The 114162-nt window shown below is 61.3% G+C and carries 108 protein-coding genes (1 of these 108 only partly in view); 61 read left to right on the plus strand and 47 right to left on the minus strand.

The genetic code is table 11. The features are described from left to right. Window positions 1-30 precede the first annotated feature (30 nt). The 6 genes from AC30D9_RS26925 to AC30D9_RS26950 all read right to left on the minus strand — a co-directional run bounded on the left by AC30D9_RS26925 (window position 31) and on the right by AC30D9_RS26950 (window position 4191). Window positions 31-960: a ZIP family metal transporter gene (locus AC30D9_RS26925; protein WP_109751751.1), complete on the minus strand. Its 930-nt coding sequence runs from the start codon at window positions 958-960 to the stop codon at window positions 31-33. Between the two features lie 72 nt (window positions 961-1032). Continuing rightward, window positions 1033-1914: a manganese catalase family protein gene (locus AC30D9_RS26930; RefSeq protein WP_109751750.1), complete on the minus strand. Its 882-nt coding sequence runs from the start codon at window positions 1912-1914 to the stop codon at window positions 1033-1035. Window positions 1915-2169: 255 nt separating this feature from the next. Then, window positions 2170-2547 (minus strand): con-10 family general stress protein, encoded by a 378-nt coding sequence (locus tag AC30D9_RS26935; RefSeq protein ID WP_116831970.1) that lies wholly within the window; start codon window positions 2545-2547, stop codon window positions 2170-2172. A 520-nt stretch (window positions 2548-3067) separates the two neighbouring features. Beyond that, complete coding sequence (locus AC30D9_RS26940; protein WP_116831969.1) at window positions 3068-3316, minus strand: metallothionein; 249 nt, start codon at window positions 3314-3316, stop codon at window positions 3068-3070. A 30-nt stretch (window positions 3317-3346) separates the two neighbouring features. Further along, window positions 3347-3679: a hypothetical protein gene (locus AC30D9_RS26945; RefSeq protein WP_307571235.1), complete on the minus strand. Its 333-nt coding sequence runs from the start codon at window positions 3677-3679 to the stop codon at window positions 3347-3349. Between the two features lie 2 nt (window positions 3680-3681). Next, window positions 3682-4191: a ferritin-like domain-containing protein gene (locus tag AC30D9_RS26950; protein ID WP_490145208.1), complete on the minus strand. Its 510-nt coding sequence runs from the start codon at window positions 4189-4191 to the stop codon at window positions 3682-3684. 195 nt (window positions 4192-4386) lie between these two features. On the opposite strand from AC30D9_RS26950, the gene AC30D9_RS26955 reads away from it, so the two are divergent. Continuing rightward, window positions 4387-5226, plus strand: a complete 840-nt coding sequence (locus tag AC30D9_RS26955) for an NAD-dependent protein deacetylase (protein WP_116831967.1) — start codon at window positions 4387-4389, stop codon at window positions 5224-5226. 120 nt (window positions 5227-5346) lie between these two features. Here the strand turns inward: AC30D9_RS26955 and AC30D9_RS26960 are convergent, their stop codons facing one another. Then, on the minus strand, window positions 5347-6249 hold the full coding sequence (locus AC30D9_RS26960; RefSeq protein ID WP_490145209.1) for a LysR family transcriptional regulator: 903 nt from the start codon (window positions 6247-6249) through the stop codon (window positions 5347-5349). Window positions 6250-6391: 142 nt separating this feature from the next. Between AC30D9_RS26960 and AC30D9_RS26965 the strand changes: the two genes are divergently transcribed. The 3 genes from AC30D9_RS26965 to AC30D9_RS26975 are packed head-to-tail and all read left to right on the plus strand — an operon-like array spanning window position 6392 to window position 8984. Further along, window positions 6392-7090, plus strand: a complete 699-nt coding sequence (locus AC30D9_RS26965; protein ID WP_003200117.1) for a CoA transferase subunit A — start codon at window positions 6392-6394, stop codon at window positions 7088-7090. A 35-nt stretch (window positions 7091-7125) separates the two neighbouring features. Further along, entirely contained in the window at window positions 7126-7791 is a 666-nt protein-coding gene (locus AC30D9_RS26970) for a CoA transferase subunit B (protein WP_134923693.1), read from the plus strand. Window positions 7792-7802: 11 nt separating this feature from the next. After that, entirely contained in the window at window positions 7803-8984 is a 1182-nt protein-coding gene (locus tag AC30D9_RS26975) for an acetyl-CoA C-acetyltransferase (protein ID WP_307571237.1), read from the plus strand. Window positions 8985-9639: 655 nt separating this feature from the next. On the opposite strand, the gene AC30D9_RS26980 is transcribed toward AC30D9_RS26975, so the two are convergent. Continuing rightward, window positions 9640-10353 carry a FadR/GntR family transcriptional regulator gene (locus tag AC30D9_RS26980; protein ID WP_490145210.1) on the minus strand — a complete coding sequence of 238 codons (714 nt, stop codon included), beginning with the start codon at window positions 10351-10353 and terminating at the stop codon, window positions 9640-9642. Between the two features lie 336 nt (window positions 10354-10689). Here AC30D9_RS26980 and AC30D9_RS26985 point away from each other — a divergent pair, with 336 nt between their 5' ends. Then, on the plus strand, window positions 10690-12036 hold the full coding sequence (locus tag AC30D9_RS26985) for an MFS transporter (RefSeq protein ID WP_490145211.1): 1347 nt from the start codon (window positions 10690-10692) through the stop codon (window positions 12034-12036). Between the two features lie 29 nt (window positions 12037-12065). Then, window positions 12066-13409: a glucarate dehydratase gene (gene gudD, locus AC30D9_RS26990; RefSeq protein ID WP_490145212.1), complete on the plus strand. Its 1344-nt coding sequence runs from the start codon at window positions 12066-12068 to the stop codon at window positions 13407-13409. A gap of 179 nt (window positions 13410-13588) precedes the next feature. Here gudD and glgB read toward each other — a convergent pair whose 3' ends face one another. The 3 genes from glgB to AC30D9_RS27005 form a co-directional block, all read right to left on the minus strand. Further along, on the minus strand, window positions 13589-15823 hold the full coding sequence (glgB, locus tag AC30D9_RS26995; RefSeq protein ID WP_490145213.1) for a 1,4-alpha-glucan branching protein GlgB: 2235 nt from the start codon (window positions 15821-15823) through the stop codon (window positions 13589-13591). Between the two features lie 11 nt (window positions 15824-15834). Continuing rightward, window positions 15835-19179, minus strand: a complete 3345-nt coding sequence (treS, locus tag AC30D9_RS27000) for a maltose alpha-D-glucosyltransferase (RefSeq protein WP_490145214.1) — start codon at window positions 19177-19179, stop codon at window positions 15835-15837. Between the two features lie 283 nt (window positions 19180-19462). Beyond that, window positions 19463-21460: an alpha-1,4-glucan--maltose-1-phosphate maltosyltransferase gene (locus AC30D9_RS27005; RefSeq protein WP_490145215.1), complete on the minus strand. Its 1998-nt coding sequence runs from the start codon at window positions 21458-21460 to the stop codon at window positions 19463-19465. Between the two features lie 212 nt (window positions 21461-21672). Here AC30D9_RS27005 and AC30D9_RS27010 point away from each other — a divergent pair, with 212 nt between their 5' ends. Beyond that, complete coding sequence (locus tag AC30D9_RS27010; RefSeq protein WP_490145216.1) at window positions 21673-21849, plus strand: hypothetical protein; 177 nt, start codon at window positions 21673-21675, stop codon at window positions 21847-21849. 74 nt (window positions 21850-21923) lie between these two features. Here the strand turns inward: AC30D9_RS27010 and AC30D9_RS27015 are convergent, their stop codons facing one another. After that, window positions 21924-22424, minus strand: coding sequence for an MgtC/SapB family protein (locus AC30D9_RS27015; RefSeq protein ID WP_109751736.1), 501 nt, complete (start codon window positions 22422-22424; stop codon window positions 21924-21926). Between the two features lie 136 nt (window positions 22425-22560). Between AC30D9_RS27015 and AC30D9_RS27020 the strand changes: the two genes are divergently transcribed. The 3 genes from AC30D9_RS27020 (at window position 22561) to mapR (ending at window position 25996) form a co-directional block, all read left to right on the plus strand. After that, a complete protein-coding gene (locus tag AC30D9_RS27020; protein WP_490145217.1) occupies window positions 22561-22794 on the plus strand; it encodes a DUF3203 family protein in 234 nt (77 codons plus the stop codon). Between the two features lie 316 nt (window positions 22795-23110). Next, the gene (gene ccoG, locus AC30D9_RS27025) at window positions 23111-24523 is read left to right on the plus strand and encodes a cytochrome c oxidase accessory protein CcoG (protein ID WP_134923682.1); all 1413 of its coding nucleotides are present in this window, start codon (window positions 23111-23113) and stop codon (window positions 24521-24523) included. Between the two features lie 63 nt (window positions 24524-24586). Then, window positions 24587-25996, plus strand: coding sequence for a GntR family transcriptional regulator MpaR (mapR, locus tag AC30D9_RS27030; RefSeq protein WP_307571246.1), 1410 nt, complete (start codon window positions 24587-24589; stop codon window positions 25994-25996). A gap of 150 nt (window positions 25997-26146) precedes the next feature. Here mapR and AC30D9_RS27035 read toward each other — a convergent pair whose 3' ends face one another. Together AC30D9_RS27035 and AC30D9_RS27040 are read right to left on the minus strand one after the other, a co-directional pair. After that, window positions 26147-26893, minus strand: a complete 747-nt coding sequence (locus AC30D9_RS27035) for an SDR family oxidoreductase (RefSeq protein WP_109751731.1) — start codon at window positions 26891-26893, stop codon at window positions 26147-26149. A 99-nt stretch (window positions 26894-26992) separates the two neighbouring features. Beyond that, on the minus strand, window positions 26993-27871 hold the full coding sequence (locus AC30D9_RS27040) for a Dyp-type peroxidase (RefSeq protein WP_134923679.1): 879 nt from the start codon (window positions 27869-27871) through the stop codon (window positions 26993-26995). A gap of 265 nt (window positions 27872-28136) precedes the next feature. Between AC30D9_RS27040 and ampC the strand changes: the two genes are divergently transcribed. Then, window positions 28137-29285 carry a class C beta-lactamase gene (ampC, locus tag AC30D9_RS27045; protein ID WP_490145218.1) on the plus strand — a complete coding sequence of 383 codons (1149 nt, stop codon included), beginning with the start codon at window positions 28137-28139 and terminating at the stop codon, window positions 29283-29285. 151 nt (window positions 29286-29436) lie between these two features. On the opposite strand, the gene AC30D9_RS27050 is transcribed toward ampC, so the two are convergent. The 3 genes from AC30D9_RS27050 to AC30D9_RS27060 all read right to left on the minus strand — a co-directional run bounded on the left by AC30D9_RS27050 (window position 29437) and on the right by AC30D9_RS27060 (window position 31918). Then, on the minus strand, window positions 29437-29985 hold the full coding sequence (locus AC30D9_RS27050; protein ID WP_134923677.1) for a DUF4174 domain-containing protein: 549 nt from the start codon (window positions 29983-29985) through the stop codon (window positions 29437-29439). 290 nt (window positions 29986-30275) lie between these two features. Continuing rightward, window positions 30276-31061 carry a sulfite exporter TauE/SafE family protein gene (locus tag AC30D9_RS27055; RefSeq protein ID WP_134923676.1) on the minus strand — a complete coding sequence of 262 codons (786 nt, stop codon included), beginning with the start codon at window positions 31059-31061 and terminating at the stop codon, window positions 30276-30278. Between the two features lie 107 nt (window positions 31062-31168). Continuing rightward, the gene (locus AC30D9_RS27060; RefSeq protein WP_307571247.1) at window positions 31169-31918 is read right to left on the minus strand and encodes a hypothetical protein; all 750 of its coding nucleotides are present in this window, start codon (window positions 31916-31918) and stop codon (window positions 31169-31171) included. Window positions 31919-32215: 297 nt separating this feature from the next. Between AC30D9_RS27060 and AC30D9_RS27065 the strand changes: the two genes are divergently transcribed. Further along, window positions 32216-33367: an aldose epimerase family protein gene (locus AC30D9_RS27065; RefSeq protein ID WP_307571248.1), complete on the plus strand. Its 1152-nt coding sequence runs from the start codon at window positions 32216-32218 to the stop codon at window positions 33365-33367. Window positions 33368-33526: 159 nt separating this feature from the next. Beyond that, window positions 33527-34348 (plus strand): aldo/keto reductase, encoded by an 822-nt coding sequence (locus AC30D9_RS27070; RefSeq protein ID WP_490145219.1) that lies wholly within the window; start codon window positions 33527-33529, stop codon window positions 34346-34348. A gap of 197 nt (window positions 34349-34545) precedes the next feature. On the opposite strand, the gene AC30D9_RS27075 is transcribed toward AC30D9_RS27070, so the two are convergent. Then, on the minus strand, window positions 34546-36909 hold the full coding sequence (locus tag AC30D9_RS27075) for a DNA polymerase II (protein ID WP_490145220.1): 2364 nt from the start codon (window positions 36907-36909) through the stop codon (window positions 34546-34548). A gap of 352 nt (window positions 36910-37261) precedes the next feature. Here AC30D9_RS27075 and AC30D9_RS27080 point away from each other — a divergent pair, with 352 nt between their 5' ends. The 5 genes from AC30D9_RS27080 to AC30D9_RS27100 all read left to right on the plus strand — a co-directional run bounded on the left by AC30D9_RS27080 (window position 37262) and on the right by AC30D9_RS27100 (window position 41259). Further along, window positions 37262-37702, plus strand: coding sequence for a CBS domain-containing protein (locus tag AC30D9_RS27080; protein WP_030138503.1), 441 nt, complete (start codon window positions 37262-37264; stop codon window positions 37700-37702). Between the two features lie 111 nt (window positions 37703-37813). Further along, on the plus strand, window positions 37814-38410 hold the full coding sequence (locus AC30D9_RS27085; RefSeq protein WP_134923672.1) for a paraquat-inducible protein A: 597 nt from the start codon (window positions 37814-37816) through the stop codon (window positions 38408-38410). Window positions 38411-38421: 11 nt separating this feature from the next. Then, window positions 38422-39066: a paraquat-inducible protein A gene (locus tag AC30D9_RS27090; RefSeq protein ID WP_134926603.1), complete on the plus strand. Its 645-nt coding sequence runs from the start codon at window positions 38422-38424 to the stop codon at window positions 39064-39066. Beyond that, complete coding sequence (locus tag AC30D9_RS27095) at window positions 39047-40705, plus strand: PqiB family protein (RefSeq protein WP_490145221.1); 1659 nt, start codon at window positions 39047-39049, stop codon at window positions 40703-40705. The genes AC30D9_RS27090 and AC30D9_RS27095 overlap by 20 nt, the downstream gene beginning before the upstream one ends. Window positions 40706-40722: 17 nt before the next feature. Then, window positions 40723-41259 (plus strand): PqiC family protein, encoded by a 537-nt coding sequence (locus tag AC30D9_RS27100; protein WP_490145222.1) that lies wholly within the window; start codon window positions 40723-40725, stop codon window positions 41257-41259. Here AC30D9_RS27100 and AC30D9_RS27105 read toward each other — a convergent pair whose 3' ends face one another. Then, window positions 41260-41889, minus strand: coding sequence for a glutathione S-transferase family protein (locus tag AC30D9_RS27105; protein ID WP_490145223.1), 630 nt, complete (start codon window positions 41887-41889; stop codon window positions 41260-41262). It abuts the gene before it with no gap. Window positions 41890-42082: 193 nt separating this feature from the next. Here AC30D9_RS27105 and AC30D9_RS27110 point away from each other — a divergent pair, with 193 nt between their 5' ends. Beyond that, window positions 42083-42517, plus strand: a complete 435-nt coding sequence (locus AC30D9_RS27110) for a phage infection protein (RefSeq protein ID WP_307571252.1) — start codon at window positions 42083-42085, stop codon at window positions 42515-42517. Window positions 42518-42616: 99 nt separating this feature from the next. Here AC30D9_RS27110 and AC30D9_RS27115 read toward each other — a convergent pair whose 3' ends face one another. The 4 genes from AC30D9_RS27115 to AC30D9_RS27130 form a co-directional block, all read right to left on the minus strand. After that, complete coding sequence (locus tag AC30D9_RS27115) at window positions 42617-43711, minus strand: DUF1615 domain-containing protein (RefSeq protein WP_490145224.1); 1095 nt, start codon at window positions 43709-43711, stop codon at window positions 42617-42619. A 546-nt stretch (window positions 43712-44257) separates the two neighbouring features. Then, window positions 44258-45232: a porphobilinogen synthase gene (gene hemB, locus AC30D9_RS27120; protein WP_490145225.1), complete on the minus strand. Its 975-nt coding sequence runs from the start codon at window positions 45230-45232 to the stop codon at window positions 44258-44260. Window positions 45233-45346: 114 nt separating this feature from the next. Next, complete coding sequence (locus AC30D9_RS27125; RefSeq protein ID WP_490145226.1) at window positions 45347-46204, minus strand: PhzF family phenazine biosynthesis protein; 858 nt, start codon at window positions 46202-46204, stop codon at window positions 45347-45349. Next, window positions 46201-46899, minus strand: coding sequence for a glutathione binding-like protein (locus tag AC30D9_RS27130; RefSeq protein WP_134923663.1), 699 nt, complete (start codon window positions 46897-46899; stop codon window positions 46201-46203). Before AC30D9_RS27130 ends, AC30D9_RS27125 begins: the two co-directional genes overlap by 4 nt. A 316-nt stretch (window positions 46900-47215) precedes the next feature. Here AC30D9_RS27130 and AC30D9_RS27135 point away from each other — a divergent pair, with 316 nt between their 5' ends. Next, window positions 47216-47890, plus strand: a complete 675-nt coding sequence (locus AC30D9_RS27135; RefSeq protein ID WP_307571256.1) for a histidine phosphatase family protein — start codon at window positions 47216-47218, stop codon at window positions 47888-47890. 142 nt (window positions 47891-48032) lie between these two features. Here AC30D9_RS27135 and mnmH read toward each other — a convergent pair whose 3' ends face one another. Both mnmH and selD read right to left on the minus strand, forming a co-directional pair. After that, window positions 48033-49136 (minus strand): tRNA 2-selenouridine(34) synthase MnmH, encoded by a 1104-nt coding sequence (gene mnmH / locus AC30D9_RS27140; RefSeq protein ID WP_307571257.1) that lies wholly within the window; start codon window positions 49134-49136, stop codon window positions 48033-48035. Further along, the gene (gene selD, locus AC30D9_RS27145) at window positions 49136-50170 is read right to left on the minus strand and encodes a selenide, water dikinase SelD (RefSeq protein WP_134923660.1); all 1035 of its coding nucleotides are present in this window, start codon (window positions 50168-50170) and stop codon (window positions 49136-49138) included. The genes mnmH and selD overlap by 1 nt, the downstream gene beginning before the upstream one ends. Before the next feature lie 309 nt (window positions 50171-50479). On the opposite strand from selD, the gene AC30D9_RS27150 reads away from it, so the two are divergent. From AC30D9_RS27150 to AC30D9_RS27160, 3 genes are all read left to right on the plus strand, one after another. Next, window positions 50480-51430: a nucleoside-specific channel-forming protein Tsx gene (locus tag AC30D9_RS27150; protein ID WP_134923659.1), complete on the plus strand. Its 951-nt coding sequence runs from the start codon at window positions 50480-50482 to the stop codon at window positions 51428-51430. 41 nt (window positions 51431-51471) lie between these two features. Further along, on the plus strand, window positions 51472-52488 hold the full coding sequence (locus tag AC30D9_RS27155) for a purine-nucleoside phosphorylase (protein ID WP_134923658.1): 1017 nt from the start codon (window positions 51472-51474) through the stop codon (window positions 52486-52488). A 130-nt stretch (window positions 52489-52618) separates the two neighbouring features. After that, a complete protein-coding gene (locus AC30D9_RS27160) occupies window positions 52619-52900 on the plus strand; it encodes a hypothetical protein (RefSeq protein WP_135844638.1) in 282 nt (93 codons plus the stop codon). Window positions 52901-52905: 5 nt separating this feature from the next. Here the strand turns inward: AC30D9_RS27160 and AC30D9_RS27165 are convergent, their stop codons facing one another. Both AC30D9_RS27165 and AC30D9_RS27170 read right to left on the minus strand, forming a co-directional pair. Next, the gene (locus AC30D9_RS27165) at window positions 52906-53358 is read right to left on the minus strand and encodes a DMT family transporter (protein ID WP_490145227.1); all 453 of its coding nucleotides are present in this window, start codon (window positions 53356-53358) and stop codon (window positions 52906-52908) included. A gap of 2 nt (window positions 53359-53360) precedes the next feature. Continuing rightward, window positions 53361-53858, minus strand: a complete 498-nt coding sequence (locus AC30D9_RS27170) for a DMT family transporter (protein WP_134923655.1) — start codon at window positions 53856-53858, stop codon at window positions 53361-53363. Between the two features lie 112 nt (window positions 53859-53970). Between AC30D9_RS27170 and AC30D9_RS27175 the strand changes: the two genes are divergently transcribed. Next, window positions 53971-54903: a LysR family transcriptional regulator gene (locus AC30D9_RS27175; RefSeq protein ID WP_490145257.1), complete on the plus strand. Its 933-nt coding sequence runs from the start codon at window positions 53971-53973 to the stop codon at window positions 54901-54903. A gap of 14 nt (window positions 54904-54917) precedes the next feature. On the opposite strand, the gene AC30D9_RS27180 is transcribed toward AC30D9_RS27175, so the two are convergent. Further along, complete coding sequence (locus AC30D9_RS27180) at window positions 54918-55520, minus strand: NADPH-dependent F420 reductase (RefSeq protein WP_490145258.1); 603 nt, start codon at window positions 55518-55520, stop codon at window positions 54918-54920. A 142-nt stretch (window positions 55521-55662) separates the two neighbouring features. On the opposite strand from AC30D9_RS27180, the gene AC30D9_RS27185 reads away from it, so the two are divergent. Together AC30D9_RS27185 and AC30D9_RS27190 are read left to right on the plus strand one after the other, a co-directional pair. Continuing rightward, window positions 55663-56610: a LysR family transcriptional regulator gene (locus AC30D9_RS27185; RefSeq protein ID WP_490145228.1), complete on the plus strand. Its 948-nt coding sequence runs from the start codon at window positions 55663-55665 to the stop codon at window positions 56608-56610. A 35-nt stretch (window positions 56611-56645) separates the two neighbouring features. Continuing rightward, a complete protein-coding gene (locus AC30D9_RS27190) occupies window positions 56646-57233 on the plus strand; it encodes a DcrB/PsbP domain-containing protein (protein ID WP_490145229.1) in 588 nt (195 codons plus the stop codon). A gap of 59 nt (window positions 57234-57292) precedes the next feature. Here AC30D9_RS27190 and AC30D9_RS27195 read toward each other — a convergent pair whose 3' ends face one another. The 4 genes from AC30D9_RS27195 to AC30D9_RS27210 form a co-directional block, all read right to left on the minus strand. Next, window positions 57293-58009, minus strand: a complete 717-nt coding sequence (locus AC30D9_RS27195) for an alpha/beta hydrolase (protein ID WP_490145230.1) — start codon at window positions 58007-58009, stop codon at window positions 57293-57295. Between the two features lie 64 nt (window positions 58010-58073). Then, the gene (locus AC30D9_RS27200; RefSeq protein WP_490145231.1) at window positions 58074-59186 is read right to left on the minus strand and encodes a M14 family metallopeptidase; all 1113 of its coding nucleotides are present in this window, start codon (window positions 59184-59186) and stop codon (window positions 58074-58076) included. Between the two features lie 103 nt (window positions 59187-59289). Beyond that, entirely contained in the window at window positions 59290-60069 is a 780-nt protein-coding gene (locus tag AC30D9_RS27205) for an ABC transporter substrate-binding protein (RefSeq protein ID WP_490145232.1), read from the minus strand. Window positions 60070-60304: 235 nt separating this feature from the next. Further along, window positions 60305-60739: a rhodanese-like domain-containing protein gene (locus tag AC30D9_RS27210; RefSeq protein ID WP_134923650.1), complete on the minus strand. Its 435-nt coding sequence runs from the start codon at window positions 60737-60739 to the stop codon at window positions 60305-60307. A 101-nt stretch (window positions 60740-60840) separates the two neighbouring features. On the opposite strand from AC30D9_RS27210, the gene ftrA reads away from it, so the two are divergent. After that, a complete protein-coding gene (gene ftrA / locus AC30D9_RS27215) occupies window positions 60841-61800 on the plus strand; it encodes a transcriptional regulator FtrA (protein WP_134923649.1) in 960 nt (319 codons plus the stop codon). A 172-nt stretch (window positions 61801-61972) separates the two neighbouring features. Here ftrA and cobF read toward each other — a convergent pair whose 3' ends face one another. Further along, on the minus strand, window positions 61973-62731 hold the full coding sequence (cobF, locus tag AC30D9_RS27220; protein ID WP_490145233.1) for a precorrin-6A synthase (deacetylating): 759 nt from the start codon (window positions 62729-62731) through the stop codon (window positions 61973-61975). Then, the gene (locus tag AC30D9_RS27225; protein WP_490145234.1) at window positions 62728-63306 is read right to left on the minus strand and encodes a histidine phosphatase family protein; all 579 of its coding nucleotides are present in this window, start codon (window positions 63304-63306) and stop codon (window positions 62728-62730) included. Before AC30D9_RS27225 ends, cobF begins: the two co-directional genes overlap by 4 nt. Window positions 63307-63605: 299 nt before the next feature. On the opposite strand from AC30D9_RS27225, the gene AC30D9_RS27230 reads away from it, so the two are divergent. The 11 genes from AC30D9_RS27230 to AC30D9_RS27280 all read left to right on the plus strand — a co-directional run bounded on the left by AC30D9_RS27230 (window position 63606) and on the right by AC30D9_RS27280 (window position 73635). After that, on the plus strand, window positions 63606-64460 hold the full coding sequence (locus AC30D9_RS27230) for a MurR/RpiR family transcriptional regulator (RefSeq protein WP_134923646.1): 855 nt from the start codon (window positions 63606-63608) through the stop codon (window positions 64458-64460). Between the two features lie 2 nt (window positions 64461-64462). Continuing rightward, window positions 64463-65107: a cysteine hydrolase family protein gene (locus AC30D9_RS27235; protein WP_134923645.1), complete on the plus strand. Its 645-nt coding sequence runs from the start codon at window positions 64463-64465 to the stop codon at window positions 65105-65107. Further along, window positions 65104-66456, plus strand: coding sequence for a type I glutamate--ammonia ligase (locus tag AC30D9_RS27240; RefSeq protein WP_490145235.1), 1353 nt, complete (start codon window positions 65104-65106; stop codon window positions 66454-66456). The genes AC30D9_RS27235 and AC30D9_RS27240 overlap by 4 nt, the downstream gene beginning before the upstream one ends. Continuing rightward, window positions 66440-67192 carry an N-formylglutamate amidohydrolase gene (locus AC30D9_RS27245; protein WP_134923643.1) on the plus strand — a complete coding sequence of 251 codons (753 nt, stop codon included), beginning with the start codon at window positions 66440-66442 and terminating at the stop codon, window positions 67190-67192. Before AC30D9_RS27240 ends, AC30D9_RS27245 begins: the two co-directional genes overlap by 17 nt. A gap of 60 nt (window positions 67193-67252) precedes the next feature. Further along, window positions 67253-68602, plus strand: a complete 1350-nt coding sequence (locus AC30D9_RS27250; protein WP_134923642.1) for an APC family permease — start codon at window positions 67253-67255, stop codon at window positions 68600-68602. Between the two features lie 109 nt (window positions 68603-68711). Beyond that, window positions 68712-69728: an arginine N-succinyltransferase gene (locus tag AC30D9_RS27255; protein WP_490145236.1), complete on the plus strand. Its 1017-nt coding sequence runs from the start codon at window positions 68712-68714 to the stop codon at window positions 69726-69728. Window positions 69729-69789: 61 nt separating this feature from the next. Continuing rightward, a complete protein-coding gene (gene astA, locus AC30D9_RS27260; RefSeq protein WP_490145237.1) occupies window positions 69790-70824 on the plus strand; it encodes an arginine N-succinyltransferase in 1035 nt (344 codons plus the stop codon). A gap of 130 nt (window positions 70825-70954) precedes the next feature. After that, complete coding sequence (locus tag AC30D9_RS27265; RefSeq protein WP_490145238.1) at window positions 70955-71728, plus strand: hypothetical protein; 774 nt, start codon at window positions 70955-70957, stop codon at window positions 71726-71728. Further along, window positions 71725-72411 (plus strand): transposase, encoded by a 687-nt coding sequence (locus AC30D9_RS27270; protein ID WP_134923638.1) that lies wholly within the window; start codon window positions 71725-71727, stop codon window positions 72409-72411. Before AC30D9_RS27265 ends, AC30D9_RS27270 begins: the two co-directional genes overlap by 4 nt. After that, window positions 72404-72586, plus strand: coding sequence for a hypothetical protein (locus AC30D9_RS27275; protein ID WP_134923637.1), 183 nt, complete (start codon window positions 72404-72406; stop codon window positions 72584-72586). Before AC30D9_RS27270 ends, AC30D9_RS27275 begins: the two co-directional genes overlap by 8 nt. Window positions 72587-72765: 179 nt before the next feature. Next, complete coding sequence (locus AC30D9_RS27280) at window positions 72766-73635, plus strand: isocitrate lyase/PEP mutase family protein (RefSeq protein ID WP_109751675.1); 870 nt, start codon at window positions 72766-72768, stop codon at window positions 73633-73635. A 139-nt stretch (window positions 73636-73774) separates the two neighbouring features. On the opposite strand, the gene AC30D9_RS27285 is transcribed toward AC30D9_RS27280, so the two are convergent. Continuing rightward, window positions 73775-75004, minus strand: a complete 1230-nt coding sequence (locus AC30D9_RS27285) for an acyl-CoA dehydrogenase (protein ID WP_307571273.1) — start codon at window positions 75002-75004, stop codon at window positions 73775-73777. Between the two features lie 177 nt (window positions 75005-75181). On the opposite strand from AC30D9_RS27285, the gene AC30D9_RS27290 reads away from it, so the two are divergent. From AC30D9_RS27290 to AC30D9_RS27300, 3 genes are all read left to right on the plus strand, one after another. Then, the gene (locus AC30D9_RS27290; RefSeq protein WP_307571274.1) at window positions 75182-76114 is read left to right on the plus strand and encodes a LysR family transcriptional regulator; all 933 of its coding nucleotides are present in this window, start codon (window positions 75182-75184) and stop codon (window positions 76112-76114) included. 207 nt (window positions 76115-76321) lie between these two features. After that, window positions 76322-76723 (plus strand): MerR family transcriptional regulator, encoded by a 402-nt coding sequence (locus AC30D9_RS27295; protein ID WP_057447765.1) that lies wholly within the window; start codon window positions 76322-76324, stop codon window positions 76721-76723. Between the two features lie 159 nt (window positions 76724-76882). Next, complete coding sequence (locus tag AC30D9_RS27300; RefSeq protein WP_490145239.1) at window positions 76883-77782, plus strand: hydroxymethylglutaryl-CoA lyase; 900 nt, start codon at window positions 76883-76885, stop codon at window positions 77780-77782. A gap of 632 nt (window positions 77783-78414) precedes the next feature. Here the strand turns inward: AC30D9_RS27300 and AC30D9_RS27305 are convergent. After that, entirely contained in the window at window positions 78415-80112 is a 1698-nt protein-coding gene (locus AC30D9_RS27305; protein ID WP_490145240.1) for an AMP-binding protein, read from the minus strand. A 186-nt stretch (window positions 80113-80298) separates the two neighbouring features. Here AC30D9_RS27305 and AC30D9_RS27310 point away from each other — a divergent pair, with 186 nt between their 5' ends. From AC30D9_RS27310 to AC30D9_RS27325, 4 genes are read left to right on the plus strand one after another with little or no spacing between them, the layout of a single operon-like run. Beyond that, window positions 80299-81462 (plus strand): isovaleryl-CoA dehydrogenase, encoded by a 1164-nt coding sequence (locus AC30D9_RS27310; RefSeq protein ID WP_109751670.1) that lies wholly within the window; start codon window positions 80299-80301, stop codon window positions 81460-81462. An 11-nt stretch (window positions 81463-81473) separates the two neighbouring features. Beyond that, window positions 81474-83081: a carboxyl transferase domain-containing protein gene (locus AC30D9_RS27315; RefSeq protein WP_490145241.1), complete on the plus strand. Its 1608-nt coding sequence runs from the start codon at window positions 81474-81476 to the stop codon at window positions 83079-83081. A 13-nt stretch (window positions 83082-83094) separates the two neighbouring features. After that, complete coding sequence (locus AC30D9_RS27320) at window positions 83095-83913, plus strand: gamma-carboxygeranoyl-CoA hydratase (protein ID WP_134923630.1); 819 nt, start codon at window positions 83095-83097, stop codon at window positions 83911-83913. Beyond that, the gene (locus AC30D9_RS27325; RefSeq protein ID WP_490145242.1) at window positions 83910-85859 is read left to right on the plus strand and encodes an acetyl/propionyl/methylcrotonyl-CoA carboxylase subunit alpha; all 1950 of its coding nucleotides are present in this window, start codon (window positions 83910-83912) and stop codon (window positions 85857-85859) included. Before AC30D9_RS27320 ends, AC30D9_RS27325 begins: the two co-directional genes overlap by 4 nt. Window positions 85860-85888: 29 nt before the next feature. Here AC30D9_RS27325 and AC30D9_RS27330 read toward each other — a convergent pair whose 3' ends face one another. Next, complete coding sequence (locus AC30D9_RS27330) at window positions 85889-86536, minus strand: LexA family protein (RefSeq protein ID WP_109751666.1); 648 nt, start codon at window positions 86534-86536, stop codon at window positions 85889-85891. A 131-nt stretch (window positions 86537-86667) separates the two neighbouring features. On the opposite strand from AC30D9_RS27330, the gene AC30D9_RS27335 reads away from it, so the two are divergent. Both AC30D9_RS27335 and AC30D9_RS27340 read left to right on the plus strand, forming a co-directional pair. Beyond that, window positions 86668-87009 (plus strand): DUF6124 family protein, encoded by a 342-nt coding sequence (locus AC30D9_RS27335; RefSeq protein WP_134923628.1) that lies wholly within the window; start codon window positions 86668-86670, stop codon window positions 87007-87009. Between the two features lie 493 nt (window positions 87010-87502). Then, on the plus strand, window positions 87503-88654 hold the full coding sequence (locus AC30D9_RS27340) for a M14 family metallopeptidase (protein ID WP_490145243.1): 1152 nt from the start codon (window positions 87503-87505) through the stop codon (window positions 88652-88654). Between the two features lie 104 nt (window positions 88655-88758). On the opposite strand, the gene AC30D9_RS27345 is transcribed toward AC30D9_RS27340, so the two are convergent. Both AC30D9_RS27345 and AC30D9_RS27350 read right to left on the minus strand, forming a co-directional pair. After that, the gene (locus AC30D9_RS27345) at window positions 88759-89295 is read right to left on the minus strand and encodes a cytochrome b (protein ID WP_307571282.1); all 537 of its coding nucleotides are present in this window, start codon (window positions 89293-89295) and stop codon (window positions 88759-88761) included. Continuing rightward, window positions 89292-90374, minus strand: coding sequence for a catalase family peroxidase (locus tag AC30D9_RS27350; protein ID WP_490145244.1), 1083 nt, complete (start codon window positions 90372-90374; stop codon window positions 89292-89294). The genes AC30D9_RS27345 and AC30D9_RS27350 overlap by 4 nt, the downstream gene beginning before the upstream one ends. Window positions 90375-90540: 166 nt before the next feature. Here AC30D9_RS27350 and AC30D9_RS27355 point away from each other — a divergent pair, with 166 nt between their 5' ends. Together AC30D9_RS27355 and AC30D9_RS27360 are read left to right on the plus strand one after the other, a co-directional pair. Next, window positions 90541-91047, plus strand: a complete 507-nt coding sequence (locus tag AC30D9_RS27355; protein ID WP_307571284.1) for a sigma-70 family RNA polymerase sigma factor — start codon at window positions 90541-90543, stop codon at window positions 91045-91047. Next, the gene (locus tag AC30D9_RS27360; RefSeq protein WP_490145245.1) at window positions 91044-91796 is read left to right on the plus strand and encodes an anti-sigma factor family protein; all 753 of its coding nucleotides are present in this window, start codon (window positions 91044-91046) and stop codon (window positions 91794-91796) included. The genes AC30D9_RS27355 and AC30D9_RS27360 overlap by 4 nt, the downstream gene beginning before the upstream one ends. A gap of 132 nt (window positions 91797-91928) precedes the next feature. On the opposite strand, the gene AC30D9_RS27365 is transcribed toward AC30D9_RS27360, so the two are convergent. Continuing rightward, window positions 91929-92765, minus strand: a complete 837-nt coding sequence (locus tag AC30D9_RS27365; protein ID WP_490145246.1) for an IclR family transcriptional regulator — start codon at window positions 92763-92765, stop codon at window positions 91929-91931. A 246-nt stretch (window positions 92766-93011) separates the two neighbouring features. On the opposite strand from AC30D9_RS27365, the gene AC30D9_RS27370 reads away from it, so the two are divergent. The 8 genes from AC30D9_RS27370 (at window position 93012) to AC30D9_RS27405 (ending at window position 101186) form a co-directional block, all read left to right on the plus strand. Continuing rightward, complete coding sequence (locus tag AC30D9_RS27370) at window positions 93012-94037, plus strand: ABC transporter ATP-binding protein (RefSeq protein WP_490145247.1); 1026 nt, start codon at window positions 93012-93014, stop codon at window positions 94035-94037. Next, entirely contained in the window at window positions 94034-94903 is an 870-nt protein-coding gene (locus AC30D9_RS27375) for an ABC transporter permease (protein WP_109751657.1), read from the plus strand. Before AC30D9_RS27370 ends, AC30D9_RS27375 begins: the two co-directional genes overlap by 4 nt. 6 nt (window positions 94904-94909) lie before the next feature. Continuing rightward, window positions 94910-95704, plus strand: a complete 795-nt coding sequence (locus AC30D9_RS27380; protein WP_134923621.1) for an ABC transporter permease — start codon at window positions 94910-94912, stop codon at window positions 95702-95704. Window positions 95705-95711: 7 nt separating this feature from the next. After that, window positions 95712-96002, plus strand: a complete 291-nt coding sequence (locus AC30D9_RS27385) for a (2Fe-2S)-binding protein (RefSeq protein ID WP_134923620.1) — start codon at window positions 95712-95714, stop codon at window positions 96000-96002. 166 nt (window positions 96003-96168) lie between these two features. Further along, the gene (locus AC30D9_RS27390; RefSeq protein ID WP_490145248.1) at window positions 96169-97524 is read left to right on the plus strand and encodes an FAD/NAD(P)-dependent oxidoreductase; all 1356 of its coding nucleotides are present in this window, start codon (window positions 96169-96171) and stop codon (window positions 97522-97524) included. Then, window positions 97521-98636, plus strand: a complete 1116-nt coding sequence (locus tag AC30D9_RS27395) for an NAD(P)/FAD-dependent oxidoreductase (protein WP_490145249.1) — start codon at window positions 97521-97523, stop codon at window positions 98634-98636. The genes AC30D9_RS27390 and AC30D9_RS27395 overlap by 4 nt, the downstream gene beginning before the upstream one ends. Before the next feature lie 18 nt (window positions 98637-98654). After that, the gene (locus AC30D9_RS27400; RefSeq protein ID WP_307571289.1) at window positions 98655-99716 is read left to right on the plus strand and encodes an ABC transporter substrate-binding protein; all 1062 of its coding nucleotides are present in this window, start codon (window positions 98655-98657) and stop codon (window positions 99714-99716) included. A gap of 144 nt (window positions 99717-99860) precedes the next feature. After that, window positions 99861-101186 (plus strand): leucine-rich repeat-containing protein kinase family protein, encoded by a 1326-nt coding sequence (locus tag AC30D9_RS27405; protein WP_490145250.1) that lies wholly within the window; start codon window positions 99861-99863, stop codon window positions 101184-101186. 55 nt (window positions 101187-101241) lie between these two features. Here AC30D9_RS27405 and AC30D9_RS27410 read toward each other — a convergent pair whose 3' ends face one another. Beyond that, window positions 101242-101946: a YebC/PmpR family DNA-binding transcriptional regulator gene (locus AC30D9_RS27410; protein WP_490145251.1), complete on the minus strand. Its 705-nt coding sequence runs from the start codon at window positions 101944-101946 to the stop codon at window positions 101242-101244. Between the two features lie 218 nt (window positions 101947-102164). Here AC30D9_RS27410 and AC30D9_RS27415 point away from each other — a divergent pair, with 218 nt between their 5' ends. Together AC30D9_RS27415 and AC30D9_RS27420 are read left to right on the plus strand one after the other, a co-directional pair. Then, on the plus strand, window positions 102165-103571 hold the full coding sequence (locus tag AC30D9_RS27415; protein WP_490145252.1) for a type VI secretion system Vgr family protein: 1407 nt from the start codon (window positions 102165-102167) through the stop codon (window positions 103569-103571). A gap of 126 nt (window positions 103572-103697) precedes the next feature. After that, a complete protein-coding gene (locus tag AC30D9_RS27420) occupies window positions 103698-104246 on the plus strand; it encodes a cytochrome b (RefSeq protein ID WP_307571293.1) in 549 nt (182 codons plus the stop codon). Between the two features lie 6 nt (window positions 104247-104252). Here AC30D9_RS27420 and AC30D9_RS27425 read toward each other — a convergent pair whose 3' ends face one another. Both AC30D9_RS27425 and AC30D9_RS27430 read right to left on the minus strand, forming a co-directional pair. After that, window positions 104253-105161: a 1-aminocyclopropane-1-carboxylate deaminase/D-cysteine desulfhydrase gene (locus tag AC30D9_RS27425; protein ID WP_490145253.1), complete on the minus strand. Its 909-nt coding sequence runs from the start codon at window positions 105159-105161 to the stop codon at window positions 104253-104255. A 189-nt stretch (window positions 105162-105350) separates the two neighbouring features. Further along, window positions 105351-107390, minus strand: coding sequence for an oxidoreductase (locus tag AC30D9_RS27430; protein WP_307571295.1), 2040 nt, complete (start codon window positions 107388-107390; stop codon window positions 105351-105353). Between the two features lie 410 nt (window positions 107391-107800). Here AC30D9_RS27430 and AC30D9_RS27435 point away from each other — a divergent pair, with 410 nt between their 5' ends. Next, window positions 107801-108931 (plus strand): carbon-nitrogen hydrolase family protein, encoded by a 1131-nt coding sequence (locus AC30D9_RS27435; RefSeq protein WP_490145254.1) that lies wholly within the window; start codon window positions 107801-107803, stop codon window positions 108929-108931. Window positions 108932-108933: 2 nt separating this feature from the next. Continuing rightward, entirely contained in the window at window positions 108934-109971 is a 1038-nt protein-coding gene (locus AC30D9_RS27440) for an AraC family transcriptional regulator (RefSeq protein WP_490145255.1), read from the plus strand. 287 nt (window positions 109972-110258) lie between these two features. Here AC30D9_RS27440 and AC30D9_RS27445 read toward each other — a convergent pair whose 3' ends face one another. The 4 genes from AC30D9_RS27445 to lon all read right to left on the minus strand — a co-directional run. Further along, window positions 110259-111125: a DUF2242 domain-containing protein gene (locus tag AC30D9_RS27445; protein ID WP_307571297.1), complete on the minus strand. Its 867-nt coding sequence runs from the start codon at window positions 111123-111125 to the stop codon at window positions 110259-110261. Window positions 111126-111457: 332 nt separating this feature from the next. Then, window positions 111458-113329, minus strand: a complete 1872-nt coding sequence (locus AC30D9_RS27450; protein ID WP_490145256.1) for a SurA N-terminal domain-containing protein — start codon at window positions 113327-113329, stop codon at window positions 111458-111460. 224 nt (window positions 113330-113553) lie between these two features. Next, window positions 113554-113826, minus strand: a complete 273-nt coding sequence (locus AC30D9_RS27455; protein WP_002552737.1) for an HU family DNA-binding protein — start codon at window positions 113824-113826, stop codon at window positions 113554-113556. Window positions 113827-113974: 148 nt separating this feature from the next. Beyond that, window positions 113975-114162 carry the end of an endopeptidase La gene (gene lon, locus AC30D9_RS27460; RefSeq protein WP_109751641.1) on the minus strand. Its footprint extends 2209 nt past the window's final position, so the window shows 188 of its 2397 coding nt (coding positions 2210-2397); its start codon lies off the right edge, out of view; it ends in the stop codon at window positions 113975-113977.

The following is a 114162-nucleotide window of genomic DNA, read 5'->3' on the forward strand; positions in this document are numbered from 1 at the left end:
GATGTAATCCAGTAGGAATTTGGCAGGCCTTCAACCCAGCGCCGTGTCGAGAAACATCATCACCGCAAACCCCATCATCAACCCCAAGGTGGCCGGTGTTTCATGGCCGTTGCGGTGGGTTTCGGGAATCACTTCGTGGGACACCACGAAGATCATCGCCCCGGCCGCCAGGCCCAGGCTGATGGGATAGGCCACGGCCACCCCCGAAGACATGCCCAGGCCGATCACCGACCCCAAAGGCTCCATCAACCCCGAGCCCACGGCAATCAGCGCGGCACGTAAGGTACTGATGCCGGTGACCCGCAGCGCCATGGCAATGGCGAGGCCTTCGGGAATGTCCTGGATGGCAATGGCGGTGGTCAGGGGCAAGCCGACCTTGAAATCGCCGTCGGCAAAACTGACGCCGATGGCCATGCCCTCTGGCAGGTTATGCAAGGTGATGGCGAGTACGAACAACCAGACACGATTGATGCGTTCGACTTGCGGTCCGCGCCGACCACTCAACTCGTGTTCGTGGGGGACGAAACGGTCGAGGCCGATCATCAAGGCGACGCCCAGCCCCAATCCCACCACGACGACAAACGCGGCAAGCAACTGATTGCCGCAAATGACCTGTGCCGCCTCGATCCCCGGCAGGATCAGCGAGAAGGAACTGGCGGCGAGCATCATGCCCGCGGCGAACCCCAGCATGATGTCCTGGGTCCGGGACGAGATGTCCCGCAACACCACCGCCATCACCGCGCCCAATGCGGTGGCGGCGAAGCCGGACGTGCCACCCAGTACCGCATACCCCAGGTTTTGCCGATCGGCCCCAACCAGTGCGTTGTAGCCGCTGTAGAGCAACAACGCGGCAACCAACGCCAACCCCAGCCAGAAGGTTACCCCTAGCACCAGATTGTTTTGTACAGGATCCAGCCAGGTACGCCAGGGCGATCGGATCCGGGAAGTGGGCTGGTCCATTGAAAGTCCTTAACTGGTTGAGCGGTCAAACAGAATTCTCAGGCGAGGGAGCCGAGCCCCCTCGCCGGTCTACTACAGTTTGTCACCTTGCATCCCTGAACCCAAGTCGGCGCCGGTGGTGGGGTCGCTATCGGGGTTGGACATGGTCCGCGCCTTCATGTCCATCAACAGCGCTTCGTCTTTTTTACTCAACTGGACGCTGGCCAGTCCATCGCCACCGTCCACCGCTGGCGTTGGATTCTCCACGAACTCCCAGTCGTCGCCCTGGTTCCATGGACCGCGCACGGTAGGTTCGCCCTGGGACATGTTGAAATACACATGACTGAATTCCGGCATGCCTGGCAATTTGCCTTGCGGGAAATTGGGCTGGATCGAGTGCAAGGCTTTTTCGAACGACAACTGGTGCGCGATTTCACGGGTCATCAAAAAGCCGAGCGCTTCTTTTACCCCGGGATCATCGGTGAGGTTCATCAACCGTTCATAGATGATTTTCGCCCGAGCCTCAGCAGCGATGTTCGAGCGCATGTCCGCCGTCGGTTCGCCGATGGTGTCGACATAGGCGGCAGTCCAGGGCACGCCGGCGGAGTTGGTCAGCGGCGAGCCGGCGCCATACAAGAGGCTGGTGATGTGCGAGTCATTACCGGCACCGTTGATGTCCCGGTACAACTGCCCCTCCTTCTCCACGCCTTCAGCCATTCTGCCCTTGGCGCCCTTGTTCAACATGACGATGATCGAACCGATCACCTCCAGATGGCTGAGCTCTTCGGTGGCAATGTCCATCAGCAAATCCTTGCGACCTGGATCGTCCTCGGACAAGGCCTGGGTGAAATAACGCGATGCCGCCGCCAATTCCCCTTGGGCCCCGCCGAACTGCTCGAGCAGCAGGTTGGCGAGTCCGGGATTGGGCTCAGCGACACGCACGGTGTACTGCAATCGTTTGTTATGTAAAAACATGATTGAACTCCTCGTTCAGGTACACGGCATGAGAACACTGCCGGCGGCAGGCCCATGAAAGTCTGAAGAAATTAAATGAATAAAATTTAGTTTTTATTCAAAACAGAAGACGAGTGGCTTATTGCAACGCAAGCACACGCACTTATTTTTCAAACAATAAATCCATCAGCGAAGTCGGGCATGAATACCCGATTTAATATCACCGCCGAAACAGGTCCCAGCCCAATCGCATGGGACCTGCGAGACTACGAAACATTAGGAATTACGACCGCCACCGCGGCTGTTTTCACCACCTTTCCTGCCGGCTTCGGAGGCTTTTTCCCGGTCGTTGGCAAAGTTGCCACCCGAGGCCTGGCCACCTTTTCGGCCGGCTTCAGAAGCCCGCTCAGGGTCGTTGGCAAAGTTCCCCCCCGAGGCTTGCCCGCCTTTGCGTCCGGCTTCTGCGGCGCGCTGCGGGTCGTTGGCAAAATTGCCGCCAGAGGCCTGGCCACCCTTGCGTCCAGCCTCGGAAGCGCGCTCAGGATTGTTGGCAAAATTGCCTCCTGATGCTTGGCCGCCCTTTTTCCCGGCTTCCGATGCCTTCTCACGATCGTTAGCGAAATTGCCAGGGTTGTTATTACCTGTGTTAGCCATTTCATTCACCTCGTTTAGTTGATATCAACGAGTCTCGTTGACTCGTCTTATTCGGAAAACATGACGCCACCAAGGTTTTAAGAAAACATATCAAACGGCGACGAATGGTCAATGCTTTTATTTGCACCGAACCTTGATAGATATTGCAACAGGCTATTAAACAAGCGGCGACCGATTAACAGCCTTAACACTAAAACTTCATCCAACGAAAAACCTGTGGGAGCGAGCTGGCTCGCGATAGCGGTGTGCCAGGCGATGATGATGTTGAGTGATTGGTCGCTATCGCGAGCAAGCGCGCTCCTACATGGTTCCATCCACAGAAAAAACAGTGCGTGTCTTTCCACGCTGTCCGCCAAAGGCCGGGCGCCGCCAGCACCCCATTGCACCGGTCTCGTCACCCTGGCCTCGCGCCGTTCCAGGAAGCCAAAACTCGCGGGCTGCCGGTGTTGTTCTGCACCACCACACTGACCGGCTTGCGGTGTCCGGATCCCCTGTCGCCGAGACCCGGATTCAAGAATGCTCAGGGTGAAATCGGATCGCTCGCCGGAAAGGTTTCCTCCAGTGCATCATCCAGTTGATTGTCAGTGATATCGCGCTCACCGACCTTGCCGCTGCGCTCGCAATGGCAATCCGGTGCCGGACACGGTTCACCGTTGGGGTGCTGTTCGGCGCAGGCCTGGCTGCAATAAGCCTCGCCGTCGTGATTGAAGACCCGCTGTGGATCGACATCACAATGACAATCGGGACAGCCACACTTTAATTCGCTCATGTCTTTCTCCTGAATGGATCGACGTTGCGTTCAAGAGGACCCCGCCAGCAACTGCACCTCCAGATTTGCCGCCGCCACACCGTGATTCGCTACATAGACGTCAGCGGTCCAACCCTTGGTCAAGTTGCGATAGGGCTGTGTGCCCAGGGCGGTGCCGCTGTCCCACGCGATGACATCGCCAATATCGATGTCATTGGCCGAACCCAGCTCGAAGACGGTATGCCCATCCTCCTGGTCCACATACACGCCCACCATCGCACTCTGTCGATTGATGGCGCGTACTTCACCGGTGGTCCGCTCGTCTTTCTCCTTTTTCGGCGGCGCCCCAGGTGTCCGCAAATAAGCGTCCGAATGCTCTTTCATGCTCAGCGCTTAGCCTCGGTATGCGGACTGGCCGAACGTTCGAGGAACGCCTGGGTGATCTCCGGCAGGTGTTCGCGCAACCACTCGGCCATGGCGATTTCCTGGGGCAGGATCTGTTCGCAGGCCCGTTGTGTTTCCACATCGCCGGCCACTTTCGCTGCCTCGATCAGCACGGTGTAGGAGGCGATTTCGAGGTTCTCGAACACATAGCCACTCATGGCGCCCTTGACCACTTCGTCGCTCATCGTCATGCCACCGACCGCCTGGCCGAAGGCCATGAGCTTGGCGGCCAGGTCCTTGAGCGTCGAGGCACTCCCGCCCAGGCGCTGTATGCATTGTTCCACCAACTTTTGCTGGCCGAGGGTTTCTTGCAAGTGCTCCTCGATCCGGGCCTTGAGCGCTGGATAATGCTCCAGGCGTTCCGCTTGGGCCTTGAGCATTTTTTCCGCCTGTTGCTCCATGGCATGGGCATCGTTGAGCCAGTCCAGCAGGTTCTCTTTTGGCGTTGCCATTCCCTTCTCCTTAGCCGTGGTTGCCACTGCATCGCAGCGCGACGATTCTGAGGTACCGCACATAGAAGTGGATGTCGCCGGGCTGGGGAAAGTTTGAAGCAACCATCGCGCTGAGCGACGAAAGGTGCCAGCGCACTTTCCCTGTACCACCGCAGTGCTAACCTCAACGGTTCAAGGCCAGCGGAGACACCCCACATGCCGGACGATCTTCACCGTGAACCGATCGATCAGTTGCGAGAACACATGGCCGGGCGCCATTTCCTGGTCCTCACCGGCGCCGGTATCAGCACACCATCGGGCATCCCCGATTACCGCGACAGCGACGGTGTACGCCGGGGTCGGCAACCCATGATGTACCAGGAGTTCCTCGCTAAACCCGAGGCGCGGCGACGCTATTGGGCGCGGGCGATGCTGGGCTGGCCACGGGTGCGACAAGCGCGGCCGAATGCAGCCCACGAGGCCTTGGCGGCGCTGCAGGCCGAACAGCGCATCAGCGGCCTGATTACCCAGAACGTCGACACATTGCACGACCAGGCCGGCAGCCAGGACGTGATCGAACTTCATGGCAGCCTGCACCGTGTGCTCTGCCTGGATTGTGAACAGCGCAGCGAACGGCAGCAGATCCAACTGTTGATGGAAGCGCAAAATCCCTATCTGGCCGGTGTCGATGCCGTGCAGGCGCCCGACGGCGACACCCTGCTGGACCCGGCGTTCGAGGCGCGCTTCCAGGTACCCATCTGCCCACACTGCGGCGGCGAGCGGTTGAAACCCGACGTGGTGTTTTTCGGCGAGAATGTTGCCGCCGCCACCGCCGCGCGCGCCACCCGGGCCGTCGAGGAAGCGGAAGGTCTGCTGGTGGTGGGCTCGTCGTTGATGGCCTGGTCGGCATTCCGCCTGTGCCGGGCGATCAAGGACCAGGGCAAGCCACTGCTGGCGATCAACCGTGGCAGGACCCGGGCTGATGAGTTGCTGGATTTGAAGCTGGAGGAGCCATGCGAGGAGTTGCTGCCTTTACTGACACATCGCCAGTTCTAACGAACAACCCAGCCCCCCTGTGGGAGCGGGCTTGCTCGCGAAAGCGGAGTATCAGTCGACATCAATGCTGAATGTTCCACCGTCTTCGCGAGCAAGCCCGCTCCCACAAAAGCTCGGTACTCAGCGTACGGCCAACTGCGCACCAAGATCCTGCTCCTTGAGCGTATCGAACAACGCCTGCGCCGCCGCCGACAGTTCATGCCCCGGCTTGGTCAGCACCCCGATGGCCCGTTCGATCACCGGATCGCTCAAGGTGATGCAACGGGCGCCCAGCTCATGCATCTGCCCGACGCACAACGCTGGCACCGCACTGACCCCCAACCCGCTGGCGACCATCCGCCCGACGGTCGCCAGTTGATGGCTCTCGAACTCCACGGGCAGCTTCATGCCCCGAGCCCGCAGATGTTCTTCCAGCATCACACGCACGGTGGATGGCCGTTGCAAGGTGATAAACGGCTGTTCCAGCAAGGTCTGCCAGTGGATTTCACGCAACTGGGCCAGCGGTGAATCCAGCGGCACCACCGCGACGAAGCGATCGAGATACAAGGGCGTGAACGCCAATGACGAACCCTGCATCGGTTCGAACGCCACACCCAATTCGACATGCCGGTCACGGACCATTTCCAGCACCTGTTCGTTGATCACATCGTTGACCGTGACGTTGACATTCGGATAACGGGCGCGGAAGGTCTTGAGGATCGGTGGCAACAGGTTGCCGGCAAACGACGGCATCGCCGCCAACGTCACACGCCCGCGCTGCAATGTGAAGCGCTGGCGCATTTCGTCCTCGGCATTGTCCCAGTCGGCAATCAGCCGTCGGGCCAGGGGCAACAAGGATTCACCTTCAGGCGTCAGGGCAACGTTACGGGTATTGCGACTGAACAAGCGTCCGCCCAGGCCTTCTTCCAAGGCCTTGATGGTCAGGCTCAGGGCCGACTGGGACAGGTGCAATCGCTCGCAAGCCACGGCGAAGCTCAGGCTCTGGGCCACGGCGAGGAAGGCGCGGACTTGCTTAAGGGTCATGGGCGTTCTGTGTCCGGTTGCGTCGAAGGGATAACTATTGAGTTTTATCAATCAATCCAATCTAAAAATCAACTTAACAAATATATGAGTTGGCGCAACACTGCATCTCATTGCGACCCCATCAAGAATAAAAGAGGTGTCTATGGCAGGTTTCGACAAACGCGTGAGTTCTTATGAAGAAGCGCTGGAAGGCTTGAAGGACGGCATGACCGTCATCGCTGGTGGTTTCGGCCTCTGCGGCATTCCGGAAAACCTGATCGCCGAGATCAAGCGCAAGGGCATTCGTGACCTCACCGTGGTCTCCAACAACTGCGGCGTCGACGGTTTCGGCCTCGGCGTGCTGCTGGAAGACCGGCAGATCCGCAAAGTGGTGGCCTCCTACGTGGGCGAAAACGCCCTCTTCGAGAAGCAACTGCTAAGTGGCGAAATCGAAGTCGTACTCACCCCCCAAGGCACCCTCGCCGAAAAAATGCGCGCCGGTGGCGCCGGCATCCCGGCCTTCTTCACCGCCACCGGCGTCGGCACGCCAGTGGCCGAAGGCAAGGAAGTGCGTGAATTCCATGGCCGCCAGTACCTGATGGAAGAATCCATCACCGGCGATTTCGCCATCGTCAAAGGCTGGAAAGCCGACCATTTCGGCAACGTGATCTATCGCCACACCGCCCAGAACTTCAACCCGCTGGCCGCCACGGCGGGCAAGATCACCGTGGTGGAAGTCGAAGAAATCGTCGAACCCGGAGAGCTGGACCCGACACAGATCCACACCCCTGGCATCTACGTCGACAGGGTCATTTGCGGCACGTTCGAGAAGCGCATCGAACAGCGCACCGTGCGTAAGTGATCCCCTGCCCCCGGCCCGAATGAAGGAATAACAACATGGCACTTTCCCGCGAACAAATGGCTCAACGCGTCGCCCGCGAAATGCAGGACGGCTACTACGTGAACCTGGGTATCGGCATTCCGACCCTGGTCGCCAACTACATCCCCGAAGGCATGGAAGTCATGCTGCAATCGGAAAACGGCTTGCTTGGCATGGGCGCGTTTCCCACCGAAGCCGAAGTCGACGCCGACATGATCAACGCCGGCAAGCAGACCGTCACCGCGCGCATCGGCGCATCGATCTTCTCCTCGGCCGAATCGTTTGCCATGATCCGTGGCGGTCACATCGACCTGACCGTGCTCGGCGCGTTCGAAGTGGATGTGGAAGGCAACATTGCCTCGTGGATGATCCCTGGCAAACTGGTCAAGGGCATGGGCGGCGCGATGGATCTGGTGGCCGGTGCCGAGAACATCATCGTTACCATGACCCACGCGTCCAAGGACGGTGAGTCGAAACTGCTGCCCCGTTGCAGCCTGCCGCTGACTGGCGCTGGCTGCATCAAGCGCGTACTGACTGACCTGGCCTACCTGGAAATCGAGAACGGCGCCTTCATCCTGAAAGAACGAGCCCCGGGCGTCAGCGTCGAGGAAATCGTCGCCAAGACCGCCGGCAAGTTGATCGTGCCGGACCACGTGCCTGAAATGCAGTTCGCTGCCCAGTGAGGAGAGATTCGATGCAAGAAGTCGTGATTGTCGCCGCTACCCGTACTGCCATTGGCAGTTTCCAGGGTTCGCTGGCTTCCATTCCCGCGCCGGAACTCGGTGCGGCGGTGATTCGTCGCCTGCTGGAACAAACCGGCTTGTCCGGCGAGCAGGTCGATGAAGTGATCCTTGGCCAGGTGCTGACGGCAGGCTCGGGGCAGAACCCGGCGCGCCAGGCGTCGATCCTCGCCGGCCTGCCCCACGCGGTGCCGGCGCTGACCCTGAACAAGGTCTGCGGCTCGGGGCTCAAGGCGTTGCACCTGGGCGCCCAGGCGATCCGCTGTGGCGACGCCGAGATCATCATCGCCGGCGGCATGGAGAACATGAGCCTGGCCCCGTACGTACTGCCGGCCGCCCGCACCGGCCTGCGCATGGGCCACGCGAAGATGATCGACAGCATGATCACTGACGGTTTGTGGGATGCCTTCAACGATTATCACATGGGCATTACCGCCGAAAACCTGGTGGACAAGTACGGCATCAGCCGCGAGGAGCAGGACGCTTTCGCCGCCGCTTCCCAGCAGAAGGCCGTGGCCGCCATCGAGGGGGGGCGGTTCGCCGATGAGATCACGCCGATCCTGATTCCACAGCGCAAGGGTGATCCCGTGGCATTCGCCACTGACGAACAGCCGCGGGCCGGCACCACCGCCGAATCCCTGGGCAAGCTCAAGCCCGCCTTCAAGAAGGACGGCAGCGTCACCGCCGGCAACGCTTCGTCACTGAACGATGGTGCCGCCGCCGTGATCCTGATGAGCGCGGAAAAAGCCAAGGCACTGGGCCTGCCCGTGCTGGCAAAAATCAGCGCCTACGCCAACGCTGGCGTCGACCCGGCGATCATGGGCATTGGCCCGGTCTCGGCCACCCGCCGCTGCCTGGACAAGGCCGGTTGGTCGCTGGAGCAACTGGACCTGATCGAAGCCAACGAAGCCTTCGCCGCCCAGTCACTGGCCGTGGCGAGGGAGTTGAAATGGGACATGGACAAGGTCAACGTCAATGGCGGCGCCATCGCCCTGGGCCATCCCATCGGTGCTTCGGGGTGCCGGGTCCTGGTGTCGTTGCTGCATGAAATGATCAAGCGCGACGCCAAGAAAGGCCTCGCCACCCTGTGCATCGGCGGCGGCCAAGGCGTGGCCCTGGCGCTGGAGCGGGCATAACCGACACAGGTTCAACGGTGGTTGTGCGGACCCACGAATATCCGCACGGCCGCTGGCACCACCACCGGCGCAATCTCGGTTGCGCCGGTTTTTTTTGCCCGCCGGTTTTGAGCGTGAGCTGCCGGCCTCATCGCGAGCAGGCTCGCTCCCACAGGGGTCTCGGGCGGTTGCAAGATTGGTGTTCACCACAGATCCAGTGTGGGAGCGGGCTTGCTCGCGAAGGCGGTGGGTCAGTTTGCATCGATGTTGAATGTGCCGGCCTCATCGCGAGCAGGCTCGCTCCCACAGGGGATGGGGGTGTTCACTGATGCGGCGTCCACCACAGATCCAGTGTGGGAGCAGGCTTGCTCGAGAAGGCGGTGGGTCAGTTTGCATCGATGTTGAATGTACCGGCCCCTTCGCGAGCAAGCCCGCTCCCACAGGGATCTCGGACGGTTGCAAGATTGATGTTCACCACAGATCCAGTGTGGGAGCGGGCTTGCTCGCGAAGGCGGTGGGTCAGCTTGCATCGATGTTGAATGTGACGCCGCCATCGCGAGCAAGCCCGCTCCCACAGGGCAAGGAATTGGGTTGGGCACAAAATCGGAGAACACCATCGATCCATTGTGGGAGCGAGCCTGCTCGCGATAGCGACAGGTCAGGCGACGATGAGCCTTCAGGTACCCGCGCCAAACCGGTCGCGGCTGTTGGTCAGGTGCAACCACATGGCGGCGCGGGCGGCGTCCGGGTCTTGGCGCTTGATGGCGTTGAAGATCGCCTCGTGCTCCAGGTTGGCCAGTTGCGCCAGTTTGCTCAGGTCAGCCTGGCCGCGTTCGGCCACATTCACCCGGGTCCTGGGGATCATCGCACTGCCCAGGTGCTGCATGATTTCGACAAAACAGGCGTTGTCCGTGGCTTCGGCGATGAGCAAATGGAAGCGCCGGTCGGCCTCAACACAGCTGTCGTTGTTGCTGGACAAGCGCTGATAGTCATCCAGGGCCTGGCGCATCTGCTGCAACTGGTGTTCGCTGCGACGCTGGGCCGCCAGTGCGACTGCCTGGGTTTCCAGGCCCAGGCGCAGCTCCAGGATGGCCCGCACACCCGCCGCCGTGTCGACATTGAGCCGCAACCCCGGCTCGCCGGTCTGCGCCAGCACAAAGGTGCCGATGCCGTGGCGGGTTTCCACCAACCCCGAGGCCTGCAACTTGGAAATCGCCTCGCGCACCACTGTCCGACTGACGCCATGGGCCTGCACGATGGCGCCTTCCGATGGCAGCTTTTCTCCCGGTTTCAACTGCCCCAGCAGGATGCTCTGGCTCAGCTTCGCCACCAAGTCATGGGCCAGGTTGTGAGAACGCTTGCGCAGGGGCGCTTCGAAGTCTTGCGGCATCGCCGGGGTTCCTTGAAGACAGGCTGACTGATCCTATCACCAGCGGCCTTTGGAAATCTCATCGTTGAGACGCCAACTTGTATGACAACACTCAATATCAGCCTATTTCAGCAGAAACCATCGCTCTTAAAAATTCACTTCGCGTCAGCCTGACACCCGTTAATAGAAATCAAAAGACCCAAAACAACCCAGCAAATACAGCATAAAACCCCAACCTACCCAACTCAATCGTGCTGAAAAACCGCTTGTCATCCAAAAAAATCAAGTTGTATGATGTCTATCAACATCGGCACCTGCACGATGCCCGCATAAAAATAACGAGTGGGAGAAAAACCAGTGAACACATCCAGCCTCAAGGCGAATGCCGGAGCGGATCCGGTGCTGCTGTCGGCCATCGCCAAGGTCAAGCGCCACATCCTGCCGCTGTTCGTCATCATGTTTATCGTCAACTACATCGACCGCGTGAACATCGGCTTCGTGCGTGCCCACATGGAGCACGACCTGGGCATCGGCGCAGCTGCCTATGGCTTCGGTGCCGGCCTGTTCTTCATCGGCTACGCGCTGTTCGAAGTCCCGTCCAACATCCTCTTGCAGAGAATCGGCGCGCGCATCTGGCTGACCCGCATCATGCTCACCTGGGGCCTAGTGGCAGCAGGCATGGCCTTCATCCAGAACGAAACCCACTTCTACATCCTGCGCTTCCTGCTGGGTGTGGCCGAAGCCGGTTTCTTCCCCGGGGTGATCTACTACTTCACTCGCTGGTTGCCGGGTGTCGAGCGCGGCAAAGCCATCGCCATTTTCCTCAGCGGCTCGGCTATCGCGTCGCTGATCTCCGGCCCGCTGTCGGGGCTGCTCCTGCAAATCAACGGCCTGGGCATGCACGGCTGGCAGTGGATGTACTTCATCGAAGGGATGTTTTCCGTCTGCCTGTGCGTGTTCGTCTGGTTCTGGCTGGACTCCAAGCCCCATGACGCGAAATGGCTGAGCCGTGAGGAACAGGACACGCTGGTCAAGACCATTGACGATGAACAACGCGCCCGCGAAGCCGCCTCGCCGATCAAACTGTCCATCGGCAAGTTGCTCAAGGACCGGCAGATCATCCTGTTCTGCCTGATCTACTTCTTCATCCAGTTGACGATCTACGCCGCCACGTTCTGGCTGCCGAGCATCATCAAGAAGATGGGCGAGCTCAGCGACATCCAGGTCGGGCTGTTCAACTCGATCCCGTGGTTGCTGTCGATCGTCGGCATGTACGCCTTCGCCTCGCTGTCGGCCAAATGGAAGTTCCAGCAGGCCTGGGTTGCCGCAGCCTTGTTGATCGCGGCAGCGGGCATGTTCATGTCCACCACTGGCGGACCGATCTTCGCCTTCGTCGCCATCTGTTTCGCGGCCCTGGGCTTCAAGTCGGCGTCGTCGCTGTTCTGGCCAATTCCCCAGGCCTACCTGGACGCCCGGATCGCCGCCGGGGTGATTGCCCTGATCAACTCCGTGGGCAACCTTGGCGGCTTCGTCGCCCCGACCACCTTCGGCCTGCTGGAAGAGCACACCGGCTCGATCCAGGGCGGCCTCTATGGCCTGGCGGCCACCTCGATCGTTGCCGCGATCATAGTGTTTGCCGCGCGCAATACGCCTAAACCCAAGTCGACAACGACGCCGGCCAACCCTGCCGCCAGCCACGTTTGATTACTCGATTCGTTCAAGGATAAGTGCACATGACTCCTCCAGAAGCCAGCAAAGCCCCGATCATCACCAGCATGCAGATCGTGCCCGTGGCCGGCCATGACGGCATGCTGCTGAACCTCAGCGGCGCCCATGGCCCGTTCTTCACCCGCAACATCGTCATTCTCAAGGACAACGCCGGTCACACCGGCGTGGGCGAAGTCCCCGGTGGCGAGCGCATTCGCCAGACCCTCGAAGACGCCCGCTCGCTGGTGGTCGGCAGCCCCATCGGCACGTACCAGAAGATTCTCAACACCGTGCGCCACGCGTTCGCCGACCGCGATGCCGGCGGCCGTGGCCTGCAGACCTTCGACCTGCGCATCACCATCCACGCGGTGACCGGCCTGGAAGCGGCATTGCTGGACCTGCTCGGCCAGCACCTGGACGTACCGGTCGCCGCCCTGCTCGGCGAGGGCCAGCAGCGCGATGAAGTGAAGATGCTCGGCTATCTGTTTTACGTCGGTGATCGCCAGCAGACCGACCTGCCCTATCGCAGCGAACCGGACGCCGACAACGACTGGTTCCGTGTACGCCATGAGAAAGCCCTGGACGCCGCCGCCGTGGTGCGCCTGGCCGAAGCCGCCCACGCTCGCTACGGCTTCCAGGACTTCAAGCTCAAGGGCGGTGTGCTCAACGGCGACGCGGAAATCGAAGCGGTCACCGCGCTGGCCGAGCGCTTTCCCCAGGCCCGTATCACCCTGGACCCGAATGGCGCCTGGTCACTCAAGGAAGCGATCCGTTTGTGCCGTGACCAACACAAGGTGCTGGCCTATGCCGAGGACCCCTGCGGTGCCGAGAGCGGCTATTCCGGTCGCGAGGTCATGGCCGAGTTCCGCCGTGCCACGGGCCTGAAGACCGCCACCAACATGATCGCCACCGATTGGCGCGAGATGGGCCACGCCATCACCTTGCAGTCAGTGGACATTCCCCTGGCCGATCCGCATTTCTGGACCATGCAAGGTTCCGTGCGGGTGGCGCAGATGTGCAATGAATGGGGGCTGACCTGGGGTTCGCACTCCAACAACCATTTCGACATTTCCCTGGCGATGTTCACCCACGTGGCCGCCGCCGCACCGGGCGACATCACCGCCATCGACACCCACTGGATCTGGCAGGACGGCCAGCGGCTGACCAAGGCGCCCTTGCAGATCCAGGGCGGCTGCGTGCAGGTGCCGAAAAAGCCGGGGCTGGGGATCGAGTTGGACACGGACCAGTTGGCCAAGGCCCATGAGCTGTACAAAGGCATGGGGCTAGGGGCGCGGGACGATGCCGTGGCGATGCAGTACCTGATTCCGGGCTGGACGTTCAACAACAAGCGGCCGTGTCTCGTCCGCTGAAGCCAATACAATCCTCTTGTGGCGAGGGGATTTATCCCCGCTGGGCTGCGCAGCAGCCCTAAAAGCCCCCACCTTGGTCCACCCGTCGACCGCATGCACAGATATTGGGGCTGCTACGCAGCCCAACGGGGATAAATCCCCTCGCCACAGCCATCATCCTCCCTGCTACTTCTGTCGCACTAACCCTCCGGCCGCAGGATCAACACCGCCAACGGCGGCAGGTTGAGTTCCAGCGACAGCGCCTGGCCATGGCTGGGCACTTCTTCGGTTGAGGCGCCGCCACCGTTGCCATAATTGGAACCGGCATAGGTGTCGGCATCACTGTTGAGCAGTTCCACCCAGCGCCCGGCGAACGGCACGCCGACCCGGTAGGCCTCGCGCGGCACCGGGGTGAAGTTGGCGACCACCAGCACCGGCCGGCCCTCCTTGCTCCAGCGCAGCCAGGCGTAGACGCTGTTGAGCGCATCGTCGCCAATCAACCATTGGAAGCCTTGGGGCGCGTCATCCTGGTCATGCAGCGCCGGCTCTTCGCGATAGAGTCGGTTCAGATCGCTCACCAGCCTCTGCACGCCACGGTGCTCAGGGTATTGCAGCAGGTACCAGTCCAATTGCTGGTCATGGTTCCACTCGCGCCATTGGCCGAACTCACAGCCCATGAACAACAGCTTCTTGCCCGGATGGCCCCACATGAAGCTGAGATAGGCCCTCAGGTTGGCAAATTTCTGCCAGCGATCACCGGGCATCTTGTCGATCAGCGAGCGCTTGCCATGGACCACTTCGTCGTGGGAAATCGGCAGGACGAAGCGCTCGGACCAGGCATACACCAGGCCGAAGCTCAGTTCGTTATGGTGATGGGCGCGGTACACCGGGTCTTGCTGGATGTAGTGCAGCGAATCGTGCATCCAGCCCATGTTCCACTTGTAGGCGAAACCCAGGCCGCCCTGCTGGGTGCTCTGGCTGACGCCCGGCCACGCGGTGGACTCTTCAGCGATGACCAGTGCGCCAGGGGTTTCCAATGCCACCACATCGTTGAGATGGCGCAGGAAATCGATGGCTTCGAGGTTTTCGCGCCCGCCATGGCGGTTGGGCACCCACTCCCCGGCCTTGCGCGAATAGTCGCGATACAACATCGAGGCCACGGCATCCACCCGCAGGCCGTCGATGTGGAAATGCTTGAGCCAGTGCAGCGCCGACGCCAGCATGAAACCGTGGACCTCGGTGCGGCCCAGGTTGTAGATCAGCGTGTCCCAATCCTGGTGGAAGCCTTCCAGCGGGTTGCCGTATTCGTACAGCGCGGTTCCATCGAACTGGGCCAGGCCATGGGTATCGGTGGGAAAATGCGCCGGCACCCAGTCGAGGATGATCCCGATATTCGCCTGGTGGCAGGCGTTGACGAACGCAGCGAAATCGTCCGGCGAGCCGAAGCGTGCCGTCGGCGCGAATTGTGACAGCGGCTGATAGCCCCAGGAGCCGCCGAATGGATGCTCCATGATCGGCATCAGCTCGATGTGGGTGAACCCCAGGTCCTTGACATACGGGATCAGGCGCTCGGCCAGTTCATGCCAGTTGTATTGCCGGGCCACCTCCCCCGCCTCGTCGATTTCGCACTGCCAGGAGCCGGCGTGCAATTCGTAGATCGACAGCGGCGCACCCGGGAGCTGGCGCTCGCCACGCTGCTGCATCCACTCGTCGTCCTGCCACTCGATCTTCAAGGGCGCGGCGACTTTCGACGCCGTGTCTGGCGGCATTTGCGTGGCCAGGGCCACCGGGTCGGCCTTGAGTGGCAGGATGCCGTGGGCGCCGAGGATTTCATATTTGTAGCCTTCACCCGCACCGAGCCGCGGAATGAACAGCTCCCACACGCCGGATGGATAGCGGATGCGCATCGGATGCCGACGCCCGTCCCAGACGTTGAAATCCCCGACCACCGAAACACGCCGGGCATTCGGCGCCCAGACCGCGAAACGCACGCCGTCGACGCCATCGACGGTGGTCAGTTGCGCGCCAAGGCAAGAACTGAGGTCGCGGTGATTACCCTCGCCAAACAGGTAGAGGTCCATTTCCCCCAGTAACGGCCCGAAGCTGTAGGGGTCTTCGGAAACCTGCTCGCCGCCGGCCCAACGGGTGCGCAGCAGGTACGCCTGGGCGCGGTCGAAATGACCGACGAACAGGCCCGGGGTTTCGGTCTGTTGCAGCTCACCGAGCTCTTCACCGCCGTCACGGGCGAGCACCTGCACGCTCAGCGCGCCAGGCAGGTAAGCGCGGATGAATTGCCCGCCCGCACCGTCGCCATGGGGGCCGAGGATGGAAAACGGGTCGTGATGTTCGGCACGCACCAGCGCGTCGATGTCATGGGGGGCCGGCAGCAATGACTCTTTGGCCTGCCCCTGGGGTTCTTTGTTCGAGACACTCATGATTCTCTCCACTAAATCGGTCCGGCTACGTCGGAAAAGGGTTGCAGCCCACTTAACAACCCGACCAGACCGTGCAACGGCACGGGCAGCCAGGTGGGGCGATTCTCGGCTTCATAGGCCACTTCATAGGCCGCCTTCTCCAGGCCGAACAACGCCAGCGCGGCGTCTTCGCCTTCAGCATCCTTCCACTCATGGGCAAGACTAGCTGCCGCCAGCCGATACGCCTCGACAAATGCCTGGCGAGCCTCTCTCAAATAACGATCGGCGACCCGTTGCCGCGCCGCATCGGCATCGGCCGTGCTGTCGACGGTGTGCAGGTGGATCGCCATGGCCGCCGCATAATCGAAGGAACGCAGCACGCCACTGACATCCTTGTAAGGGCTGTGCTTGCCCCGTCGCTCATGCAATGGCCGCGCCGGCTCACCTTCGAAGTCGATCAGATAGGCATCCCCCTTGATCACCAGCACCTGCCCCAGATGCAGGTCGCCATGGACGCGGATGCGCAAGCCGCCGACGGCCTTGCCAGCCAGCTCCTGGACATGGGCCAGGATGGTTTTTTTGTGCTCCAGCAAGCGTGCGACCATGGCTTGGTCCACGGGGTTCAATTGGCCCTGGTTCTGCTTGAGCAGGCGCAAGGCATTTTCCACCTGGGCGGCCACGTCCTTGCCGATGGCCTGGGTTTCCTTGGCGTTGGTGGTCAACGGCGCGAAATCCGGATTGTCGGTCGCCTGGGCCAGCAACTGGTGCATTTCCCCCAGGCGCTGGCCGAGCATGCCGGCGAAATCCTTGAGTTCGCCCAGGGCGTTGTAATGTTGCTCCTGCTCGGACACCGCGTCCGCCAGCTCGTCACGCAAGGCACGCTCGAGGTTATTCTGGGTCCATTCCCAGGCATCGCCCTGATTGCTCAAGTAGCCCTGGGCGATCATCAACAACGAATCCTCACCCTGGGCGTCGCGGCGAACCACCGAGCCGAGCAACGGTGAGATGTTGCCGAAGCCGGCAGCGGTGAGATAGGCGCTCATTTCCAGTTCCGGGTGTACACCCGAAGCGACCTTGCGGATCAGCTTGAGGACCAGGCTGCCCCCCACCACCACTGAACTGTTGGACTGTTCGGCGGACAGGTAGCGAACCTCTGGCTCGGCCCCGAGGTTCAACGCGGTCAAGCCTTCGGTGGGCTCGAAGCGCAATTCACCTTCGGTGCATGGCAGTACCGTACCGGCCTGCATGCCTTGCAGCACGGCACGTATGAAATGCTCCAGGCTGAACGCATCGGTGATCAGGCCGACCTGGCGAACCCGACGTACACGGGACAACGCCAATTGTTGCGGCAACGCCGCGCCCACCTGGTCTTCAGGCAGCAGGCCGAACGGCAGTTGATAGCGTAGGGTCTGGCCAGCGCTGGTGACGTCGATTTCGCTGAGCAATACCGGATGCTGCGGATCACCGAAGCGCACGCCATAGACAATCTCCACCTTCTCGATCGCACTGTCCTTGCCGGCGAACCAGCGCCGGTTCTGCAACCAGCTCGGCAGGATGGTTTGCTCCAGGGTGGTGCGCGATGGCGCCTCGAGCAATTCTTCCAGGCGTTTTTTCAGCACCAGGGTGGTGAAGTCCGGCAGGCTCTGGGCCGGTTCCACGTGCCAGCTCGGCATCTGGTTTTCAGCGGCCAGGGCGAACCAATAGAAGCCGTACGGCGCCAGGGTCAGCAGGAAGTTCAACTGGCCGATCGGTGGGAAAGCATTACCGCCCAGCATTTCCACCGGGACCATGCCGGCGTAGGCCGATAGGTCCAGTTCGGCGGCCTGGGCGCTGCGGGACACGTTGGCCACGCACAGGATGATTTCGTGCTTGCCGTCGGGGCCGGTGTATTCGCGGGTATAGGCCAGGATCCGGCGATTGCTCGGCGAGAGCATTTTCAACGTGCCACGGCCAAAGGCCTTGGATTGTTTGCGCACCGCCAGCATGCGTCGGGTCCAGTTGAGCAGCGAGTGCGGGTCGCCGGCCTGGGTCTCGACGTTGACCGACTGGTAGCCATACAACGGGTCCATGATCGGCGGCAGCACCAGGCTGGCCGGGTCGGCGCGGGAGAAACCGCCGTTGCGGTCAATGGACCACTGCATCGGCGTACGCACGCCATCGCGGTCACCCAGGTAGATATTGTCGCCCATGCCGATTTCATCGCCGTAGTACAGCGTCGGCGTGCCGGGCATCGACAGCAGCAGGCTGTTGAGCAGCTCCACGCGTCGACGATCGCGCTCCACCAACGGCGCCAGACGCCGGCGAATGCCCAGGTTGATACGCGCCCGGCGATCGGCCGCGTAATAGTTCCACAGGTAGTCGCGCTCCTTGTCGGTAACCATCTCCAGGGTCAGCTCATCATGGTTGCGCAGGAAAATCGCCCACTGGCAATTGGCGGGGATCTCCGGGGTCTGGCGCAGGATGTCGGTGATCGGGAAGCGATCTTCCTGGGCCAGCGCCATGTACATGCGCGGCATCAGCGGAAAGTGGAAGGCCATGTGGCATTCGTCACCGTTCAGCCCCTGGGCGTCGACATCGCCGAAGTACAACTGAGTGTCTTCCGGCCACTGGTTGGCTTCGGCCAGCAACATGCGGTCGGGGTAGTTGGCGTCGATCTCGGCACGGATCAGCTTCAGGACGTCATGGGTCTCGGGCAGGTTTTCGTTGTTGGTGCCGTCGCGTTCGATCAGGTATGGGATGGCGTCCAGGCGCAGGCCGTCGATGCCCATGTCCAGCCAGTAGCGCATCACCGACAGCACAGCCTTGATGACCTGCGGGTTGTCGAAATTGAGGTCAGGCTGGTGGGAGTAGAAGCGGTGCCAGAAGTACTGGCCCGCCACGGGGTCCCAGGTCCAGTTGGACTTCTCGGTGTCGAGGAAAATGATCCGCGTGCCGTCGTACTTGTGGTCGTCATCGGACCAGACGTAGAAGTCCCGCGCCTTCGAACCCGGCTTGGCCTTGCGCGCGCGTTGGAACCAGGGATGCTGGTCCGAGGTATGGTTGATGACCAGCTCGGTGATTACCCGCAGGTTGCGCTTGTGGGCTTCGGCAATGAAGCGCCGCGCATCGGCCATGGTCCCGTAGTCGGGGCTGACGCCACGGTATTCAGCAATGTCGTAACCGTCGTCGCGTCGGGGCGAAGGATAGAACGGCAGCAGCCAGATGGTGTTGACGCCCAAGTCGGCGATGTAGTCGAGTTTTTCGATCAGGCCGGGAAAGTCACCGATCCCGTCGTTATTGGAGTCGAAATAGGATTTTACGTGGACCTGGTAAATCACCGCGTCCTTGTACCAGAGCGGGTCTTTGATAAAGGTGGCAGACCGGGGTTTCTTCGCCATTTGCAACTCCTGATGAATTCAATAAAGCCGCGGGATACAGGCTTGTGAGGTCTTTTTTATGAGGCGAGATCCATTTGTGGGGTGAGGTCTTTTTGTGAGGTGAGGACCTTTGTGGCGAGGGGATTTATCCCCGCCAGGCTGCGAAGCAGCCCCAATGGATCAACCTCGATATGCCTGGTTGACCGCGTAAAGCTGTTGGGCTGCTTCGCAGCCCAGCGGGGATAAATCCCCTCTCCACAGCAAGCTCCCTCGCCACAACAGCCCTCATTCACATTGCGCTGCGTCACGCCACGCTAATCCGCCAGATCCCGAACGGCTGGTACGCCGGATCAATCCGCATGAACTGGTATTTGCCGTACCAGGTCCAGCGATGTCCATTCATCAAATCCTCGCCCTGGGTCTGGGCGTCGTCAGGCAAGCCCATTTCCCACAGCGGCAATTCGAAATTGGCTTCCTGGGGGTTGTGCGGATCGAGGCTCACCGCCACCAGGATGAAATTGCTGCCGTCGGACGTGCGCTTGCCGAAATAAAGAATGTTGTCGTTCCAGGCGTTGTAGATCTTCAGGCCCAAATGCGTATGCAACGCCGGGTTCTGTCGGCGGATACGGTTGAGCTGGGCGATCTCGGCAACGATGTTGCCTGGGGCGGTGAAGTCCCGGGGACGGATCTCGTATTTCTCTGAATCGAGGTACTCCTCCTTGCCCGGCACCGGTGCCGATTCGCACAGCTCGAAGCCCGAATACATGCCCCACAAACCTGAGCCCATGGTCGCCAGGGCTGCGCGGATCAGAAAACCCGGGCGCCCCGACTCATGGAGAAAGGCTGGGTTGATGTCTGGCGTATTGACGAAAAAATTCGGCCGGTAGCATTCACGCCAAGGCGACTCATTGAGTTCGCTGAAGTAGGTCGCCAGCTCGGCCTTGGTGTTGCGCCAGGTGAAATAGGTGTAGCTCTGGGAATAACCGACCTTGCCCAGCCGCGCCATCATGGCCGGCGTGGTGAACGCTTCAGCCAGGAAGATCACTTCAGGGTATTGAGCCCGGACATCGGCGATCAACCATTGCCAGAATGGCAGCGGCTTGGTGTGAGGGTTGTCGACGCGGAATATCTTCACGCCTTCCTTGACCCAGCCCACCACGATGTCGCGCAACTCCGTCCACAGGCTGGGAATCGCATCGGCCGCGTAGAAATCAACGTTGACGATGTCCTGGTATTTCTTCGGCGGGTTTTCCGCGTATTTGATCGTGCCGTCCGGCCGCCAGCTGAACCAGCCCGGATGCTGTTTGAGCCAAGGATGGTCCTGGGAACACTGGATCGCAAAATCCAGGGCAATCTCCAGGCCGTGGTCAGCGGCCGCCGCTACCAGGCGCCGGAAGTCCTCGCGGCTACCCAATTGCGGGTGAATGGCCTCGTGCCCACCCTCCTCGCTGCCAATGGCATATGGGCTGCCCGGGTCGTCGGGACCGGCGGTGAGGGAATTGTTCGGGCCTTTGCGGAAACTGCGACCGATGGGGTGGATCGGCGGGAAGTACAAAACGTCGAAGCCCATGTCCTGGATCACCGCCAGGCGCGAATGCACATCGTTGAAGGTGCCGTGGCGCTTGGGATCGTCAGTGATGGAGCGGGGAAACAGCTCATACCAGCTGGCAAACTCGGACAGCTTGCGCTCCACATCCAACGGGTACTCAGGGCTGATGCTCAAGTACGGGCGATGATCGGCCAGGGACATCAGATCGGCACTGCGCGGTGCCAGGAACAGTGCCACCTGCTCGGTCGGCAGCAAACCGGAGAGCTCGTGGTGCAAGGCCGCCAGTTGCTCGCTCAACTCTCCCGTGCTGCGCTCGACGGCCATTTGCACCTGGTTGCGCCCTTCCTGCAACTCCAGGCTGATCGGCACCCCTGCGCCGAATTTTTTCTCCAGCTCGTAGCGAAAACTGGCGAACTGATCGATCCAGGCCTCGATACAGAACACATAGCGGCCTTGTTCCGGCACATTGAACTGGCCGCGCCAGCCGTTGTTGCCCAGGTCGCTCATGACTTCGCTGTTCCATACTTCGTCCTGCAGCGCACGCCAGCGGATGCGCACGGCCAGCTTGTCGTGGCCATCGGCGAAGACCTTGCTGGTTACCGTCACGTCCTGCCCGACCACAGCCTTGGCGGCGAACTGCCCGCCGTCGATCACCGGCATGGTGTTTTCAATGGCAATACGCGGCAACAGCAAGGCTTGAGACAGCGGCAAATGCGGGTTGTAAGCCAGGTCAGTCGGGTATTCGGCAATCATCGAGCATCGCTCCTTTTACGCCCCATGGACGCGCTTGTGGCGGTAAAGGCCCAACGGGTCCCTGAAAAAAACTCACTTAAACTCCGAACCGAACCAGCGGTTAAAAGTTCAGAGGGATTTGCCTCGATGCATCCCGGGGATCAAAGCCGGTGCAAGGTGGTCAACAACAATAAGCACGACTCAAGCCATGTGCGTCACGGAGACCCGTCCCGATGAATATTCCCATCCCGGCCGAAACACCTGACCCGAACATCGACGACCCCACCTTGCCCCCGCCCGGTCCTGATCCGGAACCGATTCCCGAGAAGGACCCGCCGCTGGACCCACAACCGCCGCTGGGTGACCCGCCGAGCGAGGAGCCGCCGGAGCGGGTTTGCTCAACAGACTAGTGGATAACAAAAAACCTGTGGGAGCGGGCTTGCTCGCTCCCACATTGAATGGTGTGTTCTGGCTGGGATCACGGTCACGGCTTGTTCTCCCTCTCCAGCGCCCGGACGATCACCGGCATCACGCTGAAGATCACCAGCGCTAGCACCGTACTGAGCACCGCCGTCGCCTCCCGTCCCAGCCCGGCAGCGACGCCGATGGCGGCGGTCATCCACAGCCCGGCAGCAGTGGTCAGGCCTTTTACATGGCCTTCGTCGCCGTCGTTGTTCTTCAGGATCGTGCCTGCGCCGAGAAAACCGATGCCGGCGACAATGCCTTGGATCACCCGGCTCATGGCGTCAGCCTGGGACCCGGACATCTGCGGTACCAATACGAACAACGCAGCTCCCAGCGCCACCAGCATATGGGTGCGCACGCCGGCAGCCTTGCCCTTGTGTTCGCGCTCGAAACCCAGGATGCCCCCCAGCAACGCAGCCATCACCAGGCGCACCGTGACCCGGGTCATCTGCTGGGCATCGGTGATGTCGGCGAATTCCGCCTGCAGGGTCATCCAGACTTCATGCCACCAGGCTTCCATGGACCGTCCTCTTTCCATTCGATACATGATGGACCGCAAGCGAAGCCAGAGGTGCGCTCGACCGCTGATCAGGCGCGACGAACCCTGGCTAGCGGGCCGCGCCTAATGTTCAGGACATAACGAAGGAAGTGCTGCCATGCCTATACGTATCGAAGACCAGATCTGCTATTTCGACAGCAGCACCGGCCCGCAACAGCGCCCCGCCAGCCAGCTGACCATCATCACCGACCCGGACAAGGCCATGTCGGCCGTGGAGATCAATGGCGAGCTGGTCTACCTCACCGAAGCTGAAGTCGATGCCCTGACCGTGGCCGGCGCGACCGACGGGCGCAAGCACCTGAAGGCCACGGACAGCGGCTCGGCGGTCTGAATCCATCTACCCGAGCCTGGGAAGCACTTGTGGCGAGAGGACTTATCCCCGCTGGCTGACGGAGCAACTCCTACGACCTGCGTCCGGGCCAATCCTGGACACCAGGCGCAATTACTTGGGGGCGCTTCGCACCCCAGCGGGGATAAATCCCCTCGCCACAGTCATATGTTCGTCACTTCCTGGGTGCATCAAAGTGTCGCAGCGCCTAGGTTTTACGGCATCTGATCCGGTTTTTATCAAAACACCTGAGTCTGTTATGCAAACAGTTCCATGGTCATAGTGCCCCGGCCAGATAGAGGCTGATGAGCGACCGACCATGAGCGATAGAATCCCCGTCCAGTTGATACAGACGTTCGAACCTGCGCCAACGAAGATAAAGGCCAGGACCACCGACAACCTGATCCACACCCGCAGCTTCACCGGCTTGTTTCGCACCTTGCGCATCAGCGGTGCGGGGGTTCTGTTCCTGCTGTTTTTCGGCACGGTGTGGTTGAACTGGGGTGGTCGCCAGGCGGTGCTCTGGGACCTTTCCGAAAGCAAATTCCACATCTTTGGCGCGACTTTCTGGCCCCAGGATTTCATCCTGCTCTCGGCCTTGCTGATCATCGCCGCCTTCGGCCTGTTCGCCATCACCGTCTTCGCCGGGCGCGTGTGGTGCGGCTACACCTGCCCACAGAGCTCCTGGACCTGGATCTTCATGTGGTGCGAGAAAATCACCGAAGGCGAACGCAACCAGCGGATCAAGCTGCAAGCAGCGCCCTGGGGCCTGAACAAACTGCTGCGCCGCTCGGCCAAGCACACATTGTGGCTGGCCATCAGCTTGCTCACCGGCCTGACCTTCGTGGGTTACTTCACGCCGATCCGGCCACTGGCCGAAGAGCTGCTGACCTTGCAAATGGCCGGTGTGAGCTTGTTCTGGGTGCTCTTTTTTACCGCAGCCACCTACCTCAACGCCGGCTGGCTGCGTGAGGCGGTGTGCATGCATATGTGCCCTTATGCACGCTTTCAGAGCGTGATGTTCGACAAGGACACCCTGACCATTTCCTACGACACGGCCCGTGGTGAAATCCGCGGCCCGCGCAAACGCGAGGCAAACCCCGCGAACATTGGCCTGGGCGACTGCATCGACTGCCAGATGTGCGTGCAGGTCTGCCCCACCGGCATCGACATCCGCGATGGCCTGCAAATGGAATGCATCGGCTGCGCGGCCTGCATCGATGCCTGCGATTCGATCATGGACAAGATGGGTTACGCCCGCGGCCTGATCAAATACACCTCCGAACACCAGTTGCAGGGCGGCAAGACTCACCTGCTGCGACCCCGGCTGATCGGCTACACCGCCGTGTTGCTGGTGATGATCGGCGCGCTGGCCGTGGCGCTGGTGCAGCGGCCCATGGTGTCGCTGGACGTCAGCAAGGACCGAGGCCTGTTCCGCGAGAACAGCGCGGGCCAGATCGAGAACATCTACACCCTGAAAGTCATCAACAAGACCCAACAGCGCCAGGATTATCACTTGTCCCTGGTGGAAAGCGACGGCTTCGTCCTGCAAGGCACGACGCAGTTGAGCCTGGCCCCGGGTGAAATCGTCGACGTGCCAGTGTCGGTGGCGATGCTCAGTGAACGGCCAGGCAAAAGCTCCCAGGAAATGACGTTCAAGGTCGCCGACACGGATGAGCCGGGAATCTACAGCCTCGCCAAGAGCCGTTTTGTCGCGCCGATGAATCGGTGAAGCATTAAGATGCCGAGCTCTTGTGGAAGCGAAAACCATGTGTCACTCAAGACTGGGCCTGCCATGAAACGCTACGAAAAATTCGCCGACGACATCGCTGAACTGATCCGCTCGGGCATGCTGGGGCCGGGTCAGCGGGTGCCGTCGGTACGCTACGCCAGCCAGACCTACGGCGTCAGCCCGTCCACCGTATTCCAGGCCTATTACCTGCTGGAGCGACGCGGCATGATCCGGGCCCGGCCGCGCTCCGGCTACTTCGTCAACGCCCATGCGCCAAGCCCATTTTCCGAGCCGGCGATCAGCAGCCAGGTGCACGAGTCCACCGAAGTCGACGTCAGTGAGTTAGTGTTTTCGGTGCTGGATTCGATCAAGGACCCGGCCACCGTACCCTTCGGCTCGGCATTCCCCAGCCCGACACTGTTCCCACTGCAACGGCTGTCCCGTTCGCTGTCCAGCGCAACACGGGACATGGACCCGCGAATGGTGGTCACGGACATGTCGCCAGGCAATCCACAACTGCGTCGACAAATCGCGCTGCGCTACATGGTCGGCGGGCTGATGTTGCCCATGGAGGAGCTGCTGGTCACCAATGGTGCCCTGGAAGCCTTGAACCTGTGCCTGCAAGCCGTGACCGAACCCGGCGACCTGGTGGCGATCGAGGCGCCGGCATTCTATGCCAGCCTACAGGTACTGGAACGGCTCAAGCTCAAGGCCGTGGAAATCCCCGTTCACCCGCGCGACGGCATCGACCTGGACGTGTTGGAACAGACACTGGAGCGCCATCCGATCAAGGCCTGCTGGTGCATGACCAGTTTCCAGAACCCCATGGGCGCGACCATGCCCGAGGCCAGGAAACAGGCCTTGGTGGAACTGCTGCGCCGCCATCAGGTGCCGCTGATCGAGGACGACGTCTACGCCGAACTCTATTACGGTCAGCAGGCCCCCAAGCCGGCCAAGGCGTTCGACACCGAAGGGCTGGTGATGCATTGCGGCTCGTTCGCCAAGAGCCTGGCGCCGGGCTATCGCATCGGCTGGGTCGCCGCCGGGCGCTTTGCGCAGAAGATCGAACGGCTCAAGCTCATGACCTCGCTGTGCGCCTCGATGCCAGCCCAGGCCGCCATCGCCGACTACCTGCAACACGGCGGCTACGACCGCCACCTGCGCAAACTGCGCTACGCCCTGGAAGAACAGCAAAGCGCGATGCTCGCCGCCATCGCCCGCTATTTTCCGGCCCAGACCCGGGTCAGCCAGCCGGCAGGCGGTTACTTCCTGTGGCTGGAGCTGCCGGAGCAGATGGATTCGCTGAAACTGTTCCAGATGGCCCTGGCCCAGGGCATCAGCATCGCGCCGGGACCGATCTTTTCACCGACGCAGCGTTTCCGAAATTGCATCCGCTTGAACTATGGCAGCCCGTGGACCGACGCCTCGGAAAAGGCCATGGAGACGTTGGGGCGGATTATTCGGTCGTTTTGATATTGGAGCGCCTTTTATTGCCTCATCGCGAGCAGGCTCGCTCCCACAGTGGATTTACGGTGAAACGAATATCTCAGGTACTCAGCAAATCTCATGTGGGAGCGAGCCTGCTCGCGATGACAGCAGAACAGGCAACCCGTATTCCAAAGCTCAGCGCCCGCCCCCCAGGTCCACAAACGTCCCGGTCGCATATGAAGCCTTGTCCGACAGCAGCCAGATAATCGCTTCGGCGACTTCATCCGGACGACCGCCCCGAGCCATGGGAATCGCCGACTCCAATTTGCTGACCCGATCCGGGTCGCCGCTCAGGGCATGGAAATCGGTGTAGATATAGCCAGGGCGAACCGCGTTGACGCGAATACCTTCGCCAGCCACTTCCTTGGACAGGCCGATGGTGAAGGTGTCCAGCGCGCCCTTGGAGGCTGCGTAATCGACGTATTCACCCGGCGCCCCCAGGCGAGCAGCCACCGACGAGACGTTGACGATACTCCCGCCCTGCCCACCATGCCGGGGCGACATGCGCAGCACCGCGTGCTTGGCACAGAGGATCGGTCCCAGCACATTGGTCTTCATGATCTTGAGGATGCGGAACTCGGACATTTCATCGAGCCGGGACTTGTGGGCCACCGTGCCGGCGTTGTTCACCAGGGCGGTGACACGTCCCAGCTCGGCATCCACCCGGTCGAACAGGCTGATCACCTCATCTTCGATGCTCACGTCGGCGCGCACGGCCATCGCCTGTGCGCCCTTGGCCCGCACCTGTTCGAGCACCTCTTGCGCGGCACTTTCATCCGACTGGTAATTGATGCAGATCCGATAACCCAACTCGGCAGCCAACAGCGCCGTGGCCGCCCCGATGCCGCGACCACCACCGGTGATGACGATGACTTTATCCACGTTTGCTTCCCCCGTTCCACGGATAGACGTCCGGCCCAAGAATAGCGTTCACCGGTGCGTTTGCACAAAACGCCCGGCTCAGCGGACCAAAACGCCTGTTCAGCGGGCTATGGCCCGTAGGTCCAGGCGCCCGTCCAGCAGCGGCGGGCACCAGTAGTAACCACCGGTGATTGGCCGGCTCATACGATACAGGCCGTCGGTGATACCGTCTTCCAGGCCGCTCATGCGCCGCAGTTGTGCCTCGAAGGCATCGAGGGAGAAGCCGAACGCCAGAAACATCAGCCCTGCACGGTCGCCTTCGATCCACGGCATGGAGCGCCGTACCACGAACGCCTCCGGGGCGAAGCTTTCCTGGGCGGTGCGCTTGACGTGGGCCGACTCCGGCGCATCGTCGATTTCTTCGTTGTCGCTCAGGCGGCGGCCCATGATGTTGTCGCGTTCGTGGGGCTGCATCGCCGCGAAACCGTCCAGATCGTGTTGCCACTGCTGGATCGCCGCAAAACTGCCCCCGCGCAGCCCGTCGACACCTTGGGCCAGGGCTGCGGCAATGGCCGCTTCGTCATGAGGGTTTTCGGTGCCGTCTTCGTAGCCGGTCAGGTCATGGCCTGTCATATGGCGGAAGGTTTCGTTCATCTGCACCAGGCGCAACGCCGGGGCCAGCGCGGCCTCGATGGCGCGACTGCGGTGCATCAGCTCGCCGCGGTCTTCGCCGTGCAGCCAGCACCACAGCGCGTGCTGGGTCGACGGATTGTCCACGCCCACACCGGCCAACGCAGGAAAGGCCCGCAGGCCTTCGACCTGGGCGCCCAGCGCCTGGACCAGTGATTCGCCGAAGCCGACCACGGCCCGCCCATCGAGCAGCGACTGGAGTTTGTCTATCGCAGCCGGCAGTGCCTCGACCGATTCCAAGGCAAAAAACAAGTGACGGGCCTGAGGCGGAACAGGGGTGGCGAGAATGCCGGGCTGGTAGTAACTCATGTGAACTCCTTTAGAAAGAGCGCAAGTCTACCCGGCAGCCGTGGAGGTTTGCCATGCGACACCGAGGCCGGCTGCCAAAAGATTTGCGTAGGAAGGCTCCCGCGAGCCAGTCAGACGACTCGGAACCTGACCTGAGCCCGATGGCAACCAATTGCCGAGCAACCGAAAACCTCCTAGATTGACCAGCCCCAAGATGCCCCCGGGCATCGCAAGCTGCCGGATGCAGAGCGGCTTGAACCACCGCCATCCAAGGAGACGGTCCGACATGCACATGGCTAAATCGATACTCGCAGGCACTTTTTTCCTGTTCTGCGGGGCGGCTCCGGGCTTTGCCCAGGATCGCATTGAAGATGCCGTAAACACCACGATCCAGCCATTGATGAAGCAACAGGACATCGCCGGCATGGCTGTGGCGATCACCTACAACGGCCAACGCCATTACTTCAACTACGGCGTGGCCTCCAAGGACACGAAAAAGCCGGTCACCGACCAGACCCTCTTCGAAATCGGCTCGATCAGCAAGACCTTCACCGCCACCCTCGGCGCCTATGCCCAGGCCCAGGGCAAGTTGTCCCTGGCGGACCCGGCCAGTCGCTTCGCCCCCGAGCTGCGCGGCAGCGCCTTCGATGGCATCAGCCTGCTCAACCTCGCCACCTACACCGCCGGCGGCCTGCCGTTGCAGTTTCCCGACGAGGCGGACCATCCAGACCGGATGTTCAGTTACTACACGACCTGGAAGCCGCTCTACCCGGCCGGCACCCAACGACTCTATTCAAACCCGAGCATCGGCCTGTTCGGCTATCTGGCAGCCCGCAGCATGGGCCAGTCGTTCGACGAGGTAATGGAGCGCACGCTGATGCCAGGGCTGGGCCTCAAGCACAGTTATGTGCGGGTGCCACAGGATCAGTCGATTCGATACGCCCAAGGGTATGCAAAGGATGGCAAGCCTGTCCGGGTCGGGCCTGGCGCGCTGGACTCCGAGGCTTACGGGGTGAAGACCAGCTCATCGGACCTGATTCGCTTCGTCGAGGCCAACCTGCGCCCCGAAAAACTGGACGCCGGCCTGCGCCAAGCCATCGCCACGACCCATACCGGGTTCTATAAGGTCGGTGGGATGACCCAGGGGTTGGGTTGGGAGTTCTACCCCTACCCGCTCACCGTGGATGCGCTGCTGGCTGGCAACTCGACACAAGTCGCGATGACGCCAAACAAGGTCGAACCGCTGGACCCACCTCGCCCTGCGCCGGCCAACGCCTGGATCAACAAGACCGGTTCTACCGGTGGCTTTGGTGCCTACGTGGCATTCGTGCCCGGAAAGGACATGGGGATCGTCATGCTTGCCAACAGGAACTACCCGATCGAGGAACGGGTGAAAGCGGCGCATCGGATCCTCACTGCACTGGACGGGAAGTAAAGCGGCGGGGGTACCTGTGGCGAGGGGATTTATCCCCGTTGGGCTGCGAAGCGGCCCCAGCATTTCTGCATGTCAAAGAATCCGGCGAGTGCTACGCACTCGAGCGGGGATAAATCCCCTCGCCACAGGGGAGCCACGTCGTTATTGGAGATCAATCATCCAGCGGCTTCGGCGGCGCCGATGGCTTGGCAACCTTGCCAGGCTTGGCGCCTTTCGTATCCTTGGCCGGTGCAGGCTCTGGCGCGGGAGGTGGAGCTGGAGGTGTCGCTTCTTTTTCGGCCGCAGGCAGTTTATCGACGGTGTCGAAGAGGTCTTTCAGTTCGATCGCGCCGGAATGCTCAAGCTTCTTTTCCCCGTCCTTGCCCACCAGGATGATCTTGGGCTGCGCACCGGCGCCCAACCTGAGCGAGCGAATCAACGCCATGGTGCTTTGCGGGTCCAGGTCCTTGCCATCGCGCTGCCCAATGGTATTGAGCACGGTATAGAGCACCATGTTGCGCTCGGCAAAGCCCTGCTTGCCGGCCGGTTCATCCAAGGCCTTTTTCAGGCTCACCCAGGCAGGGTCGACCGAACTGGACGCGATGACGACAAGGGGACGTGACTTGCCTGCATCCGCCAACAAGGGCGAGTCGCCATCGGCAGCGAACAGAGGGCTGGCGATGGCCAGCAAGGTAGCGAAGGTCAACGACCGAATGAGCATGCGCCTCTCCTTTTGATATTTACGCTGTACTGATTGCGCATGGCGGCGATTGTTCCGCGAGAGTCGCTCGATACTGCGCCTGCCTGACTAGAAGCTTAGGCCAGGGGGGGCATTGCGCAACCAGCCAACGCGCACGGGAGGAAGAGGTAAGACTGCTAGAAGTACAGTCACCGCAAACGAGTGTGGGAGCGGGCTTGCTCGCGAAAGCGGTGTGTCAGTCGACTTCAACGTTGACTGACACACCGCTTTCGCGAGCAAGCCCGCTCCCACAATGGATCTCGGTGCCAGTTCTAGAACGCCAGCTTGAACCCGATCATCGCCAACATCACCGCCAGGCACGGGCGCAGCAGTTCGTCGGAGATGCGGCCCGACAAATGACTGCCCAGGTAGATCCCCGGCAACGAACCAACCAGCAGGAAGCCCAGGATGTGCCAGTCCATGTTGCCCATGCTCGCATGGCCCAGGCCAGCCACCAGGGTCAGCGGCACGGCGTGGGCGATCTCGGTGCCCACCAGGCGCTTGGTGACCAGGAACGGATAGAGGATGAACAGCGCAACAGTACCCAGGGCACCGGCGCCGATGGAGGTCAACGCGACCATCGTACCCAACACGAGGCCAGTGATGACCGTGAGCAGGTTGAGTCGCGAACCTGAGGGATTGTAGTGGCCGCCAGCGCGGTCATGAGCGAATTGCAGCAGGCGCTTCTTGAACAGAATCGCCAGGGCGGTGGCGAACAACACAAAGCCCAGGGCCTGCTTGATCACCGCGTTCATGGCGTCGGGGGAACTGTGCAGGCTGCTGAGGAACCACAGCGTCAAGCCGACCGCCGGCACGCTGCCCAGGGTCAGCCAACCAGTGATGGCCCAGTCGATGTTGCGGTTCTTGGCATGAACCAGGACACCGCCAGACTTGGTAATGGCCGCATACAGCAGGTCCGTACCCACCGCCGTCGCCGGGTTGATCCCAAACCACAACAGGATCGGGGTCATCAACGAACCACCGCCGACGCCGGTCATCCCAACGATGAAGCCAACCACCAGGCCTGCAACGACTAAACCGACATTACCGAAATCCATTAAACCCGTCTCAACACGACCGCATGAAAAATCTGGCCGCGAGCATAGCGATTTTTCTTATAACCCCCTATATCGATATGATCTATCTTTATTCCTTTCTCATCACCTCACTGAACCGGCAGGAAGTTGAGGAACAACAGGCTCTGGGCATAATTCAAGCCGATCCGTCGGTAGCGCTCGTCGAGCATCTGGGTCAACAGGTCCAGCCGGGCGACGATTTTTCCGAACTCCACGGCGAAACTCAGGTTGCTGCCCTCCTCCGAAATCTCATTGGAAAACAGCAGCGGTTTGCCCTCCTTGTTTTGCCGCTGACTCAGCAGCCAAGTGGCTTTTTCGATGTTGCGCGCGGCATTGCTGACAAAACGCGGGTCGATGGTGTCGGTCATGTAGAACTCCAGGCGATTGCCGTGAGCGGTGACCAGCATGCTACCGATGGCATAGATGAACGCCCCGACCCGATCACCGAGAAACTCCGGGCTCATGGCATAGCTCAGGGCAGCCAAGTCTTTCTTGCCGCCCAGGGTCGGTAAGGGTTGTTGCTGCTCGATGGCCATGCGCACCTGTTTTTCCGCAGTGCGGGCGTCGAGAAAGCCGGATTTACGCAGTTCCTCGGGGTTGCGCAGGTAAAGCTTGCTCATCAGCAGATAGAGGCTTTGCAGGTTGTCGTGCATCGACAACGTGGCCATGCGGTCGACGCTGGTCTGCAAGAACTCCTGGGGCCTGGCGTTGCTGAATTGCGTGACCATGTCCTGGCCCTGCTGCTGGCTGCAGCCGCCGCTGAACAGCACCGACACACCGACCAACAACGCCACGCCGCAGCGGCGCAACCTCATCACAGAATAAAAAACACCGGCCATCGAGTCTCGGTCTGGGCATGGGGAAGCGATGGGGGTCGCCGCTTCCAGGCCAAGGATAGAGCGGCAAAAAACGCAAAAGTGCAGTGACCGGTGAAAACCCGCGACCTTCCGCGACAGCTTCAAAACTTAATTAGTCTTACTTTTTAATTGAAAAATCTCCATTAATGGCTATAAATCCCTTCTCCACCCTCAAATAGAAAGACTACTAAACCGAAAAACCTTCAGCGCTGTCCGACCAGTAACGGACTCGCCCCGCGTTCAAAACAACAACAAAACAACAGGAAGGAAGGTCATACCATGCTTGAATCCAGACAACTGCTCACGGCCCTCGGAGTGTCTCTGATGATCGCCACCTCGGCTTCCCAGGCTGCCGGCCTGACCAACGAACGCGGTACGTTCGGCAAGACCGACGACGGCACGGCGGTGGAAAAATTCGTGCTGCGCAACAGTCACGGCATGGAGGCTACGGTCATCACCTATGGCGGCATCCTGCAGTCATTGAGCGTGCCGGACAAAAACGGCAAGGCCGCCGACATCGTGCTCGGTTTCGACGATGTGCAGGGTTATCAGAAGAACGGCAGCGTGTATTTCGGCGCGACCATCGGCCGCTTCGGCAATCGCCTGGCCGACGGGGCTTTCGAGCTGGACGGCAAGCGTTACCAGGTGCCGCAGAACGACCATGGCAACTCCCTGCACGGCGGGCCGCAAGGGTTCGACAAGCGCGTCTGGAAGGCCCAGCCCCATAATGCCAAGGACTCGGTGGGTGTCACCCTGACCTACCTGTCACCCGATGGCGAGATGGGCTTTCCCGGTGCGCTGAAAACCGACGTCACCTACAGCCTCAACGAACAGAACGAGTTACGCATCGAGTACAAGGCCACCACCGACAAACCCACGGTGCTGAACCTGACCAACCACAGCTATTTCAACCTGGCCGGCGCCGGCAACGGCGACATACTCGAGCAGATCGCAACCCTGCACGCAGCCCACTACACGCCAGTCACCGCCAAGCTCATTCCCACCGGCGAGCTGGCTCCCGTGGCCGGCACACCGATGGACTTCACCCAACCCACCGCCATCGGCACCCATATCAAGGCCGATCACCCACAACTCAAATTCGCCGAGCCGAAACAGGGTGGCTTCGATTTCAACTGGGCGCTGGACGCCAAGGGCGACGTGAACAAACTGGCCGCCGAGGTCTATGACACGGAGTCCGGACGCCGTCTGCAGCTCTACACCACCGAACCTGGCGTGCAGTTCTACACCAGCAACTTCCTCGATGGCACCGTCAAGGGCAAGCAAGGCAAGGTCTATCCGCACTGGGGCGCGTTCACCCTGGAAACCCAGCACTACCCCGACTCGCCCAACCAGCCGAACTTCCCCTCGACGCGGCTCGATCCAGGCCAGACCTATACCCAGACCATGGTGCTGAAGTTCTCGGCAAAATAACGTCCCGCCGACTGACCATTCCCACGCTCCGCGTCACGCTTTTGGGACGCGGAGCATCCCGGAAAGCATTCCCACGCAGAACGTGGGAACGCTCATCAGGTGAACACCTGGTCTATCCTGCTGCCACAGCACTATCGGTCTAAACAACAGGAGGTAGCCATGAAGACTCTGGAATTGGCCGGCGTGTCCGTACCGGTAATCGGCCAAGGCACCTGGCGCATGGGTGAGGAACCGTCCCATCACAAGAAAGAAGTCGCAGCCTTGCGCTTGGGCATCGAGCTGGGCATGACCCTGATCGACACCGCGGAGATGTATGCCGAAGGCGGTGCCGAGACCGTCGTTGGCGAAGCGATCACCGGCCTGCGCGACCAGGTTTTCCTGGTGAGCAAGGTCTATCCACACAACGCCAGTCGCAAAGGCATTCCCCTGGCCTGCGAACGCAGTTTGCGCCGGCTCGACACCGATTACATCGACCTTTACCTGCTGCACTGGCGCGGTCAGTACCCGCTGGAGGAAACCGTCGAAGCCTTCGAGCGCCTGCGCGAAGAAGGCAAGATTGGCCGTTGGGGCGTGTCGAACTTCGACGTGGCGGACCTTGAAGAACTGGCCGCGCCGGCCTGCGCGACCAACCAGGTGCTGTACAACCTGCAAGAACGCGGCATCGAATTCGACCTGCTGCCCTGGTGCCAGCAACAGCGCATGCCAGTCATGGCGTACTGCCCGGTCGGCCAGGGCGGGCACCTGCTCAAGGATCACACCCTGGGACAAATCGCCGAACGCCACCGCGCAACACCGGCACAAATAGCCCTGGCCTGGCTGTTGCGCCAGGACAATGTGATTGCCATTCCCAAGGCCGTGAAGCCCGAGCATGTGCGTTTGAATGCCGAGGCGGCGAACCTGAAGCTTGAGCCGCAGGATCTGGCGGCGTTGGACCTGATGTTTCCGCAGCCTCAAGGCAAGCAGCGGCTGGCGATGGTCTGACACCCAATCCTGGGATTCACACCGACCTGTGGCGAGGGGATTTATCCCCGCTCGAGTGCGTAGCACTCGCAACATTGGCTATTGCAGGTTTTTGGGGTCGCTGCGCGACCCATCGGGGATAAATCCCCTCGCCACAGATAAATCCCCTCACCACAGATGTGAACCATGCCCCTGGTCCAAACAGGGTCGGCATGATTTCAGAACAACCCCATCTGCCCACCCACCAGCGTCGAAAAATCATCCTCCACAAACGGCAGGATCGCATCCGCCACCGGTTGTAGCTGCTTGGTCACGTAGTGGTCGTAATCGATTGGCGCGCTGCGGGTTTCCAAAGGTTCAGGGCCGGCGACGGTGATGACATAACTGATCCAGCCGCCATTCTGGTATTGCCGCGGCCGGCCCTGGCGTTGGTTGAATTCATCGGCCAGGCGCGCGGCTCGCACATGGGGCGGCACGTTGCGTTCATAGTCTTCCAGTGGCCGGCGCAGGCGCTTGCGGTAGACCAGCCGATCATCGAACGCGCCGGCCAGGGTCTGCCGCACATAATCGCGCACATAATCCTGATAGGGCTGGCGGTGGAAGATCCGCCCGTACAGCTCCTGCTGGAACTGCCGGGCCAGCGGCGACCAGTCGGTGCGCACGGTTTCCAGGCCCTTGTAGACAATTTCGTCGCTGCCGTCGGCGCGCGTCACCAGCCCGGCGTAGCGTTTCTTACTACCCTCCTCCGCGCCCCGAATGGTCGGCATCAAGAAGCGCTTGAAGTGGGTTTCGAACTGCAATTCCAGCGCGCTCTCCAACCCGAATTCGTCACGTACGTATTCACGCCACCACTGGTTGACGTACGCCACCAGCTCGCGGCCGATCCTGGCCGCTTCTTCCTGGCCATGGGCACGGCGTAGCCAGACGAACGTGGAGTCGGTATCGCCATAGATCACCACATGCCCCTGGGCTTCGATCAACTGGCGGGTACGTTGCATGATCTGGTGACCACGCAGGGTGATGGACGAGGCCAGGCGCGGATCGAAGAAGCGACAGCCACTGGAGCCGAGCACGCCATAAAAAGCGTTCATGATGATTTTCAGTGCTTGGGACAGCGGCGCGTTGTGTTCGCGCTTGGCGGTTTCCCGACCTTCGGCGACCCGGGCGACGATGGCCGGCAGGCAATGTCGGCTACGAGAGAACCGCGCCCCGCGAAAGCCGGGCACCGATTCCTGGTCGTCTGGATGACGCAGGCCTTCGATCAAGCCCACCGGGTCGATGAGGAAGGTACGGATGATCGACGGATACAGGCTCTTGTAGTCCAGCACCAGCACCGACTCGTAGAGCCCCGGTTGGGAATCCATGACAAAGCCGCCCGGGCTGGCCTCGGGCGGGCGCTGGCCAAGATTGGGGGCCACGAATCCTTGGCGGTGCATCAGCGGCATGTACAGGTGCGTGAAGGCCGCCACCGAACCACCGCTGCGGTCCGCCGGCAGGCCGGTGACGCTGGCCCGCTCCAGGAGGAATTTGAGCAGTTCGGTCTTGGCGAAGATCCGCGTCACCAGTTCGCAGTCCTTGAGGTTATAGCGGGCCAGGGCCGGCTTGTCCTCGGCGAACATGCGATTGATCTCGTCCATGCGCTGGTACGGGTTATCGATGGACTTGCCCTCTCCCAACAGCGTCTGGGCGACGTTTTCCAGGCTGAACGACGGGAAGCTCCAAGTGGCCGAACGCAGGGACTCGATGCCATCGATGATCAACCGGCCAGCGGCCGAGGCGAAGAAGTGATTGTTGCGCGTGCCGTGCTCACGCCATTGCATCTCCTCGCCACCGCGCCCCAGGCGCAACGGCACCGCCAGCCGCCGGGCGTGTTCATGCAGCACCCGCAGATCGAATTGCACCAGGTTCCAGCCAATGATTCCATCGGGGTCGAAACGGGCGAACCAGTCGTTGAGTTTCTTTAGCAGCGCCGTGCGTGATTCGCAGTATTCCAGCTGGAAATCCACGCCGCTATCGTCGCCGTTGGGGGGGCCGAGCATGTAGACCTGGCGCTCACCACAGCCTTCCAGGGCAATGGAGTACAGATCGCCCTGGGCGGTGGTTTCGATGTCCAGGGACACCAGGCGCAACGGCGGGCGGTATTCAGGCGCCGGCTTCATCTGCACGTCGACCAGCAGGCCATCGGCGGCCGGCGTACCGCCAAACCAGACCGGGGCGGTGATGAAGCGTTCCATCAGGTAACGCTCCGGTGGCCGGATGTCCGCTTCGAACACCTCCACACCGGCGCGGCGCAAGGTGGTGTCCAGGCGCATCAACTGGGCGTGTTGCTGGCAGTACAGCCCCAACACCGGGCGGTGTTCGAAATCCAGCAGGTCCAGGGGGCGCAGCTCTACGTCCTTCTCCCCTTGCAGCAGAGCTTCGAGCTGGCCGCGCTGGATCTGCGGCACAAACGCCACCGACGGCTGCACCGGCAGGCGCACACGTCGGGGGCCGGCGTCGGTCGCCAGCCAGAACTCGACTTCGGTGCCGGCCGGGGTATCGCGCCAATGCCGGGTCAGGACGAAGCCCTGCTGTAAGTCCACCACTGCAACCTCGAAATGTACGGAGGCGACGATTCTACCTGTGGCGAGGGAACTTCACCTGATCAACTGTTACTTCACCGAACTGCTTTTGTGGCGAGGGGATTTATCCCCGCTGCAGCCCCAATAAGCTGATTACATCAACCTGACACGCCGCGTTAGTAGTTTTCTGGGGCTGCTATGCAGCCCAGCGGGGATAAATCCCCTCGCCACAAAGGTGGATGACATCACATCGACGGAGAATTTCCGGACAATGACGCTTTTGGACGACTGGCCGCCGCTTTACCGCTTGCTCTGCGCCGTTGGGTCTACGATTCTTTAATCACCCGCAAAAACAACACCTGAGGCTCCCCCCATGAAAACCGTCGCGCAGTTGCTCCGGATAAAAGATGAGAAGAACCAGCAAGTGCACACCATCTCACCGGACGACATGGTATTGCAGGCCCTGATGCGCATGGCCGAGAAAAACGTCGGCGCCTTGCTGGTGGTGAAAAACGATGAAGTGCTGGGGATCATCAGTGAGCGCGACTACGCGCGCAAAATGGTCTTGCATGGCCGCTCCTCGGTGGGCACGAAAGTGAGCGATATCATGGTCTCCCCGGTGATCACCATAGACCCGCACCAGAATGTCGAAACCTGCCTGAGCATCATGACCGAAAAACACCTGCGGCATTTGCCGGTGGTCGAGGACGGCAAGCTCGTCGGCCTGCTGTCCATCGGCGACCTGGTCAAGGAAGCCATTGCCGAGCAGGCCGACCTGATCCGACAACTGGAGCAATACATTCGCGGCGAATGATCCCTCGGCAGGCGGTGTGAACCGTAGCGAATTTCCCCACCGCCTGCCGGACGGGTTGCTCATTCTCAACGCACTTCTATATTGAAGGGGTTGTTCCTGCCGAGCATCCCTATGGCCGACACCGCCCGACTGATCATTTGCGAACATTGCGATGCGGTGTACGAGCCGGTTGTGCTCGCCCCGCACCAGAAAGCCTCGTGCGTGCGCTGCCACGCGGTGATCCAGCGTTACAACGGCCTGACCATCGAGCAGCGCCTGGCCTTGAGCGTAACGGCCGCGGTGCTGTGGGCCTTCGCCAACGTCTACCCGGTCATGAGCATCCGCCTCCAGGGCCTGAGCAACAGCGCGACGTTATGGGATTCCATCGTGGCGCTGAGCCAGGGGCCGATCGCCTTCATCGCCCTGGTGACAGCGGTGGCAATCATCATTGCACCGGCCTTCCAACTGGTGCTCCTGCTCTGGGTGCTGGGCCATGCCTACCTCCAGCGGCGAGCGCCGGGGTTCAACCTGTGCATGCGCAGCCTGGAAACCCTGCGACCCTGGAGCATGCTGGAGGTATGCCTGCTGGGCGCGCTGGTGGCAGTGATCAAGCTCGCCGGGCTGCTGGACGTGCTGCCGGGGATCGGCCTGTTCGCCCTGGCGGCCTTGAGCCTGCTGATGATCCGCATAGCCGGGCGCGATGTCCGCGACCTGTGGGATAGCCTGTGAACGACCAGCCGCTGGACACCCCACCAGAAGCCCGCGACCTGGACCTGTGCCTGTGCCACAGCTGCGGCCTGGCCTGCGACATGACCGACGAACCCCAGGCCTGCCCCCGCTGCGACGCCGCCCTGCACCGACGCAAACCCGACGCCATCCCCCGGACCTGGGCCTACATGCTGGCCGCGCTGGTGTTCTACATTCCGGCCAACCTGCTGCCGGTGATGAATACCCAGATGCTCGGCGAAGGCGCCGACAGCACCATCATCAGCGGCGTCATCGAGTTCTGGCAAAGCGGCGCCTGGGACATCGCTCTGATTATCTTCATCGCCAGCATCGCCGTACCGGGCATCAAGTTCGTGGTCCTGACCCTGTTGCTGGTGACCGCGCAGCGGCGCAGCACCTGGGCCCAGGTCCAACGGGCGAAGCTGTACCGGCTGGTGGAAGTCATCGGCTACTGGTCAATGCTCGATGTGCTGGTGGTGGCCCTGGTGGCGGCACTGGTCAAGTTCCAGGCCCTGAGCGATATCGAACCGCGGCCGGGGATCCTGTTCTTCGGCCTCGTGGTGCTGTTCACCATGCTGTCGGCCATGAGTTTCGACCCGCGGCTGATCTGGGACACTCAACCCTCCGAGGAGGTCATGGATGAAGTCGCAAGCCACTGACGGGCAACAACCCGCACCCGGTCGTGCCCACGTCACCAGCCGCCGCTGGACGGTGTCGCTGGTGTGGATCGTGCCGATCATCGCGGTGCTGGTGGGCATTTCCCTGGTGGTCCACAACTGGCTGCAGGAAGGCCCGACCATCACCATCACCTTCAAGACCGGCCAGGGCCTGACCGCCAACAAGACCCAGGTGAAATATCGCAACGTGGTCATCGGCCAGGTCACCGACGTGCAACTGAGCGATGACCAGAAGAACGTCACCGCCACGGTCAAGCTCGCCAAGACCGCCGACACCTTCACCCACGAGGACTCGGTGTTCTGGGTGGTGCGGCCAAGAATCGGGGCCGGTGGAATCTCGGGAATCGACACCCTGCTGTCAGGAGACTTCATCGGCGCCGACGCCGGTCAATCGAAAGTGCGCGCCAAGTCCTTCACTGGCCTGGAGAACCCGCCTCCCATCACTTACGGCGAACCGGGCAAGCGCTTCACCCTGCACTCCCAGGACCTCGGCTCGCTGGACATCGGCTCGCCGGTGTACCTGCGCAAGATCCCAGTAGGCCAAGTGGTGTCCTACGCCCTGGACGCCGAGGGCAAAGGCGTCGACATCGACGTGTTCGTCAACGCGCCCAACGATGTCTACGTCACCGAAAACACCCGGTTCTGGAATGTCAGCGGCGTGGACGTGAACGTCGGTGCCAACGGCTTCGCGGTCAAGACCGAATCGCTCTCGGCGCTGCTGCTGGGCGGCATCGCGTTCCGGGCGCCGGAATACAGCCCCAACGACACCCCGGCCAGCGAAGACAAGACCTTCGAGCTGTTCGCCGACCAGCAGAGCGCCCTCGCCCCGCCCGATGGCAAGGCGCAGTACCTGGCCCTGCGGTTCGATCAGGCACTGCGCGGCTTGCGAGTCGGGGCGCCGGTGGAGTTCCTCGGCGTTGAAGTCGGCAGGGTGGTGGCCATCAATCTGGATTTCGATGAGAAACAGCGCAGCTTTCCGGTCAACGTCGGCGTGGTGATCTACCCGCAGCGCCTGGGCAAGGCCCATGAAAAACTGCTCAAGAGCCTCAATCACGATCCGGAAGACGAAGCCGCCGGCGCCCGCCTGATCGGCAGCTTCGTCGAACGGGGCCTACGCGCCCAGGCTCGCAGCGGCAACCTGCTGACCGGGCAGTTGTACATCTCGCTGGATTTCTACCCCAAGGCGGAAAAAGTCGCCTTCGACCCAAGCGCCCGCCCCGTGCGCATCCCGACCATCCCGGGCAGCCTCCAACAATTGCAGGAACAACTGCAGGCGATGATCGAGCGGATCAACAAACTGCCGCTGGAGAGCATCGCCGGCAACCTGGATGGGAACCTGGTGGAACTGCGCAAAGGCCTGGCCCAGTTCAATAGCAAGACCCTGCCGGGTGTACAAAGCACCTTGCAGGACGTGAGCAAGACCCTGCAATCGGCCAACTCGACCCTGGCCGAAGATTCGCCCCAGCGCGAACAACTGACCCAGACCCTGGACGACCTGGGGCGCATGTCGCGCTCGCTGCGCGAACTGTCGGACTACCTGAGTCGCCATCCCGAATCGCTGCTTCGCGGTCGTCCCAAGGACGCACCGGCACAGAACCTCACATTGCCGGTGAAAGAATGATCACAGGAGCCCGCCCCATGCCGATGACGCTGAAACTCACCCTGGTTGCCGTGGCGTTGCTACTGGGCGCCTGTCGCAGCGATCCGATCCACTATCACACCCTGAGCCCGGCCCAACCGGTCGGCCAGTCGCGCTCCGGCGTGGACATCCAGATCGAACAGGTCAGCGTTCCGCCCCAGGTGGATCGCACCCAGATCGTCATACGCCAGGGCAACAGCGGGTTGGCGATCCTGGAAACGCAATGGTGGGGCGCCAGCCTGGCCGATGAACTGCACAGCAGCCTGGACGAACAACTGAGCAACCCAGGCGCGCCGAAAGCATTGCTGCGGGTAGACGTGCAACGCTTCGACTCGATCCCTGGCCGCTATGCCCGCATGGATGTGCAATGGCGACTGCGCAACCCGGGCAACGACGCCCGCCCCCTCACCTGCCGCAGCAGCCTGCAGACGCCGACGGGCGCCAGTATCGACGAGCTGGTGACGGCGCATCAGGAGAATGTCCGGCAATTTGTCGGCCTCGTCGAGCAGGCGGTTGCACGCAAGATGTGCCCTTGATCACTCAGGCCAATGCAGCGACAGCACAGGCGCAACACGCGGATGGTGATCGATGCGCTCCAACAACTCGTAGAACGCTGGACGTGCGTTTAGCATCGCCGCCCGCGTATCTCTCCACTTCGTGATCACGGCCGCCAGGATATCCAGCGCCCCCGGTTCGGCACCGCTGAGAAAAGGTCGGGCCGGGAACTGGTCGGCAAACAGCGCCCAGTTGTGATACAGCCGTTGCTGCGTGCCGGATATCAAACGCTGCCGAGTCGCTTCGTCCGCATCTTCCAGCCAGCGCTGCGGAAAATCGATAATGCCGATGGGTGTGTAGCAATTGGCCGCGATGTAGACCAGACCGCGTATGGCTTGCGCACGCTGGGCCGGATCCTGCGGAAGCAGTTTCGATGCGGGGTAAGTCAGGCCGAGGTGGATCAGGATCGCCGCCGCTTCGGTCAGCACCGAGCCATCCGGCAACAGCAGGGTCGGCACCTGCTTCTGCGGGTTGAGCTTCTCGAGTTCTTTCGCTGCATCGTTGTCCTCGGTCGAATAGGCATCGACCCGCCGATAAGCCACCTCACAAAGACACAGGGCAACCTCCACCGCCGAGGAACCGGATTGCCTGTAACCGAATAACTGATACATGGACGCACCTCCTGCATAAGGGTTAGCCGGTAGAGCCTGGGAGCCTATCAGTGTTCCATCGAGCTGACCGGCAGCGGGCCAACGAGCTATCACTGCCGTCGATGTTCACCATCATGTCAATGAAGTTCTCTTGATGATCGCCCGGGACAACAATGGCCCCACACAAACCCACTACACCCCGGAGCACACCATCATGAAACGCCAAGTCATCCTCAGCCTCGCTTTCTCTGTACTGGCCGCCAACGTATTTGCCGCTTCCTCCCAACCCGTCGTCGCCGAAGGCGGTTCTGATCGCCTGATCGAAAACCGCGTCGCTGAAGGCGGTGCCGATCGTCTGCAGGAACGTCGCGTCGCTGAAGGTGGCTCCGATCGTCTGATCGAAAACCGCGTCGCTGAAGGCGGTGCCGATCGTCTGCAGGAACGTCGCGTTGCCGAAGGTGGCTCCGATCGCCTGATCGAAAACCGCGTCGCTGAAGGCGGTGCTGATCGTCTGCAGGAACGTCGCGTCGCCGAAGGTGGCTCTGATCGCCTGATCGAAAACCGCGTCGCTGAAGGCGGTGCCGATCGTCTGCAGGAACGTCGCGTCGCCGAGGGTGGCTCCGATCGCCTGATCGAAAACCGCGTATGAGGTGTTCCGTCGTCACAACGTTCCAGATAGCGCCCGCCCCCACACCATCCCAGTAAAGCCCGGCCTTATCCGCCGGGCTTTTACTTGGCCTGCGTTTGGCTAACGCCCCAACGCCCGCGCCATGCACCGCTGATAACGCTCATCCACCCGCTTGGCAAACCACGCCGTGGTCAGATTGCGCGTGATCTTCGGGCTCTTGAGCACGATCCCTGGCAATACCGCTCGCGGCAACGCCTTGCCCTCGGCCCGTTCAGCCAGCTCGAACACGCGCTTGTAAAGCTTGCTGTCCTCGAACGCCAGGCTGTCACCCTGCTCCAATTGATCGCGAATGGTCGGGTTGCGCATCCCTAGCGACTTGCCCAGCGTACGCACCGCCAACTCCGTGCTGCCTGGCATGATTGAATCATGGGCAACCAGATCGCCATCCAGCGCCAGGGAAATGCCTGACGCGACACTTACCGCGTGCTGGAAAGCCGCGTTACGACTGGCGTACCAGCCGGCATTGAAATCGGCAAAACGGTACAACGGCTCGGTGTAGCTCACCGGATAGCCCAGCAAATGCGCGATACCGAAGTACATCCCGCCACGACGACTGAACACTTCGCGACGAATCGAGCCATCTACCGTGTAGGGATAATTCCGTGCATTGGCCTGGGCAAAAGCGATGCTGACCTGCATTGGTCCGCCCGTGTGCACCGGATTGAAACCGCCGAACAGTGTCTTTCCCAAGGGCACCATGCCGATGAAGTCGTCGAAAATCTCGCTCAGCTCTTTCTCGCTACGCGCCGCGTTGAGCCGATCGCTGTAGCTTTTGCCGTTGGGCGAACGCACCTGAAGTGCACCGCTGACCAACAGTTCCGGAATGTGCACCTTCGCCGCACGGCGGTTGATCTCCTGACGCGCGATCTTGCCCAGCCCTGGCACCGGCGGGTCGGCCTGGAACGTCGACTCCTGTTCGGTCACCGCCAGGACAGCACAGATGTTCTGCGTGGTGGTCGGGATCTGCTGAGCCGCGAAAGCCACATAGATGTCCGTCGCCCAACCTTCGCGGTCCGTAGCCTTGGCCGGCAGCAACCGCACGATCTGCCTCTTGACCTCGGCGGGCTGGCGTTCAGGCTCCTGGACCTGGCGACTGCCGCAACCGGCCAGGGCCAGCAGCGCGGCGACGCTGATCATCAATCGATTGAGTTGCATGGTGCTCCATCGGGTTCGTTATTCCGGAGCAACCATACGATCAAAAGCGGGTACGGGCTATGTTCTGTCGCGCAGAGCACCGAAATGGCCCTGGAAGGAAACCGGCTCGATAGCCCTAGAAACCCAATATGGGAGCGAGCCTGCTCGCGATGCCGACGGCACATTCACCATCGCCGCCAACTGACCCACCGCTATCGCGAGCAGGCTCGCTCCCACAGGGGAATGGCGGTGAATATAAAACTTGCGTCCAATCAAAATCAGTGTGGGAGCCGAGCTTGCTCGCGATGACGGCGGCACATCCAACATCACCGAAACTGACCCACCGCTTTCGCGAGCAAGCCCGCTCCCACAGAGGATTTGTGGTGAGCATGGCTTTTCAGTCACCACATGAACCCATGTGGGAGCGGGCTTGCTCGCGAAGGCGTCAGCAAATTCAACATCACCGCCACCTGATCCACCGCCATCGCGAGCAAGCTCAGCTCCCACAGGGATTTGGGTGAACGCCGGATATGTGAACACCCGCTCCCAGCGAAAACCCAGCGCTGATCAGATCCCGCTCAACGCCAGATCCATCGCAAAGTAGGTGAAGATCAGGTCTGCCCCCGCCCGTTTGATCGCGCCGAGGCTTTCGCGCACCACGCGGGCTTCGTCGATGGCGCCGGCCTGGGCGGCGAACTTGATCATCGCGTATTCGCCACTGACCTGGTAAGCCGACAGCGGCAGGTTCGAGGCCTGGCGGATGTCGCGGATGATATCGAGGTAGGCCCCGGCCGGCTTGACCATCAGCGCATCGGCACCTTCCTGCTCGTCGAGCAAGGATTCGCGCAGCGCTTCGCGACGGTTCATCGGGTTCATCTGGTAGCTCTTGCGGTCACCTTTCAGTGCGCTGCCGCCCGCTTCACGGAACGGCCCATAGAGCGCCGAAGCGAACTTGGTGGAATAGGCCATGATCGCCGTCTGGCTGAAACCGGCAGCGTCCAAGGCCTTGCGAATGGCCTGGACCTGCCCGTCCATGGCCGCGGACGGCGCGATCACATCGGCACCGGCGCGGGCCGCCGCCACGGCTTGCTTGCCCAGGTTGACCAGAGTCCGGTCGTTGTCCACTTCGTGCCCGTGGAGGACGCCGCAATGACCATGATCGGTGTACTCACAGAAACAAGTGTCAGACATCACGATCATTTCCGGCACCGCATCCTTGCAGATCCCGGCCATGCGCGACACCAGGCCGCGCTCGTTCCAGGTATCGCTGCCGTCGCTGTCCAGGTGATGGGACACACCAAAGGTCATCACCGCCTTGATGCCGGCACGGGCATAGCGCTCGATCTCGCCGGCCAGCTTCGACTCAGGGATGCGCACCACGCCCGGCATGCTCTTGATCGGCACGAAGTCATCGATTTCTTCTTCGACGAAAATCGGCAGCACCAGATCGTTCAGAGTGAACTCGGTTTCCTGGAACAGGCTGCGCAGGCTTGCGTTACGGCGCAGACGGCGTGGACGGGCTTCGGGGAATTGGCTGGACATGGGACTCCTGGCAAATGGATGCTCGATCACAAGGGGGCAAAGCTTATGCCCTGGTCGACCAGGGCACAAACGCCGGCAGGAAAACAGAGTGTTACCGGCGCGGCAATAATCGCCTCACAAGGTCAGCGAGCCGTTGATGCAAGTCACCACCGCGCCGCCAATCCAGACCTCCTCCCCTATTTGCTCGACATGAATCCGCCCGGCCCGGCCCATGGTCAAGCCCTGGCTGACCACATAGGACGAAGGCGCCAGGCCCTTGCCCAACATCCACTGCGCGATCCCGGCGTTCAGGCTTCCGGTGGCAGGATCCTCGGGCATGCCATCACCGGCGATGAAGCCGCGCACTTCAAAGTGTGCCGCATCGCCATCCACAGCCCGATCCCAAGGTGCGATCACACCCACGGCCAGATCGAGCAATTGAGAATAATCGGGCTCGAGCGTCAGGACCTGCTGACGATCCTTGAGCATCAAGGCCAGCCAGCCGGCACCGTTATCGACCCATTGCGCCTCGACAATCGCCTCGGCGGCGAGCCCCAGCGCCTTGCGCACCCGCTCCAGCAGGTCGGCCTGCAGCGGACCGGACTTGAGCAAGGGCGGTGCGAGGAATGCCAACCCACGATCGTTGCGGCGAATCCTGACCAGGCCAACGCCACATTCCTGCACGATCTCCTGCCCTTTCGGCACGCCTCCGGCTTCCAGCCAGGCGTGACAACTGCCCAGGGTCGGATGCCCGGCAAACGGCAATTCGGTCGAGGTGGTGAAAATACGCACCCGGTAATCGGCTTCCGGGTGCTGCGGCGCCAACAGGAACGTGGTTTCGCTGAGGTTGGTCCAGTTGGCAAAAGCAGCCATGCGCGAATCACTGACCCCATCGGCTCCCAGTACCACCGCCAACGGATTGCCCTTGAGGGGCACGTCGCTGAACACATCCAGTTGCTTGTAATCGAATCGGCGGGTCGGCGGGTTACTCATTCCGGAATCTTCAACCCGCGCACCACCGCCGGTCGGGCCAGGAAACGCTCCAGCACCCGCGTCACATTGGGGAAGTTCTGGATACCGACCAGATCACCGGCCTCATAAAAACCGATCAAGTTGCGCACCCAGGGAAAGGTGGCGATATCGGCAATGGTGTAGCGCTCGCCCATGATCCAGTCCCGCCCTTGCAAGCGACCGTCAAGCACCTTGAGCAGGCGCTTGCTTTCCTCGACGTAGCGATCGCGAGGCCGCTTGTCCTCGTAGTCCTTGCCGGCGAACTTGTTGAAGAACCCCAACTGCCCGAACATCGGCCCGATCCCGCCCATCTGGAACATCAACCACTGGATCGTCTCGTAGCGCGCCGCCGATTCCTGGGCCAGCAACTGCCCGCTCTTGTCCGCCAGATAAATCAGGATCGCCCCCGACTCGAACAACGCCAACGGCTGGTCCCCTGGCCCATGAGGGTCGAGAATCGCCGGGATCTTGTTGTTGGGGTTCAGGGAAAGGAACTCGGGCGACAGTTGATCGTTGCTGGCGAAGTCCACTTTGTGGGGCTCGTATGGCAGGCCGATCTCTTCCAGCATGATCGAGACCTTCACGCCGTTGGGGGTTGGCAGGGAGTAGAGCTGGAGCCACTCCGGGTATTGGGCGGGCCATTTCTGGCTGATGGGGAATGAGGTCAAGTCGGGCATGGGACAGGCTCGGCAATCAAGGAAAGGCCTGAGAATAATCCAAGATGTGCCAGACAGCACCTGCCCATCACAGGATTCACACTGGCCGTTCTTAATTCCGCAACATCCTGTCGCTAAGATTCGACTGACCTCCAAACCGGAGGCCTTACAGTGCGCGAGAACAACCGAGATCGAACCAAAGGACACGAAGAGACTCTGAGCAGTGCCCCCTTGGAACCGAAGCGGAGTAACGACACGGAAAAACACCCGAGGCCAACGCTTCCCGGTGCCCCAGGTTTGTCAGCCTGACTAGAGAGTTCAAAAGAACATTTATTCGATGATGAACCCACTGAATTTCGCCAGACGCTTCAAACGCCGTTCGTGGCTGTTGCTGCCGACGCTGCTTGTGACCTGTGGCCTGGTGCTGTCGCTGGAATCGAGCGTCAGCCGCGCCCAGCCAGTCGATGGCATCCAGACCCTGGTGTTCCTGCGCCACGCCGAGAAACCCGCCGGAGGCCTGGGCCAGCTCAACTGCCAGGGCCTTAACCGCGCCATCGACCTGGCGACCCTGCTGCCGGAAAAATTCGGCAAGGCCGACTACGTGTTCGCAGCCAACCCGACCCGCAATGTCGAAGAGGGTGAACTGGACAATTCCTATAGCTATATTCGCCCGCTGATGACCATCAGCCCCAGTGCCATCAAGCTCGGGTTGCCGGTGAACATCAATTTTTCCGCCAACGATACCAGCGACCTGGCGGACGAATTGCTGCATGACAAGTACCACAACTCGACCATCTATACCGCCTGGTCCCATGGCTACCTGCCGGAGCTGATCAACAAGGTCGCCGGCGAGGCCGTGGGCAAGAAGCAGACCATTACCGATGACTGGGCCTCCGGCGATTATGACTCGCTGTACGTGCTGACCCTGACCTGGCACAACGGCAAGGCCAGCCTCACCAGCCAGAGCTACAAGCAAGGCTTGGACAATGGCAAGGAAGCCTGTCCGACTTGACCAAAAAGCCCCCCCAGTGGGAGCGAGCCTGCTCGCGATAGCGTTGGCCCCATTGGCATTGATGTGACTGATGCACCGCTATCGCGAGCAGGCTCGCTCCCACTGGGTTAGTATTTTCAATCATGGGTTCGAACTTGCGAGTTCACCCTCCCCGAACCGCCCGCTCACGCAGATACTCCAACACCGCCGCCTGCTCCCCCGAGAACTCGATCCGCCGCCCCTTCTTTTCCCGTTGGAACGCGTACATCGGGTCGTAATACTCACGCAACAAGCCTTCGATCCAACCGCGATGCAAGTCGACGGCGCCGCTGCTGGCCTGCTCGGCCAGGGCGGTTTCCAGGATATTCATCAAGCGCCGGTGACGGTCGCCGCCCAGGCGCTTGTGGATGTTGTCCAGGCTTGCCAGCAACCGCTCGGAAAACAGCGAGAAACCTTCGTCGCCATGCACGGCGACAAACTCCGCACACAGATCGACCACGTAATCGCGCAGGATCCGCTCCACCCGGTGCTCGAGGCTGTCTTCCAGCCAGACCATCGGAACCTGCTGCATGCGCTGGTACAAGGACAGCGGCAAGGCGCAACTGCCGACTGCACGGCTCTCATCTTCAAGGACAAATTGTTCGATGCCGGCGGCGCGCTTTTTCAGCACATCCACCGCCAGGCGGTTTTCAAAATCGATGTTGGAAGGCTGGCCGGTGGCGCGTTTGCCGAAGCTCGAACCACGGTGGTTGGCATGCCCTTCCAGATCCAGGCTGTTGCCCAACTGACCCAACACTTCAGTCTTGCCGGTGCCGGTCATGCCACCCAGTAGCACCAGGTCGCACTGGCTCACCGCCTGCTCGACAGTCTCCAACAGGAACGTACGCATGGCCTTGTAGCCACCACCGACCCTGGGGTAGTCAATGCCCGCTTCGTCCTTGAGCCACTGCTGGACGATCTGCGAACGCAAGCCTCCGCGAAAGCAATACAGCACACCATCGGGATGGGCCTTGGCGAATTCGGCCCAAGCCTGGATGCGCTGGGCCTTGGTTTCACCAGACACCAGTTGATGCCCCAGGACAATGGCGGCCTGCTGTCCCTGCTGTTTGTAGCAGGTACCGACGCGTTGCCGTTCGCTGTCGGTCATCAACGGCAAATTGACCACGCCGGGGAACGCCCCCTTGATGAATTCGACCGGGGCACGGGTGTCCATCATCGGTCGGTCATTGAGGAAGATGTCGCGGTAATCGGTGATGTCATGGCCCATCAAGACACCTCGACCGCGTAGGTCTGTCGCTCGACCAGTTCGCCGATGGGCTCCAGTGCCAGGCCGAGCTCAGCGGCAACCGCAAGAAACTGCGCCTCGCCTTGCGCCGTGACAGCGATCAGCAGGCCGCCGCTGGTCTGCGGATCGCACAGCACGCGCTTGTGCAGCTCCTGGACCCGACCGACCTTGCTGGCATAGCTGTCGTAGTTGCGCAACGTGCCGCCCGGCACACAACCCAGGTCGAGGTAGTACTCGACACCCGGCAGACGCGGCACTGCGTCATAGCGGATGCGCGCGGTCAGTTGGCTGCCGTCAGCCATTTCCACCAAGTGCCCGAGCAGGCCGAAACCGGTGACGTCGGTCATCGCCGTCACGCCGTCGAGCTTGCCGAAGCGGCTGCCGGGTTTGTTGAGGGTGCACATCCAGTCACGGGCCAGGCCAACATCGGCGGCGCGCAGCTTGCCTTTCTTTTCCGCCGTGGTGAGGATGCCGATGCCCAGGGGCTTGGTCAGGTACAGGCGGCAACCGGCAGTGGCGGTGTCGTTGCGTTTCATGTGGCGCTTTTGCACCAGGCCGGTGACCGCCAGGCCGAAAATCGGCTCAGGCGCGTCGATCGAATGGCCGCCGGCCAGGGGGATACCGGCCTCGTCGCACACAGAACGGCCACCGCGAATCACTTCCCGGGCAATTTCCGGGGCCAATACATTGACCGGCCAACCGAGAATCGCGATAGCCATCAGCGGGTCACCGCCCATGGCGTAGATGTCGCTGATGGCATTGGTGGCGGCGATGCGACCGAAGTCGAACGGGTCGTCGACAATCGGCATGAAGAAATCGGTGGTCGAGACCACGCCGCGCTCCTCGTCGATGGCGTATACCGCAGCATCATCCCGGGAGGCGTTGCCAACCCACAGCTTGGGATCAAGGTTTTGCGCACCGCTGCCGGCCAGGATCACTTCCAGCACCTGGGGCGAAATCTTGCAGCCGCAACCGGCGCCGTGGCTGTACTGGGTCAGGCGAATCGGCTCGCTCATGGGCATACCTCGTGTCAGTCAATTGGGAACGAGTCTACCAGCAACGCCGACGGTCCTGTGTCGCCGCACGACAGTGCCCTCTTACGCCCTGCCACCTTTTGGTGCCCCCTCAAGGAACCGGGTAACAGGTCGTGCACGACGCCTGACCATAAGGACAGGAAAAACCTCCTAAATACATGTTTTTCAAGCCAGTACGAAAAACTGGTACAGGATGTGCAAACGTTTGCGAAATCGCTCGCAACGACGAAGCGAGTCGCGTTTTTTCAATCACGGAACCCGGGTTTCGACCCGCACGAACAAGGACTTTCCATGGACTTCAATCCTCGGTGTCACGCCGCGCCCGGCGTATTCGCAGCCGCTGTGCTACTGACCGCCGTTACCGGATTACTCAGCACCACCAGCCAGGCCCAGACGAGCGAAGCATCCGCCCAAGGTGAGGCGCTCAGCCCTGAAGCCACTTCCTCGAAAAAAGGTGTCTACCTGTCCGACTGGTACAACCAGGACCTGACGATCATCGGCAGCAAGGACATCAGCTTCGGCCCGCAACCCGTCGACGACGTCTATCTGGAATACGAATATTTCGGACGCAAGGGGCCGTTCGAGCTGTATGGCTATATCGACATCCCAAAGATCTTCGATATAGGCAACAGCCACGACAAAGGCGTGTGGGATCACGGCTCGCCGGTGTTCATGGAGCATGAACCGCGTATTTCCATCGACTACCTGGCCGGCCGCAGCCTGGCCGTCGGGCCGTTCAAGGAATGGTATGTGGCGTTCGACTGGATCTACGATCACGGCAGCAACTCTGCCAATCGCGCCAATACTTTGTACAGCGGCCTGGGTACAGACATCGACACCCATTCGCGGGTCAACCTGTCGGCCAACTTCTACGGGCGTTATCAATGGGAAAACTACGGCGCCAGCAATGAATATTCCTGGGATGGCTATCGCGCCCAACTCAAATACATCGTGCCGATCAGCCAGTTCAGCAACGGCGCTTCGCTGACTTACATCGGTTTTACCAACTTCGATTTCGGTTCAGACCTGCACAAGGACAACCCGGCTCGCACCGCCAACGCCACGGTCGCGACCAACGTCTTGCTGTATTCCTTCACGCACCTGCGCTTCACCCTGGTGGGCCGTTACTTTCACAACGGCGGCAACTGGCAGGACGGCAGTGAGCTTAACTTTGGCGACGGTAACTTCCGCGCCCGTTCCGATGGGTGGGGATACTACGCGGGTGTCGGCTATCAATTCTGAGTCCCTGCTCGCCCCTTTCTAATCCATGGAGGTAACGATTCATGACCAATCGCCTGCTTGCTTCAATCGGTTTGGCCCTGTTCTGCTCGACCGCCGGGGCCACACCGCCGCTTCAACCCAAAGTCATGCTGATCACGATGTTCGCTCCCGAGGCGCAGAACTGGATCGAACGCCTGCAGCTCAAGAATGAGATCCGTATACCAGGGCTGTCCGCCGAGTATCCAACGATCCGCTGCAATGCCGAGCGGGTTTGCCTGCTGATCACCGGCATGGGCCAGACCAACGCCGCGGCCTCGACACTGGCCCTGGCGCTCTCGCCAGCCGTCGACCTGCGCAAAAGCTATTTCCTGGTGGCCGGGATCGCCGGGATCAACCCGCACCACGGCACCCTCGGGACGACTGCCTGGGCCCATTACCTGGTGGAGTTCGGCACCCAATGGGAGCTGGATTCGCGCGATGTTCCCAAGGACTGGCCCACCGGCTACCTGGGCATCAACACCAAGGGGCCGAATGAAAAGCCGCCCCTGGACTACAAGACCGAAGTCTTCGAACTCAACCCGGCGCTGCAAGCCAAGGCATTTGCCCTCAGCCAGAAAGTGGCCCTGACTGAAAGCAAGGAGTCAGCCGCCTGGCGTTTGAAATATCCGTATGCACCGGCCAACCAGCCACCGGTGGTGACCCGCTGCGACACCCTGGCCGGCAACACCTGGTTCTCCGGTACGCGCCTGAGCGAACGCGCCGAAGTCTGGACCCGCCTGCTCACGGATAACAAAGGCGTCTACTGCACCACCCAACAGGAGGACAACTCCACCTACGAGGCCTTGCTGCGAGCCAGTCGTGAAGGTCGGGTGGATATCAACCGGCTGGCCGTGCTTCGGGCCGGGTCCGACTTCGACCGTCCCGAACCCGGCGGCAACGAAGTGGACAACCTGCTCAAATACGCTGACCAGGGCGCGTTCGTGCCTGCCCTGGAAAACCTCTTCCGCACCGGCAACCCGGTGGTGCAGGACATCGTGAAGAACTGGTCGATGTGGAAAGACGGGGTGCCCGCTTTGTGACCTGTCGAAGCCCAGGCCACAGGAAATGTGCTGGGGGGGGTGAGCTAAATTTCCATAGCTCACCCGATGGAATTTTCCATTCCAGGCAGGATCACTTGAACATCCACCGAGCGTCCCCAGGAGACCGCCGATGCACATGCCCCTTGCTGCCGACAGCACTCACTTCTATTACGGCCTGGATGCGCTGCTTGGGCACCAGACCCAAAATGCCACTTGCCAGTTCGACGTCAAACGCTTCGACGACGCCGAACCGCCATGGTTCGTACTGCACGTACGCCCACCGATGCCGGACGACTTGGATAAAGCCCAGATCGTAGTCTTCAGCGCCGAAGGCCGGCAAACCAGTGGCATCGTCCGAAGCACCGAGCGCCTGGACGATGGCAGCCTGCGACTGAACGTCGAAAGCAACTGAGACCTTCAGGTCTGCTGCACACTGCTGCGATACATGAACACCAGCGCCAAGGCCAGGCAGGCCATGGCCAGAACCCGGCTACCGGACAACCCGATGGCCGGGTTGCCCAGCCAGCCGAAGTTGTCGATCAACATGCCCATGCCCAATTGCCCGACGATCACCGCCACCGTCGCCACGCCCGTCCCCACCCGCGGCACCGCACCGACCATCACCATCATGTAGACGACGCCGAACAACGCACCGCTGAGTTGCCATTTCGGCACCTCCAGCAAGGTGACCGCGTGGGCCGGTTCGAAAAACACGATCAGCAACCCGGTGACCACAGCGCCCACAGTAAAGGTCAGCAGGCTGCTGCGCAGCACACCGACCGTCTGGCCCAGGCGGCCGTTGATGGCCGCCTGGACACTCAGCACCGCACCCGCAGCGACGACCACCAGCAATAAAATGAACAGACTCATATTCAACCTCGGGCAATCAGGACAAGGGCCACGACGATCAGTGCCAACGCCAGCCAACGTTCGCCGTTGACCCGCTTGCGGCTCGTACCGAACCAGCCGAAATGGTCGATCAAGACACTTTTGCCCACCTGACCGGAAAGGATCGCGACCATGGTCATGGCGATGCCGATGTGAGGGGTGGCGAGCGTCAGTACCACTACGTAGATGGGCCCCAGGAAACCGCCGATCAGTTGCCAGCGTGGCAGTTCATTCAGGGCCGGGCCTTGTTGCCGGCCGCTGAGCAGTAACAGCAGGAAGAGAATCGCCGAGCCGACGCCAAAGATGCTCAGGGTGGCCCACAAATGCCCGACCTGGCTCCCTAGCGGCCCCAGCAGGCCGGCCTCTACCGACAAGCCCATGCCGGCCAGGATCACCACGGGTAGCAATAGCCAGCGCAAGAACGACCGCGGTTGGGCGGCGGCCGTCACCGGAGCGGCCTCGTTCAATGAGGAAACCTGCATGCTCAGAACCTGTTTGGAAAAGGAAGGCCGGCATTATCGGTTGGTGTCGCTGTGCGATAAATGGGAGTATCCCGACAACACTTTTGCGTCATGCGCACAGGACGACCACCCCATGCACGGTCTCAATGAACTCGGCTTCAAGGCGCTTCGCCTGTTTGTCGCGGTGCTCGATCACGGCAGCTTCTCGGAGGTGGCCCGGCGTGAAGGCCTGGCTCCGTCATCGATTTCCCGGCAGATCCAGCTGATGGAGCAGGCCCTGAACCAGCAATTGCTTTACAGGCACACCCGCGCCGTGTCCCCCACCGAAGCCGGCCGCCTGCTGGGGCATCATGCGCGGCTGCTACTGGTGCAATTGGAGGAAGCCGAACAAGCCTTGCAGGAACAGCACAGCGAGCCCTCCGGGCTGGTGCGGATCAACGCCCCAGTGGTATTCGGCCAGCGCCACCTGACCCCGTGGCTGGGCCAGTTGTGCGCACGCTACCCAAAGCTGCAATTGGAGATCCAGCAGACCGACAGTTACGTCGACCCACTGCAGGAAGGCGCCGACCTGCTGTTTCGGATCGGCCCGTTGCATGACTCAGGCATGCAGGCGCGGGTCGTCGCCCCCCATCGTTTCCAGATCGCGGCCAGCCCCGCTTACCTCGCACGCCACGGCGTGCCGCTCAAGCCCCAGGATCTGGCGGCCCATCAATGCCTGGCCTACAAAGGCGTGACCGGCCAGCAGCGCTGGTTCTTTCGCCGCTCGGGCCAGGCCTGGACGCCCTACAGCGTCAAGGGCCCGATCACCGGCAACCACGCCGACACCTTGACCCAGGCCGCCGAACAAGGCCTGGGGTTGGTGATGTTTCCGTCCTGGCTGATCGGCGAAGCGCTGCGCAATGGCACGCTGGTCCCGGTGCTGCAGGATTACCAGGCCTCCAACAGCCTCGAACCCCAGCAGATCGCCATTCTCTGGCCAGGCAGCCGACGCCTGTCGGTGAAGGTGCGCACGGTCATCGATTTTTTCCTGGAGTGTTTTGGCGAAGTGCCCTACTGGGATCGCTGACCGCACTGTGTGGCTCAGTCGAACTTGACCAGGTTCAGCACCGGCAGAGGGCCGCCCGGGAACTGGGTCAAGCGTGCGCCCACACTCAAGGGCCCCAGGTCCACGGCGAAGAACCCCAAGCGCTCGATCAACTGCGCGACTTCTTCGCGTGCCTGCACATCGTCACCGGTCAGGAACAGCACCCGCTTGCCGCCTTCGGACGTCGGATCTGCCTCCAGCAGGCGCGCCAGCAAGTGATTGAAGGCCTTGACCACCCGCGCGCCCGGCACCCATTCACTGAACACCTCGGTGGAAGCCCGGCCCTGCAAATCAACCGCCTCGAACTCCGGGACTTTGATTGCATTGTTGGCATCGATCACGATGCGCCCGGCAAAGTCCGGCAAACCACTCAACGCCTCGGGCAGCCTCGACCAGTTGACGGCCACCAACACCATCGGCTGGGCCGCGGCTTGCTGCACGGTGCCGGCACGCACGGTGGGCCCCAGATCGGCGACCAGCCCGGCCAGGCTTTCCGGGCCACGGCTGTTGGCAATCACCACGTTGATGTTCCGGCGGGCCAGGGCGCGGGCGAAAGCACTGCCGATGGCGCCGGCGCCGATGATGCCGATGGTTTCGATACTCATGTCGTCTGTCCTCAAAGGTTGGGATAAGCCTGGCGGTGATGTCCGCCGTTGAGGTGCATATTGCCCTTGTCATTCCCGTCTGATTAGCCGGTAATAGCTTGAATCATTTTCAAGTATTGCTATCAGGTAGAACGCCATGGAAACCCTCGCCAACCTTGAATGCTTCGCCCGCAGTGCCGAGACGGGGAGTTTTTCCGCTGCCGCCAGGTTGCTGGGCCTGACGCCTGCCGCCGTCAGCCGCAACGTAGCGATGCTCGAGCGCAACCTGGGCGTGCGCCTGTTCCAGCGCTCGACCCGAAAATTGTCCCTGACCGAAAACGGCGAACACTTCCTGGCCAGTATCGGCGCTCACCTCGAAGCCTTGCAGACGGCCATCGGCGCCGTGACCACGGAACGGGGTGAACCGGCCGGGGTATTGAGAGTCAGCCTGTCGCCGAGTTTCGGCATCGGGCATGTGTTGCCGCTGATGCCGCAACTCCTGGCTCGCTATCCGCTGATCCGGCCGCAATGGCATTTCGAAAACCGCCGGGTAGACCTGATTGCCGAAGGCTTCGACGCAGCGATTGGTGGCGGCTTCGAACTGATGCCCGGCGTGGTTTCGCGAGCCTTGGCACCGGCCCATCTGATCGCAGTGGCAAGTCCTGCCTACCTGGCCCCACGCCCCCGGCCCGCGCATCCGGAAGACCTGGCCCACTTCGACAACATCGTGCTGCGCTCGGGCCTGACCGGTCGCGTGCGCCAAGCCGTAATGCGCAACGCTGCCGGGCTGGAATCGGCATTGCGGCTACCTGAATCCATCGTCCTCAACGACCCCGTCGCCATGCGCGAAGCCACCCTGTTGGGCCTGGGCATCTCACTGTTGACGGTGCCGGATGTGCTGCCCTGGCTGGAACGTGGCGAACTGGTGCGGTTGCTGCCGGACTGGTACATGGACCTTGGCGCAATCTCCTTGTATTACCCCAGCCGCACATTGATGCCCGCCAAGACCCGGGCCTTTATTGACTTCATCACCGAGCATTTCGAACGCGAGGGCCTGGCCAGACGTTTCTGCGCGCTGGAATCCAGTGCTGCGCCCATGGGATGATCGGCCTCCGAGCACGATCATCCGTGGAGCGTTCAATGTCATTGCTGTGTAAACAAGCCGCCGCCCTGTTGCTGACGGCCATCGCCAGCCTGGTCGTGGTACCGGCCCATGCCGCCCCGGCCAAAACCGCTGGCGATGCAGCGGCACAGAAGATTTCGATGCTGGGTGGCAAGCTCAACTTCACCCTGCCCAAGGGTTTCACGGCGACGCCGCTGCCCGCCGGTGAGGTGGCTCAGGGCACTGCCGGGGCGACGGGTACGATGTACAGCAATGCCACCAGTAAAACCGTGGTGATCACCGCTGAAAACACCATCGTCAACGGCGCGAATGTGAAGGACAACGACAATGCCTTTCTCGATACCACCTTCGCCGACTTCGCCGTTCAGAAAACCAAGGCCCTGCCGGATGCCAAGATCCTCGGCGAAAAAAGCCTGACCCAGAAAGGCACGGGCCTGGGTCTGCGCCAGCTCGACACCAGCGCCACCCAGGGCGGCGGGCCAACCCTGGATACCACGTTGATAGGCGCCTCCGGCACGCGCATGGCCGTGGTGCAGATCATCTCCCGGGCCAGTGACAAGGCCGGACATGAAGCGTTGGTGAAACAGATCGCCAGTGGTCAGTGACGGGCACCGCATAGCCCTCAATCGCGAGCAGGCTCGCTCCCACAGGGATTTACAGCGGGTCAGGGATTGAGCCGCTCCAGCCAGGCTCGCAGGTCCTGCACCTCCTGCGCACTGATGCTGTGGCCCAGGCCCAGGTAGGCATGGAATTCCGGTTCCAGCGCCAGGGTCTTCAGGAATGTGTTGGCCTCGGTGCCATCGCTGTAGGGAATGATCGGGTCTACCGTGCCATGGCCGATGAACACGGCCAGTGCCCGTCGCGACTCGACGGGAGTCAACTCAGAACGCAGCACCGGCAGCACCCGCCCGCCCATCGCGGCAATGCCGCCAACCGCTTCAGGGTGTCGCAAGGCCACTTCATAGCTCATCATCGCCCCCTGGCTGAAGCCCACCAGATACACATTGCTCGCGTCGGTCGGGTACTTGGCCCGGGCTTTCTCGATGAAATCCAGCAGCATCTGGCCGCTGGCCTTCAGGTCTGAGGTGTCGCCGTCATAAGCCCCCTCGCCCTTCTTGGCGAACCACTGGTAATGCCCCGGCTCCATGACTTTAGGGGCCCGTACCGAGAGGTAGTTGTAGTGCTTGGGCAGTTCGTCCCTGAGCTCGAACAGGTCCTGTTCGTTGCTGCCGGAGCCATGCAGGAAGATCACCAGCGGCCGGTTCCTGGCCTGTTCATCGGCATCGGCGAGGTAGTTGAGCGGCAAGTCCGTGTGCAGCGAAGGTTCAGCCTGCAGCCCGGACGAAACCAGCAACAGAAACAGGGCGAGCGCTTTAAACATCAATCTTCCTCCATCGTTCGATAGCCGCACGACAACGACCGTGCGGTGAGGTAGACAGCACTTATCAGTCGTTGATCAATTTCCCCTTGCGAATCGGCTCACGCCCGGCGACTTTTGCCTGCCAGATCCCCGGCTGGGTGTAGCGCCCGCGGTCCAGGGCAAACAGCACGCCGCTGGTACCGGCCCGCACGGTGGTGAGCCGATCGTTCAGCGGATCGACCACTTCGAACAACGGATCGCCACGCTCCACCCACTCGCCCGCCTCACGCAAAAAGCTCACCACGCCATGGTGTGGCGCAAACAGGTACTCAGTGCCTTCGAACGGAAAACCTTCACAGCACTGCTCCGGCGCGGGTGGCCAATCCTCGGCGATGAAACCCTGTTCGGCGAGGAAGCCGAGGATGGCTTCGCAATTGGCCTGGGCCTGCTCGACCCGGGTATCACCCATGCTACCCAGCTCCAGCGTCGTCGCCAGGTTGGCCGGTGGAATCGCCGCCGTGGGAAAGGCTTTGGCCAAGCGTAACCAGGGCGTGGAGCAGGATTCATCGAACGAACTGCCGCCCGAATCTTCGCACAGCAACGCCACACCCGCCTTCAACCGTGCGGCCAGGGAACGCCATTGCGGCCACTGTTGCGGCAAGGCATACAAGTGGATCGCTGCCTCGAAATCGCAATGCAGGTCCAGGGTGATGTCGGCGTCGCAGGCATGGCGCAGCAGCAGCCGATGCAGCGCTTCGAGTTGCGAAGGTGGCGCCGGCAGGTCATCGAGAACCTGGGCCATGGTCTGGCGGATCAAGGTGATGTTGGCGGCCGGGTCGTCACCCAGGCGATCACCGATGCGTTGCGCCACCGGGGCACTGAGTTCGACGAAGGAGCGGTTGAAATTCTTGCCGCTGCCCAGCTCGAAACGCCCCATGTGGGCACTTTGCAGATGTTGATCCAGGCCGATGGGATTGGCCACCGGCACCAGCTCGACCACGCCCTTTAGCAGGCCCTGGGCCTCCAGGTCGTTGAGCCGCTGCTTCAGCTCCCAGGCCGTGCGCATGCCCGGCAGTTCGTCGGCGTGCAGGCTGGCCTGGATGTAGGCCTTGCGCGGCCCATGGCCGTAACGAAACACACTGAGCCGGCGCTCGGTGCCCAGGTGGCTCCATGGCAGGGTATGGTCGATGCGTTGCATGAGGAACTCCGGATGGCGATATCTCGATAGGCGCAGGGTAAAGCAATCGCCCATGAAAAAGGTGGCCGGCCGGGTCAACGGCGGGCCACCTTGGGTTCAGCGATTAATGCCCGTAGACGTCGAAGGCGAAGTATTTGTCCTGCACCTTCTTGTAGGTGCCGCTGGCGCGGATTTCGGTGATGGCCGCGTTGAATTGATCGGCCAGGGCCTTATCGCCCTTGCGCACCGCGATGCCGGCACCGCCGCCGAAGTATTTCGCGTCTTCATAAGTCGGGCCTACGAAGGCGAAGCCTTTGCCGGCGTCGGTTTTCAGGAAACCTTCGTCGAGGTTGACCGAATCGGCCAGCATGGCGTCGAGGCGACCGGCAACCATGTCCAGGTTGGCTTCCTGCTGGGAGCCGTAGCGCACCAGGTTGATACCGGCGGGCACCAGCACTTCAGTGGCGAAACGGTCGTGGGTACTGGCACGCAGCACGCCGACTTTCTTGCCCTTGAGCTCAGTCAGCGGGTCCTTGACCTCGGAGCCTTCCTTCATCACGAAACGCGCAGGGGTGCGGTAGTACTTGATGGTGAAATCGACGTTTTTCTTGCGGTCGTCGGTGATGGTCATGGACGACAGGATCGCATCGATCTTCTTCACTTTCAGCGCGGGGATCAGGCCATCGAATTCCTGCTCGACCCAGGTGCACTTAACTTTCATCTGCTCACAGAGCGCATCACCGATATCAACATCGAAGCCGGTCAGCTTGCCGTCGGGGGTTTTCATCGAAAAAGGCGGGTAACCGGCTTCGATCCCGAGGCGGATCGGCTTGGCGTCTTCGGCCAAGGCCGACAGGGACAATACGGACAGTGCCAGAGCACCGAACATGGCTAGCTTCTTCATTTTCGATCCTGAGTGCGCAGGTTTTTATTGATCGTTATGGGCAGATTCGTAGGCAGCGTTCGGTCAGCAAAAACCGAAGTGGCCGGGAGTCTAGAGGGGCACTCGGGAGGGGAATTATGTCGAGGCGACAAATAGTTATAAAAACCGCCGGGGGCGTCCGGCGGTCACGGGATTTGCGAAAAACCTGACAGGTAACCTGGCAGGTCCCTCGTCAAAACCTGGGTGCAGAAGAGCATCAGCAGTCGCAGCTGATCGCCTCCTCAGCCACGCGCTCCACTGAGCCGGTCAGGCGAAAGCCTTCATCGAGCCAGCCCATGACGCCGCCGATCATTTCCTTGACCGGGTATCCCAAGGTTGCCAGACGCACCGCCGCCTTGTTGGCGCCATTGCAATGGGGGCCGGCGCAATACACCACGAACAGGGTGGTCTTGGCATAGGCAGCCAGTGCCTGGGCGGTGAGCGTGCGAGTTGGCAGGTTGATTGCCCCGGGTACATGGCCGCGTTCGTAGGCCAGTGGTCCGCGTACGTCCACCAACACAAAATCAACGTTGCCGGCCTGTTGGCTGGCATGAACGTCGGAACAATCCGTTTCGAATGACAGGCGACGGCTGAAATGCTGCAGGGCGATATCGGAAGGGGCGGCAGGCACTTCGCGAACCAGGCTGGTCATGGGTGTGTACTCCAGGATAGATAAGGCGTGAAGAGACTTTATCCCCCCGGTGCTTACCGCTACAGTGGCGCACAAGACACTCTGTGGGAATTTTCCGCCAAATGCAGCCTACTCCTGGTCTGGTCGCGATCCTCGCCTACGACGGCCTGTGCACTTTCGAATTCGGTGTTGCCGTCGAGATCTTCGGATTGGAGCGACCGGAATTCGATTTCCCTTGGTATGAGCATCGGATCGTCGCGGTCGACGAGGGCCCGATGCGTGCCATGGGCGGCTTCCAGGTATTGGCCGATGGCGGCATGGAACTGCTCGAAACCGCGCGGACCATTGTCGTGCCAGGTTGGCGCAGCCGTAGCGAGCCACCGTCCCCGGCGTTGCTCGAGGCTCTGCGCAGGGCCCACACCCGTGGTGCGCGCCTGCTGTCGATCTGCTCCGGTGCCTTCGTACTCGCCGCCGCCGGGCTGCTCGATGGCCTGGGCGCCACGACGCATTGGCGCTACACCGACGAACTGGCCGCAAGCTTTCCCGCCGTGCGGGTAGACCCGGATGTGCTGTACGTGGATTCAGGGCAAGTCATCACCTCGGCAGGCAGCGCCGCCGGCATCGATGCCTGCCTGCACCTGGTGGCACGGGACTATGGCGTCCAGGTCGCCAACTCCGTGGCGCGCCGATTGGTGATGTCGCCGCAACGTACGGGCGGCCAGGCCCAGTTCATTCCCTCGCCGGTCAGCCGCACGCCACGCAGCGACCTGTCGAGCGTCATGCAATGGGCCCGCGAACGCCTGCACGAACCACTCGGCGTGCGCGAACTGGCCAGCCAGGCGGCCATGAGCGAACGCACCTTCCTGCGCCATTTCACCCAGGCCTGCGGCGTGTCGCCCAAGGCCTGGCTGCAACATGAACGCCTGGCCCGAGCCCGTGAACTGCTGGAAAGCACCGGGGACAACACCGACAACATCGCACAGCTGTGTGGCTACCGCTCGGTGGAAAGCTTTCGTGTGGCATTTCGTAGCGTCGTGGGGTTGGCGCCGTCGGTGTATCGGGAGCGGTTTGGGCGGGGGTGAAATCAGGCCTCGGGAAATAGGACTGCCGAACGCTGTTGTGGCGAGGGGATTTATCCCCGCTGGGGCGCGAAGCGGCCCCCATAAGCTCAACTGGCTTAACCTGGCTCACCCCAAAGGGCTGCCTCGCAGCCCAAGGGGATAAATCCCCTCGCCACAGGTTGATGGGCAAGCATCATTGGGGCTTGCGCAACAAATACGTATCCATGATCCATCCATTCGCCTCGCGTGCGGCCTTGCGGGTGCGTTCGATGTCATCGGCCACGTCCCCCAGTCGGCCGGCAATAAGAACCTCATCCGGCGTGCCCACATAGGCGCCCCAGTAAATCTGCGTCTCGGGATCACTCACCTGGCGATAGGCGTCCTCGGCATCGAGCATCACCACCACACTCGCCGCATCACCCACCTGCCCTGCCGCCAACCGGCGTCCGGTGGTAATTTCCAACGCACCGCCAACGCTGTTCAAGGGCACTTTGTGCCGGGCGGCCAGGGCCTGGACACTGGTGATACCGGGGATCACCTCGAATTCGAAAACGCAGCGGCCGGCATCGAGGATCGCCTGCAGGATGCGCACGGTACTGTCATACAACGCCGGATCGCCCCACACCAGAAAACCACCGCGCTGACCGTCGGACAGTTCTTCATCGATCAAGCGTTCGAAGATGGCCTGTTTAGATCGGTTCAACGCTTCGACGCTGTCCTTGTAGTCCAGGTCGCCACGTTGACGCTCCGGGCTGTGGGCTTCGACGCAACGGTAGGTGCGATCCACGATGTAGCGCCGACAGATTTCGCGTCGCAAGTCCAACAGTTTGTCCTTGGCCGGCCCCTTGTCCATGAGAAAGACCACGTCCAAACGGTTCAAGGCTTTCACTGCCTGGATCGTCAAGTGCTCCGGATCGCCGGCCCCAATGCCAATGACTGACAACTTCTTCATCGCGGCGACTCCTGACCAGGTCCCTGGGTGCGCAATCGCCATACGCCGTTGAAACGCAGTTCGAGGGTGGACAACGGTTCGATGTCGATCCGGTTGAATGTGGCGGCCGGGCAACCCAGGACATTCACCAGGGCTGCACGGATGACGAAGGGGTGGGTGACTGCCAGCAGATGTCCTGGCCGGTTTTCCAGGCCAGCCAGCCATTCTGCGACTCGGCGACACAGCTGGGCGACAGATTCACCGCCGTGGGGGGCCGCCTCGGCATCGTCGAGCCAGGTTTGCACGGCTTGTGGTTCAGCCTTGAACAACTCATCGATGGACAGCCCCCGCCAGCGTCCCAGATCGCAATCGGCCAGGGCCGGGTCCACCTGGGGTACGTCGCCGAACAAGGCGGCGGTCTGACGAGTACGCAACTCCGGCCCGCATAGCAGTTGCCGGAGATTTCGGTAGCGCTGGACAACCTGCGCTGAACGCGCCAGCCAGTCGGCGTCCAACGATTCGTCCAGACCAAAACGCGCCTGCTTCTGGGCGACGGTGCGAGCGTGGCAGATCAAGGTCAGTCGAGTGGCTTGCACGCTGGATACTCAGGCAATCGGAAGGGACGCACGGACGGGATATTCATGCATTTAGTTGTACGGCACCTTATACGAAATCAAATAAGTGAGACAAAAAGACGTTATGTCCGACATCACTATAAGCATTGACTGACATACAGGATCTACCCGGCCGGAACCAACTCCTACAGGGGTTTCGCACAATTTTTGAGCATTTTAAACGGAACGTAAAAACCGCTGGACATGTAGCACCAGCTACATAAATACTGTTTTCAGGAGTTATGAAAGAAATTCAACACCCATCCCGGCAAGGAGCACGGATGCCACCCCTCAGAGACCTGATCACCGATCCCGGCCTGGTTTTGACGCCGTCGGAACGCAAGGTCGTACGTGCCCTGCTCGATCACTACCCACGCAACGGCCTCGGTCCGATGTCACGCCTGGCAGACCATGCCGGCGTCAGCGACCCGACCATCGTGCGACTGGTGAAAAAACTCGGGTTTGGCGGTTATGCCGAATTCCAGGATGCCCTGCTCAGTGATATGGACCATCGCCTGCGCTCCCCCCGCACCCTGTTGCAACCGCGGGCCAAATTGCAGCAAGGCGATACCTGGAGCCAGTACCTGGCCGCCAGTCAACGCAAGCTCATCGACACCCAGGCCCTGACCCAGCCCGAAGACGTGCGCATTCTCGTGCAGTGGCTGCTCGACAGCCGCCACCAGGTGCATTGTTTCGGCGGGCGCTTCAGCAGCTTCCTGGCCCACTACCTGCTCAACCATTTGCGTCTGCTGCGCGCTGGCTGTTTCGCCCTGGATGACAACGCCCAACTGCCCGACCGACTGTTCGACGTGCAACGCCAGGACGTGGTGCTGATCTTCGATTACCGTCGCTACCAGGCCCAAGCCCTGCGCGTGGCCAGCGCGGCCAAGGAGCGCCACGCCCGCGTCGTGCTGTTCAGCGACGTCTATTCCTCGCCCTTGCGCGAGCTGGCCGACCTGATTATCAGCGCCCCGGTGGAATCGATCTCGGCCTTTGACAGCCTGGTGCCGGCGCTGGCCCAGGTCGAGGCGCTGATTGCCTGCCTGACCCTGCAATGCCCCGAACTGGCCGAACGCCTGGAAGGCATCGACGCCTTGCGCACGGAATTCAACACGCACCTGTTGGAGGAAAAATAAGGATGTTCTCGCTCCCCCACCGCTCCCCTCGGGATTTGCCGTTCACTCGCGACCACACCGCATTGCTGCTGGTGGACATGCAACGCGCCTGGCTGGAACCGCAATTCGATGCCCACCTGCACACCCGGGAGGCCGAGTACTTCATCCATCGGGCGCGCCAGCAGGTCATCCCCAACCAGCAGCGCTTGCTCAATGCGATACGAGAAGCACAGCACAACGTGCTGCACACCCACATCGAAAGCCTCACCGCCGATGGCCGCGACCGCTCCCTGGATCACAAGCTGTCGGACATGCACCTGCCCAAGGGCAGCCCCGAGGCGCAGATCATTGCCGAACTGGCGCCGCTGGAAAACGAAATCGTGCTGCCCAAGACCTCCTCCGGGGTTTTCAATTCCACCAACATCGACTACGTGCTGCGCAACCTGCAGACCCGACACTTGATCGTCGCCGGCATCGTCACCGACCAGTGCGTCGACATGGCCGTGCGCGACGCCGCCGACCGTGGCTACCTGGTCACGCTGGTGGAAGACGCCTGCGCCACTTACACCGAACAACGGCACCTGGCATGCCTGAACGCGATCAAGGGCTATTGCTGGATCACCGATACCGACACGGTACTCGCTCGTTTGCGGGAGATGCAGCCGTGAGCCGCCTCGATACTGCTGCCGTCCTCGCCCCGTTGCCCGTCACGACGCTGGTGACCACCGATCTGATCGGCGTGACCCGTGGGCGTTCGTTTCCCAGCGATGAATTGCCCCACTACGTCACCGCCGGTTGTGGCTGGGTGCCGGCCAACAGCGCGCTGACGCCCCAGGACATCATCGCTTCGACCAACCCTTGGGGCGCTTATGGCGACCTGCGACTGGTGCCGGACCTGTCCAGCCGGGTAACCGTCAACAACGGCCCCGACGCCCAGGCGCCCGCCCTGGACTTCATCCATTGCGACATCCGGGAGACCGATGGCCGCCCCTGGAGCGCCTGCCCGCGCACGCTGCTGCAGGACGAAGTGGAGCGTTATCGCGCCGACCTGGGCTTGCAGGTTTTCGCCGCGTTCGAACATGAATTCAACCTGGTGGCCATGCCTGCGCAGCCTGATCGGCTGGCCTTCAGCCTCCAGGCCCAGCGCCAGCAGGCCGGGTTCGCCGGGTGGTTGCTCAGTGCCCTGCGCGCTGGCGGCGTCGAACCGGAAATGTTCCTGCCTGAATATGGCAAGCAACAATACGAAATCACCTGCCGTCCGACCTTGGGCGTGGCCGCTGCCGATCGGGCCGTGAACGTACGGGAAATCACCCGCGAGATCGCCCGGCAGATGGGCCTGGACGTAAGCTTCGCCCCCAAGACCTCGGAACATGCCGTGTGCAACGGCGTGCATTTGCACCTGAGCCTGCAAGACCTGAGCGCAGACCCGGTGCTGCATGACGCCGCCAGCAGCAACGGCTTGTCCAGCCTCGGCCAGCATTGGGCCGCCGGGGTGCTGCACTATCTGCCAGCGCTGTGTGCGCTGACCGCGCCGACGCCAGTGTCCTACGAGCGGCTGCAACCGCATCACTGGAGCGCATCCTATGCGTGCCTGGGACAGCGCAACCGCGAAGCGGCGCTGCGTATCTGCCCGACCGTGAGCCTGGGTGGAAAACCGCTGGCGAACCAGTACAACCTGGAGTTCCGCGCCATGGACGCCAGCGCCTCGCCGCACCTGGCGATGGCTGCGCTGTTGATCGCCGGGCGCCTGGGCATCCAGCAACGACTGGCGTTGAACGCTGTCACCGATGAAATACCCGATGAGCTGGATGAAGCACAACGTCGAGCCCGTGGCATTATCGCCCTGCCGACAACCCTGGCCGAGGCACTGGACTGCCTTCGCCACAGCGGGGCGCTGCTCGAAACCCTGCCCGGCCCGCTGGTCGAAACCTACTTCGCCTTGAAGGCCCAGGAGCTGGCCTTGACCCAGGCGCTCTCACCTGCCGAGCGTTGTGAGCACTATGCACGAATCTATTGAATGTGCTGAAACAGGTCTCTACACCAAGCCACCTTACCGGTTGGCCCGGGAGGAGTCCGAACACCCGGTGCTGCTGGTGTGCGAACACGCCAGCCGCTTCATTCCCGGTGCGCTGAATGACCTGGGCCTGGATGAAACGGCGTCCCAGGAACACATCGCCTGGGATATCGGTGCCCTGGCCTTGGCCGAACGCCTGTCCGAAACCCTCGGCGCAACGCTGCTGCTGGCCAATTATTCACGGCTGCTGATCGACCTCAACCGTCCGCTGCATGTGCCGGACAGCATTCCAGCGCAGAGCGAGATCTATCAGGTCCCGGGTAACCATGCCCTGGACGAAGCCACTCGCGAATATCGCCGACAGTGCCTGTTCCACCCCTTCCATGATCGGTTGCGGGCGTTGATCGACCAGCGCCTGGCCGCCAACCGACCGGTGCGCGTGGTGGGCATTCACAGTTTCACCCCGGTGTTCTATGGCCAGCCGCGCGCCCTGGAAGCGGGCGTGCTGTTCGGCGAAGCCAAGGAATACGCCCAACGCATCGTCGACGGGCTGGGCCGGCACTCACTGCGGGCGGCGGGCAACCAGCCCTACAAGATCAATCCCTTGACCGACATGACGGTCCCGGTGCACGGCGATGGACGCGGCCTGGATTCGGTATTGATCGAAGTGCGCAACGACCTGTTGCGCAGCCCCGAGGCGGTACGGACCTGGAGTGCCTACCTGGCGCCCCTGCTGTAGCAAGTTTCCAGCGACAGACAGCAAGCAAGAGCAACCCACAGCTGAAAAGGAAAACGGCTCATGAGCATTGAGGCATTTGGCTACAAACAGGAATTGAAGCGCGGCCTGTCGCTGACAGACCTGGTGGTATACGGGATGATCTTCATGATCCCCATCGCACCGTTCGGCGTGTATGGCTACGTCAACGCCGAAGCACCGGGGATGGTACCGCTGGCATACATCATCGGCATGGTGGCGATGCTGTTTACCGCCTTGAGCTACGGCAGCATGGCCCGGGCCTTTCCGGTGGCAGGCTCGGTCTATTCCTACGCGCAACGCGGCCTCAACCCACACGTCGGGTTCATCGCCGGCTGGCTGATGCTGCTGGACTATCTACTGATCCCGCCGCTGCTCTATGTCTACGCCGCCATGGCGCTGAACCATTTGTACCCGGACATTCCCAAGGTCGGTTTCATCCTGGCCTTCCTGGTGAGTGCGACCTTCGTGAACCTGCGGGGCATCACCTTCACTGCGCGGATGAACATCATTTTCCTGCTGGCGCAGTTGGTGGTACTGGGGATTTTCCTGTTCTACGCCTGGAATGCCCTGCACGGTGGGGCTGGAAACGGCCAACTGACCCTGGCGCCGCTGTACAGCCCGGAACACTTCAACTTCGCCCTGCTGATGCAAGCCGTATCCATCGCGGTATTGTCGTTCCTGGGCTTCGATGCCATTTCCACCCTGGCTGAAGAAATCAAGGGCGACCCGGGCCGCAGCGTCGGCAAGGCGGCGCTGGTGACCTTGCTGGTGATGGGGGCGATTTTCGTGGTGCAAACCTGGATCGCCACGGACCTGGCGGCCGGCATGGGTTTCAAGTCCGCCGACACCGCATTCTATGAAATCGCCGAACGGGCGGCCGGCAGTTGGCTGGCCACGTTGACAGCGGTTGCCACGGCCCTGGCCTGGGGCGTGGCGGTGGCGATCACCTCCCAGGCAGCAGTGTCGCGCCTGTTGTTCGGCATGGCCCGGGACGGCCAGTTGCCCAAGGTGCTGGCCAAGGTCCATCCCAAACACAACACCCCGTACTTGAGCATCTACCTGGTGGCAGTGCTCTCGCTGCTGATCTGCTATCTGTTCATCGACGCCGTGGACACCCTCACCTCCCTGGTCAACTTCGGCGCCCTGAGCGGCTTCATGTTGCTGCACATCACCGTCATCAACCACTACTGGCGCCGCCAACAGTCCGGCCAACTGATTCGTCACTTGATCTGCCCACTGATCGGCTTCGTAATCGTCGCCGCCATCATGTACAACATGGGCGTGGCGGCGCAGAAGCTCGGCCTGATCTGGATTGGCGCGGGCGTGATTTATCTGTTTGCGCTCAATAAATTCGGCACCCCCGGCACAGTGCCCGATCCGGCCGGTCAGTGAGGACCGGCGGTCGAAGGATTCGACCAACCATGGTTACAACGCGTGGACATCGACAGTGATCGTCAAGCCCGGTGCCTGTCACCGGGCTCTTGGAACAGGAGTGCAATCCATGCTGGCCTTACGTCCAGTTCAATTAACCGATCTGCCGCAATTGCAACAATTGGCCCGTGACAGCCTGGTGGGTGTCACGTCGCTGCCGGACGATAGCGGGCGCCTGGAGGAAAAGATCCTCGATTCGTGCGCCTCATTCGGGGCCGATGTGCAGAACCCCGGTGCAGAGAATTATTTTTTTGTCTTGCAGGACCAGGAATCCGGGCGCCTGGTCGGCTGCTCGGAAATTCTCGCCAGCACCGGTTGCAACGAACCGTTCTACAGCCTGCGCAACCGGCCGTTTTCCAGTGAGTCCCGAGAGCTGAACATCCAGCATGGCGTGCCCGCGCTGTCGCTGTGCCAGGACCTCACCGGGCAGACGCTGCTGCGGGGCTTCCACATCGACGCCGAGCGGGTGCGCACGCCGGAATCAGAGCTGCTGTCCCGGGCCCGGCTGATGTTCATCGCGGCTCACCCGCAACGCTTCGCCGAATCGGTCATCACCGAAATCGTCGGTTTCAGCAGCGAAGACGGCCAGTCGCCTTTCTGGGACGCCATCGGCCAACACTTCTTCGACCTGCCCTACGTCGAAGCCGAACGGTTGTGTGGCTTACAGAGCCGCACCTTTCTCGCCGAGCTGATGCCGCAGTACCCAATCTACGTGCCCATGCTGCCCCCTGCGGCCCAGGCCTGTATCGGCCGGGTCCATCCCGACGGCCAGGAAGCCTTCGACATCCTGGCGCGCGAGGGTTTCGAGACCAACAGCTACGTCGATATCTTCGACGGCGGGCCGACCTTGCATGCCCGCATCGCGAACATTCGCACCATCACGCAAAGTCGAATCGCCACGGCCCGGCAAAGCCGTCAGATCGATGCAACAAGCCATTACCTGGTGAGCAACGACCGCCTTGGAAACTATCGGGCCATCGTCGCCGGGCTGGCCGTCAACACCGAGGGGCCCGTGGCTTTGTCGCCTGACATGCTGGCCGCCCTGGACATCACCGATGGCGAGCGGATCCGGGTGGTTGCCTTATGAACCTCATTCGATCCTGCGGTACGCATTGGCACCTGGACCGACACGATGAAGGAGCTGCGTCATGATTGTCCGTCCGGTCGCCATTACCGATCTGCCCGCATTGCTGGACCTGGCCCGTTGCGCAGGCCCCGGTTTCACCAGCCTGCCGGCCAACGAAGAACGCCTGGCCCACCGCATTCGCTGGGCCCAACGGACCTTTGCCGGGCAAGTCGAACGTGCCGACGCCGATTATCTGTTCGTGCTCGAAGACGATGACCGACAGGTGGTGGGTATCAGCGCCCTGACCGGCGCGGTCGGGCTGCGCGAGCCCTGGTACAACTATCGGGTCGGGCTGACCGTCAGCTCGGCGCCGGAGCTGGGGATCCAGCGGCAGATCCCGACCCTGTTCCTCAATAACGAGATGTCCGGGCAATCGGAAATCTGCTCGTTGTTCCTGCACCCCGAACAACGCCGTGGCCATAACGGACGCCTGTTGTCCCTGGCGCGCCTGTTGTTCGTTGCCGAATTTCCCCAGCTGTTCGGTGAAAAACTGATCGCCGAACTGCGGGGCCATGCCGATGAACAGGGTTGTTCGCCGTTCTGGGACAGCCTGGGAAGGCACTTTTTCAAGAAGGATTTCAGCTACGCCGATCAGTTGTCCGGCATGGGCAACAAATCGTTCATCGCCGAGCTGATGCCACGCCAGCCGCTGTATACCTGCCTGCTCACCGAACAGGCCCAGGCGGTGATCGGCAAGGCTCACCCGAACACCGAGCCGGCCATGAAAATCCTCAGCACCGAGGGTTTCAGCCACAAAGGCTACATCGATATTTTTGACGGTGGCCCGGTGATCGAGGCGCCGGTGTCGAAGATCCGCACCGTACGCGATAGCCAGGCGCTGACCCTGGTCATTGGTACCCCGGACGATCTGGCACCGGTCTGGCTGATCTACAATCGGCGCCTGGAAAATTGCCGTGTCACCAGCGCCCGTGCGCACCAGCATGGCAACAAGCTGCTCGTCGATCGCCTCACCGCCAAACGCCTGCAGGTACAACCGGGCGACACGGTGCGCGCCGTGGCATTGCCCAAGCTGGGGCAGCAGGCGGAGGCGGCGTAGCCCTGGGTATCGCCCAGCCCTGGATAATCAATATCATTGAGCAGCAATACTTCTCCACAATTGCATAATTGCCACTCACTAACTCGAGACCCATACTTTCGCGCACCGCCCCACTGTAACGGCAATGTTCATGATCAGAAATCTGATTGCCACAAGATTACCGCCCGAACACGTAGCGCAGATAATCACGACATTAGACATGACCGCGCAAATCAAGCAATTGATCGAAGACCTGTACGCTCGACAAAATTTTGCTACAGCGCAGTCTCGCCGCGCAGCCATCATGAACATGACCAACCCGCACACGGGCACCATCACATTGCACTGCACGGATATTGGCAATATCAGTATCAAGGCACCTGCGCTCAACAATACTTCTTCGCAACTGTACTCGGTGCCCGGCCAGAGTATTTTATTCGCACTGGATCGCCCCTTCGAAGTCCAGCAATACATCATCGACAGGCATCAACTTGAAAAAGCTGACACCCGGATCGTCGACAACAACAATCCCCTGGTCATCGATGGCAGCCGAACCCTGTTCGACTATTCCCAACAGGGCCGAAAACAGGCTGGGTTGATTGGCAGGATTAACTTTCCCGACCGAAGTTCGGACATCAGTGTATTTGACCGTGCCTCACTGCGCAAAACCGCCTGGCTGCCTCACGACGGCAGTGCCGCCCGGTACCTGGTGAGCCTCGAACTGCTCGAAACGATCCAGGACCCAGGAGGCGCCAGGGTTGCCGAGGAGCTGATCTACCACTATCACCCCGCCGTGGCCTGGAAAGCCTTCCAGATGCTTTATCGGGCTGACCCGCAAAACGCACTGAACTACCTTCCACTGCTGAAAAAACTCAAAAATACGCGCCTGGATAACTTGCTCCGCCCATTGGAGCGGGCGACATGAAGCTGGAAACTTTTATCGCGCGCCTGAATACCTATGACACGCAGCGAGACAGAACCAGGATCATTGCAGATTTGCGTCAGCTGGCGACAAACCGTTGTTTATTGAGCAGCCATCTTCATTCCACCCTCCAGCAAGACGGTTTTAGTACGCGCGGCAGTCTCTATAACGCCTATGGTTTTGTATTGCATAAAAATTCTTCATTCACCCTTCGCCTGGGATTTTGGTCTCCGGTAAAAACCAGGGATGAACGCGAAACTTTCATTTACAACCTGAACCACAATCACGACTTTGAAATTTATGCCGTCGGCTACAGCGGAGATGGGTACACCACCATTACCCGAGAAATACTCGATGATCTACCCCTGCAAAAAGGTAAGAGGCCCCGTTTGGGTAAAGCGCGAAGACTTAAACTTGCGCCAGGAAAAGTCTTGTACATGCCAGCATTGCGGGTAATACATAAGCAAATAGCCCCGAACACAATGTCTGCGTCCCTCAGCCTGCTTATCCATCCCGAACGTTTGGACAAGATCGACGAAGCCTGGTGTTTTGACAGGCATTACCACCCCTTATACCCCGGCGTAGCAGCGCAAGAGGTCGCGTTGTTTACCGATACCCTGTCGCTGCTCGGTGCCGATAGCCCTTCATTGTCCAGTAACCAAAGAAAGGAGGAAAACCGTGAATAACTTGATGAAAGACTGGGAGCAAGCTCCATTGCTGCGGGCAGGTACCGATGTGGTCGATACCGCAATCCAACTGTCGAACGACACTCAATGCACAATTCCCGGATTCCCCACCCGCTTCAACATCGGAAACATCCATGAGATCAAGCAACTCTGGAGCCTACCGACCGAAGACTGAATAGCTTGATGGCCTTTACCCGGCTGCAGACTTTCCGGGCCTGCGGCCTTTCTTCGATGCCGTAAACGCATCGCCCATACACATTCGTCATCATCTTTGCGCTTGCCACGTGATAGCCTTTGGATCTTTCGGCGTTGACACTTTTGCTCAAGCCTTTCCATTCCATTGGTGGAACTCATATGTCCAGGCTTTCCCATCAAGATTTGCGTCGTGACTTCCGTCAACTGTTGGCTTCCAAGACCTGCTACCACACCGCGTCGGTATTTGACCCCATGTCGGCGCGTATCGCCGCCGACCTGGGTTTTGAAGTAGGCATCCTGGGAGGCTCGGTGGCGTCGTTGCAAGTATTGGGCGCGCCGGACTTCGCTCTGATCACCCTGAGCGAATTTGCCGAACAGGCCACCCGTATCGGCCGCGTGGCCCAACTGCCGGTCATTGCCGACGCCGACCACGGCTACGGCAATGCCCTGAACGTGATGCGCACCATCGTCGAACTGGAACGTGCCGGCATTGCGGCGTTGACCATCGAAGACACCTTGCTGCCGGCCCAGTTCGGGCGTAAATCCACCGACCTGATCAGCGTCGCCGAAGGCGTCGGCAAGATTCGCGCAGCCCTGGAGGCGCGAGTCGATTCGGAAATGGCGATCATTGCCCGAACCAACGCCGGGATTTTGCCGGTCCAGGAAATCATCAGCCGGACTCAGCAATATGAGCGTGCCGGGGCGGACGGGATTTGCATGGTGGGCGTGCAGGACTTCGATCACCTGGAGAAGATCAGCGAAAACCTGACGGTGCCGCTGATGCTTGTCACTTATGGCAACCCACTGCTGCGCGACGATAAGCGCCTGGCCGAGTTGGGTGTGCGCGTGACCATCGACGGCCACGGCGCGTATTTCGCCGCGATCAAGGCCACCTATGACAGCCTTCGTGAACAACGGCAGATCTTCACCCAGGCGTCAGACCTCAACGCCACCGAACTGACCCACACCTACACCCAGCCCGAGGACTACATCCGCTGGGCCGAGGAGTACATGAGCGTCAAGGAGTGAGCTGACTCGCTATTCAGGAGGCCGCAATCGCGAGCAGGCTCGCTCCCACAGGGGCCTGCGGTGAACGCCAATGCTGCGTTTCTCCAACAAACCCTGTGGGAGCGAGCCTGCTCGCGATTGCGGTGTCAGTGAATAAGCTTCAGCGCCCGCTACGCAACATCTCCCTGGGCACGTACTTGCCGATCTCGAACTTGCCGATGGCGGCGCGGTGGACTTCATCGGGGCCGTCGGCCAGGCGCAGAGTCCGTTGCATGGCGTACATGTAGGCCAGCGGGAAATCGTTGGAGACCCCGGCGCCGCCGTGGATCTGGATCGCCCTGTCGATGACTTTCAAGGCCACGTTCGGCGCGACGACCTTGATCTGGGCGATTTCGCTTTTCGCCACTTTATTGCCAACGGTGTCCATCATGTACGCCGCCTTCAAGGTCAGCAGGCGCGCCATGTCGATTTCCATCCGTGAGTCGGCAATCTTGTCGACGTTACCGCCCAGGCGCGCCAACGGCTGGCCAAACGCGGTGCGGCTGACGGCCCGCTTGCACATCAATTCCAAGGCACGCTCGGCCATGCCGATGGAACGCATGCAGTGATGAATTCGCCCAGGGCCGAGGCGCCCCTGGGCAATTTCAAAGCCGCGTCCTTCACCCAACAAAACATTTTCGTACGGCACCCGCACGTTATCGAACAGCACTTCGGCATGCCCGTGTGGCGCATCGTCGTAGCCGAACACCGGCAGCGGTCGCAGGATTTTCACCCCGGGGGTGTCCACCGGCACCAGGATCATCGAGTGCTGGGCATGCCGTGGCGCATCGGGATTGCTCAGGCCCATGAAGATCAGGATCTTGCAGCGCGGGTCACAGGCCCCTGAAGTCCACCACTTCTTGCCGTTGATCACCCACTCATCACCGTCACGCTCAGCACGGGCGGCCATGTTGGTAGCGTCCGAAGAGGCGACGTCTGGCTCGGTCATGGCGAAGGCCGAGCGGATTTCCCCGCGCAGCAGTGGCTCGAGCCAGCGCTGCTTTTGTTCTTCATTGGCATAACGCACCAGTACTTCCATGTTGCCGGTGTCCGGCGCCGAGCAGTTGAACGGCTCCGGCCCCAGCAGCGAACGGCCCATGATCTCCGCCAATGGCGCGTATTCCAGGTTGGTCAGGCCGGCACCCAGCTCGGATTCTGGCAGGAACAGGTTCCACAAACCTTCAGCCTTCGCCTTGGCCTTGAGCTCTTCCATGATGGCCGTGGGTTGCCAGCGGTCGCCTTCGGCCACTTGCCGTTCGAACACCGCTTCGGCCGGGTAGACGTAGGCATCCATGAACGCCGTGACACGTTCACGCAGTTCCTGAACCTTGGGGGAATACGCAAAATCCATGAGCAGCACCTTCTGGGCAGAGGTTGTTTTAGGTCATGAAATCGATGCTAGTTCAGCTACGAAAATTTACCTAACCTATTCTCGGCGTGTATTAACATTCATCACCGATATATGTTTCACTGATTCTCATCGCCACCCGGCACCTCACAACAAGCCCAAGAACAAGAGTGCAGCGCCATGAATCTGAGCAAGGTCGACCTCAACCTTTTCATTGTCTTCGATGCGATCTACACCGAAGCCAACCTGACCCGCGCCGGGCAGATCGTCGGCATCACTCAGCCGGCCGTGTCCAATGCCCTGGCCCGCCTGCGGGAGACCTTCAACGACCCACTCTTCGTGCGCACCGCCCAAGGGATGGTGCCGACGCCCATGGCCCAGAACATCATCGGTCCGGTGCGCAACGCCTTGTCGCTGCTGCGGGTGTCAGTGCAGGAAAGCCGGATCTTCAACCCGTTGCAGGCGGTCAAGACCTACCGCATCAGCATGACCGACCTCACCGAAGGCGTGATCCTGCCGCTGCTGTTCCAACGCCTGCGCCGCCTGGCACCGACCGTGGCGATCGAAAGCTTCCTCTCCAAGCGCCGTGAAACCACCAAGGAACTGGCCGCCGGCCGCCTCGACTTCGCCGTCGACGCGCCACTCAACACCGACCCGCAGGTGCGCCACGTCAAGTTGATGGAAGACCGCTACGTGTGCGCCATGCGCAAGGGCCATCCATTGGCGGGCAAGGAAAAGCTCAGCCTCGACGATTACCTGGCCCAGACCCACGTGCATATTTCCAGTCGCCGCAACGGCCTGGGTTATGTCGACCTGGCCCTCGGCAAGATGGGCATCCAGCGCAAGATCGCCCTGCGTTCCCAGCACTACCTGATGGCCTCCCAGGTGCTACAGCAGACCGACATGGTCATGACCGTTCCCGAACGCTTTGCCCGTCGTCACGATTTGCACGCCTTCCTGCTCCCGGTCAACGACGTGCCACCGGTGGAAACCCACTTGTACTGGCACGAAAGCACCGACCAGGATCCGGCCAACCGCTGGATGCGCGAGCAGATGATCGAGCTGTGCCAGCAGGTGACGGCCCATGAGAAGAAGCTCGATAAGGTGGTGTAAAGCTTTGGACCGCGTTCTCGTTCTTCGCGAGCAAGCCCACTCCCACATTGGACCTGCAATACACTCAACATTTGTGTACAACGCAGAACCTGTGGGAGCGGGCTTGCTCGCGAAAGGGCCCGCACGGACAACGCACCTGCGACTGCTTGACGCGAACGTCAACCTGCCTTTAGCTTAGCGCCAGCCCCTTTCGTTTCGAGCGCTTCCATGAGCAGCCAGACCTACAGCATCTCCGACCTCGCCCGCGAGCTGGATATCACCACCCGGGCCATCCGCTTCTATGAAGAACAAGGCCTGTTGAGCCCGGAGCGTCGGGGCCAGGAGCGCATTTACTCGCCGCGGGACAAGGTCAGCCTGAAGCTGATCCTGCGGGGCAAACGCATCGGTTTTTCCCTGGCCGAGTGCCGCGAGCTGATCGAACTCTACGACCCCTCCAGCGGCAATCAGAAGCAGCTGCACAGCATGCTGGCGAAAATCGCCGAGCGCCGGGAACAACTCGAACAGCAATTGCTGGACATCGAACAGATGAAGCTGGAACTCGACACCGCTGAAGAACGCTGTATCCAGGCGCTGGAGCAGACGATCAAAGGCGAGGAAATCGTCCAGTAACACTTTCTGAAAAAACTGTGGGAGCGAGCCTGCTCGCGATAGCGCTATAACCGACACTACCGATGTTGACTGACATACCGCTATCGCGAGCAAGCTCGCTCCCACAAGGGCTCATCATTGCTCTCGGCATATTGGCAACCCCACCACAGGTCAATCCCCATGTCCCTCCCCTCCTTTGTACGCTTGATCGAAGTCGGCCCCCGTGACGGCCTGCAGAATGAAGCACAACCCATCAGCGTCGCCGACAAGGTGCGCCTGGTGGATGCCCTGAGCGCTGCCGGCCTGGGCTACATCGAAGTCGGCAGCTTCGTCTCGCCCAAGTGGGTGCCGCAAATGGCCGGTTCCGCCGAGGTGTTCGCGCAGATCCAGCGCAAGCCGGGTGTGACCTATGGCGCCCTGGCACCGAACCTACGGGGCTTTGAAGACGCGCTGGCGGCGGGCGTAAAAGAAGTCGCGGTATTCGCCGCCGCATCCGAAGCGTTCTCCCAGCGCAACATCAACTGCTCCATCACGGAGAGCCTGGAACGCTTCGCGCCGATCATGGAGGCCGCCAGGCAGCACGGCGTCAGTGTGCGTGGCTACGTGTCCTGCGTGCTGGGCTGCCCGTATGAAGGCGCGGTCAAGCCTGAACAGGTGGCTTGGGTCGCTCGGGAGCTGTATGCGATGGGCTGCTACGAGGTCTCCCTGGGTGACACCATCGGCACGGGCACCGCTGGCGCCACACGCCGGATGTTCGAGGTGGTGGGTGCCGAGGTGCCGCGGGACAAGCTCGCTGGACACTTCCACGATACCTACGGCCAGGCCATGGCCAATGTGTACGCCAGCCTGCTGGAAGGCATCGCGGTGTTCGACAGCTCCATCGCCGGCCTTGGCGGCTGCCCTTATGCCAAGGGCGCCAGCGGTAACGTTGCCACCGAAGACGTGCTGTACCTGCTCGATGGCTTGGGTATCGAAACCGGTGTCGACCTGAATGCCCTGATCGCCGCGGGTCGGCAGATCTGTGATGTGCTCGGTCGTCCTAGCGGTTCGCGTGTCGCCAAGGCCCGTAGCGCCCAGTGAGGTGTTACCGCTGGCTTTGTAACAGCGGCGAAACGAGTAACACGGAAACAATTTGTCAGGTTTGGCCCGTCAGGTTTTTCAGTCAAAAAATATAACTCATTGATTTACATAGGTTTTTAAAAGTTGGCACGCCACCTGCTATATCTCTGGCATAACAAGAATAAAAAAACGCAGCAAACCCAATAAAAACAAGACGAAACGACTCTGACATAACAAAAACAACACGGCAGAGACGCAGCTAACAGATTTTTTTGGAGAAGATGTGCTTTTCAGGGTGCTTACAGAAGCAACCCGCAACCGGGCAGAGAATAATAAAACTACCTTCAGGTAGCTCCCGAATCGGTTGGATCGCAAGGCGAAAAGGCAGATCAGCGCTCAAAAAAATACGTTTGCTCTTGATCCCGGATGGGGATCGCCAAAAACAGCGGTAAAGGGCCACGGCTGCCAAAAACAACAACAGGCCGCCCCTCAATAATAAAAAAAGAGCACGCGACGACAAAATTAAAGGGGAGCTTCGGCTCCCCTTTGTGCTGTCTGGGGTTTTTCGGTTGTTTTGGAAGGCGGTGTATCAGCCACAGCGCTTTGACCGACACACCGCATCGCGAGCAGGCTCGCTCCCACAGGTCTTATGGCTAGTCTTCCTTTTCACACAGTTCTTCGATGCTGATTTCGCGCATGCGGAATTTCTGGATCTTGCCGGTAACCGTCATCGGAAATTCCTCGACGAATTTGAAATGACGCGGCGTCTTGAAGTGGGCGATGCGCTCCTTGCACCAGGCTTGCAGCTCTTGCTCGGAGGCGCTGTGGCCGGGATGGAATTTGATCCAGGCGACGATTTCTTCGCCGTAGCGCGAACACGGGATGCCAATCACTTGCACGTCCGCCACTGCCGGATGGGTGAAGAAGAACTCCTCCAGCTCACGTGGGTAAATATTCTCTCCACCACGAATGATCATGTCCTTGTTGCGCCCTACGATGCGCACATAGCCCTGCTCGTCCATGGCCGCCAGGTCCCCGGTGTGCATCCAGCCATCGGCGTCGATGGCATCGGCGGTGCCCTTGGGGTTGTTCCAGTACCCGAGCATCACGCTGTAGCCGCGGGTACACAACTCGCCGATGGCGCCACGCGGAACGAGATTGCCCGCCTCATCGATAATTTTGCTTTCCAGTTGCGGCTGGGTGCGGCCGACGGTGGTCACGCGCAATTCCAGTTCGTCTGAAGGACCGGTCTGCAATGACACCGGGCTGGTTTCCGTCATGCCGTAGGCAATCTGCACTTCAGCCATGTGCATTTCGTTGATGACCCGCCGCATCACTTCGATGGGGCATGTGGCCCCGGCCATGATCCCGGTGCGCAGGCTGGACAGGTCGAACTCGTCCCTTTGCGGCTGATCGAGCATGGCGATGAACATGGTGGGCACGCCATACAGCGCAGTGGCTTTTTCCTCGGCCACGGCCTTTAGCGTCAGCAACGGGTCGAAGGCATCGTTGGGGTAGATCATGGCGCTGCCATGAGTCATGCAGCCCAGGTTACCCATGACCATGCCAAAGCAATGGTAGAGCGGCACCGGGATCACCAACCGATCGCCAGCGGTCAGGCCCAGGCTTTCACCGACCATGTAACCGTTATTGAGAATGTTGTGGTGGCTGAGGGTCGCACCCTTGGGGAAACCGGTGGTGCCTGAGGTGTACTGGATATTCACCGGTTGATCGGAATGCAGGCTGGCCTGGCGCTCTGCCAGTTGTCCAGAGGTAGTCGCTGCGCCAAGGGCGGCCAGTTGCGACCAAGGCAGAAAGCCTGGGGGCGGCTGAAGATCGAGGCTGATCACACCTCGCAAATCCGGCAAGCGCTCACTCTGCAGGTGGCCGATCAATTGCTCTGCCAGCTCTGGTGCCAGCGCTTGCAACATGGCGTGATAGTCCGAGGTCTTGAACGCCCCGGCACACACCAGCCATTGGCATCCGGATTGTTTAAGCACGTATTCGAGTTCAGAAACGCGATAGGCCGGATTGATGTTGACCAGAATGACACCGATCTTCGCACTGGCGAACTGGCTGATACACCACTGGGCGCAATTGGGCGCCCACACGCCAAGGCGATCACCGGTCTTCAAACCCAGTGCCAACAAGGCGCGGGCGTGCAGATCGACGGCCTCGGCCAGTTGTTGCCAGGTATAACGCAGCGATTGATGGCGAACCACCAGCGCCTCGCCCTCTGGATACCGGGCTACGCTCTGGTCGAAAACCTCGCCAATGGTTTGCGCCAACAAGGCCTTGGCCTGGGAGCCACGAGTGTAGCTGAGCTGCGAATGCGAACCGGGTTGATCCATGACGCCCCCTCTTGTCTTTATTAGTGGGTGTAGCGGTGAACCTGATGCAGAGCGTTATTACTCTCGCTCAAGTTGACGTTAACGTAAAGGGCGATTGACAGCCTTCCAGCGCAGGCTTACGTTAACGTAAAGGTGAGAGCCATTTCTCGGTTCTCCACACCCGATAAAAAAGCCAAAAGGTGTCCCATGAGCTACCCATCCCTGAACTTTGCCCTCGGCGAAACCATCGACATGCTCCGCGATCAGGTGCAGGCCTTCGTCAAGGCCGAGTTGGCTCCCCGGGCGGCGCAGATCGATATCGATAACCTGTTTCCCGCTGACATGTGGCGCAAGTTCGGCGACATGGGCCTGCTGGGTATCACTGTCCCGGAAGAATACGGCGGCGCTGGCCTGGGTTACCTGGCCCACGTGGTGGCCATGGAAGAAATCAGTCGCGGTTCGGCCTCGGTCGCCCTCTCCTACGGTGCCCACTCCAACCTCTGCGTGAACCAGATCAATCGCAACGGCAACCACGAACAGAAAACCAAGTACCTGCCCAAGCTGATCAGCGGCGAACACATTGGCGCCCTGGCCATGAGCGAGCCGAACGCCGGCTCCGACGTGGTCTCCATGAAACTGCGGGCCGACAAGCGTGGCGACCGTTACGTGCTCAACGGCAGCAAGACCTGGATCACCAACGGTCCCGATGCCAACACCTATGTGATCTACGCCAAGACCGACCTGGAAAAAGGCCCCCACGGCATCACTGCCTTCATCGTCGAGCGCGACTGGAAGGGCTTCAGCCGCAGCAACAAGTTCGACAAGCTCGGCATGCGCGGCTCCAACACCTGCGAGCTGTTTTTCGACGACGTCGAAGTGCCGGAAGAAAATATCCTCGGTGTGCTCAATGGCGGCGTGAAAGTGCTGATGAGCGGACTCGATTACGAGCGCGTGGTGCTCTCTGGCGGTCCGACCGGGATCATGCAGGCGTGCATGGACCTGATCGTGCCGTACATCCACGACCGCAAGCAGTTCGGCCAAAGCATCGGCGAATTCCAGCTGATCCAGGGCAAGGTCGCCGACATGTACACCCAGCTCAACGCCAGCCGCGCCTATCTGTATGCCGTGGCCCAGGCCTGCGAGCGCGGCGAAACCACCCGCAAAGACGCCGCCGGGGTGATCCTCTACAGCGCCGAACGCGCCACGCAAATGGCCCTCGACGCCATCCAGATCCTTGGCGGCAACGGCTACATCAATGAATTCCCGGCCGGTCGCCTGCTGCGTGACGCCAAGCTGTACGAAATCGGTGCCGGCACCAGTGAGATTCGTCGGATGTTGATCGGCCGCGAACTGTTCAACGAAACCCGCTAACGGAGCTGATCATGGCCACGCTGCACACTCAGCTCAACCCACGCTCCCCGGAGTTCATCGCCAACCGCGATACGATGCTCGGACACGTCGAGGCCCTGCGCACCTTGCTCGCGCAAGTGCGCCAAGGCGGCGGCCCCAAGGCCCAGGAACGGCATACGTCGCGGGGCAAGTTGCTGCCCCGTGAACGCATCAACCGGCTGCTGGATCCGGGCTCGCCGTTTTTGGAGATCAGCCCGTTGGCGGCCCACGAAGTCTATGGCGAAGATGTGCCGGCGGCCGGCGTGATTGCCGGCATCGGTCGCGTGGAAGGCGTCGAATGCATGATTGTCGCCAACGACGCGACGGTCAAAGGTGGCTCTTATTATCCGCTGACGGTGAAGAAACACCTGCGCGCCCAGACCATCGCCCAGCAAAATCGCCTGCCGTGCATTTACCTGGTGGATTCCGGCGGCGCCAACCTGCCACGCCAGGACGAAGTGTTCCCGGACCGCGAGCACTTCGGCCGGATCTTCTTCAACCAGGCCAACATGAGTGCCCAGGGCATCCCGCAGATTGCCGTGGTCATGGGGTCCTGCACCGCTGGTGGCGCCTATGTGCCGGCCATGGCGGACGAGGCGATCATGGTCCGCCAGCAAGCGACGATTTTCCTCGCCGGGCCACCCTTGGTGAAAGCCGCCACCGGCGAGGTGGTCAGCGCTGAAGATCTCGGCGGGGCTGACGTACATTGCAAGATTTCAGGGGTGGCCGACCATTACGCCGACAGTGACGAACATGCCCTGGCCCTGGCCCGCCGCAGCGTCGCCAACCTCAACTGGCGCAAACAGGGCCAGTTGCAGCAACGCCAGCCCATCGCCCCGCTGTACTCGAGCGATGAGCTGTACGGTGTGGTTTCGGCCGACGCCAAGCAACCGTTCGATGTCCGGGAAGTGATCGCGCGCCTGGTGGACGGTTCGGTATTCGACGAGTTCAAGGCGCTGTTCGGAACGACCCTGGTGTGCGGCTTCGCGCATTTGCACGGCTACCCGATCGCGATCCTCGCCAACAACGGCATCCTCTTCGCCGAGGCCGCGCAGAAAGGCGCGCACTTCATCGAACTGGCGTGTCAGCGCGGGATTGCGCTGCTGTTCCTGCAGAACATCACCGGCTTCATGGTCGGGCAGAAGTACGAAGCGGGCGGCATCGCCAAGCACGGTGCCAAACTGGTGACGGCGGTCGCCTGTGCCAAAGTGCCGAAATTCACCGTGATCATCGGCGGCAGTTTCGGCGCGGGCAACTACGGCATGTGCGGTCGCGCCTACGATCCACGGTTCCTGTGGATGTGGCCAAACGCGCGGATTGGCGTGATGGGTGCCGAGCAGGCGGCCGGCGTGCTGGTGCAGGTCAAGCGCGAGCAGGCCGAACGCAGCGGCCATCCCTTCAGCGCCGAGCAGGAAGCCGAGATCAAGCAACCGATACTCGATCAATACGAAGAACAGGGCCACCCCTATTATTCCAGCGCCAGGCTGTGGGACGACGGCGTCATCGACCCGGCCCAGACTCGCGATGTACTGGGCCTGGCCTTGTCCGCATCACTGAATGCGCCTATCGAACCGAGCCGCTTCGGCGTGTTCCGGATGTAAACGGGGAATGCCCATGGATAACTTCAACACCCTCGAACTGCACACCGACCCCCGGGGCGTTGCCACCCTGTGGCTCAGTCGCGAGTCGAAAAACAACGCGTTCAACGCCGAAATGATCCGCGAACTGATCCTTGCCCTGGACCAGGTCAGTGGCGATCCGAGCCTGCGCTTCCTGCTGATCCGCGGGCGCGGCAAACATTTCAGCGCCGGCGCCGACCTGGCCTGGATGCAGCAATCGGCTGAGCTCGACTACCACACCAACCTCGATGATGCCCGGGAACTGGCGGAGCTGATGTACAACCTCGCCAAGTTGAAAATCCCTACGTTGGCGGTCGTCCAAGGCGCGGCGTTCGGTGGCGCACTGGGGCTTATCAGCGCTTGTGACATGGCCATTGGCGCTGATGAAGCACAGTTCTGCCTGTCGGAAGTGCGCATTGGCCTGGCGCCGGCGGTGATCAGCCCGTTCGTGGTGCAAGCCATCGGCGAGCGGGCGGCGCGTCGTTATGCCCTGACTGCAGAACGCTTCGACGGGCAACGTGCGAAAGAAATCGGTTTGCTGTCGGAAAGTTATCCGAGCGAGGTCTTGGACCAGCAGGTCGAACAGTGGATCGACAACCTGTTGCTCAACAGCCCGGCAGCCATGCGCGCCAGCAAGGAACTGCTGCGTGAAGTCGGTAACGGCGCCCTGACCCCGGCGCTACGGCGCTACACCGAAAACGCCATCGCCCGTATTCGCGTCAGCCCGGAGGGCCAGGAAGGTCTGCGGGCGTTCCTGCAAAAGCGCGCGCCAAACTGGCAAGCCGAATCGAGTAACAAGGAGCCGCGTCAATGAGCGCACCCGCCCTCACCACATTGCTGGTGGCCAACCGTGGCGAAATCGCCTGCCGCGTGATGCGCACTGCCAAGGCCATGGGCCTGACCACCGTTGCCGTACACAGCACCACCGACCGCGATGCCCGCCACAGCCGTGAAGCCGACATCCGCGTCGACCTGGGCGGCAGCAAGGCCGCCGATAGCTACTTGCAAATCGACAAATTGATCGCTGCCACGAAAGCCAGCGGCGCCCAGGCCATCCACCCCGGTTATGGCTTCCTGTCCGAGAACGCCGGGTTCGCCCGGGCGATTGAAGACGCCGGACTGATCTTCCTCGGCCCACCGGCCTCGGCCATTGATGCCATGGGCAGCAAATCGGCGGCCAAGACCTTGATGGAAACCGCCGGGGTGCCCCTGGTGCCCGGTTACCATGGCGAAGCCCAGGACCTGGACACCTTTCGCGACGCCGCCGAGCGCATCGGCTACCCGGTGTTGCTCAAAGCCACCGCTGGCGGTGGCGGCAAGGGCATGAAAGTCGTCGAGGACGTCAGCCAACTGGCCGAAGCCCTGGCCTCGGCCCAGCGTGAAGCACAGTCTTCGTTCGGCGACTCACGGATGCTGGTGGAAAAATACCTGCTCAAGCCGCGCCATGTGGAAATCCAGGTATTTGCCGACCAGCACGGCAACTGCCTGTACCTCAATGAACGCGATTGCTCGATCCAGCGCCGCCACCAGAAAGTGGTGGAAGAAGCCCCCGCGCCCGGCCTGACCCCGCAACTGCGGCGGGCAATGGGCGAAGCCGCCGTGCGCGCGGCCCAGGCGATTGGTTATGTCGGGGCCGGTACGGTGGAGTTTCTGCTGGATGCGCGGGGCGAGTTTTTCTTCATGGAGATGAACACCCGGTTGCAAGTCGAGCATCCGGTCACCGAAGCGATCACCGGACTGGACCTGGTGGCCTGGCAGATCCGCGTCGCCCAAGGCGAGCCATTGCCGATCACTCAAGCGCAAGTGCCGCTGCTCGGTCACGCCATCGAAGTGCGGCTGTATGCCGAAGATCCGGTCAACGATTTCCTGCCAGCCACCGGACGCCTGGCGTTGTATCGCGAATCAGCCGAGGGACCGGGGCGGCGGGTCGACAGTGGCGTGGAGGAAGGTGATGAGATCTCGCCATTCTACGACCCGATGCTCGGCAAGCTGATTGCCTGGGGTGAAGACCGTGAGCAGGCGCGCTTGCGGCTGTTGAGCATGCTCGACGAATTTGCCATTGGCGGGCTGAAGACCAACATCGGTTTTCTGCGACGAATAGTGGCCCACCCCGCTTTTGCGGCGGCGGAGCTGGATACCGGATTTATCCCACGCTACCAGGGGCAATTACTGCCAGAGCCTGGCGAATTGGATGACGCGTTCTGGTCCGCAGCCGCCCAGGGATTCGCCTTGAGCCTGACACCGCGCGTACGCGGTGATGACGCCGATTCACCTTGGGCCAGCACCACCGGGCTGCGCCTGGGTCTGCCCAGGGAAACCACCCTGCATCTGAGCTGCGAAGGCCAGGATCGTGCGATCACGCTGGACATCGACGCCCGCTGCGCGGAACTCAAGGGCGATCAACTGGTAATCGAGCAGCACGGCCTGCGTCGCAGCCATCGGGCCATTCGCCAGGGCGACAGCCTGTATCTGCAATGGGCGGGTGATCTGCACCGGATCGACCTGTACGACCCGCTGGCCGCCGCCGAGGCCAGCCACAGCCATCAAGGTGGCCTGGCTGCGCCCATGAACGGCAGTATCGTGCGGGTATTGGTGAGTGTCGGCCAGACGGTGGAGGCCGGGGCTCAACTGGTGGTACTGGAGGCCATGAAAATGGAGCACAGCATTCGGGCGCCGAAGGCCGGTGTGATCAAGGCACTGTATTGCCAGGAAGGTGAAATGGTCAGCGAGGGCAGTGCCCTGGTGGCGTTCGAAGAATAGGAATCGGCCCGCTCCCAGGGCCGATCCAGTCAGAACCTGATGGTGGCCTGCACCACCACACCGATGAGCCGGCATTGCTCGGTGTACAGGGTTTTCGGGTAAGTCGGATTGAGCGGAACCAGGTAACGCTGACCGCTCTCTTCGATCAATTTGCGAAAGGTCGCGTCACTGCTGCCAGGCAAGCAGGCGACCACCAATTTGCCAGGCACCGCCTCGATGGCCGGATCCACCAGGATCGACATGCCCTCGGGGATGCTCAACCCGCTGGGTGCGGTCATCGCATCGCCCACCACTACCAGCCAGAATGCATCGCCCAGGGCGTGGTAGTCCGTCAGCTCGTAGCGCGCCTGGCTGTAGGCGCCAGGATCACCTTCGCGCACCCCGCCAACCTCGTGCCATTCACTGACCGGGTAGCGGAAGTACGGATTGTACTTCTGCGCCAGGGCCATGCCTTCGTCCGTGGAGGTGTCCGGCTCGCGAATCACCATGGCCACTTCCAGAAACTCCAGCCCCAGCTCCCGCAGGACCCGGTTCATGTCTTCGACACTGGGTTGCCGGCGCTTGGTCAGCCAATGGCCGACGCCACCCTGGGACATTCCCAACCGCTCTGCGAGCACCACTTGCGTGATGCGCAGCTCCTTCATCTTGGCCTTGACCAACTCTATCCATTTATCCATGTGCGGCACGATACGTGGGTGACTGCGGCCATTCAAAACACAAATTGTAGTATTTAAATTATCGTCACAATTACGATAAGTACTATTCTGGATTCAGGAGTTCAGCCCCCTACACGGAGATTCCCTTCCCCATGGATACACCCAGCAAAGACCAGCCCAGCAGCCCTTTCGACGGTACGTTTCCTCCCCTGCAGGATTGTCCGGCGGCCCAACGCGCCCTCGATTACTACCTGAAACCAGGTGTTTCGCAAGCGCCGGCAGAACATCGCTTCTTCGACGTCAACCACAATATCAGCGCAGAGGAAGCCCTCGTTCACGCATGCGACCTGCTGCGCTGTGCCGCGGCGACCGCCCACGAGTCCGCCAACCGGTTGAATGGTTCGAGCCGTGACCTGGCATTTTCGGTGGTGCATATGATCGATCTGGCCAAGGTGATGCTTGACCGATCCCTGGATGGCTACCCTACCCGCTAGGAGTAACGCTTGGGAATGTCGTCGCGAACGCGAACGACGAGAAAAATTTTCCAATCGATGCGATAAAACCATTTGACTTGCAAATGATAATGATTATTATTGCATCAGCTGGTCGCGAGATCAGTCGATAGACCAGAAGACCTTAGGTCGGACTTCTGGAATATCTCCTCATCAGGCTAATCACGGTTTTTGACCCGGCTTTTTGCCGGGTCTTTTTTTGCCGATTTTTCGGCTTATGGCTTCAGGCTAATGAAGTCTTTTGGGGTGCTGCCAATTCGGTGGCGGCGATGATAGCAAATGAATATCTGTTTACAAGAGCCCTCCCGCCACACGGGCGAAAACTATCGACAACCAGCACTTGAGAATCAATTGCAGACTCTCTAAGCTGACTTGGCGTCCAGGGAGGACGCCCCCTCGTTTACGTGACTTAAATCGTCTCGATTCGCCTTCCTTGCGTGTAAAGTAACGGCATGAAAAATCCTTTCCAGGAATCGTGACCGTGGCTAAATCTTCCTTTGATATCAGTGCCAATTTCGACAGCGGCAACATCGAGGTCGTCGACATCAGCAACCCCTTGCAGTCGTTGCTCAAGATCAGGCCCGACACCCGCAGCGCCCATTTCCAATGGTTCCACTTCAAGGCCAGCGGCCTGCACGTCGGCCAGGAATATTCCTTCCGCCTGCTCAACGCCAGCCAATCGTCCTATAACAAGGCCTGGACGGGCTATCAGACCGTTGCCTCCTACGACCACGTCAACTGGTTCCGCATTCCGACCCAGTTTGAAGGCGACGCCCTGCGCTTTCATCTGGAGGCCGAGCAACCCCACGCCTGGTTCGCCTACTTCGAACCTTACAGCCGTGGCCGTCATGATTGGCTGATCGAGCAAGCGCAGCACAAGGCCGGCACCGAGCTGCTGGCCGTCGGTAAAAGCGTGGAAGGCCGCGACATTCAATTGCTGCGCAAGGGCAGCGGTGCCGAAGGTCGGCGCAAAGTCTGGATCATTGCCCAGCAGCATCCCGGCGAGCACATGGCCGAATGGTTCGTGGAGGGCGTGATCGAACGCCTCCAGCACCATGACGATGCGCAACTGAACCGGTTGCTCGCCAAGGCCGATCTGTACCTAGTACCGAACATGAACCCGGACGGCGCATTCCACGGTCATCTGCGAACCAACGCCATGGGCCAGGATCTCAACCGTGCCTGGCAGAACGCCAGTCCGGAAATCAGCCCCGAGGTTTTTTTCGTACAACAGCAAATGGAAAAGTACGGCGTCGATCTGTTCCTCGACGCGCACGGCGATGAGACAATCCCCCACGTATTCACCGCCGGTTGCGAAGGCAACCCGGGCTACACGCCACGCATCGCCACACTCGAAGAGCGCTTTCGCAGCCATCTCAAGCACCAGACCAAAGACTTCCAGACAGTTCACGGCTACACCCGTGACGAACCAGGCCAGGCCAACATGACCCTGGCCTGCAATGCGGTCGGGCAGAAATATGACTGCCTGTCCCTGACCCTGGAAATGCCGTTCAAGGACCACAACGATCACCCGAACCCAATCACCGGCTGGTCTGGCAAACGTTCGATGCAACTGGGCAAGGATGTGTTGAGCACCATCGAGGCCATGGTCGACGAGTTGCGCTGAGGCCCCAATACCTGAACACATCTCCTGTCATGGTGGACATCCTGTGGCAAGGGGATTTATCCCCTCACCACAGGTTATTCCTTGCCTCTCAGAGAACGACGGCCTCAGCCCTTGCCGCGCAACATGCTGTCCAACACCTCATCCCGACGCACCCACGCGTGAAACAGCGCCGCGGCCAAATGCACCAGCACCGTCAGGAACAACAGGTAGGCCAGGTACCCGTGGGCCTTGCGCAGCAGCGCGAAGGTCTGGGCATGCGCCGGCACGATCGACGGCAGCTGCAGCCAATGCCCCAGCATCACCGGGTCTCCGGCCGCCGAGATCATGCCCCAGCCCAGCAACGGCAAAACCAGCATCAAGGCGTACAGCAACACATGCGAAGCCTTCGCCGCCAACACTTGCCAGCCTGGCAGATCGGCCGGCAGCGGTGGTTGTCGGGTACTGAAGCGCACTACCAGGCGCACGATCACCAACAGCAAAATCGCGATACCCAATGGCTTGTGCAACTGAAGCAGCCATTCATGGCGTTCGGACACCGAGGCGACCATCCCCGCGCCGATAAACAGCATGGCAATGACCATCAATGCCATCAGCCAGTGCAGCAGCCGAGCCAGCGGTGCAAAGTGACGAGGGGCGCTCATGGGCGGGACTCCTGGTTGGCGGGCAATTGGCTCACTTCGCTGGTGCGTCGCAGATAGGAACTGGCATAGGCAGCGGAACGCGCGACCAGCAGCGGATCGTCGGAACCTTCGATCCCTTGGGGCAGGATCAGCGGGTCATAATTGATGTCGCGACATTCGCCGTTGTCCTGCGCCTGGGTGCGCTCCAACACCAGCGTGCCGGCATTGAGCACCTTGCGCTCAGCGGGCCAGGCCTTGCTGGCGTCGTTCACCGGATCCCCCGGGTTGGCCAAGGTGATGTTCAGTTGCCAGCGCAACGGCCCGGCGGCGAGACGTTTCACCAAGTCTTGCTCAAGGAAATCGGCACCCTGGGGCGGGGTTGCATCCGTCGCGTCCTGGCTCAACGGCACCACGCCCCAGCGCACCGCCTGGCGCTGTCCGACGGGGTTGACCAGATAGAATGCGTTGATGCCATTGTAGGTTTCGGTGGCATAACTGGCCGACGGCTTGGCGGTCTTGATCCATTGCAGGAATGGCGCCGCTTCGGGGTGAGCGGCAAAAAAAGCCAGTACGGCCGCAGAATTCGGTTTTCCTGTGGTGGGATCCGGCGACTGGGCTTGCTGTAGTTGGTAGAAGGCTTCGGGCGTGCCCACCGGAAACACCGGCATGCTGTTCATGCCGGTGCGCCACTGCTGGCCGTTGGCCTGGGTAAAGCGCAGCGCCAGGCTACGAATCGGTACGCTCCCGTCAGGTGCATAGGGGTTGCCGCTGGGCAAGGCGAAACGCCCGACCACCGGCGTTTGCGGCTGCGAGAAGACTTGGGCGCTGGAATAGGCGCTGGCCTCGCCAGAGCTTTGGAAGTAGCCCGCGACGCAGACACCTTTTGAGTGGTTACGGCGAAAGCCTGGGTGAACGCCGTTGTTTTTTTCCAGGACATTGACCAGCGCCTGCGGTGTCAGGCGCTGTGGGTCGAGGCTGCCATTGACGTAGGCAAACGCCCCGGCCAGCGCGGCAACAATCACGGCGATGCCGCTCAGGCGCAATGTCAGGGCTGCGGCGCTCAAGGGCGGCCGGCTCGACGAGGGTGAAGGATCAACCATGAGAAAGCTCCAGGGCTCGAGACCATTTGTTGGAAAGGATCCGTCAGACGAAGGCCCGGCAGGTTTATTCCCATGCCTCGTATTTATTTTTCCTGCACTGGAATAATCTCGTTCGCGGGTCGTCTTTCCAGTCCCGGCACAGTGACTTGCCCACAGAAGCCCCCCTATGAACGCATTCGACGAACAGTTGCGCGAACTCATCCCCCGGCTACGGCGTTTTGCCGTGTCGCTGACGCGCAACCCGAGCAACGCCGACGACCTGGTGCAGATGTGCCTGGAACGGGCATTGTCCAAATGGACCGACAAGCGCCCGGACGGCGATCTGCGGGCCTGGCTGTTTTCGATTTTGTATCGGCAGTTTCTCGACAACCACCGCCGCTCCCGGCGGTACGCGCGCATGCTGGAGTTTTTCACTGGCCGCGACGATGCCCACCCTTCGGCCGAGCGTAGCGTGATTGCACAATCATCCCTCCAGGCCTTCGATCAGCTCACCACTGAACAACGTGCACTGTTGTTGTGGGTCTCGGTGGAAGGCTTGAGTTACCAGCAAGTCGCCGACATCCTCGGCGTGCCGACCGGCACGGTCATGTCCCGCCTGTCCCGTGCCCGCCAAGCCCTGCGCCAACTCACCGACGGCGAAATCACCCGCCCTGCCCTGCGGATACTCAAATGATCAGCATGCCCCCCAGCGACAGCGACCTGCACGCCTACGTCGATCGCCAACTGAGCGAGGCCGACCAGCGCCTGGTGCAGGCCTATTTGGCCAACCATCCTGAAGTCGCCGCCCGGGTCCGCGCCTGGCAACAGGACGCGCAGCACCTGCGCACGGCCCTGAGCGGAACCTTGCAACAGCCGCCCAACCCGGACCTTGACCCGACCATGATTCGCCAGCACCTGAAACATCGCTCTCGCCGCCATCTGGCCAACGCCGCGGTGTTGTTGCTGGCCGTCAGCGTGGGCGGCTTGGGTGGCTGGCAAGCGCAGCAAATGACCCTGCTCAGCGCCGCTCCCCCCATGACCGATGCCCTGCAGGCGTACCGGTTGATAGCCCAGCAGGGCATCCTGCCAGCCGATTACCAGACGGGCGATGAGCGGAGCATGCAAGGCTGGCTCGACCACTACTTCACACAGGCCGAGCGATTGCCCGACCTGTCGGGCGCGGGTTTCAAGCCAGTCAGCGGGCGCTTGCTCAGCACCGAGCAAGGGGTGGCGGCCATGGTGGTTTATCAGGACCAAAACGGTGAGAAGATCAGCTTCTACGTGCGCCCACCGGGCCCGAAAAACTTCCTGCTTCCCCGTGGCAGCCGCCGTGACGGCGAGCTACAAGCCGAGTACTGGTCCGGCCCGGGCTACAACTATGCGATGGTCATACCCAGCGATATGCCAGCGGCGCAGCGGCTCAAGCAAACCCTGAATTTCTAATCACCGCCGCCCCTGTGGGAGCGAGCCTGCTCGCGATAGCGGCATGTCAGCCGGCACATTACTGACTGGACCACCGCTATCGCGAGCAGGCTCGCTCCCACAAGGGTTCTGCGATAATTCAGAGGAGTCGGTTCACCCCTGCCCAAACACCTGCGAAGGCCTGCGCAACAATGGGTCGAACGGGTTGATCCGCGGCCCGATCAGGGCCGCCTCACGTTTGAGCATGTCCACCACCGTCGGCAGGCGATCAGGCCCCAGGCGGTCGCTCACCGTCGCTACGCTCAAGGCGGCCACGGCCCGACCGTCACGGTCCAGGATCGGCACGGCCACCCCGGCCATGCCTTGCAGTACGCCGGTGTTGCGCCCGGCGTAGCCCAGCGTGCGCACGTTCTCCACTTCCGAACGCAGGAAGACTTCGTCGTACAAATGGAAATCCTTGAGCCGTGGCAGGTTGTATTGAATTACCGTGTCGCGCTCTTCTTCCGGCAGGAACGCCAGGATCGCCAGGCTGCCCTGCCCCACGCCCAATGCCACGCGCCCCCCAATGTCACCAGTGAACGTACGGATCGGAAACGGCCCTTCGCTGCGGTCCAGGCAGATGGCATCGAAACCACTGCGGGCGAGCAGAAATAGCGAGTCCCCCAAGGAAGCCGACAACCGCAGCATGGCCGGGCGCACCAGTTCGCGCAGGTTGCCGGTGTTACCGGCGCGGGCGGCCAGGGCGAAGAACTCCAGGCTCAGGCGATAGCGCTTGCTGCGAGCGTCCTGCTCGACCATGCCCTCGTCCATCAGGCTGCGCAACAAACGATGGGTGGTGGGCTGGGACAAACCGATGCGCTGGGCCAATTGCGTCACCCGCTCGCCGCCCTCGACGGTATCACCCAGGCTACGCAACACGGCAAACAACCTGGAGACCGCGCCGACACCCACCTCGACTTTTTCATTATTCCGATCAGTGGAATTCGACATGTTATTTCTCATTATTAAATTTACTCACTGAATTAAATTGAAAATAGTCTTCGCTTCAGTGAAATAGTCCATTGAGCCCATCCTATTCTTCGTCCTACTCTGCGTCCATACAGGGGCGATTCGAACAACAGCGGCAGCCGACTCGAGGTCGAGCGCCAACGCACCCCAGCAGCATCCTTTCGTATCTGCCCATACAAAAAAGCGCGCCTCGCGGCGACGCATAACAATCCCAGGTGGAGCGCAGCTATGGCTTTTGTGCAACTTGAAGGACTTGGCAAACGTTACGGCGACATCGACGCCGTGGTCGCCACCAACCTGTCGGTGGAAAAAGGCGAGTTCGTCTCGCTACTGGGGCCTTCCGGCTGCGGCAAGACCACCACCCTGCAAATGATCGCCGGCTTCGTCGAAGCCAGCAGCGGGCGCATCCTGCTGGACGGTCGCGACATCACCCATGCCAAGCCCGCCAGTCGTGGTCTGGGGGTGGTGTTCCAGAGCTACGCGCTATTCCCCCACATGACCGTCAAGGACAACGTCGCTTTCGGCCTGCGCATGCGCAAGGTCGCCAATGCCGAGCTGCAACAACGCGTGGATCGGGTGTTGAAGCTGGTGCGCCTGGACCAACACGCCGAACGCTACCCACGGGAACTCTCGGGCGGCCAGCGCCAGCGCGTGGCACTGGCCCGGGCACTGGTGATCGAACCGCCGGTGCTGTTGCTCGACGAACCGCTGTCCAACCTCGACGCCAACTTGCGCGAAGAGATGCAATACGAAATCCGTCGCATCCAGCGCGAAGTCGGAATCACCACCCTGATGGTCACCCATGATCAGTCCGAAGCCCTGTCGATCAGCGACCGGGTCGTGGTGATGCAGGCCGGGCGTATCACCCAGATCGACGCGCCGTACACCCTTTACGAGCACCCACGCACCGAATTCATTTCCGGCTTCGTCGGCAAGGCCAACCTGCTGCCCGGCCTGCGCGATGGCGCGGGCGTCGTTCAAGTCTGCAACCGGGACGACGCTGACCTGACCCTGAGCCTGCGCCCGGAAAAAATCGACCTGCTTGCGTCCGGCTCGGGCCGCCTGCAAGGCACCCTCGTCAGCCGCTTCTTTCTCGGCAGTCAATGGCTGTACGGCGTCTCCACCAGCCTGGGTGAACTCTGCGTGGTACGCCGCAACGACGGCTCCGCGCCCTTGGTCGAAGGCACGGCGGTGGGCCTGGACTGGGATCCGGCACTGCTGCGGGTGCTGAGCGCGGACGAGGTGCCGGCATGAAGCTGATCGATGCGATGCGCCGTGGCCGGCAGGGTTACCTGATGTCCGCGCCAGCCCTGGCCTTGTATCTGGGCCTGCTGGTCATTCCGCTGGGCTTGACGCTGGTCCTGTCGTTCAACGTCTTCGACTACAGCTCGGGCATCAACAACGACGCCTTTACCTTCGACCACTACACCAGCCTGCTGGGCGACCCGTACTTCTACGAGATTTTCCTGCGCACGTTCTGGATCAGCGCCCTGACCACGCTCTTGTGCGTGCTGATCGGTGTGCCCGAGGCGTACATCCTCAGCCGCATGGGCGCACCGTGGCGTTCGATTTTCCTGATCCTGATTCTCACGCCGCTGCTGATTTCAGTAGTGGTACGAGCCTTCGGCTGGAGCCTGCTGCTCGGCGCCGACGGCCTGGTCAACCAGGCCCTGCAAGCATTCGGTGGCGCGCCGATGAAGCTGCTCTATACACCGTTCGCCGTGGTCATCGCCCTGGTCCATGTGATGTTGCCGTTCATGATCATTCCAGTCTGGACCTCATTGCAGAAACTCGACCCGGCCGCCGAACAGGCCGCGCTGTCGCTGGGCGCGAGCCAGTTCACGGTGATCCGCAAGGTCGTGCTGCCACAGATCATGCCCGGTGTGCTCTCCGGCACGCTGATCGTGTTCGGCCTCGCCGCCAGCTCCTTCGCCATCCCCGGCCTGCTCGGTGGACGGCGCTTGAAGATGGTCGCCACGTTGATCTACGACCAGTACCTGTCGGAGCTGAACTGGCCCATGGGCGCGGCCATTGCCGTCGCCCTGCTGCTGCTCAACCTGCTGATCATGCTGTCGTGGAACCGAATGATCGAAGGCCGCTACAAGAAGTCATTGGGATAATTCGCCATGTCCAGAAACGGTCCTTTCGCCCTGCTGTTCCACGCCCTGGTGGTGGTCTTCATGCTCGCGCCGCTGGTGGTGGTCTGCCTCGTCGCCTTCACCCCGGAAAACACCCTGAGCCTGCCAACCACCGAGTTTTCCCTGCGCTGGTTTCGCGCGGTGTTCGAGCGCGCGGACTTTATCGATGCGTTCTACAACAGCCTGATCCTGGCGTTCTGCGCGGCCTCGCTGGCGACCTTGATTGCAGTGCCGGCGGCCCTGGCGATCACCCGGCTCGAGTTCCCGGGCCGGGATTTCTTCAATGGCCTGTTCCTGTCGCCGATCATCATTCCGCACCTGGTATTGGGGGTGGCGTTACTGCGTTTGTTTGCGCTGATGGGCGTGAACGGCAGCTTTGCCTGGCTGATCTTCGCCCATGTGCTGGTGATCACGCCGTACGTGCTGCGCCTGGTACTCGCCTCGGCCATTGGCCTGGACCGCAGCGCCGAGCAGGCCGCGCAGTCGTTGGGGGCCGGGCGCTTCACGCTGTTTCGGCAAATCACCCTGCCGATGATCCTGCCGGGTGTGGCTGGGGGCTGGTTGCTGGCGTTCATCAACAGCTTCGATGAAGTCACGCTGTCGATCTTCGTCACCTCGCCAGCCACGCAAACCCTGCCGGTACGCATGTATGTGTACGCCACCGAATCCATCGACCCGATGATGGCGGCGGTGTCGGCGCTGGTCATCGGGCTCACCGCGCTGACCATGATTCTGCTCGACCGGGTCTATGGCCTGGATCGGGTCCTGGTAGGCAAACAATGAGGGTGTCATGGCACTGCTGAAACGACTGGCCGAAGGCGACCGCCCGGCCCTGGACTTTACCCTCGACGGCAAGCCCGCCACGGGCCTTTTGGGGGACACCCTGCTGACCGCCGTGCTGACCTGCGGCGAACACCTGCGCGGCAGTGACTTCAGCGCCGAACCCCGGGCCGGTTTCTGCCTGATGGGTGCCTGCCAGGACTGCTGGGTGCGCCTGGGGGATGGCCGCCGCGTACGCGCCTGCTCGACCCTGCTCGAAGCCGGGCAGCACATCATCCGCGAACCGGGGCGCCAGGTATGAACAATGTAGCCAGATACGCCCCCACCGCGAGCAGGCTCGCTCCCACAGGGGACTTGTGCCATCCACAAAATCCACATCCACCGCAAATCCGATGTGGGAGCGAGCCTGCTCGCGATGGTGTCTCTAAAGATGTCGCCAATCCCACTGCATCGCCAACGAGGTGGTCATGAAACCCGTCGCCATCATCGGCGCCGGCCCGGCCGGTATCCGTGCCGCGCAGACCCTGGTCGCCCACGGCGTATACCCCGTCCTGCTGGACGAAGCCGCTCGCGGTGGCGGGCAGATCTATCGGCGCCAACCGATCAACTTCAAGCGCCCGCCAGCCAAGCTCTATGGCTTTGAAGCGTCCAAGGCCAACGCCATCCACCAGACCCTCGACGCGTTGCGCGAACAGCTCGATTACCGTCCCGACACTCTGGTATGGAACGCCGAGGCCGGCCTGCTCGATACCTTGCATGAAGGTCGCACCGCGCGCCTCGAGTACGCCAGCGTGATCGTCGCCACCGGCGCCACCGACCGGATCCTGCCTGTACCGGGGTGGACCCTGCCTGGGGTGTACAGCCTGGGCGCGGCGCAGATCGCCCTGAAGTTCCAGGGTTGCGCCATTGGTGAACGGGTGGTGTTCGCCGGCAGCGGTCCGTTGTTGTATCTGGTGGCCTACCAATACGCCCGGGCCGGCGCCAACGTGGTCGCGGTCCTCGACAGTTCGCCCTTTAGCGCCCAGGTCCGCGCCCTGCCCGGCCTGCTGGCACAACCGGCCACCCTCGCCAAGGGCCTCTACTATCGCGCCTGGCTCACCGCCCGCGGTATCGCTGTGCATCAAGGCGCGAGCCTGTCGCGCCTGGACGGAGAACGCCGGGTGCAGTCGCTGCAATGGCACGACGCAAGCGGCGAGTACACCCTCGACTGTGACGCGGTGGCCTTCGCCCATGGCTTGCGCAGCGAAACCCAGTTGGCCGACCTGCTGGGCTGCGAGTTTGCCTGGAATGCCCTCAACCGCGCCTGGCTGCCACGGCGGGACCACGCCGGGCGCAGCAGTGTGCCGGGGATTTACCTGGCCGGTGACGGTGCCGCAATCATGGGCGCCGACGCGGCTGAAATGGCCGGTGAACGGGCGGCCCTGGCCTTGCTCGAAGACAGCGGCTACTGCACCGACCCACAACGCTGCACACAACTGGAACAAGCCCTTGAACGCATCGGCCGGTTCCGGGAAGGCCTGGAGCGCGCGTTTGCCTTTCCTGAACGTTGGGCCGCCGATGCGGCCGATAACCTGATGATTTGCCGCTGCGAAGAAGTCAGCGCGGGTGATATCCGCCGGGTGGTGGGCGAAGGCCATTGGGAGATCAATCGGGTCAAGGCCCATTGTCGGGTCGGCATGGGTCGTTGCCAGGGCCGGATGTGCGGTACCGCGGCAGCAGAAATCATTGCGCGCGAAAGTGGCCTCCCCCTCTCCGACATCGGCCGCTTGCGGGCCCAGGCGCCGGTCAAGCCGGTGCCGTTCGGCCTGGAGGTCGAACCGTGATCGAAGTGGATGTGGTGATCATTGGCGGCGGCATCGTCGGCGCCTCGGCCGCGTTGTTCCTGAGCAAGGCCGGCCGCCGGGTGGCGCTGCTGGAGCGCGACTTCTGTGGCTCGCATTCCAGTGGCGTGAACTACGGCGGTGTGCGGCGTCAGGGCCGACCGTTGTCGCAATTGCCCTTGTCGCAACGGGCCCATGAAATCTGGGGCCAGTTACCTCAACTGATCGGTATCGACGGTGAGTACCAGCGCAGCGGTCATCTCAAACTGGCCCGCAGTGCCGAAGACCTGCAAGCGTTGCGCGACTATGCCGCCAGCAGCCACGGCTTCGGCCTCGATTTGCAACTGCTCGATCAAGAAGAACTGCGGACCCGTTTTCCGTGGGTTGGCACTGTCGCGGTCGGGGCGTCACTGTGCCCGGACGACGGCCATGCCAATCCGCGCCTGGTTTCACCGGCGTTTGCCCAGGCCGCCCGCCGGCATGGCGCGCTAGTCCACGAACAATGCACTGTCAGCAACGTTGTCCACGACGGCCAGCGCTTTGCCGTACACACCGCAACAGGCCTGACGCTCCACGCGCCCTGGCTGCTGAACTGCGCCGGTGCCTGGGCCAGCCAGTTCGCCGCGCAGTTTGGCGAAGCGGTGCCAATGCACGCCGGGCATCCGGCAATGCTGGTCACCGAGCCCTTGCCCTTGGTCATGGATGCCAGCACTGGCGTCGAGGGCGGCGGTATCTATGCCCGCCAGGTCGCGCGTGGCAACTGTGTACTGGGGGGCGGCCAAGGTTTTGCCTTGGACGCCGCACGCGCCCGGCCCGGCCAGAATGCGGTGATCGAGATCCTGCGCCAGGCCGTCGAGCTCTACCCATTCCTGGAGGGCGCCCAGGCGATTCGTACCTGGAGCGGCACCGAAGGTTACCTGCCCGATCGTCAGCCGGTGATCGGCCACAGCAGCACCCAGCCCGGTCTGTTGCACGCGTTCGGCTTTGCCGGCGCGGGTTTCCAGATCGGCCCGGCGGTGGGCCAGGCGCTCACCGAGATCATCTGCAGCGGGGCTTCGTCCACGCCGCTGGATGCGTTTTCCATCACCCGGTTCCACTCCATCTCCGTTGCTTGATAGAGGAAGGTCGCGCCAATGAATAACGTCAAACGCAGTGCACTGTTCGGTTTCTGCTCGCTGGGCTCCGCTTGCCTGGGCGCCCTGCTCCCGGTCACCCAGGCGTTGGCCGAGCCGACGCTTTACCTGGGCATGAATGGCGGAACCATGGAGCGGCTTTATGCCGACAAGGTCTTGCCCACTTTCGAGAAAGCCAACAACGTCAAGGTGGTCATCGTACCGGGCACCTCAGCCGATATCCTGGCGAAGGTCCAGGCCAGCAAAGGCAACCCGCAGATGCACGTGATGTTCCTGGATGACGGCATCATGTATCGCGCCATCGCCATGGGGCTGTGCGACAAACTCGAGGACAGCCCGACCCTGGCGCAGATCCCGGCCAAGGGGCGCATCAAGGATCAGGCCGTGGCCGTCAGCCTCGGCGTGACGGGGCTGGCCTACAACACGCGGCTGTTCAAGGAAAAAGGCTGGAATACGCCCACCTCATGGATGGACCTGGCCGATCCACGCTTCAAGGACAAAGTGGTGTTCCAGTCGATGGCCTCCTCCACCTTCGGCCTGCACGGTTTCCTGATGTTCAACCGGATCCAGGGCGGCAGCGAAACCGACGTCGAGCCGGGCTTCAAGGCCTGGCCGAACACGGTGGGGCGCAACGTGCTGGAGTACATCCCCAGCTCGGCGAAGATATCCGAAATGCTGCAGACCGACGAAGCCGCCCTGTTCCCGCTGACGCCGACCCAGGTGACCGCGTTGAAACTCAAGGGCATGCCGGTCGAATACGCCCAGCCGAAGGAAGGCGCCGTAGTGCTCAACGTCGCCGAATGCGCCATCGCCCAGAACACCCAGCCGGAACTGGCGCAAAAGCTTGCCGCGTTCCTGCTGACACCTGAAGCCCAGGCCATTGCCCTGGAAGAAGGCGACCAGATCCCCTCTAACCCCAACACCCCGACCACCGACAAGACCCGCGGCCAGGTGGAAGCGATGAAGCAATACCTGGAAACGGCGATCGCCGTGGATTGGGACCAGGTCAACGAACAGCGCCCGGCCTGGAACGCGCGGTGGAACCGCAGCATCGAACGCTAGAGCGATCGATTGTGGCCAAGGGAGCAACACTGTTGCTCCCACAGATAAATCCCCTCGCCACAGGGTTTTGTGTCGGGCTGATTATTGGTTAACTGTCTGGCTTCGGACCTTGCGCCCGCCCCTTGATCAACAGCGACCCCCGCCATGCACACCCTCGCCCAACTGCGCGCCGGCCAGCTCTCAGGCATCACCCGACTGGACCTGGCCTGCGGCTTGACAGAGTTTCCCCGGGAAATCTTCGACCTGGCCGACTCCCTCGAAATACTCAACCTCAGCGGCAATCAGTTGGAAACGCTGCCTGACGACCTGCATCGGCTGACCCACCTGCGCGTGCTGTTCTGTTCGGATAACCGCTTCACAGAACTGCCCGAATGCCTGGGCCGTTGCAGCGCGTTGACCATGGTCGGTTTCAAGGCCAACCGTATCGAGCGCGTCACTGGCGCCTCGCTACCGCCACTGCTGCGCTGGCTGATCCTGACTGACAACCGCGTCAGCCAATTACCCGATGAACTGGGCCAACGTCCACACCTGCAAAAACTGATGCTGGCCGGCAACCGCTTGCAGCAATTGCCTGCAAGCCTGGGCCAGTGTCATCGTCTTGAACTGTTGCGCATCGCCGCCAACCAATTGACCGAACTGCCGCAATGGTTGCTGCAACTGCCAAGCCTCAGTTGGTTGGCCTACGCTGGTAATCCGCTGGAAGCCCAGGCCGAGGCGGCCGCCCTGGCTGCTACAACGCCCATCGACTGGTCGCAATTGAGCTTGCAACAACAGCTGGGCGAAGGCGCATCGGGGGTGATTCATCAGGCGCTCTGGCAGCCGCCCGGCCAAATTGCCCGAAACGTTGCAGTGAAGTTGTACAAGGGCCAGATGACCAGCGACGGCTCGCCCCTGCATGAGATGCATGCCTGCATCACTGCCGGTCGACACCCGAACCTGATTGACGTGCTGGGCCAGGTTACCGGGCATCCCGAACAACAGGCCGGGCTGGTGATGGCGCTGATCGAGCCCAGCTACCGTAACCTCGCCGGGCTGCCGAGCCTGGCTTCGTGCAGCCGCGACGTGTATGCCGATGAGCTGCGCCTGAGCGCCCCGGTGGCCTTGCGCATCGCCCACGGCATCGCTTCGGTGGCGGCGCACCTGCACCGCCAGGGCATCACCCATGGGGATCTGTACGGGCACAATATCCTGTGCAACGACCTAGGCGATTGCCTGCTGGGAGACTTTGGCGCGGCGTCTTTCCACGCCACTACGGACAACGTACCAACCCGCGCACTGCAGCGCATCGAGGTGCGGGCCTTCGGGATTCTGCTGGGGGAATTGCTGGCGCGGATCGAGCCGGGGCTCAGTGCCATGGACCTGGCGAGGTTGCAGGATCTGCAGGCGCGCTGCTGTCAGCCAGGGGTGCTGGCGCGGCCGGGATTCGAGGAGATCGAGGGGTTGCTGAGCGAGATCAAGCACAACGGCTAAGCCGACACCCTTGTGGCGAGGGGACTTACCCCCTCACTACAAGGAGTTGTACTGCTTAACCGGACAACCCGACAAACATGTCCTGCACGTCATCGTGGTTATCGAGACCTTCGAGGAAAGCTTCGACTTCAGCCATCTGCTCGTCGCTCAAGCCACTGACCGGGTTTTTCGGCTGGTAGCCCAGCTTGGCCGACAACACGGTAAAGCCCTGCTCCGGCAATGCCTTCTGCACGGCATCGAGGTCGGCAGGATCGGTGATAAACAACGTCGCACCTTCTTCGCCCGGCTCGAAATCCTGGGCACCGGCCTCGATGGCGGCCATTTCCGGATCGGCGTCCGGGCTGTCCGGCGCGGCTTCGATCATGCCGACATGGTTGAAGTCCCACGCCACCGAACCCGAGGCGCCCAGTTGGCCCTTGCGGAACGCGACGCGAATTTCGGCAACGGTACGATTGATGTTATCGGTCACGCATTCAACGATCAGCGGCACCTGGTGCGGCGCGAATCCTTCGTAGGTCACGCGGTGGTATTGCACGGTCTCACCGAGCTGGCCTGAACCCTTCTTGATCGCACGCTCCAGGGTCTCGCGGGGCATCGAGGCCTTCTTCGCTTGCTCGACCACCAGGCGCAAGTGCGCGTTGGTAGCAGGATCAGCGCCGTTACGCGCGGCAATGGTGATTTCCTTCACCAGTTTGCCGAAGATCTTGCCCTTGGCGTTGGCAGCCGCTTCTTTGTGTTTAACCTTCCACTGTGCGCCCATTACTCACTCTCTTGTCTGACGCGCCGAGACATCTGCCGGCCGGCGCTGTGGCGCAAGTTTATACGGCCTAAACCGGCTGATCGACCAAAAATTCACCCTGCTGGATCGACATTTTCACAGCGTGTTGTAGGGCTTTTCTGAAACAGCGACTCATAAGCACCGTTCTCCGCCACGGTTTCGTACCCTCTGCGCCTCTCTCCCAGCCAGTAGGAGCTGCGATGCGCAACGACACGGAAAGTCCCTTCAGCCTGACACTCACGCAAAGCGACTTGCAACTGCAGGTATTGCGGTTCAATGGCCGGGAAGCCCTCAACCAGCCGTACCGCTTTGACCTCGAACTGATCGGCCTGGCCCCACCGATAAACCCCGACCTGCTATTGGGGCATCCAGCCTTCCTGCGCCTGGACGGCGAATCGGGGGTCCATGGGATTGTCCACAGCGTCAGCTTGAACGCCCAGGCGCCGCGGCGCATTGGCTATCGCCTGACACTGGTTCCCTACCTCCAGCAACTGGAACAAGGCCCGCGGCGCCGGGTTTTCCACCAGCTCAGCGTGGTGCAGGTGCTGCAACGCCTGTTGGAAGAACACGCGCTACCCACCGACAGTTACCGTTTCGAACTGCCCCATGGGCAGTATCCACGTCGCCCGTTTTGCATCCAGTACGACGAAAGCGACCTGACCTTCCTGCAACGACTGTGCGAGGAGGAAGGCATCCATTACCACTTCGAACACGCCCCCCAAGGCCATGTCCAGGTGTTTGCCGAAGACCCGAAGAGCTTTCCCGCGCGCGCCATCGAGCTGCCCCTGCGCCCGAGTGACAACCTGCTACCGGCCATCAAACGCCTGTATTTGCGTCACCACTCGCTGATGCCTGGCCTACCCGTCGGCTTCAGCGACCGGGCCATGCCTGAAGCCGGGGCCACGGCGGCGAATCACCTCCTTGAACAGATCGATCACGAAGCCATGCGCGGCGACCCGGCCTTGGCTCACCGTTACCAGACCGGACGCCGCCACCTTGAACGGCTGCGCTGTCGGCAGCGGGAGATCCATGGCCACAGTACCCAGCCGGCCCTGCACGGCGGCGACATCGTACAGATCTGCGAACACCCGGTTGCCACCTTCAACGATCAATGGCTGGTCACCGAGGTCCAGCATCGCGGGCGGCAGTTTTCGATCCTTGAACCGGACTTGCCTGCCACACCGTCGGCCCGTGACTACCGCAACCGGTTCACCGCCATTCCATGGTCCACCGTATTCAGGCCGGCCCTCAAGCATCCCAAGCCTTGCATCCCCGGGTACCACTTGGCACACGTACTCGGCCGCACCGGCCAGCCAGCCAGGCCGGATGAACGCGGCCAGGTGAGTGTCAGCCTATGGGCGCCGGACCAGGAAGGCATCACGCTGCCCGTGTCGCGACTGACGCTGGTTGACAGCCCCAGCCTGATAGCCGGCAGCGAGGTGCTGGTGAGTTTTCTCGATGGCGACCCCGACCGGCCAGTGCTGTGCCCAGGGGCTATCGATACCGGTGCCGGACAAACCGCCGCGCCACTGAAACCGCCCCGTGGCAATCATGATGTCGGACTGCTGCTGGACTGGCTGCTGAATCCGCCGGACATCACCCCCTGACCCATCTCTATGGCTTCATACCGGCAAAACTGATCTGGCTCATGCAAACCCAGCGAAACGGGCTTACAGTAAACAGACAACGCCGCTCTAGACGGCGCTCTACCCTGATTGTTGGAGATACCTGCAATGCCCTGGAAAAACTCAGAAAGCCGCTACAGTACCGTCACGGTAACCTTGCATTGGCTGATGCTGGTTCTGCTGGCGGTGGTCTATGCCTGCATCGAGTTCCGGGGGATTTTCCCCAAGGGCAGCGGCGGCCGGACCCTGATCAAAGAAGCGCATTTCATGCTCGGCCTGACCGTGTTCATGTTGGTCTGGCTGCGCCTGTTCGCCCGCAGCATGGGTAAGGCACCGGCGATTTTCCCGGCCTCGCCTGCGTGGCAAACCTTCCTCGCTCGCCTGATGCACTGGGCGCTGTACCTGTTCATGATCGCCATGCCGCTGCTGGGCTGGCTGATCACCAGCGCCGAAGGGCATCAGGTGATGTTCTACGGTTTCGATTTGCCCTTGCTCGTCAATCAGGACAAGGATTTCGCCAAGCAACTGGAAGGCTGGCATGTGCTGGGCGGCACCATCGGCTATTGGTTGATTGGCCTGCATGCCTTGGCGGGGCTGTATCACCACTATGTGGTACGCGACAACACGCTGCTGCGGATGATGCCCAAACGCGGCTGATCGCTGTTATTCGAACCCTCGGCGGCCTTGCAAGCCGCCGGTGTGGACGAAGATCAAACGGGTGCCTGGGGCAAACCCTCCGGCCTCGACCCGCGCTTTAAGCAACAGCAAGGCTTTTCCGGTGTACAACGGCTCCAGCTCGATGGCTGCCGTGGTTTCGATGAAGTCGGTGAGTTCGCCATCGACCCGGGCGAAACCACCACGGCTGCCGTCGAACAGTTCATAAAGCGCACTGCAAAGGCCCGCCTCCCCCAGGAGGCTTTCGACCTGCTGCGCCACGCCATGGTCCTGGGGAACCGCCAGCACACCGTAGACCGGGCGCTGCCCGGCTTCGGCCAGCACCAACCCGGCCAGTGACGTTCCGGTGCCGCAGGCCAGCCACCAGCCGTGATAATCCGCCCATCCCAACGTCGCCAATTGTTCGCGGACGCTGGCCGCCCAAGCCATGCAACCTTGTGCACCAGGTAATCCAGAACCGCCCTCGGGCACTGGATGCAAATGCGGATAGCGGATCTGCCACGACTCCCAGAAATCCGCTGCGTGCCGCTCTCGGTATCCGCCATAACCCAGCCAGTGCAGGTCCATGCCAAAGGCTTTCAGGTCGCGCACCGTCGGCGTGTCCTGGGGGTGCCCACGCAAGAGCCCCGCCGTGGGAAAGCCGAAACGCTGGCCCGCCGCCGCCAGCGCATGCAAATGATTGGAATAAACCCCACCCAGGCTCATGACCCCTTTGGCACCGAGCTCATGGGCGGCGCGCAAGTGATTGACCAACTTGAACCACTTGTTGCCGCTGATCAGCGGGTCGATCCGGTCCAGGCGCAACACTGCCACTTCAACACCGGCATGGGCGAGCCAGTCCAGATGAAGGGGTTCAAGTCGGGGTTGGGGATGCCAGTCGAGGGCGGGAAGCAGCATGGTGGCAGGCCGGACAGGAAGACGCCGGCATCTTAACAGTTGGTCGCGGACTCCCTGGCATCGAAAAACCTGTGGGAGCGAGCCTGCTCGCGATAGCGGTGGATCAGCCAGCGCTTCTGAAGCTGACTAACCGCCATCGCGAGCGGGCTCGCTCCCACAGGGAATCCGGTGTATACGGGGGCGCGTGTCTTACAACTGCGCCGCCAACCGCGAACCCTGGTTGATCGCCCGCTTGGCGTCCAGCTCCGCCGCCACGTCGGCACCGCCGATGAGGTGAACGGTCTGCCCCGCGGCTTCCAGTCCTTCCTGCAATTCACGCAGCGGATCCTGGCCGGCGCAGATCACGATGTTGTCCACGGCCAGCACTTGTGGCTCGCCGGTTTCGCCGATGCGAATGTGCAGGCCATCGTCGTCGATCTTCAGGTATTCGACGCTGTTGAGCATCTGCACCTGCTTGTTCTTCAGGCCCGTGCGGTGAATCCAGCCGGTGGTCTTGCCCAGGCCGTCACCGACCTTGGAAGTCTTGCGTTGCAGCAGGAACACCTGGCGCGCCGGTGCGTGGGGCTGGGCCTTGATCCCGGCCACGCCGCCGCGAGCCTCGAGCCGGGTGTCGATCCCCCACTCCTTCCAGAACGCCTCACGGTCCTGGCTGGTGGCAACGCCCTGGTGAACCAGGAACTCCGACACGTCAAAACCGATACCGCCGGCGCCGATCACCGCGACGCTGCGGCCCACCGGCTTGCGCTCGAGGATCACGTCCAGGTAGCTCAAGACCTTGGCATGCTCCACCCCGGGAATCGCCGGCACCCGTGGGGCGATGCCGGTGGCGAGAATAATCTCGTCGTAACCGCCCGCCACCAACTGCGCCACATCCACCCGGGTGTCGAGGCACAGCTCGACATTCGTGGTCTGCAACTTACGCTTGAAGTAGCGCAGGGTTTCGAAGAACTCTTCCTTGCCCGGCACGCGCTTGGCGACATTGAACTGGCCACCGATTTCACTGGCCGAATCGAACAGCGTCACCTGATGCCCACGCTCAGCCGCCACCGTGGCGGCGGACAACCCGGCCGGGCCGGCACCGACCACGGCGATTTTCTTCACCTGGGTTGCCGGCAAGTAGTTGAGTTCGGTTTCGTGGCAGGCCCGTGGGTTGACCAGGCAACTGGTGAGCTTGCCGCCAAAGGTGTGGTCCAGGCAGGCCTGGTTGCAGCCGATGCAGGTGTTGATTTCATCGCTGCGCCCTGCGGCCGCCTTGTTGACGAACTCCGGGTCGGCCAGGAAAGGCCGCGCCATGGAAACCATGTCGGCATCGCCTTCGGCCAGGATCTGTTCAGCCACTTCCGGGGTGTTGATGCGGTTGGTGGTGATCAGCGGGATGCCCACCGAACCGCGCAACTTGGCCGTGACCTTGCTGAACGCCGCCCGCGGAACCTTGGTGGCGATGGTGGGAATTCGCGCCTCATGCCAACCGATACCGGTGTTGATGATCGTCGCGCCGGCCTGCTCGATGGCCTTGGCCAACTGGACGATCTCATCCCAGGAGCTGCCGCCCTCCACCAGATCGAGCATCGACAGACGAAAGATGATGATGAAATTCGGGCCTACCGCCTCGCGTACCCGACGCACGATTTCCACCGGCAGGCGCATGCGGTTTTCATAGCTGCCGCCCCAACGGTCAGTACGGTGGTTGGTGTGGGCAGCCAGGAACTGGTTAATGAAATAACCTTCCGAACCCATGATCTCGACGCCGTCGTATTCGGCCTTCTGGGCCAGGACCGAGCAGGTGACGAAATCGCTGATCTGCTTCTCGATGCCCTCCTCGTCCAGCTCCTTGGGCTTGAACGGATTGATCGGCGCCTGGATCGCGCTCGGTGCCACTTGCTTGGGGCTGTAGGCATAGCGCCCGGCATGAAGAATCTGCATGCAGATCTTGCCACCGGCCTCGTGTACGGCCCGGGTAACGATCTGGTGCTTGAGCGCCTCTTCTTCGGTGGTCAGCTTGGCCGCACCGGAGTAGACACCGCCCTCGTCGTTCGGGCCGATCCCGCCAGTGACCATCAGGCCCACGCCGCCCCGGGCGCGCTCGGCAAAATACGCCGCCATGCGTTCGAAGCCGCCGGGTTTCTCTTCCAGGCCGGTGTGCATCGAGCCCATCAGGGTACGGTTGCGCAACGTAGTGAAACCCAGGTCCAGCGGGGCCAGCAGGTGCGGGTAATGAGAGGCGGTCATCGGTAGCTCCACAACGGGCGATCACGGGGAAAAAGCGCAAGCTCTGCGGCTTGCATCTGTCATGACCCACAGCGTAAGAGTCGAGCTGCGGGCGCTCAATGACCGTAACTGACAACTTAATGATCCAAATGCGCAGGGCGCCGCTTAACGCTGCGTGACTCTCAGCAGGAATGACATCACCGGTGCGATTGATCATGCTGCTGATCCTGATCCGGATCAGGAAGGCGAAAAATCATTAGCGCGCCATGCCAGCGCGGATGGCGTCCAATGGCTCCATGGACGCCTTTGCACTTGCTTGCCGTGAGTACAAATCAGCGCCTGCCCTTCGCTAATCCCTTGTTTTACCGTACCCTGCCCCGTAGCTCCTGATGAAAATCACGAACCTGCACACGGCCGCTGACTGTTCCCCCATGCGCAAATTTCTGTACCTGCTGTTCACACTGGCCTCGATCGCCGCCCTGATCACCTACGCGCTATGGACGACGGATCGTCCGACGGGTCATTACCTGTCAGACCTGCGGATCAACCTGGCGGTCGACCAGGGTACGCCCGCCAATCGCGGCAACCTGCTGGGCATCCAGCCCGAATTGTTCCCCACCGACTACCAAAGCCCCGAGCGCCTGCATCGCAAACTGGCGGCCTACCTGCAAACGGCTCGCGACCAGGGCTTTCTCAATGCCAAGACCGTGGTGGTCCTGCCCGAGCACATCGGCACCTGGTTGATGGTCGGCGGCGAAAAAGACGAGTTGTACCAGGCCAGCACCCTGAAAGAAGCCATGAACTGGCTGGCGATCAGCAATCCACTGGCGTTTATCCAGGCGCTGGTCAGCGCTCAAGGCGATAACCGACTGGACGATGCCTACCTGCGCATGAAAGCCGAACGCATGGCCCACGACTATCAAGCGCTGTTCGGTGGGCTGGCCAAGGAGTTCGGTATCACCCTGGTGGCCGGTTCCATCGTGCTTCCCGAGCCCAGCGTCAGCGAGGGTGAACTGAAGATCGGCCACGGCGCGTTGTACAACAGCAGCCTGGTATTCGGCAGCGATGGCCGGCCGATCGGCCAGCCCCAACGCCAACGTCATCCCGTGTTTGAACAGCGAGACGTGCTTGAGGGAGACCATCCGACCGCCCCGCAAGTCATCGATACCCCCGCCGGGCGCCTGGGCGTGCTGATCGGCAGCGACAGTTGGTACCCGCTCCACTACCGGCAACTCAACGACCAGGGCGCGCAACTGATCGCGGTGCCAGCCTTCATCATCGGTCGCGATACATGGGACAAACCCTGGGGCGGTTACAAAGGCCTGTCGACGCCGAGCGAAGTGAGCCTCAAGCCAGGTGAAGTGAGCGAGGGGCAAGCCTGGCATCGCCTGACACTGACCGGCCAATTGCCCATCAGCCAGGCCCGGGGCGGCGTCAGCGTGTTCCTGCGTGGCCAGTTCTGGGACAGCGGCAGCGCCGGCCAGAGCTTCATCAGCCACAACGGCCAGCATTTTCCCGATGGCGAAGCCCGTGGCGCCCGCCTGCTGAACCTGTGGTTGTGAACATGAAACCGCAGCCGATGCGCCTGGGGGACTTGTCAGTGGGCTTCGTCCATAGCCTGGCAGACGCAGTTGCCAGCCATGGGCAAGACCCGCAGCCCTTGCTCGAACAATACGGTCTCGATGCCGCGCGCCTGGCCGAGCCTGGAGCTCGATTGTCGATTCCACGCTACATGCGCCTGGGCCACGCAGCGATCCAACAAACCCAGGATCCAGCCCTGGGCCTGCGCATGGGTCAGCTCGGCCGCCTGAGCCAGGCCGGTCTGGCGGGCGTTACCGCGGCCCAGGCACCGACCGTGCGCGAGGCGGCCCGCTGCATGATCCGCTTCGAACCGCTGTATGGCTCCAACTATCGCGGCCAATCGAGTTTCCATGAGGATGCCCGCGGCGCTTGGCTACGGTTCTACTCCATCAGCCCGTACAACGCCTATAACCGCTTCGTCGTGGATTCGATCATTGCCGGCTGGCTGGCGCAGCTATCCAGCGTCAGCGGCATCGCGCTGCGGCCCGAACGCGTCGAAATCGAATTCGAGGAGCCAGAGTACGTGGAAGCCTACCGCGCGCTCGGTGACTGCCCGATCCAGTTTGGCGCCGAACAGAATCAACTGCGCCTGGGCCTCGACAGCCTCGCCCAGCGCAATCCACAGCATTGCCCCAGTACCTGGCACCATCTGGTTCAATTGTGTGAACGGGAATTGGAACAACTGACCCGCACCCGCAGCCTGCGTGAGCGCATCATTCAACTGCTGGGGCCGTTGCTCAGCGGCGGCCGGGAGCCCGACCTGGAGGAAGTGGCGGCTCGCTTGAAGCTGCCGACCTGGACCCTGCGTCGCAAGCTGGCCGAGGAAGGCACCCAGTTTCGCGCCATCCTCAATGACACCCGCCGCGACCTTGCCATGACCTACATACGCGATACCGAACTGGCGTTCGGCGAAATCGCCTATCTGTTGGGATTCGCCTCAGCCGAGGCATTTCAACGGGCCTTCAAGCGCTGGAACGACCAGACGCCTGGGGAGTTTCGTCGGAGTCACAGAGGGAGTTGAGCTTCAAGCGTTTAGCTGAGGCTTGCAACTCTCTTACAACTCAGTCGCATCTTCGGCGGGTTCCAGCGGGTCCAGTTCATAGGCCTGGTATTCCAGCAGCTCTTCCTGATAATCATCCATTACGTGTCCTTCCCCTGTCATTGAGACCACGCCTGATGGCGCTGGTATCAGCATAAAGCTGCTATATGAACAAAACATGAAGCAAAGGCTTCATGAATTAAACGTAGCACAGGGGCGGGAAATTACCGCGTGAAGTGTGACAGGGCGTAACTCCCTGCCACAGCATCTCAGGAAGCTGGAAGCGGCTGGATCGGCTCGGTCGGGGGCGGCAACGAGCTGGACGGTGGTGGTGGCGGTGTCACGGTTTCCGTTGTCGGCGCAGATTCGAACGACTCGGGGGCAATCGGCGCGGGCTCGCTTGGCGGTGCGACTGGCTCCGATACCGTAGGAGCGGTTTCGACAGGGGCCGGCGTGGCCTCCTCCACCGGTGCAACTGGCGCGGGCGCGGGGGCAACAGGCTCCGGAGCGGGGGCCGGAGCAGGCATCAAGGCGGCCGGTTCGACCTTGGTTTCCGGAATACCCAATTCAGCTTTCGGTTTATCGACGTTCTCGACAGCCTTCTTCGCTTCGGGCGGCAGGAACAGTTCTACCAAGGCAAAGAAACGCTCATAGAACTTGGCCGCCGACACGGTTTCGCTGGCGACCTTGACCATCGAATCATCGGAAGAGCCGATCGGCATCGATACCGAACCCAGCACGCCCACGCCCAGGCTCGCGGAGTTGTTGATTTTCTTCAGGGCGTAGCGGTCCTGCAAGGCGTTGGCGAACATGGTCGCACGGTGCCCTGCCCCACCATCTTCGGCACAGACCAGGTTGAAGCTGATCTCCATGTGGGTGTCACCGGTCTGCTGGAAACTCTTGTGGCCGCTGACCAGCTTCGGATCGCTGCTGGTGATGATGTAGCCCTGACTGAGCAACGCCCGACGCCCGGCCTCGCAGGTGGCTGCGTCACTCACTGGATAAGTGCGCGAGAACGTGCCGGAGTCATCGAAGTTCTCGTGCTCGTAAATGGCGGCTTTCTTCGACGAGCAACCGGCTGCGGCGGCCAGCAGCAATGCAAGCCCGACGGTGCGCATGTGAAATGATCTGAACATTGAACATCCTGAGAAAAACGGTCCGGGGCGTATTGTGCAACAGAACGCGACCTGGCAGCGTGGCTAATCTTGTTTCAAGGGGGTTACAAGTCTACTGGGGGTTGTTTGCAGGAAAAAGACGCCCATCCGATAGATCGACGAACACCCACTCCAAGGCAACAAACAGATACAAAAACCTGGCGTTACGGCTTAATGCTGTTCACTTGGGCCGTTATCGAAAAAACGGATATGCCCCAGAAAACGAAGTCAAAAAAAACGGCGCTTCCCATTCCTGAAGAAGCGCCGTTTTTAAGAACAGCATTGCAGCCAATGCTTAGCCAGACACCCAGCAATTAGAACCGCTTGATATCCGCCTGGCTCTCCAACTGCTTGCGATACGCCGCGAAGTCCTGCTGGCCGACACGAGACGCGAGGTAACGACGATATTCCGCCTTCTCTTCGTCGGTCGGTGCCGCCGCCTCGTTCACGCCGTTCAAACGCACGACCACCAGGCTGCCGTCAGGCAAGGTCACGCTGGTGAACGTCGGCTTGTCCTTGGACTCAGGCTTGGGCATACGGAACAGCGCTTGCAACACCGCCGGGTCAATGCCTTCCTGGTTGCGGGTCGCCGCCTGGGTGGCTTTCCAGCCTTGGCCGTCGACCGGCTTGTCCAGTGCCGCCTTGCCGTCGCGCAGGCTGGCGATCAACTCATCGGCCCGGGTCTTGGCTGCCGCGCTGGCATGTTCCTTGGTCAATTGAGCACGAATCGGCCCTGCCACGCTTTCCAGTGGCAGTTGCTCAGGCTTGCGGTGTTCCTTGGCACGCAGCACCACGACGGTTTCCGGATCCAGCTCGATGGCGGTGCTGTTGGCACCCTCATCCAGTACCTCCGGGCTGAACGCAGCGGTGACCACGGCACGATTGGCCGCAATCCCTTCTCCGCCTTCGCGACCGAACGGGGCCGACGTGTGGACGGTCAGCTTCAGGTCCTGGGCTGGTTGCGCCAGGTCGGACGCTTCGAACGAGGCATCCTCCAGTTGTTTGGTCGCCTCGACAAAACGCTGCTCCACCTGCTGGGTTTTCAGCTCACGGGTCAGCTTGTCCTTGAGGCTGGCAAACGTAGGCACTTCAGGCGCTTCGACCCCCAGCAGCTTGATCAGGTGCAGGCCGAAATCGGTGCGTACCGGTGCCGAGACCTGGTCCTTGTTCAAGGCGTACAAGGCTTTTTCGAATTCCGGATCGTAGACGCCTCGACCGGCATAGCCGAGATCGCCGCCGTTGTTGGCCGAACCTGGATCCTGGGAAAACTCCTTCGCCAATGCTTCAAACGACTCGCCTTTGGCCAGGCGCGCCTGGATCTCTTCGATCTTCGCCTTGGCCTGGGCTTCGGTCACCTTGTCGTTCACTTCAATCAGGATGTGCGCAGCCCGACGCTGTTCGGACAGGTTGGCGATTTCCTTCTGATAGGCCGCTTGCAGGTCTTCGTCCTTGACGCTGACCTGATCGAAGAAAGAGGCTTTCTTCAGCTCGATGTAATCGATGACCACCTGGTCAGGCGTCATGAATTCCTTGGCGTGTTTATCGTAGTAAGCCTTGACCTCGTCATCGGTCAGTTTCACCGATGAAGGATCGGCCTTGATGTTCAAGGTAGCGAAATCACGGGTCTGTTTTTCCAGACGGGCAAATGCCAGCACTTGGGCATCAGTGACGAAACCGCTGCCTGCCAGACCTGCGCGCAACTGACCGATCAGCATTTCCTGAGCCAGCATCTGGCGGAACTGCATACGGCTGTAACCCAGCTGGCGGATCACCTGATCGAAACGCTCGGCGCTGAATTTGCCATCGACCTGGAACTCAGGCGTTTGCAGGATCACTTGATCGAGCGCAGCTTCGGAGAAAGCGAATTTGGCATCGTGTGCGCCTTGCAGCAACAGCTTGCGATCGATCAGGCCCTTGAGCGCCGAATCGCGCAGCATTTTTTCGTCCAGCAGGGAGGCGTCGAAATCCTTGCCCAGCTGTTGCATGAGCTGACGGCGTTGCATGTCGACCGCCTGGCTCAGCTCGTTCTGGCTGATGTTTTCGCCGTTGACCTTGGCCGCTTCGTTGCTGTTGGTGGTGGCTTTGAAAATGGCATCGAAACCGGTCAACGCCATCAATGCGACGATGACCCCGATGATGGTCTTGGCAATCCAGCCTTGTGAATTGTCCCTGATATTCTGCAGCATGCGTCCCCCAGAAACGGTTGAACTTCAAATTTAGGCAACCGTGGAGCGTGGGTAGAATCCGGATAGAAGAAAGGCGCATCCGAGGATGCGCCTTCTCGTAACTGGCGGAGCGGACCGGGCCCTAACCTGCAAGCCCTGGTGTGCCAGACCGGTTGCAACCGGCCGTGTTACCGCTCCGCTGCCAAGCCAGGCATGACCCCGACCCGGATAAACTCAATGAAACCTTAGTTAACGGCTTCTTTCAGTGCTTTACCAGCTTTGAAGCCTGGCTTTTTGGCAGCAGCGATTTCCAGCGTCTTACCGGTCTGCGGGTTGCGACCGATACGGGCAGGACGATCGGTAACGGAGAAGGTGCCGAAACCAACCAGAACAACGGAGTCGCCAGCCTTCAGAGCGCCAGTGACGGATTCGATTACAGCGTCCAGCGCACGGCCAGCAGCAGCTTTCGGGATATCAGCGGATGCAGCGATAGCATCAATCAGTTCCGACTTGTTCACTCTAAGTCCCCTTATATCTATTTGAGATGATTCTAAGTTTTTTTGGTGAAAGCAAAAACGAGTGCTGAATGGCCTGCAGACACTTAAGAGCCGCTTTATAACAAGGGCTCTAAAAAACTGTCAAGGAAGCCCCCCAGGCAAATGCGTATTAATGCGTGCTAATTCTTTCCTTAGAGTCAGACTCCCGCTTTTCTTCCTTCGCGACAATCTCCGGAGCCACATCCGGCAAGGGCTCCGGCGCGTATTGCAGCGCAATTTGCAGGACCTCGTCAATCCATTTAACTGGTTTGATCTGAAGATCTTGCTTGATGTTGTCAGGAATTTCCTTCAGGTCGC

Source organism: Pseudomonas sp. DF11, assembly GCF_058148565.1.

Bases quoted from the DNA above. Each gene is read 5' to 3' on its own strand.
- AC30D9_RS26925 (WP_109751751.1), bottom strand. From the start codon at position 960: ATGGACCAGCCCACTTCCCGGATCCGATCGCCCTGGCGTACCTGGCTG.
- AC30D9_RS26930 (WP_109751750.1), bottom strand. From the start codon at position 1,914: ATGTTTTTACATAACAAACGATTGCAGTACACCGTGCGTGTCGCTGAG.
- AC30D9_RS26935 (WP_116831970.1), bottom strand. From the start codon at position 2,547: ATGGCTAACACAGGTAATAACAACCCTGGCAATTTCGCTAACGATCGT.
- AC30D9_RS26940 (WP_116831969.1), bottom strand. From the start codon at position 3,316: ATGAGCGAATTAAAGTGTGGCTGTCCCGATTGTCATTGTGATGTCGAT.
- AC30D9_RS26945 (WP_307571235.1), bottom strand. From the start codon at position 3,679: ATGAAAGAGCATTCGGACGCTTATTTGCGGACACCTGGGGCGCCGCCG.
- AC30D9_RS26950 (WP_490145208.1), bottom strand. From the start codon at position 4,191: ATGGCAACGCCAAAAGAGAACCTGCTGGACTGGCTCAACGATGCCCAT.
- AC30D9_RS26955 (WP_116831967.1), top strand. From the start codon at position 4,387: ATGCCGGACGATCTTCACCGTGAACCGATCGATCAGTTGCGAGAACAC.
- AC30D9_RS26960 (WP_490145209.1), bottom strand. From the start codon at position 6,249: ATGACCCTTAAGCAAGTCCGCGCCTTCCTCGCCGTGGCCCAGAGCCTG.
- AC30D9_RS26965 (WP_003200117.1), top strand. From the start codon at position 6,392: ATGGCAGGTTTCGACAAACGCGTGAGTTCTTATGAAGAAGCGCTGGAA.
- AC30D9_RS26970 (WP_134923693.1), top strand. From the start codon at position 7,126: ATGGCACTTTCCCGCGAACAAATGGCTCAACGCGTCGCCCGCGAAATG.
- AC30D9_RS26975 (WP_307571237.1), top strand. From the start codon at position 7,803: ATGCAAGAAGTCGTGATTGTCGCCGCTACCCGTACTGCCATTGGCAGT.
- AC30D9_RS26980 (WP_490145210.1), bottom strand. From the start codon at position 10,353: ATGCCGCAAGACTTCGAAGCGCCCCTGCGCAAGCGTTCTCACAACCTG.
- gudD (WP_490145212.1), top strand. From the start codon at position 12,066: ATGACTCCTCCAGAAGCCAGCAAAGCCCCGATCATCACCAGCATGCAG.
- glgB (WP_490145213.1), bottom strand. From the start codon at position 15,823: ATGAGTGTCTCGAACAAAGAACCCCAGGGGCAGGCCAAAGAGTCATTG.
- treS (WP_490145214.1), bottom strand. From the start codon at position 19,179: ATGGCGAAGAAACCCCGGTCTGCCACCTTTATCAAAGACCCGCTCTGG.
- AC30D9_RS27005 (WP_490145215.1), bottom strand. From the start codon at position 21,460: ATGATTGCCGAATACCCGACTGACCTGGCTTACAACCCGCATTTGCCG.
- AC30D9_RS27010 (WP_490145216.1), top strand. From the start codon at position 21,673: ATGAATATTCCCATCCCGGCCGAAACACCTGACCCGAACATCGACGAC.
- AC30D9_RS27015 (WP_109751736.1), bottom strand. From the start codon at position 22,424: ATGGAAGCCTGGTGGCATGAAGTCTGGATGACCCTGCAGGCGGAATTC.
- AC30D9_RS27020 (WP_490145217.1), top strand. From the start codon at position 22,561: ATGCCTATACGTATCGAAGACCAGATCTGCTATTTCGACAGCAGCACC.
- ccoG (WP_134923682.1), top strand. From the start codon at position 23,111: ATGAGCGATAGAATCCCCGTCCAGTTGATACAGACGTTCGAACCTGCG.
- mapR (WP_307571246.1), top strand. From the start codon at position 24,587: ATGAAACGCTACGAAAAATTCGCCGACGACATCGCTGAACTGATCCGC.
- AC30D9_RS27040 (WP_134923679.1), bottom strand. From the start codon at position 27,871: ATGAGTTACTACCAGCCCGGCATTCTCGCCACCCCTGTTCCGCCTCAG.
- ampC (WP_490145218.1), top strand. From the start codon at position 28,137: ATGCACATGGCTAAATCGATACTCGCAGGCACTTTTTTCCTGTTCTGC.
- AC30D9_RS27050 (WP_134923677.1), bottom strand. From the start codon at position 29,985: ATGCTCATTCGGTCGTTGACCTTCGCTACCTTGCTGGCCATCGCCAGC.
- AC30D9_RS27055 (WP_134923676.1), bottom strand. From the start codon at position 31,061: ATGGATTTCGGTAATGTCGGTTTAGTCGTTGCAGGCCTGGTGGTTGGC.
- AC30D9_RS27060 (WP_307571247.1), bottom strand. From the start codon at position 31,918: ATGGCCGGTGTTTTTTATTCTGTGATGAGGTTGCGCCGCTGCGGCGTG.
- AC30D9_RS27065 (WP_307571248.1), top strand. From the start codon at position 32,216: ATGCTTGAATCCAGACAACTGCTCACGGCCCTCGGAGTGTCTCTGATG.
- AC30D9_RS27070 (WP_490145219.1), top strand. From the start codon at position 33,527: ATGAAGACTCTGGAATTGGCCGGCGTGTCCGTACCGGTAATCGGCCAA.
- AC30D9_RS27080 (WP_030138503.1), top strand. From the start codon at position 37,262: ATGAAAACCGTCGCGCAGTTGCTCCGGATAAAAGATGAGAAGAACCAG.
- AC30D9_RS27085 (WP_134923672.1), top strand. From the start codon at position 37,814: ATGGCCGACACCGCCCGACTGATCATTTGCGAACATTGCGATGCGGTG.
- AC30D9_RS27095 (WP_490145221.1), top strand. From the start codon at position 39,047: ATGAAGTCGCAAGCCACTGACGGGCAACAACCCGCACCCGGTCGTGCC.
- AC30D9_RS27100 (WP_490145222.1), top strand. From the start codon at position 40,723: ATGCCGATGACGCTGAAACTCACCCTGGTTGCCGTGGCGTTGCTACTG.
- AC30D9_RS27105 (WP_490145223.1), bottom strand. From the start codon at position 41,889: ATGTATCAGTTATTCGGTTACAGGCAATCCGGTTCCTCGGCGGTGGAG.
- AC30D9_RS27110 (WP_307571252.1), top strand. From the start codon at position 42,083: ATGAAACGCCAAGTCATCCTCAGCCTCGCTTTCTCTGTACTGGCCGCC.
- AC30D9_RS27115 (WP_490145224.1), bottom strand. From the start codon at position 43,711: ATGCAACTCAATCGATTGATGATCAGCGTCGCCGCGCTGCTGGCCCTG.
- hemB (WP_490145225.1), bottom strand. From the start codon at position 45,232: ATGTCCAGCCAATTCCCCGAAGCCCGTCCACGCCGTCTGCGCCGTAAC.
- AC30D9_RS27125 (WP_490145226.1), bottom strand. From the start codon at position 46,204: ATGAGTAACCCGCCGACCCGCCGATTCGATTACAAGCAACTGGATGTG.
- AC30D9_RS27130 (WP_134923663.1), bottom strand. From the start codon at position 46,899: ATGCCCGACTTGACCTCATTCCCCATCAGCCAGAAATGGCCCGCCCAA.
- AC30D9_RS27135 (WP_307571256.1), top strand. From the start codon at position 47,216: ATGATGAACCCACTGAATTTCGCCAGACGCTTCAAACGCCGTTCGTGG.
- mnmH (WP_307571257.1), bottom strand. From the start codon at position 49,136: ATGGGCCATGACATCACCGATTACCGCGACATCTTCCTCAATGACCGA.
- selD (WP_134923660.1), bottom strand. From the start codon at position 50,170: ATGAGCGAGCCGATTCGCCTGACCCAGTACAGCCACGGCGCCGGTTGC.
- AC30D9_RS27150 (WP_134923659.1), top strand. From the start codon at position 50,480: ATGGACTTCAATCCTCGGTGTCACGCCGCGCCCGGCGTATTCGCAGCC.
- AC30D9_RS27155 (WP_134923658.1), top strand. From the start codon at position 51,472: ATGACCAATCGCCTGCTTGCTTCAATCGGTTTGGCCCTGTTCTGCTCG.
- AC30D9_RS27160 (WP_135844638.1), top strand. From the start codon at position 52,619: ATGCACATGCCCCTTGCTGCCGACAGCACTCACTTCTATTACGGCCTG.
- AC30D9_RS27165 (WP_490145227.1), bottom strand. From the start codon at position 53,358: ATGAGTCTGTTCATTTTATTGCTGGTGGTCGTCGCTGCGGGTGCGGTG.
- AC30D9_RS27170 (WP_134923655.1), bottom strand. From the start codon at position 53,858: ATGCAGGTTTCCTCATTGAACGAGGCCGCTCCGGTGACGGCCGCCGCC.
- AC30D9_RS27175 (WP_490145257.1), top strand. From the start codon at position 53,971: ATGCACGGTCTCAATGAACTCGGCTTCAAGGCGCTTCGCCTGTTTGTC.
- AC30D9_RS27185 (WP_490145228.1), top strand. From the start codon at position 55,663: ATGGAAACCCTCGCCAACCTTGAATGCTTCGCCCGCAGTGCCGAGACG.
- AC30D9_RS27190 (WP_490145229.1), top strand. From the start codon at position 56,646: ATGTCATTGCTGTGTAAACAAGCCGCCGCCCTGTTGCTGACGGCCATC.
- AC30D9_RS27195 (WP_490145230.1), bottom strand. From the start codon at position 58,009: ATGTTTAAAGCGCTCGCCCTGTTTCTGTTGCTGGTTTCGTCCGGGCTG.
- AC30D9_RS27200 (WP_490145231.1), bottom strand. From the start codon at position 59,186: ATGCAACGCATCGACCATACCCTGCCATGGAGCCACCTGGGCACCGAG.
- AC30D9_RS27205 (WP_490145232.1), bottom strand. From the start codon at position 60,069: ATGAAGAAGCTAGCCATGTTCGGTGCTCTGGCACTGTCCGTATTGTCC.
- AC30D9_RS27210 (WP_134923650.1), bottom strand. From the start codon at position 60,739: ATGACCAGCCTGGTTCGCGAAGTGCCTGCCGCCCCTTCCGATATCGCC.
- ftrA (WP_134923649.1), top strand. From the start codon at position 60,841: ATGCAGCCTACTCCTGGTCTGGTCGCGATCCTCGCCTACGACGGCCTG.
- cobF (WP_490145233.1), bottom strand. From the start codon at position 62,731: ATGAAGAAGTTGTCAGTCATTGGCATTGGGGCCGGCGATCCGGAGCAC.
- AC30D9_RS27230 (WP_134923646.1), top strand. From the start codon at position 63,606: ATGCCACCCCTCAGAGACCTGATCACCGATCCCGGCCTGGTTTTGACG.
- AC30D9_RS27235 (WP_134923645.1), top strand. From the start codon at position 64,463: ATGTTCTCGCTCCCCCACCGCTCCCCTCGGGATTTGCCGTTCACTCGC.
- AC30D9_RS27245 (WP_134923643.1), top strand. From the start codon at position 66,440: ATGCACGAATCTATTGAATGTGCTGAAACAGGTCTCTACACCAAGCCA.
- AC30D9_RS27250 (WP_134923642.1), top strand. From the start codon at position 67,253: ATGAGCATTGAGGCATTTGGCTACAAACAGGAATTGAAGCGCGGCCTG.
- AC30D9_RS27255 (WP_490145236.1), top strand. From the start codon at position 68,712: ATGCTGGCCTTACGTCCAGTTCAATTAACCGATCTGCCGCAATTGCAA.
- astA (WP_490145237.1), top strand. From the start codon at position 69,790: ATGATTGTCCGTCCGGTCGCCATTACCGATCTGCCCGCATTGCTGGAC.
- AC30D9_RS27265 (WP_490145238.1), top strand. From the start codon at position 70,955: ATGATCAGAAATCTGATTGCCACAAGATTACCGCCCGAACACGTAGCG.
- AC30D9_RS27270 (WP_134923638.1), top strand. From the start codon at position 71,725: ATGAAGCTGGAAACTTTTATCGCGCGCCTGAATACCTATGACACGCAG.
- AC30D9_RS27280 (WP_109751675.1), top strand. From the start codon at position 72,766: ATGTCCAGGCTTTCCCATCAAGATTTGCGTCGTGACTTCCGTCAACTG.
- AC30D9_RS27285 (WP_307571273.1), bottom strand. From the start codon at position 75,004: ATGGATTTTGCGTATTCCCCCAAGGTTCAGGAACTGCGTGAACGTGTC.
- AC30D9_RS27290 (WP_307571274.1), top strand. From the start codon at position 75,182: ATGAATCTGAGCAAGGTCGACCTCAACCTTTTCATTGTCTTCGATGCG.
- AC30D9_RS27295 (WP_057447765.1), top strand. From the start codon at position 76,322: ATGAGCAGCCAGACCTACAGCATCTCCGACCTCGCCCGCGAGCTGGAT.
- AC30D9_RS27300 (WP_490145239.1), top strand. From the start codon at position 76,883: ATGTCCCTCCCCTCCTTTGTACGCTTGATCGAAGTCGGCCCCCGTGAC.
- AC30D9_RS27305 (WP_490145240.1), bottom strand. From the start codon at position 80,112: ATGGATCAACCCGGTTCGCATTCGCAGCTCAGCTACACTCGTGGCTCC.
- AC30D9_RS27310 (WP_109751670.1), top strand. From the start codon at position 80,299: ATGAGCTACCCATCCCTGAACTTTGCCCTCGGCGAAACCATCGACATG.
- AC30D9_RS27315 (WP_490145241.1), top strand. From the start codon at position 81,474: ATGGCCACGCTGCACACTCAGCTCAACCCACGCTCCCCGGAGTTCATC.
- AC30D9_RS27320 (WP_134923630.1), top strand. From the start codon at position 83,095: ATGGATAACTTCAACACCCTCGAACTGCACACCGACCCCCGGGGCGTT.
- AC30D9_RS27325 (WP_490145242.1), top strand. From the start codon at position 83,910: ATGAGCGCACCCGCCCTCACCACATTGCTGGTGGCCAACCGTGGCGAA.
- AC30D9_RS27330 (WP_109751666.1), bottom strand. From the start codon at position 86,536: ATGGATAAATGGATAGAGTTGGTCAAGGCCAAGATGAAGGAGCTGCGC.
- AC30D9_RS27335 (WP_134923628.1), top strand. From the start codon at position 86,668: ATGGATACACCCAGCAAAGACCAGCCCAGCAGCCCTTTCGACGGTACG.
- AC30D9_RS27345 (WP_307571282.1), bottom strand. From the start codon at position 89,295: ATGAGCGCCCCTCGTCACTTTGCACCGCTGGCTCGGCTGCTGCACTGG.
- AC30D9_RS27350 (WP_490145244.1), bottom strand. From the start codon at position 90,374: ATGGTTGATCCTTCACCCTCGTCGAGCCGGCCGCCCTTGAGCGCCGCA.
- AC30D9_RS27355 (WP_307571284.1), top strand. From the start codon at position 90,541: ATGAACGCATTCGACGAACAGTTGCGCGAACTCATCCCCCGGCTACGG.
- AC30D9_RS27360 (WP_490145245.1), top strand. From the start codon at position 91,044: ATGATCAGCATGCCCCCCAGCGACAGCGACCTGCACGCCTACGTCGAT.
- AC30D9_RS27365 (WP_490145246.1), bottom strand. From the start codon at position 92,765: ATGTCGAATTCCACTGATCGGAATAATGAAAAAGTCGAGGTGGGTGTC.
- AC30D9_RS27370 (WP_490145247.1), top strand. From the start codon at position 93,012: ATGGCTTTTGTGCAACTTGAAGGACTTGGCAAACGTTACGGCGACATC.
- AC30D9_RS27375 (WP_109751657.1), top strand. From the start codon at position 94,034: ATGAAGCTGATCGATGCGATGCGCCGTGGCCGGCAGGGTTACCTGATG.
- AC30D9_RS27380 (WP_134923621.1), top strand. From the start codon at position 94,910: ATGTCCAGAAACGGTCCTTTCGCCCTGCTGTTCCACGCCCTGGTGGTG.
- AC30D9_RS27385 (WP_134923620.1), top strand. From the start codon at position 95,712: ATGGCACTGCTGAAACGACTGGCCGAAGGCGACCGCCCGGCCCTGGAC.
- AC30D9_RS27390 (WP_490145248.1), top strand. From the start codon at position 96,169: ATGAAACCCGTCGCCATCATCGGCGCCGGCCCGGCCGGTATCCGTGCC.
- AC30D9_RS27400 (WP_307571289.1), top strand. From the start codon at position 98,655: ATGAATAACGTCAAACGCAGTGCACTGTTCGGTTTCTGCTCGCTGGGC.
- AC30D9_RS27405 (WP_490145250.1), top strand. From the start codon at position 99,861: ATGCACACCCTCGCCCAACTGCGCGCCGGCCAGCTCTCAGGCATCACC.
- AC30D9_RS27410 (WP_490145251.1), bottom strand. From the start codon at position 101,946: ATGGGCGCACAGTGGAAGGTTAAACACAAAGAAGCGGCTGCCAACGCC.
- AC30D9_RS27415 (WP_490145252.1), top strand. From the start codon at position 102,165: ATGCGCAACGACACGGAAAGTCCCTTCAGCCTGACACTCACGCAAAGC.
- AC30D9_RS27420 (WP_307571293.1), top strand. From the start codon at position 103,698: ATGCCCTGGAAAAACTCAGAAAGCCGCTACAGTACCGTCACGGTAACC.
- AC30D9_RS27425 (WP_490145253.1), bottom strand. From the start codon at position 105,161: ATGCTGCTTCCCGCCCTCGACTGGCATCCCCAACCCCGACTTGAACCC.
- AC30D9_RS27430 (WP_307571295.1), bottom strand. From the start codon at position 107,390: ATGACCGCCTCTCATTACCCGCACCTGCTGGCCCCGCTGGACCTGGGT.
- AC30D9_RS27435 (WP_490145254.1), top strand. From the start codon at position 107,801: ATGCGCAAATTTCTGTACCTGCTGTTCACACTGGCCTCGATCGCCGCC.
- AC30D9_RS27440 (WP_490145255.1), top strand. From the start codon at position 108,934: ATGAAACCGCAGCCGATGCGCCTGGGGGACTTGTCAGTGGGCTTCGTC.
- AC30D9_RS27445 (WP_307571297.1), bottom strand. From the start codon at position 111,125: ATGTTCAGATCATTTCACATGCGCACCGTCGGGCTTGCATTGCTGCTG.
- AC30D9_RS27450 (WP_490145256.1), bottom strand. From the start codon at position 113,329: ATGCTGCAGAATATCAGGGACAATTCACAAGGCTGGATTGCCAAGACC.